The sequence below is a fragment of the Pseudomonas sp. CFBP 8771 genome (assembly GCF_014841695.1).
GTDB classification, from domain to species: Bacteria; Pseudomonadota; Gammaproteobacteria; order Pseudomonadales; family Pseudomonadaceae; genus Aquipseudomonas; species Aquipseudomonas baltica.
On record NZ_JACYUJ010000006.1, the window covers coordinates 226488 to 338631 of the forward strand.

Consider the following 112144-nt stretch of genomic DNA (forward strand, 5'->3'; position numbering starts at 1 on the left):
ACCGGCGCACTGCTCGCGGACCTTGTCCATGTAGCGCTTGAAGCGGCCCAGGCGATCGGTGAAGCGGGCGTCCAGATGTTCGCCCAGGCCGATCTCGTCGGTGGCCGCGTACATCGAGATCTTGCGCTCGGTGGCATAGTTGCCGAGTTTCTCCAGGGTCGTCGAGCCGATTTCCCGGCGCGGCACGTTGATCACGCGAAGGAAGGCATTGTCGTCGTCCGGGTTCACGATGAGGCGGAAGTAGGCCATCAGATCCTTCACTTCCTGACGCCCGAAGAAGCTGTTGCCGCCGCTCAGGCGATACGGAATCTGGTGGTGCTGCAACTTCAGCTCGATGAGCTTGGCCTGGTAGTTGCCCCGGTAGAGGATGGCGAAGTCACTGTAGGGCCGGTCGGTGCGCAGGTGCAGGCTGAGAATCTCGACGGCCACCCGCTCGGCCTCGGCATCTTCGTTGCGGCAGCGGATCACGCGGATTTCATCGCCGTGACCCATTTCGCTCCACAACTGCTTCTCGAACGCGTGGGGGTTGTTCGAGATGAGCACGTTGGCGCAGCGCAGGATACGGCTGGTGGAGCGATAGTTCTGCTCCAGCATGACCACCTTCAGCGACGGGTAGTCGTCCTTGAGCAGCATCAGGTTTTCCGGACGCGCGCCACGCCAGGCGTAGATCGACTGATCGTCGTCGCCGACCACGGTGAACTGGTTGCGCGTGCCGATCAGCAGCTTCACCAGCAGGTACTGGCTGGCGTTGGTGTCCTGATATTCGTCCACCAGCAGGTAGCGGACCTTGTTCTGCCATTTTTCGAGAACGTCGGGGTGGTCCTGGAACAGCTTGACCGGCAGCAGGATCAGGTCGTCGAAGTCCACCGCGTTGAACGCGCGCAGCGTACGCTGGTAGTGGCTGTAGACGATGGCCGCGGTCTGCTCCTTGGGGTTGCGCGCCTGCTCCAGCGCCTGGGGCGGCAGGACCAGGTCGTTCTTCCAGGCGCCGATCATGTTCTTGATCTCGTCGACGCCGTCTTCGCCCGAGTACTCCTTCTGCATGATGTCGGTCATCAGCGCTTTCACGTCGGCTTCGTCGAAGATCGAGAAGCCTGGCTTGAAGCCCAGCCGCGCGTGTTCCTTGCGGATGACGTTGAGACCCAGGTTGTGAAAGGTCGACACGGTCAGGCCGCGGCCCTCGCCGCCGCGCAGCAGGCTGCCGACGCGCTCTTTCATCTCGCGCGCCGCCTTGTTGGTGAAGGTCATGGCGACGATGTACTGGGCACGAATACCGCAGTTCTGGATCAGATGGGCGATCTTGCGGGTGATCACGCTGGTCTTGCCGGAGCCTGCACCGGCGAGCACCAAAAGAGGGCCGCCGACGTAGTTCACGGCTTCTTGCTGCCGGGGGTTGAGTCGGGACATGACGGGAGTCACTGACGAAATGGCCGCGCATTTTAGCACCGCTGGTTCAACTGTGCCGCGACCGCAGATCCATTAAAATTTGCCGGTTTGCCGACTTTGCAGCAGGATGTGGTTACACGTTGACACGTACTGTGGATTGGGTCTGCCCCGAGCTGCTGGCGAGGCCGTTTTTAAGCGCTATCGAATGACTGTGAAACTGTCCCAAGGAGCTCGTTTGTCTACGCCTGTCGAACCCGCGCGGCTGTTGCTGCTGGCCCAGGATCGCACCTGGGCCACGTCGCTGCGTGAGTGTCTGGCGACCCTTGGCAATGTGGCCACATTGATCGAGGCGTCCGCCTGGGATCCTGTGGCCGCGCACTTCGACAACCAGCCCGGCACCTTGCTGCTGACCACCACCGCGCTGCTGCCGGCGCCCGGCCGTTGCGCGCTGCCGATCGTGCTGCTGCTGACCCAGGAGCCGGACGAACCGCCACCGGGTGCCAGCGACTGGCTGGTGCGGGGCGAACTCACCAGCGACACGCTGCGCCGCTGCCTGCGCCATGTGCGCGAGCGTGGCGTGCTGCAGGACACCCTGCAGCGCCTGGCCGAGCAGGACCCGCTGACCGGCATCGCCAACCGCCCCGGTTTCCAGACACTGCTTGCCGCACGCCTGGCCGAGCAGGAGGGCCGTGGCGTAGCCCTGGGCCACCTGGACATGGACAACTTCCGCCATGCCAACGATGCGCTCGGGCACCAGGCCGGCGACCGGCTGATCCTGCAGGTGGTGGCGCGCCTGAAGAAGCAGCTCGAGGCGGGCGATCAGGTCGCTCGCCTGGGCAGCGACGAGTTCGCCTTGTTGCTCGACACCCGGCGCGATCCATCGCGCGCCGAACGCCTGGCCGCCAACATCATCGAGGCCATGGCCGAGCCGTATTACGTGGATGGCGAGAGCCTGCTGATCGGCTGCAGCCTGGGCATCGCCCATGCCCGCGCCGGTGCTGGCGCCGATCCGCTGATGTGGCATGCGCACATCGCCATGCAGCAGGCCAAGAGCACCCAGGGCTGCAGCTATCATTTGTTCAACGAACGCATCAACCGTCACGCGCGCAGCCTGGCGGACCTGGAAAGCGAGCTGCGCCGCGCCCTGCGGCGTGACGAGCTGGAGCTGCACTACCAGCCGCGGCTGGACCTGAGCGGCAATACCATCGTCGGTCTCGAGGCCCTGGTGCGCTGGCGCCACCGCGAGCGTGGCGTGCTTGCCCCCGGCGAATTCGTGCCCCTGGCCGAGCAGAGTGGGCTGATCGTACCGATGGGTTACTGGGTGATCGCCCGCGCCCTGCGCGACATGCAGACCTTGCGCGATGGTGGCTTCGAACCATTGCACATGGCAATCAACCTGTCGTTCCGGCAGTTCCAGGACAGCCAGCTGCTCAGCACTCTGGGGCGCTTGATCGCCGAGCGCGGCATCGACGCCGGCTGGCTGGAATTCGAACTCACCGAAACCGCCGTGATGCGCCGCAACGACCTGGTGAAGCGGACCATGGACGCCTTGGGCTGCCTGGGCGTGCGTTTCTCCCTCGACGATTTCGGCACCGGCTTCTCCTCGTTCGTCCACCTGAGCAGCCTGCCGATCGCCTTGCTCAAGATCGACAAGAGCTTCGTCAGTGGCATGGAACAGCGTCCGGAAAACAGCAAGTTGGTCCACGCCATGATCAACCTGGCGCACAACCTTGACCTCAAGGTCGTCGCCGAGGGCGTCGAAACCCCCGAGCAGCTTGCGTTGCTGCGCGATTTCGGCTGCGATCAGGTGCAGGGTTACCTGATCAGCCGGCCCCTGCCATTGGAGCAGCTGCAGGCATTCCTGCGTTTCGGCCAGGCCCAGGCCATCAGGTCGCCAGCGCCGTAGGCCCGGCCAGACGGCGCAGTCGGCGCATGCGCCATTCGAACGCCCAGGTCAAGGTACAGGCCGAGCACAGCAGGCCCAGCGCCAATCCCCACCAGACGCCCACCGCACCGAGCTGGAAGTGGAACGCCAGGCTCCAGGCCGCTGGCGCACCGATGGCCCAATAGCAGAAAAGTCCCACCAGGAACGTGGTCTTGGCATCCTTGAGGCCGCGAATGGCGCCCATGGCGATGGTCTGGATGCCGTCGAACATCTCGAACCAGGCCGCCACCGCCAACAGGCTGATGGCCAGTTCGATGACACCGTGGAAGGCCGGATCGGCGCGGTCCAGAAAGACGCCCACCAAAGGGCCCGGTGCGAGCCAGAACAGCAGGGCGAAGCCGAGCATCACCACCGCACCGAAGCCGATGCCGACCCGCCCGGCCAGGCGCGCAGCCAGCAAGTGCCCGGCGCCGTAGTGCTGGCCGATGCGCATGGTCACCGCGTAGGACATGCCGGCAGGCACCATGAAAGCCACCGAGATGATCTGCAGGGCAATCTGGTGCGCCGCCAGCGGCGTGCTGCCCATGGTGCCGATGCACAGCGCGGCGAAGGCGAACAGGCCGACTTCCACGGCGTAGGTGCCACCGATCGGCAGCCCCAATCGCCACAACTCGCGCAAGGCCGGCAGGTTCGGCCGGGCCAGACCCTTGAGCAGCGGGTAGGGCGTGTAGGCACGGTGATAGCGGATGTACAGCGCCAGGGCGATGGCCATCAGGTTGCTGACGATCGCGGTCACCATGCCGATGCCCACCAGGCCCAGTTTGGGCAAGCCGAACAGGCCCTCGATGAACGCATGGTTGAGCAGGTAGTTGGCTACCGTGGCAATGATGCTGATGACCATCACCGGCGTCGCTCGACCCAGCGCGGCGGTGAAGCCGCGCAGCGCCATGAAGCTCAGGAAGCCTGGCAGCGCGAAGGGCAGCAGCAAGAGGAACTGGGTGGCGAAAGCGACGTTGGCCGGAGTCTGCCCGAGCATGGCCAGGACCGGCCCCAGGTTCCACAGCAGTACCGCCGCCACCGCCGCCATGCCCCAAGCCAGCCACAACCCGGCCTGGGTCAGGCGCGCCACGCCTTGCTGGTCGTTGGCACCCTTGCGGATCGACACCAGGGTGCCGACTGCAGCGATCACGCCGATGCAGAAAATCGAGACGAAGGAATAGCTGGCCGCCCCCAGGCCGCCGCCAGCCAGCGCCTCGGGGCTCAGGCGGGCCATCATCAGGGTGTCGGTCAGGACCATCAGCATGTGTGCCAGCTGCGAGGCGATCAGCGGCCCCGCCAGCCGAAGCAGGGCCTGAAGTTCGATACGTACGGTGGGCTGCATGATGAATCCGGCTCGGTCGGCTCAGGGGTGGGACGCAGGATTCTCAGCCTTGTGGCAGCGCAACGCAAATGTGATGTGTAACGTTCATGTCGCAGTGCGGCGCTCAAGTATTCGTTTGGATCGCCGATGTAGCAGTACCAATAAAATCAAGGATGGCAGGTGCAAGAAAGGTCTGGACCATCCCTGGCACTGCCTGCCACGTACACGTTTCCCAGGAGCTTCACATGTCTCAACCTCGCGCTCGTATCGCCACGCAGCTGGGCATTGCCCTGGCCGTGATCCTCGCGATCGTCATCACCGGCAGCACCGCCTTCGCCCTGCGTTCGCTGGACATCGCCAACCTGGCCATCCGCGAACAGCACATGGCCAGCGAGGCGCGGCTGCTGGCCGACCAGCTCAGCACCTTCCACAGCACCCTGCGCGACAGCACCCAGCGTTTGAGCGGGCTGTTCGAGAAGCGCTTCGCCGGCGGCCTGAGCGTGGACGCCAGCAGCCCGGTCACCGTGGCCAACCAGCAGACACCGAGCCTGCGCCTGGGCAGCCAGACCCTGAACAACGACTTCAAGGAAGTCGACGATTTCAAGCAGCTGACAGCGGGTGTCGCTACGGTGTTCGTGCGCAGCGGCGCCGAGTTCGTGCGTATCAGTACTTCCCTGACCAAGCAGGATGGCAGCCGCGCGATCGGTACCGCGCTCGACCATGCCCATCCCGCCTACCAGCGTTTGCTCGACGGCCAGAATTACATCGGCCGTGCGGTGTTGTTCGAACGTTCCTACATGACCCAGTACACACCGGTGCGCGACGGCTCGGGCCAAGTGATTGCGGTATTGTTCGTCGGCTTCGACTACACCGACGCGCAGAACACCCAGTTCGCCAACCTGCAGCGCTTCCGCATCGGCCAGACCGGCTCGCTGGCCTTGCTCGACGAGCAGAATCGCTGGCTGGTAGCGCCAGCCAACGTCAACGACCCGGACGCCGCCGCCAAGGCATTGGCCGACCTGGCACTGCTGGATGGCAAGGGCCGGTTGTGGAACGACGGCAAGCAGGACATCTTTTCCGAAGCGGTGACATTCCCCGGCGGGCCCTGGAGCGTCGTGGCGAGCATGCCCAAGGCAGAAATCAATGCCGTGACCTGGAGCGTGGGGACGCAACTGGCGATCGGCAGCCTGCTGGCCATGCTGATCGCCGTGGGCGCAGCCATCTGGCTGCTGCGCAGCAAGCTGCGGCCTCTGGGCGAACTGGTGCGCCAGGCCGAAGCCCTGGGCGCGGGTGACCTCGATGCACGGCTGAAGGTGTCCAGCCATGACGAAATAGGCCAGCTGGCCAGCAGCTTCAACCACATGGGCGAAGCCTTGTCGAACATGGTCGTGCACATCCGCAATGCCGCCCATGAAGTCAGTGGCCGCGCGCAAACGTTGTCGAGCCTGTCGGCGGGCGCCTACGAGGGCATGGAACACCAGTCCGGCGAGATTTCCAGCATGGCCGGCGCAGTCGAGGAATTCAGTGCGACGTCCCTGGATATCGCCGACAACATGGGCCACACCCAGCGGATGGCCCAGGACAACGCCCAGCAGACCCGCATCGGTCGAACCTCCATGGATGAGGCGTCCAATTCTCTCGAGCAGATCGCCGGCGCGCTGAACAGCACCGCAGGGGTGATCAACACGTTGGGCCAGCGCTCGCAGGAAATCGGCGGCATCGTCGGCGTGATCACCTCGATTGCCGAGCAGACCAACCTGCTGGCCCTCAACGCCGCCATCGAAGCGGCCCGTGCCGGCGAGCAGGGCCGGGGCTTTGCCGTGGTCGCCGACGAAGTGCGCAGCCTGGCCTCACGCACCCGTCAGGCCACCGATGAAATCTCCGGCATGATCAGCAGCATCCAGAAGGAAACCGCCAACGCCATCAGCACCATGGACCAAGGCAACGTGTTGATGCGCGAAGGCCTGACGCGCAACGCCAAGGTCGCCCAGGCGTTGGCGCAGATCGACGAGCAGAGCCGTTCGGCCGGGAATCAGTTCGATGCCATCAGCACCGCCACCCAGGAGCAGAGCAGCACGGCCACCATGCTCAGCAGCAACCTGCAGAGCATTGCCATGACCAACGGCGAGCAGCGCGAGGTGGTGTCCAACCTAGCCCAGACCGCCCGCGAGCTGGAAGGCCTGGCCGCAGAGCTGCGCCAGGAAGTGAACCGTTTCCGTGTAGGCGGTGCCCGCTAGCGGCAGGCTTCGGCGCGACCGGCCTCAGTTCAGCGCGGCAAGGCCCAGTGCGCGGGCGCAGTCGTCCAGCGAGCGCTGCTGGGTCTGGGCGTACAGCGCCAGCTCGTCGAGCACCGTTCGGCCCAGGGCCTGATGGAAAGCCTCCTGGCTCGACCCCAAACCATAGTCGGCCTGGGCATCGTCGCCCAGGTTGGACTGGAAGATGCCTGCGGCGCTGACCGGCAGAAAATCTTCGTAGACCAAGGGCTCGCAGCGAATCGCGCCATTGTCCAGCAGACCTTTCAGCGTCGTCTGGCCCGCGCTGGGCTGGCCGCTGGCGAAATAGCGAAAGAACGCCAGGTCCTGCTCGCGCATCTGCGCCAGATCATCCGGAAACTCACTGAACTGCTCGCCCAGCAGACGCATGTACTCGTCGGCATTGGTCTCGCTGGGGAACCCGGCAAGCGCGCTGCGCGAGGCGTTCAGCAAGCGATCGTACAGCGCACGCCCCTTGGGCGTCAGCGCCGCGCCGCGTTGCTCGATCTCGCCGAAGCGCGCGGTGTGGCTGCCTTCGGCGACAGCGGCCTGATCGGTGAAGGCGACCTTTTCCTGCAGCGCCTTGAAGCTGGTCTGCCGCAACAGGATGGCATGGCGACGCGGCGGCGGCCCTTCGATGACGGCCTTGGGTGTGATCCCGCGCGCGGGCATCAGCGCCTGCACCTTGTCGATGTCGAGCGTGCGCGGGGTCAGGTGATTGATGTGCGGCCCCTTGAACGCCACCACATCGGCGATCAGTCGATGGGCGTCGTGCAGGCGTTGATACTGGTCCGCTGTCACCGTGGCATCGTGGTGCCAGCGGAAGGTTTCCAGGGCCTGCTCGACGAACGCATCGGCGTCGGCTTGGTCGAGGCCGCCGTCGCGCTCGAATCGCTCGATCAGGGCCAGGCACGGCGAGGTGAATATCTGCCGCTGCGCCAGTAGTTGCGTGGCCTGTTCGCGCAATGCGGCATCCTCGATCAATTCCAGACGCAGCAGGGACGTGAACACGCGAAACGGGCTCACCTGCAAAGACTGTTCGTGCACCGCGCGAAATGCCGTGGAGTGCACCGGCACACCTGCCGAGGTGAGGTCGTAGTAGCCCACCGGTTGCATGCCCATCACCGCGAACAGCCGAGCGATGGTCGCCAGCTCTGCGGCGGTGCCGACCCGAATCGCGCCATGGCGCTCGGCATCCAGACGCTCGATCTCGCCGGTGCGCGCCAGGGACGCGGCCAAATCCGGCTGTTGTTCCAGCCCCTGGCGATTGACTTCGCCGACCAGGGTCATCAAGTCGCCATACAACGGCACTTCGTTCTTGTACATCTCGGACATGGCGCGGGAAAACGCGGCACGGGTTTGGTCGGGGCTGACGAAAGGCATGGCGAACTCCTGGCGCAAAGGGCTGGGAGTATGAAAGCGGGGAATGACCTGCGCGATCAAGCGAAAAAAAGTGCGGGGGTCATTCCCGCAGGTCGGCTTCGCTGTCGTTCATGCTGCGCCGCTAGTGGGCGATCTGCCCCAGAATCCAGTCGACCAGCGCGCGCACCTTCGGCACTTCCGCGGCGTGTTCGGCAAAGGCGACGAAATGCGCGCCCTGGCTGCTCATGGTGTGCGGCCAGGGCATGACCAGGTTGCCGTTGGCCAGGTGGTTCTCTGCCAGGTAGCGCGGCACCAGGGCCACGCCACAGCCGGACAGGGCAGCGCTGAGGCACATGTAGAAGGTATCGAAGCGCGGGCCGTGGTAGCTGTTCTGGGCGCTCAGGCCTTGCTCCAGAAACCACTCGTGCCACGCCTCGGGGCGCGACGTGCATTGCATCAATACCAGCTCGGCCAACTGTTCGGCGTGGGTCAGCGGCTGATCGAGCAGGTCGGGCGCACACACCGGCACCACCTGATCGTCGAACAGCTCGATACAGGTCGCTCCTGGCCAGGTGCCCTGGCCGAAGAAAAACCCTACGTCGGCCTTGGCCTGCAGCAAGGCGAAGGGCTCGAGTTCGTTGCGGATGTCCAGATGGATATTGGGGTGCGCCTTGCCGAAACCCTTGAGCTTGGGGATCAGCCAGCCCACGCCGAAGCTGGGCTGGGTGGCGACGGTGAGCACTTCGGTTTCGTCGCCGTAGGACAGGATGTAGCGGCTGGAAATGTCCACCTGGGTGAGGATCTTGTTCACCTCGGCCAGGTACAGCGAGCCGGCCGGTGTCAGTTGCAGGCGCCGACGAATGCGCAGGAACAGGTGGTGACGCAGCATGTCTTCGAGCTGCGCAACCTGCTTGCTGACCGCGCTCTGGGTCAGGTGCAGTTCTTCCGCTGCGCGGGTGAAGCTCAGGTGGCGGGCGGCCGCTTCGAAGCACTGCAAGGCCGTCATCGAAGGAACAAGGCGTTTTGACATGGAGGCATCGCCGCAAGGTCATGAGGTGAGGGAATGATATATGGAATATTGCTCCGTTGTGGTGGTCTGGCCTGCGGATTAATACTGATCTCAATTCGTTCTTATCGTTAAAGCCTTGTGAGGAGAAAACAATGGTCGATGGCCTGCTCGAAAGCCTGGGTGTTGCGGCGAGTGCATTCAAGGATGGCAACCATCCTGTTCACACCCCAATCGACGGCAGCCAGATCGCCTCGGTGAGCCTGGAATCCAAGGCGCAGGTCGTGGCCAAGATCGAGCTGGGGCATAGCGCTTTCCTGGCCTGGCGTACCGTGCCGGCCCCCCGTCGTGGCGAGCTGGTGCGCCTGTTCGGCGAAGTCCTGCGCGCACACAAGGCCCAGCTCGGTGAGCTGGTCTCGGTCGAAGCGGGCAAGATCACCCAGGAAGGGCTGGGGGAAGTGCAGGAAATGATCGACATCTGCGATTTCGCCGTCGGCCTGTCTCGCCAGCTGTACGGCTTGACCATCGCTTCCGAGCGCCCAGGCCACCACATGCGTGAAACCTGGCAGCCGCTGGGCGTGGTCGGTGTGATCAGCGCCTTCAACTTTCCGGTGGCAGTGTGGGCATGGAACACCGCCCTCGCCCTGGTCGCCGGCGATTCGGTGATCTGGAAACCATCGGAAAAGACCCCGTTGACCGCGCTGGCCTGCCAGGCACTGTTCGACAAGGCCCTGCAGCAGTTCGGCGATGCGCCAGAAGGCCTGGCGCAATTGATCATCGGTGACCGCGAAGCGGGCGAGGCGTTGGTCGATGACCCGCGCGTCGCCCTGGTCAGCGCTACCGGCAGCACTCGCATGGGTCGCGAAGTCGGTCCGCGGGTCGCTGCGCGGTTCGGCCGCACAATCCTCGAACTGGGCGGCAACAACGCCATGATCCTGGCCCCCAGTGCCGATCTCGACCTGGCCGTGCGCGGCATTCTCTTCAGTGCCGTGGGTACCGCTGGCCAGCGCTGCACCACCTTGCGCCGGGTGATCGTGCACAGCTCGATCAAGGACGAAGTGGTAGCTCGCGTCAAGGCGGCTTATGCCAAGGTACGTATCGGCGATCCACGCAAGGACAATCTGGTCGGCCCGCTGATCGACAAGCAATCCTTCGATGCCATGCAGGGTGCCCTGGCCAAGGCGCGTGACGAGGGGGGCGAAGTGTTCGGCGGTGAGCGTCAGTTGGCCGATCAATACCCGAACGCCTATTACGTCGCACCCGCCATCGTTGAAATGCCTGGTCAATCGGATGTCGTGCGCCATGAAACCTTCGCGCCGATCCTGTATGTATTGAGCTACGAAGACTTCGACGAGGCCCTGCGCCTGAACAACGAAGTGCCACAGGGCCTGTCCTCGTGCATCTTCACCACCGACCTGCGTGAAGCCGAGCGATTCCAGAGCGCAGCGGGCAGCGACTGCGGCATCGCCAACGTCAACATCGGCACCAGCGGCGCGGAAATCGGCGGTGCCTTCGGCGGCGAAAAGGAAACCGGCGGCGGACGCGAATCCGGCTCCGATGCCTGGAAAGCCTACATGCGCCGCCAGACCAACACCGTCAACTACTCGCGCGAACTGCCGCTGGCCCAGGGCATCGTGTTTGATTGATGGTTGAGTGATGTGGGAGCGGGCTCTGCCCGCGATGACGACGGCGCGGTCCGAACCCGATTTCCCTGGCTTGGAATGAGTCATGAGCGAACTACGGCAACAATGTCTTTGGGAACACGTCACCGCCAAACCTGCCCACACTCCTGGGCTGGCCAGTGCATTACGCGCTGACGTTTGCGTGATCGGCGGCGGCATCACCGGGTTGTGCGCTGCCATCGAGTTGCTGGAGCAGGGCAAGCGTGTGGTGCTGCTCGATGCCAGTGAAATCGGCACCGGCGGCTCGGGCCGCAACGTCGGGCTGGTCAACGCTGGCACCTGGATTCCGCCCGACGAAGTCGAGCAGACCCTGGGCAGTGCCGTGGGCGGTCGCCTCAACAGCGTGCTCGGCGGCGCGCCGGCTGAAGTGTTCGCGCTGATCAAGCGCTATGGCATCGACTGCCAGGCGCACAACGACGGCACCCTGCACATGGCCCACAACGCCAATGGCGTGGCCGACCTGAAATCGCGCTGCGAGCAATGGCAGCGGCGGGGCGCCGACGTGGAGCTGCTCACCGGGGCGCAATGCGTGGACTACTGCGGCACTGAGAAGATCGAAGCGGCCTTGCTCGACCGGCGCGCCGGTACCATCAACCCCATGGCCTATACCCGTGGCCTGGGCTCGGCCGTCGAGCGCCTGGGCGGGCAGGTGTTCCAGCACTCGCCGGTGTTGGGCCTGGAACAGCAGGGTGGTGGCTGGCTGGTCAAGACTGCCAAAGGCGAAGTCAACGCCGACAAGGTACTGATCTCCACCGGCGCCTACACCGAAGGCGACTGGTGCAACCTGCAAGGCCAGTTCTTCCGTGGTTACTACTACCAGGTGGCTTCCAAGCCTCTGCACTCGGCCGCGGCAGACGCTGTACTCAAACACGGACAGGGTTCCTGGGACACCCGCCTGGTACTGAGCAGCATTCGCCGTGACGACGATGGCCGTTTGTTGCTCGGCAGCATGGGCCGCGTGGACAACAAGCCGGCCTGGTTCATCCGCCGCTGGGCCGACCGCATCCAGACCCATTACTTTCCCCAACTGGGCACGGTCGAATGGGAAATGCACTGGACCGGCTGCATCGACTTCACCCCCGACCACCTCATGCGCCTGTTCGAACCCGCCCCGGGGCTGGTCTCGGTCACCGGCTACAACGGCCGCGGCAACACCACCGGCACCGTCGTGGGCAAGGCCTTGGCGCAGTTTCTGCTGCATGGCCAGGCCGACAGGCTGCCCCTGCCGTTCTGCACGGATAAACCCGTGTCGGTACCGAGCCTGCGCACCGGCGTCTATGAAACCGGCTTCTCCCTCTACCACGCCGGCCAAGTTCTGCGCGTGGTTTTGTAGCCTGCAAGCCCTGTGGCAGCGGCGCAAGCCGCGTTGGCCCCGATCGCGTCCCGACAGATACACCGCACCCACCGCCGACGCGGCTCGCGCCGCTGCTACAGAGGTATCGCAATCCCCCGCCGGCGTGGTGAGCCCCGGCCACCGCATTCACGACCGACGCGGTCATGAATGAATACCCAATCCCCTGTAGCAGCGGCGCAAGCCGCGTCGGCGGTATCCCCGATTGGCCTGCTGAAACGCAATGACGCCTGGCGTCTTACCGATCACTGCGCCGACGGCCGATACTGCAACGCCTCCGCCACATGCGCCCGCTCGATGTCTTTCGCCTGCTCAAGATCCGCCAAGGTGCGGGCCACCTTCAACAACCGATGCGCCGCCCGCAGCGACAGCGTCAGCCGTTCACAGGCGGTTTCCAGCCAGCGCTCATCTTCGGCCGACAACCTGCAATGCTCGCGCAACCCCGGCAGATCGAGAAAGGCATTGGCACACCCCTGACGCCGACTCTGCAACTCGCGCGCCTCGGCCACCTTGCTGGCAGCACTGGCCGTATTCTCACCCGCCTGTGGCACATGGCTCAGCGCCGTCGCCTCGCGCGCCACCGTCAGATGCAGATCGATCCGGTCGAGCAACGGCCCGGACAGCTTGTTGCGGTACCGCTGAATCTGGTCGCTGCCGCATTGGCATTTGCCACTGGGGTCACCCAGATACCCACACGGGCACGGGTTCATCGCCGCCACCAGCTGGAACCGCGCCGGAAAGCGAATCTTGTCCCGCGCCCGCGCAATCACGATCTCGCCGCTTTCCAAGGGTTCGCGCAAGACCTCCAGCACCTTCCTGTCGAACTCCGGCAGCTCATCGAGAAACAGCACGCCATGGTGTGCCAAGGTGATTTCCCCAGGCTGCGGCCGACTGCCACCACCTACCAAGGCAGCGCCCGAGGCCGAATGATGAGGATGCCGAAAGGGCCGCTGCGGCCAGTTCTTCAGCGGCACATGGCTGGCCACCGACTGGATGGCCGCCACTTCCAGCGCTTCGCGCTCGTCCAGCGGCGGCAACAGGCCGGGCAAGCGGCTGGCGAGCAAGGTCTTGCCGGTGCCCGGTGGGCCGCTGAACAACAAATTGTGCGCGCCAGCGGCGGCCACCAGCAGCGCACGCTTGGCCGCAACCTGGCCCTGCACTTCGCTCAGGTCTGGATAAGGCTTGCTCAACAGCAGCAGGCCATTGGCATTGAAAGGACTGATCGGGTTGCGCCCATTGAAGTGACTGACCAGCTGCATCAGATCATCCGCAGCAATCACCGTCAGGTTCGAGGCCAGCGCTGCCTCTTCGGCGTTATCCCTGGGCACGATCAGCGTTCGCCCTGCATCGCGAGCAGCGAGGGCAGCGGGCAAGACACCCTGCACCGGCCGCACGGCGCCCGACAGCGCCAGCTCGCCCAGGCATTCCACGTTATCCAGGGTAATGGCCGGAATCTGCCCGCTGCCCGCCAGGATACCCAGCGCAATGGCCAGGTCGAACCGGCCGCCGTCCTTCGGCAGATCCGCCGGCGCCAGGTTCAGGGTGATCCGCCGCGCCGGAAACTCCAGCCCCGAATTGAGAATCGCGCTGCGCACGCGATCCTTGCTCTCCTTGACCGAGGCCTCCGGCAGCCCCACCAGCGTCAGGGCCGGCAGCCCATTGGCCAGATGCGCCTCGACCGTGACCGCAGGCGCACCCACGCCCACCTGGGCTCGGCTGTGAACGATAGCGAGAGACATGCGTGCTCCATGCGTTGAAAGAGGAACCGCTTCCTGCGGTGGTGGTGCGAGGGTAGTGGATGAGGGCGGGTATGCCAGTGGGGAAGTGATTCACGGTGCTACTGATTGGAAGTTGCTGTCAGTTCACCTCGCAGGAGGTGGCATACGCTCCTACGTCTGGTTGAAACCTCTCATGGCCATGATGATGAAGAACGCACCGATACACGTAACGATGCTTATAGAGTGTCCAAAGACCAGGTAGTCCAGTGCTATCGTAAATAGCGGTACCAAATAGAATAAAAAGCTAACTTGGCTGGCCGACCTAGATGACAGCATATAAAACAACAGGAGTACGGCGAGCGTTGAGACAACAAGGATCATCCACGCTGCCGACATCATGAAGGTAGGTGTAATGTCGAGCCGGACAGTCGTTAATGGTAGTGCTGTTATAAAGACACTTGCGGCGATCAGGTTTTGATAAAAAGCAGATACCATAGGGTCAATGCTCAATTTTTTTTGCATGACCGAGCCGAGAGTGATCGCTATGACAGAAACCCATGCGAATGCCAATCCCGCTAATGTGAAACCGCTGACATTTTTGGCGCCTATCACCGCGAGCACTAGGCCACCTAACCCTAGCGCTAGGAAGAGAAACCGATGGCGGGCAATGGGCTCGCCCGCTATCAACGGAGTAAGCAATGGCTGTAATCCCAATACCAGCGCCAGCAGCCCTGGAGTCAGGCCGTGGTCCAAGGCAAGGAAGTAGGCTGATTGATAAAAAACTTGCAGTAGAAGTCCTGTGACGAGCGTTTTTAGCAAGAGGTTGACAGGTAATGATAGCTTGGACCTTATGCCTGCTCCTCCGCTATACAGTGTGCACAAAACCAACACCGCCAGCAGAGCACCTGATGCGCGGATAGCCAGGAAAACTGAAACCGAAGCGTCTTCCAACCCTAGCTTGGCAAACACGGCTCCACTGCTCCACGCCAGCAGGAATAAAAGAGGCAAGCAACTCTGTAAGGCGATCATCATACCGCGCCCTTAGTTACGCCAGTCGTTGATCCTGAAGCGTTCGTTGATCGACCTATGTTCGACCAGATAATGTTTGAGGGCCTGCATCCTGGCCGCTACTTCTTGATCGCCGGCACGTAATGCCGCATCCCTTATCCAGTCGTAACACGCCAGAACAGGAATGTCATACTTGAAGTGGTACTTTGACAGGGCAAAGATAATATCTTTCATTGTATGGCGGCTGATGATCACGGCCACTGCGTCTATGATTCCTTCAATGCGGCTTTCCGCTATCGCCGCTCGCGTGATATCAATTCTCTGCTCTAGAGGTAATAATTTTGAAGATTGCAAGAGCACAGATCGCTGTTCGTCTTCCGGCCCAAGCAGAAAGTCCAAGCACAGAAACATCCGGCTCTTCAGGCCAACATTGATAGCGGCGTGATTCACCGCTGCGTCAAGAAACCAGACTTCGCCCGATTTCATTTGAAATACACCTGTTTCATCGGAATGAAAAGCTTCAGAGTTATCTTCAAGCGGTACAAATAAGCGCAAATATTGGTGTTGTCCATCAAACTCGACGAAGTCCCGATGCGGAATAACCATGCCATCGACAAGGCTGCGTGCGCGGACCATCTTCAAATCGTCAAATTTAAAGTTTTCAACTATCAAGCGATTGATTTCAACGCACGTTGTCAAGTGTGAGGTTGGTCGACATTCGCTAGTGTTCCGGTAGGTGCTATCACCACAGTCTCCGGAAGCATTGTAAAGCGATATGTTCTTCCAATGCCCTTGACCAAACTCGTCGTAGGCTTCAGGGATTTTTTCGATACCATTCAGATGCTTTATTTCACTTTCAATATTGTAAGAAGCTATGTCTATTTTTCCGATGATGGTGGATGTCATATTGCACTCCTTGTGCTTTTGATGCGCCAATATTAGCGGCTTGATTGATCGGCTGTGTACGAGAAATGATGATGAGAGGTATCTTGAAACGTGATAACCGATAAAATTGTGAATTTAGATCACAACCAGCTCCGAGCGTTCGTGACGGTCGTGGACACCAAGAGTTTTTCCAGGGCCGCTTTGCGATTGCACAGGGTGCAGTCAGCGGTCAGTCAACAGATACAAAAGCTGGAGGCTCAACTACAAGTACGGTTATTCAAAAGAGATACGCATGGCCTTGAACTGACGGCTAGCGGGGAGCGGTTGTTGTCCTATGCTCTACGCCTGCTTGAGGTCAACGATCGGGCAGTGTCAGAGCTTACAGGCCAGCGCTCCGTTCGGGTGATTCGTATCGGCACCTCAGACGTCTATGCATCAAGTTATCTATCTGAGTTGTTGCGCGCATTTCTTGCAACAGATACATCAGAGGTGAATTTTGAGGTTGTTACAGGATACGGCGTTGACATATGGAAGCTTTACGAGCTTGGACAGCTTGATCTCGTCTTGACCCAGGCCTGTCCTCATCATATAAACGCCGAACTTGTTTATACCGAAACACTCGCTTGGGTATGCTCAACAGCGAGTAACGTTGCGTCTATTGAGCCGCTACCCTTGGCATTGTTCACTTCCGGATGCGGCGACCGTGCTGTGGCGCTGAGTGCGCTGGATCGGGTGCGTAAGGCATATAGCGTCGGCCTACAGAGCACAACGTATGCTGGCATTTTAGCCGCAATCGGTTCTGGTCGCTATGTATCGGCTGTTCTCCCCAGCTCGATGACGGGTGACTATCGCGCGCTAGGCCCGGATGATGGATTTCCACGGCTTGGCCGAGTGGGCTTGTCGCTCGCTTGCCGCAGCGACGCCAACTCAAACGTACTGCAACATTTCAGTGAAATAGTACGTAGCTACTTCAAACACCTCGAGCAGCAGAAAAGTCCGTTACCCCACCCCGATCCCCCATGAACGCCTCCAGCCGCGACCGCAACCACCGCTCCGCCGGATCCGTATCGGTGATGCTCAACCACACCATCGACAAATCCAGCGTCGGCGCATCGAACGGCAGCGGTTCGTCGAACAGGTTGCCGTGAGCGGCCATCGCGGTGGCGGCGTAGTCGGGCAGGCCGGCGAGCATGTCGGTGCCGGCGAGCAGGGCGGGCAGCGAGCTGAATTGGGGCACCGACAGCACCACTTGGCGGGTGCGGCCAATTTCCTGCAGCCACTCGTCCGCAATGCCGCTGGTGTGCGCAGTCGGCGACACCAGTACGTGGGGGCGGGCGCAGTATTCGTCCAGGGTCAGTGGGGTAGCCGACTTGTCGGCGCGCAGCACGCGCGGGCGCATGCGGCGCAGTAGTTTACGCTTGGCGTTGGCCGGCAGGCCGCGGGTCTGGCTGATGCCCACGGTGATGTCGCCGGAGGCGAGCAGGTCGGGAATACGCCAGTAATCCACGTGCTGCACCACGATCACCACTTTCGGCGCCTCGGTACGCAGTGCGCGCAGCACTTGCGGCAGCAGGCCGAACTCGACGTCGTCGGACAGGCCGATGCGGAAGGTCATGGTGCTTACGGCCGGGTCGAAATCATGGGTCAGGCTCAGCGCCATCGACATCGCGTCCAGCGCCGGGGACAGGTGCCGGATGATTTCCTCGGCGCGCGCGGTGGGTTCCATGCGATGGCCGATGCGGATGAACAGCGGGTCGTTGAACAGGGCGCGCAGTCGGTTCAGCGCTGAACTGACCGTGGGCTGGCCGAGGAACAGCTTTTCCGCGACGCGGGTGACGTTGCGCTCGAGCATGAGGGCTTCGAACACCACCATCAGGTTGATATCGGCCTTGCGCAGCTCGTTGCGGTTCATCGAAGCACGTCCCTGCTGTTCAATGGCAATGCCGAGCGTGGCACAAAGCGGTGCAGCCGATCGGCAACCGAGCTGCGTCTCAGATATTACTCGGCCTTGGGCGCTGCCTTGGCTTCCATCTCGGCGACTTTGGCTTCCAGGCTCTCCAAGCGCGCACGGGTACGCGCCAGCACGACCATCTGGCTGTCGAATTCCTCGCGGCTGACCAGGTCGAGCTTGCTGAAGCCGGACTGCAGCAATGCCTTGAACTGACTTTCGAGCTCCGCGCGCGGCTGTGCGGTGTCACCGCTGAACAAGCGCGAGGCGTGGTCGCTCAGGGTGTCGAGGAACGCTTTGGGCGGGAGCATGGGAAATTTCCTGAGACAAAGTGATGCGCAGTGTATCACGCAGCCATGGCCTGAAAAGCCGGACGCCCGCGCACGGTTTTCGCGCACAGTGGTGCCCGGCACTGCACCCTTGTTGTGCGCCGGCTCGCTCTGCTTCATCAAGGCGCTGCACAAAAGCCGCGCAGGGTGGCCAAATCTCGCGGTTTGCACGACATGGCAAGCTTTCTGCTTAGAGCCAAGAGACCCATGCACTGATGGACTCGTCGTGACGAGAACGGTGCGCAGCTTCAAGGGACGTGTTTCGTCAGCAGTCGTTTATCGGTTGTCGGTCCGGGCTGCGGGGTCGACGACGCGTTACAAAGCCAGGCACTGCGCTTAGACTTGATCCGGGTTTGTTTTCCTGGGGCAAGTCCACCAATTCGGGAGAGAGTTTCATGAAGCTAGTCACTGCCATCATCAAGCCATTCAAGCTGGACGACGTGCGCGAGTCGTTGTCGGAAATCGGCGTGCAAGGCATCACCGTTACCGAAGTCAAGGGTTTCGGTCGGCAGAAAGGCCATACCGAGCTGTATCGCGGCGCGGAGTACGTGGTCGACTTCCTGCCCAAGGTCAAGATCGACGTCGCCATCGATGACAAGGATCTGGATCGCGTCATCGAAGCCATCACCAAGGCCGCCAACACCGGCAAGATCGGCGACGGCAAGATTTTCGTGGTCAATCTGGAACAGGCGATTCGCATTCGTACCGGCGAAACCGATACCGACGCAATCTAAAAAAAAGCCGACACAACCCAACGCCCCAGGAGTAAACAATATGACTCTGCGTCAATTCGCAGGGCTAGGAGCCCTGTTGTCCCTCGCAATGCCAGGCCTTGCCCTGGCGGACGAGGCGGCAGCCCCCGTTCTCAACTCCGGCGATACCGCCTGGATGCTGACCGCGACCGCCCTCGTGCTGTTCATGACCATTCCTGGCCTGGCGTTGTTCTACGGCGGCATGGTGCGCTCCAAGAACGTGCTCTCGGTGATGATGCAGTGTTTCGCCATTACTGGCCTGATCAGCATCCTGTGGATGGTCTACGGCTATAGCCTGGCTTTCGACACCACTGGCATGGAGCAGGGCGTCGTCAACTTCAATTCGTTCGTCGGCGGGCTGTCCAAGGCTTTCCTCAGTGGCGTGACGCCGAGCAGCGTCACCGGCCCGGCGGCACTGTTCCCTGAGGCAGTGTTCATCACCTTCCAGATGACTTTCGCCATCATCACCCCGGCGCTGATCGTCGGCGCCTTCGCCGAGCGCATGAAGTTCTCCGCGATGCTGATCTTCATGGCCATCTGGTTCACCCTGGTCTATGCACCCATCGCGCACATGGTCTGGTCCGGCAACGGCGGCCTGATGTGGGACTGGGGCGTGCTGGACTTCGCGGGCGGCACCGTGGTGCATATCAACGCCGGTGTTGCCGGTCTGGTTGCGTGCATCGTGCTGGGCAAGCGCAAGGGCTACCCGACCACCCCGATGGCGCCGCACAACCTGGGCTACACCCTGATCGGCGCGGCCATGCTGTGGATCGGCTGGTTCGGCTTCAACGCCGGTTCGGCTGCAGCGGCGAACGGCACTGCCGGTATGGCAATGCTGGTCACCCAGATCGCCACCGCCGCTGCGGCGCTGGGCTGGATGTTCGCCGAGTGGCTGACCCACGGTAAGCCAAGCGCACTGGGCATCGCTTCGGGCGTGGTTGCTGGCCTGGTGGCCATCACCCCGGCGGCCGGTACTGTCGGTCCGATGGGTGCACTGGCAATCGGCCTGGTGGCCGGTGTTATCTGCTTCCTCTGCGCTACTACGCTCAAGCGCAAGATGGGCTACGACGACTCACTGGACGCCTTTGGCGTACACGGCATCGGCGGCATCGTCGGCGCGATTCTGACCGGCGTGTTCGCAGCGCCCGCGCTGGGTGGTTTCGGCACCGTCGAAGACATCGGCGCGCAGGTCTGGATCCAGCTCAAGGGCGTCGGCTTCACCGTGGTCTACACCGGTATCGTGACCTACGTCATCCTCAAGGTGCTGGATGCGGTGATGGGTCTGCGAGTCAACGAAGAAGAAGAGGCCGTGGGCCTTGACCTCGCGCAGCACAACGAGCGCGGCTACAACTTGTAACCGTTCGGAAAAAAATGCCCGGCTTGCCGGGCATTTTTTTGCCTGCGATTTGTCATCTGCTTCAGGTCCGGTGGGTTTGCCGCCGGGGCTGTCGGCTGCTGTAGCGATCGCGCGCGGCGGCTCAGTGCAAAACAGTCGCGAACAGGCTCTTTGCTTTTTCCCAGAGCGCGCTAGAATGCGCCCCGAACGGACGAGAACGGTATGTGGCAGCAAACCCTCATCACCTTGCGAGCCAGGCCTCGCGGGTTTCACCTGGTGACTGACGAGTTGCTCGCACAACTGCCGCGCCTGCGCGAATGCCGCGTGGGCCTGCTGCATTTGTGGCTGCAACACACTTCGGCGTCGTTGACCGTCAACGAAAACGCCGATCCGGCCGTTCGCCGGGACTTCGAGCGTTTCTTCAACCGCCTCGTGCCACAGGGTGCAGACGGTTTCGAACACAACGACGAAGGCCCCGACGACCTGCCAGCGCACTTCAAGGCCAGCTTGCTGGGCTGCCAGGTGACCGTTCCGGTGACCTCGGGAAGGCTGGCGACAGGTACCTGGCAAGGTATTTATTTGGGCGAGCATCGCGATCATGGCGGCGCGCGTCGGGTCCTTGCCACGCTGTATGGCGAGGACGCTTGACCGCTGGTTACCAGTGGATGTGAATTTTTTCCGGCAACCGTCGACATAAGGTAAAGCTGGGCTATAAATAATCTGCTTTCGCAAGTCATGAGGTAGAACATGAGCGACGATGATCTGGAAAACGACGACCTCGAAGTAGGCGAAGAAGACGAGGCCGAAGAGACCCTCGAGGCGGCTGCCGAAGACGTTGCGGAGGACGACGGTGGCGACACACCCGTGCCCGCTGCCAAGGGCAAGGCCAAGGCGGCGGTGTCGGTGGATGAACTACCGAGTATCGAAGCCAAGAACAAAGAGCGCGATGCGCTGGCTCGGGCGATGGAAGAGTTTCTGTCGCGTGGCGGCAAGGTGCAGGAAGTCGAGCCCAACGTGGTGGCCGATCCACCCAAGAAGCCCGACAACAAGTACGGCAGCCGCCCTATCTGAAGGCTCGTCGCTCGAAGCAACATTGAAAAAGCCCGCGGTCGCTGCGGGCTTTTTTGTGGGTGCGGGGCAGACACTGACGGCCTCTTCGCGGGCAGAGGGCTCGCCGCTCGCCCAGCTAGCCCAGTTGCAGCAGCAGTGCAGGCAACTGTGCCAGGCTGGCGATCTCGGCGTCGGGTTTGCCTTCGGCGGCCCATGGCTTGCCTTGCGGGTTGTACCAGATGGCCTTCATGCCCGCCTTCTGCGCGCCGGCGATGTCATCGCTGGGGTGATCGCCAATGTGCACCGATTCGTGGGCGCCCGCATCGCCCAGGCGCATGGCTTCCAGAAAGGGCCGCGAATCCGGCTTGCCCACGCCCAGGTCTTCGGCACACAGCGCAAAGGTGAAGAAATCGGCGATGCCCAGTCGACGCACATCGGCGTTGCCGTTGGTAACCACGCCCAGGGTATAACGCTGGCAAAGGATCTCCAGGGCTGGCTGGGCCTCGGGAAAGATGTCCACCTGATGCCGAGCGTGCAGGAATACCTCGAAGGCCTTGTCGGCCAGCGAGGCCGCTTCATCCTCGGCATAGCCAGCGTCTTGCATGGCGTGCCGCAGCACACGACGGCGCAGCGCGCTGATGCGGTGCTTGAGCGAAGGGTCGGCGTCGACCAGGCGCTGGCGGATCTGGAACAGGTGCTCGACCGGCACTGGGCCCAGTCTCGGCGCCTGGTCGGCCAGCCAGTCGCGCAGGATGGCTTCGGCGCTGACGATGACCGGGGCGGTGTCCCACAGGGTGTCGTCGAGGTCGAAAGTGATCAGCTTGATGCTCATGAGTCGCCGCCTTTGCGTTTTGCCCGTGGGTGGGCACTGTCGTAGACACTGGCCAGGTGCTGGAAGTCCAGGTGGGTATAGATCTGCGTGGTAGCGATGTCGGCGTGGCCAAGCATCTCCTGCACGGCGCGCAGGTCGTGGGACGACTCGAGCAGGTGGCTGGCAAACGAATGACGCAGCATGTGCGGATGCAGGTTCTGCCCCAGCTCACGCTCGCCGGCGGCCTTGACCCGTACCTGGATGGCACGCGGCCCGAGCCTGCGGCCCTGCTGGCTGACGAACACGGCATCGTCGACGGGGTTGCTCATCGAGCGCAGCGCCAGCCACTGCTCCAGCGCCGCGCGCGCCTTGCGACCCACGGGCAGCACACGGGTCTTGCTGCCCTTGCCATGCACCTGCACCAGGCCGTCGGCGAGGTCGAGCTGCCCGAGGTCGAGGCTGGTCAGCTCCGACAAGCGCAGACCCGAAGAATAGAACAGCTCGAGAATGGCCTGGTCGCGATGGGCCAGGAAGTCGTCTTCCACCGCACCTTCGAGCAGCTGCAGGGCGCGATCGGTGTCCAGCGTCTTGGGCAGGCGACGCTCGCCCTTGGGCGGCGCCAGGCCATTGGCCGGGTCGTGGCTGCAGAGGCCTTCGCGATTGAGGTAGCGATACAGGCCACGCACGGCCGAAAGCAGGCGCGCCAGACTGCGCGACGACTGCCCTTGCTGATGCTGGCGAGCGATCAGACGCCGCAGCAGCTGGATGTCCAGTGCCTGCCAGGTCGCCAGGCCTTCCTTCTCGCAGAATTCGACGACCTTGGTCAGGTCGCGCCGGTAGGCATCCAGGGTATGCACCGACACCTGGCGCTCACTGCGCAGGTGCGTGCAGTAGGCATCCAGTTGTTCGCGCACCTCAACGTACCGAGCGCAGCGCGCCGGTGTAGCGTGGCAATACCCGGCTGAGCACTTCGCCGATATGGCTGAGGAACAGCGTGCCCACCGAACTCTTGTAGTGCGCAGGGTCGCGGCTGCCGATGGCCAGTACGCCGTGCAGGCCTTGATGCAGCAATGGCACCAGCGCGGTCGAGCCGACCTGCGGGGCCTGGTCGCTGCCGAACAGGAACGCCAGTTCGTGTTCGCGCAAGGCACCACTGAGCGACTTGCCCTCCGACAACAGCCCACCGATGGCCTGCTGCGCTTCACCACTGGTCACGCTGCGGCCTACCGGGGCGGGAATGTCGTTGAACAGGATCAGGCTGACGAAGGGCACCTGGAAGTCTTCGCGCAGGCTGTCTTCGACGCTGATCACCAGCTCGTCCAGGGACGCGGCATCGAGCATGGCCAGAATCAGGCGGCGAGTCTTCTCGAACAGGCGATCGTTGTCGCGCGCGACCTCCATCAGGTGCGAAAGGCGCTGGCGCATCTCGCCGTTGCGGTCACGCAGCAGAGTCATCTGCCGTTCCACCAGCGACACCGTGTCGCCGCGCTGGTGGGGCAGGCGCAGCTGAGTCAGCAATTCCTCATGCTGCTCGAAGAACGCCGGGTTGGCGGCAAGAAAGTCGGCCACGGCCGAAGCCTCCAGGACCTCCGCAGGCGCGGGTACTTGAGGCTGATCGGTCATTGGCTGTACTCGCTCATAAACGCACTTGTCCTTCGAAGACCCGCGTTGCGGGACCGGTCATGATCACCGAATGGCCTGGCCCGGCCCATTCGATGGACAGGCGGCCGCCCGGCAGGTCGAGCAGCAGTGGCGAATCCATCCAGCCCTGGCTGATGGCCGCAACCGCAGCGGCGCAGGCGCCGGTGCCACAAGCCTGGGTCTCGCCGGCGCCACGCTCCCAGACACGCAACTGCGCGCGGGTGCGATCGACTACGTGCAGAAAGCCCACGTTCACCCGTGCCGGAAAGCGCGGATGGTGTTCGATCTTCGGCCCCAGTGCGTGCACCGGCGCATTGTTGATGTCGTCGACACGCAGCACTGCGTGGGGGTTGCCCATGGACAGGGCGGCGATCTCGACGCTCTGGCCATCGACGGACAGCTCGTAGCTGCGCGCCTGGGAGTCGGCCTGGAACGGGATGTCGGCCGGCACCAGGCGCGGCGGGCCCATGTCGACGCTGATCTGACCATCGCTGCGGACGTCCAGAGTAATGATGCCGCCCTTGGTTTCCACGCGAATGGTCTTCTTGGCCGTAAGACGCTTGTCCAGCACGAAGCGGGCGAAGCAGCGCGCGCCGTTGCCGCATTGCTCCACCTCCGAACCGTCGGAATTGAAGATGCGATAGCGGAAGTCGACATCGGGATTGTTCGGCGCTTCGACCAGCAGCAATTGATCGAAGCCGATGCCGGTGTGGCGATCGCCCCACTGCTTGGCATGCTTGGGCAGGATATGGGCATGTTGGCTGACCAGGTCCAGCACCATGAAGTCGTTGCCCAGGCCATGCATCTTGGTAAAACGCAGTAGCATGGGATTACTCCGGCAACAGGCTTTCGCCGGCGAAAAGCTCGGCCACGGTTTCGCGGCGGCGTACTTCGAATGCCTGGTCACCATCGACCAGCACCTCGGCACAGCGGCCGCGCGTGTTGTAGTTCGAGCTCATGACGAAACCGTAGGCGCCGGCCGAATGCACGGCCAGCAAGTCGCCTTCGGCCAGCACCAGTTCACGCTCCTTGGCCAGGAAGTCACCGGTTTCGCAGATCGGCCCGACGATGTCGTAGGCACGTGCCTGACCTTCCCGCGGCTTGACCGGGCTGACATTCATCCATGCCTGGTACAGGGCCGGGCGGATCAGGTCGTTCATCGCCGCGTCGACGATGGCGAAATCCTTGTGCTCGGTATGCTTGAGGTATTCCACCTGAGTCAGCAAGACCCCGGCATTGGCCACGATGAACCGCCCCGGCTCGAACACCAGGGTCAGCTCGCGACCGTCCAGGCGCTCGCGCACGGCCTGGATGTAGTCGGCAACCAAGGGCGGCTGCTCTTCGCTGTAGCGCACGCCCAGGCCACCGCCCAGGTCGATGTGGCGCAGGTAGATGCCGCAGTCGCCAAGGCGATCGACCAGGTCGAGCAAGCGATCCAGGGCGTCGAGGAACGGTGCCAGCGTGGTCAGTTGCGAGCCGATGTGGCAATCCACGCCGATCACGTCGAGGTTGGGCAACTGCGCGGCACGTACATAGACGTCTTCGGCTGCAGCGATGTCGATGCCGAACTTGTTCTCTTTCAAGCCCGTGGAAATGTACGGGTGGGTGCCCGCGTCGACGTCCGGATTGACCCGTAGCGACACAGGCGCGCGCACGCCCAGCTCGGCGGCGACTTCCTGCAGGCGTTCCAGCTCGTCGGTGGATTCGACGTTGAAGCAGTGCACGCCTACTTCGAGGGCGCGGCGCATGTCGGCGCGGGTCTTGCCGACGCCGGAAAACACCACGCGCTCGGCGCGCCCGCCCGCGGCCAGCACGCGCTCCAGTTCGCCGCCCGAGACGATGTCGAAACCGGCGCCCAAACGCGCCAGGACATTGAGCACGGCCAGGTTGGAGTTGGCCTTCACGGCAAAGCAGACCAGCGACGGGGTGCCCTGCAGGGCATCGGCGTAGGCGTTGTACTGCGCCTCGATGTGGGCGCGCGAGTAGACGTACGTCGGCGTGCCGAAGCGCTGGGCCACGGCCGACAGGGCTACGCCTTCGGCAAACAGTTCACCGTCGCGGCGTTGAAAAGCGTCCATGGTGTTCCCTTAGTAGTGCTTGTGCGGTTGCGACGACTTGGCTTGGTCCTCGGGAGATTTGCTGTCATCGGGCAGGTACAGCGGGCCCTTTTGACCACAGGCGGACACCAGGCAGGCAACGGCGACGAGCGCGGCCAGGGAAGAGATCAGGCGCTTCATGGCGAAATCCTTTGTATAAGCAGTAATTGCGCCCGAGTATACCCAGCGCCCGGCATGGTGGCTATGCAGGTGGGCCGCCAGCGGTGCCACCGATCCAGACGGGTGCATTATGCTTTGCATAAACCGCTGGCTGCTCGTATCTTGCCGCCCGTAGCGCGAACAGACACTTTCCGAGGTTCCTGCAATGAGTTTGACCGAAGCCCGTTTCCACGACCTGGTCGATGCCACCCAGCAGGCGCTGGAGGAGTTGCTCGAAGACCACGCCGACGACATCGAAATTTCCGCCGGCATGATGACCATCAAGTTCGACAACGGCAGCCAGCTGATCATCAGCCGCCAGGAGCCGCTGCGCCAGCTGTGGCTTGCCGCGCGCTCCGGTGGCTATCACTTCGATTACGACGAAGAGTCGGGCAAGTGGCGCTGCGAGAAATCCGAGGAATTGCTGGGCGAGGTACTGGCCCGGGCGACCGAGGAACAGGCCGGCGTCGAGCTGGATTTCGAAGAGATCTGATGGTGAGCCAGCCCGCACGCGCCCCCAAGCCGCTCTACAGCAACGTCAGCCCGTCGGTACAGTCACCTTGCGTGAGCCTGTGCCGGCTGGACGAAGAACGCGTTTGCCAAGGGTGTTTCCGCCATGTCGAGGATATCCGCGCCTGGCGCTCGGCCGATGACGATACGCGGCGCCAGATCATCGCTGTGGCCGAGCAGCGCCGCTCGCAGGCGCTGTCGGCGCCTGCTGGCGACTGACAGCCCCTGCTTTCATCAAGCCCATGCTCAGGCAGGCTCGGCCACCGTCAGGATGGTGAGCAATGACTGCGCGTGCCCGGCAGCCTCATGGCCCAGGCTGGTCAGGTAGCCGCCATCGGGCTTGGTGATCAATTCCTTTTCATGCAGGCGAGTCGCGGCGGCAATGGCCGCAGGTGATGCAGTGTGGTGGATTTTCAGACCTTCCATGGTGTTGCCGAGGTTGAACAGGGCAAGGATTTCCAGCTCGGCAACCAGTTCCGGGGTGTAGGACGACATAGGCGCTCCCGACTTTCTTATGGAATGAACGACAGCACCGAGGGGCGCTGAACGCTGTACCCCGACACCGTGGCAGCGGGGTTTTTCCAGTGTAGTCAGCCGCAGGCGAACGCGCCTGTTCAGCGTCAGACTTTTTCCGCTGGCAGCTCGGGCAAGGCGCGCAGAGCGGCTTCGTACCAGGCCGTGTCGAACGCGCGATCCTGCTCCAGAATGGCATCGATCTCGATCGCCAGTACATGAGCCATCATGTTGAGGATGTCCTCGCGCTCATAGCCCACCAGCGTCAGTTTGTTGAACGTGGCCTTGGCCGCGGGCGGGTTGTCGCTTTCGATCTGATTCTCGATGGCTTGGGTGAGGGTGGCTTCGGCAAATGCTTCGTCGTCGTCTGGCAGGTTGTCGCTCATGGGGATGTTCTCGATCAGGGTCAATGTCGGGTTCTGGGGGGAGCCCTTCGCGGGCAGAGACCCGCTCCCACAGGATATCTAACATCTACTGTGGGAGCGGGGCGCGAAGAGGCCGGACCTGCCAAACGCCTAGCGAGCCGCCAGCAAATCGCGGCCGCGAGCGACTGCCGCACGTACCTGAGCCGGCGCCGTGCCGCCGATGTGGTCGCGGGCATTGACCGAGCCTTCCAGGGTCAATACCTCGAACACGTCCGCATCGATCTGGTCGCTGAACCGGCGCAGCTCTTCCAGGCTCATTTCCGCCAGGTCCTTGCCGGTGTCCACGCCATGCTTGACCGCATGCCCGACGATCTCGTGGCAATCGCGGAACGGCAGGCCACGGCGCACCAGGTAATCGGCGAGGTCGGTGGCGGTGGAGAAACCACGCAGCGCGGCTTCGCGCATCATGGCGTGCCTGGGCTTGATGGCCGGGATCATGTCGGCAAAGGCCCGCAGCGAGTCGCGCAGCGTGTCGGCGGCGTCGAACAGCGGTTCCTTATCTTCCTGGTTGTCCTTGTTGTAGGCCAGCGGCTGGCCCTTCATCAGGGTCAGCAGGCCCATCAGCGCACCGAATACCCGGCCGCTCTTGCCGCGCACCAGTTCCGGTACGTCGGGGTTCTTCTTCTGCGGCATGATCGAGCTGCCGGTGCAGAAGCGGTCGGGCAGGTCGATGAACTGGAATTGCGCGCTGGTCCACAGCACCAGCTCTTCGGAGAAGCGCGACAGGTGCATCATCGCGATGCTGGCCGCAGCGCAGAATTCGATGGCGAAGTCACGGTCCGAAACGCCATCCAGCGAGTTGCCGCCGACGGCTTCGAAGCCCAGCAGCGTGCAGGTCAGCTCGCGGTCGATGGGGTAGGTGGTGCCGGCCAGCGCGGCGCTGCCCAGCGGCATGCGGTTGGTGCGCTTGCGGCAATCGACCAGGCGTTCATGGTCGCGGCTGAGCATTTCGAACCACGCCAGCAGGTGATGCCCGAAGGTTACCGGCTGCGCGGTCTGCAGGTGGGTGAAGCCCGGCATGATGGTGTCGGCCTCGCGCTCGGCCTGTTCCAGCAAGCCCTGCTGCAGGCGGGTGATTTCGCTGAGGATGAGGTCGATCTCGTCACGCAGCCACAGGCGAATGTCGGTGGCCACCTGATCGTTGCGGCTGCGTCCGGTGTGCAGCTTCTTGCCGGTGACACCGATGCGATCGGTCAGGCGCGCTTCGATGTTCATGTGCACGTCTTCCAGATCCGTGCGCCAGTCGAACTGGCCCGCCTGGATTTCCTGCTCGATGGTGCGCAGGCCATCGACGATGGTGTCGCGCTCCGCATCGGTCAGCACACCGACCTTGGCCAGCATGGTGGCGTGGGCGATCGAGCCCATGATGTCATGGCGGTACAGGCGCTGGTCGAAATCGACCGAGGCGGTGAAGCGGGCGACGAAGGCGTCGACGGGTTCACTGAAGCGGCCGCCCCAGGACTGGTTGGTCTTGTCAGTGCTCATGAATTGGCTCGTGCAAGGCGTGAACGGGAAATTGCCGCAATAATAACAAATGCGGCCCGGGTCTGTTGGCGGCATAGTGCAGGTGTCTATTGTCTGCATTCACCCCGTCGCGAGCCCTCTGCCCGCGACGGGGCCCGCAACACACCACAGCAGCCAGGAACCGTACATGTTCAGCAAGCCGTCGAACACTTCCGAACCGGATTTCTTCCTGCCCGAGCTTTGCCTGCCCCAGGCACTGTTGATGCTGATCGTGCTGGCGCAGTTGCTGGTGTTCGTGCTGGTGCTGGCCGAACCCATGAACCCAGGCTTCAACTGGGTGCGCCTGGCCCTGACTTCGCTGTTCGTGCAATGGATCGTGCTGCTCTCGGCGGCCTTGCTCTGTGCCCTGCGCCCCTGGCTGGCGCGCCTGCGCCCCGGTATGGCGGGTGGGTTGTGCTGCGCCCTGGTGGTGGGCCTGACCCTCGCGGGCACGGCGGTGATCGACTACTTCCAGTTGGGCGGGCTCGACACGCCGACCGTGGAGGTCAATCGGTACCTGCGCCACGCCCTGATCGGGCTGATCATGTCGGCCCTGCTGCTGCGCTACTTCTACCTGCAGAGCCAGTGGCGGCGCCAGCAACAGGCCGAATTGCAGTCGCGTATCCAGGCCCTGCAGGCGCGCATTCGCCCGCACTTCCTGTTCAACAGCTTGAACAGCATCGCCAGCCTGGTGGTCAGCGATCCGGTCAAGGCCGAGCAGGCGGTGCTCAATCTGTCCGACCTGTTTCGTGCCAGCCTGGCCCAGCCCAACAGCCTGGTGATGTGGCGTGATGAGGTGGAGTTGGCCAAACGTTATTTATCGATTGAGCAATATCGTCTCGGCGAGCGTCTACAGTTGCACTGGAGGATCGAAACAATCCCGGATGATCTGCCGATCCCCCAACTTACTTTGCAACCGTTGTTGGAGAATGCGCTGGTACATGGCATCGCCCCTTTGATTTCGGGCGGGGTGGTCAGCGTGGAGGCCGACTACAAAGGGGGAGAGTTCATATTGACCATCAGCAATCCCTACCAAGAGGCCGCCACAGCGCAGGCGTCGGGCGGAACCCAGCAGGCGCTGGCAAACATTGGCGCTCGACTTGCGGCACTTTTCGGTCCGCGCGCAAGTCTTAGCGTGAATCGCCGTGACGGTCGTCACTTCACTTGTCTACGTTATCCATGTGCGAGACTCACGCAGGAATCCAGCGCTCTATGAATGTCCTGATCGTTGATGACGAACCCCTTGCCCGCGAACGTTTGAGCCGACTGGTTGGCGAGCTCGAGGGCTACCATGTGCTCGAACCCGGCGCCAGCAACGGCGAAGAAGCCTTGAGCATGATCGAGGCACAGAAGCCGGACGTAGTCCTGCTCGACATTCGCATGCCCGGCCTGGATGGCCTGCAGGTCGCCGCCAGGCTGTGCGAGCGCGACACGCCGCCGGCGGTGGTGTTCTGCACCGCCCATGACGAGTTTGCCCTGGATGCCTTTCAGGTCAGTGCCGTGGGCTACCTGGTCAAGCCAGTGCGCTCCGAACACCTGCTCGAAGCGTTGAAGAAGGCGGAAAAACCCAACCGCGTGCAACTGGCCGCCCTGACACGTCCGGCGGCCGAGGCGGGGACCGGTCCGCGCAGCCATATAAGCGCAAGAACCCGCAAGGGCATCGAGTTGATTCCGTTGGATCAGGTTATCTACTTCATTGCCGATCACAAGTACGTCACCCTGCGCCACGAAGGCGGCGAGGTCTTGCTCGATGAACCGCTCAAGGCGTTGGAAGACGAGTTTGGCGATCGCTTCGTGCGTATCCATCGCAACGCCCTGGTGGCCCGCGAGCGCATCGAGCGCTTGCAGCGCACGCCCCTGGGTCACTTTCAGCTCTATCTGAAGGGGCTCAACGGCGACGCGCTGATCGTCAGCCGACGCCATGTGGCCGGCGTGCGCAAGATGATGCAGCACCTCTAGCCCTCAGCAGGCCTGCCCAGTCCGCCGGGCTGGGCGCGGCCTGGCGCACAGCTGGTATCATCGTCCGCTAATCTTCATACGGATCGATTCATGCCCATTCGCGAAATCCGCATCGCCACCCGTAAAAGCGCGCTTGCTCTGTGGCAGGCCGAATACGTCAAGGCCCGCCTGGAGCAGGCGCATCCCGATCTGCAGGTCACCCTGGTGCCGATGGTCAGTCGCGGCGACAAGCTGCTCGACTCACCCTTGTCGAAGATCGGCGGCAAGGGGCTGTTCGTCAAGGAGCTGGAAACCGCCCTGCTCGAAGGCACGGCGGACATCGCCGTGCACTCGATGAAAGACGTGCCGATGGACTTCCCCGACGGGCTGGGGCTGTACTGCATCTGCGAGCGCGAAGACCCTCGCGACGCCTTCGTTTCCAACGCCTGGGACAGCCTGGAGGCGCTGCCGCCCGGCAGCATCGTCGGCACCTCCAGCCTGCGTCGCCAGACCCAGCTGCTGGCGCGACGTCCCGACCTGCAGATCCGCTTTCTGCGCGGCAACGTCAACACCCGCCTGGCCAAGCTCGATGCCGGTGAATACGACGCGATCATTCTGGCTGCGGCCGGCCTGATCCGCCTGGGCTTCGAAGAGCGCATCACCACCAGCATCAGCGTCGAAGACAGCCTGCCTGCGGGCGGCCAGGGCGCGGTCGGCATCGAGTGCCGGACGGCCGACAGCGAGATCCACGCGCTGCTGGGGTCATTGCATCACCGCGATACCGAATTTCGCGTGAGCGCCGAGCGTGCCCTGAACAAACACCTCAACGGTGGCTGCCAAGTGCCCATCGCCTGTTACGCCGTGCTCGAAGGGGAGCAGATCTGGCTGCGCGGCCTGGTGGGCGACCCGGCTGGGCAGCGTCTGCTGCATGCTCAGGCACGCGCGCCGCTGGCCGATGCGCAACAGTTGGGCGTACAGGTGGCCGAAGCCCTGCTGGAGCAGGGCGCCGACGACATTCTGCGCGCGGTGTACGGCGAGGCCGGTCATCCTTGAACCCCTGGCGAGTGTTGCTGACCCGACCCTGCGACGAGTGCGCGCTGCAAGCCCAGGCGCTGCTGGAACAGGGCGTGTTCGCGGCGAGCCTGCCATTGCTGGCGATCGAGCCGCTAGCGGACAGCGACACTCAGCGGCAGGTGTTGGCCGAACTGAATCGATACAATGCCGTGATCGTGGTCAGCAAGCCCGCCGCGCGCCTGGCCCTGGACCGCGCGCCTGCCAACCTCGGGCAGACCTCGTGGTTCAGCGTCGGTGCCGGCACGGCGGCCATTCTCGAAGAGCGTGGGCTGACCGTGACGTATCCTGAAACAGGAGACGATAGCGAAGCCTTGCTGAATCTGGCCCAATTGCGCGTCGCATTGGCAAGCCCCCATCCACGGGTGCTGATCATCCGTGGCGAAGGCGGACGCGAGGCTCTGGCCGAGCACTTGCGTGAGCAGGGCGCGACGGTAGAGTATCTGCAACTGTACCGACGCAGCATTCCGGTCTACCCACCGGGTGCGCTGGCGTCCCGTATCGCATCGGAACGCTTGAACGCCTTGGTGGTCAGCAGTGGGCAGGGTTTTCAACACTTGCACCAATTGGCAGGCGAGCAGTGGTCGGTGATCCGTACCCTGCCGCTGTTCGTGCCCAGCCCGCGGGTAGCTGCGCTGGCGCGTGAAGCCGGTGCGGTGAATGTTGTGGATTGCCGAGGTGCCAGTACCTCGGCGTTGCTGGCGGCGCTGCGCACGCAGGCCGCACCCAGATCGTAAGGCGCGACCGCCAGCGAGGCGACCGCGCCCCTATGCAAAGGATGGACACGTGAGCGAAACAGCCTTGCCCAAAGACGAATCCAAGAGCGCCCCACAGGTGCCTTTCGAACAGCCAGCCGCCTTGCCCCCGCAGCGCTCGGCCAATGGCAACGGCTTGGCGATCATTGCGCTGCTGCTTGCCGCTGCCGGTCTGGCCGCAGCAGGCTGGGGCGTGTGGCAGGTGCGCACGCTGACCGCCGGCCATCAGCAGCAGTCGCGGGTGATCGAAGGGCTCGCCACGCAAACGCTGACGCTGGAACACAACGAACGGCAACTCAGTGCCGATCTCGCGCAGTTGCCCGACTCCAACGAACTCGAAGACCGCCACCGCCTGCTCGCCCAGTTGCAGGGTGATCAGCAGCGCTTGAGCCAGCGCCTGGAAACCGTGCTGGGCGCCAGCCGCAAGGACTGGCGTCTGGCCGAAGCGGAGCACCTGCTGCGCCTGGCCAGCCTGCGCCTGTCTGCTCTGCAGGACGTCACCAGCGCCAAGGCGCTGGTGCAGGGCGCCGACGAAATCCTGCGCGAGCAGGACGACCCGCAGGCCTTCGCCGCACGCGAGCAACTGACCCGCAGCCTGGCGTCGCTGCAAGGCACCACCCAGCCGGATCGCACCGGGCTGTTCCTGCAGCTGAGCGCCTTGCGCGAGCAGGCCACGCAGTTGACGGCGCTGGCGCCCGAATTCCAGGCGGCCGCGGCAGCTGCGCAGGGCAACTCACCAGAAGGCGAAACCCGCTGGCGCCAGTGGTGGAACAAGATTTCCGGTTTCTTCCGGGTCGACTTCAGCCCCGACGACAGCATCCGGCCGTTGCTCGCCGGGCAGAGCCTGAGTCAGGTTCGCCTGGCCTTGAGCCTGGCGCTGGAGCAGGCCCAGTGGGCCGCGCTCAATGGTCAGGGCAAGGTGTATACGCAAGCGCTGGACGACGCCCGCAGTATTCTGGTGGCGGGCTTCAATCGCGAGAATGGCCCGACCCAGGCCATGATCGAACAGTTGACCGCCCTGAAGAATCAGCCGGTTTCGGTCACCACACCTGATCTGGATGCAAGCCTCAACGCCATCCAGGCCTACCTGCAACATCGTCACACACCGGTCGAAGGCCTGCAGAAGTCGACCGAAGCAGCGCCGGCCGCTGTGGAGAGCCAACCATGAAACGGTTCTACGTGATCCTGTTTCTGGTGATTGCCGCCATGGTCGGCCTCGGCCTGGCCGTGGCCAAACACCCCGGCTACGTATTGATCGACTACCCCCATGTGATGCGCTACGAGTCGGGCCTGTGGAGCACGCTGCTGGCGTTGCTGGTGCTGGTCTTGGTGGCGTTCGTCGTCTACCTGCTGATCAGCGTTCTGGTCAGCTCCGGCCGCGTGGTCAATCCATGGTCGGGCCGCAATCGCAATCGCCGCGTGCAGACATCCATCGAGAAGGGCCAGCTGGACCTCGCCGAAGGGCGCTGGGCCAGTGCCCAGAAGCACTTGCAGCACGCAGCCGAAAATGAACGCCAGCCATTGCTCTATTACCTCGGCGCAGCACGCGCCGCCAATGAACAGGGCCGCTACGAAGACAGTGACAGCCTGCTCGAACGGGCCCTGGCACGTCAGCCACAAGCGGAATTGGCAATTGCCTTGAGCCATGCTCAGTTGCAGAGCGATCGCGGCGACAGTGACGGTTCCCTGCAGACCCTGCAGGCCATGCACGAGCGTCATCCGCGTAACGTGCAGGTGCTGCGGCAGCTGCAGCGTGTGCATCAGCAGCGTGGTGACTGGCCAGCAGTGGTCAAGCTGCTGCCACAACTGCGCAAGGACAAGGCCCTGCCGGCGGCCGAACTCGCCGAGCTCGAGCGACGTGCCTGGGGCGAGAACCTGAGCGTGGCGGCGCACGCGCCCGTGCAGGAACAAGGGCAGGGAGAGGCCGGCCTGGCTGCACTGGAGCGCGCCTGGCAGGCACTCAGCTCGGCACAGCGCCAGGAACCCGCATTGGTGCTCGCCTATGCCGAGCAACTGCGTCAGGTGGGTGCCCAAGCCCAGGCTGAAGACGTGCTACGGACTGCGCAGAAGCGTCAGTACGACACGCACCTGGCTCGCCTCTATGGCCTGGTGATCGGCACTGACCCTGCGCGCCAACTGCAGACTGCCGAAGGCTGGCTCAAACAGCACCCCCACGATGCCGGGTTGTTGCTGACCCTGGGTCGCCTGTGCCTGCAGAACCGCTTGTGGGGCAAGGCCCGCGACTACCTGGAAAGCAGCCTGCGCCTGCAGCGCAGCCCGGAAACCTGCGCAGAACTTGCACGCCTGCTCGCCCAGTTGGGCGATACCGAACGCAGCAACCAGTTGTTCCAGGAAGGCCTCGGGCTGCTTGACGAACGGTTGCTGGCTGCACCCCTGCCCACTTCGGTGCGCACGCTCTGAATTGCTTTCGCGTGTAGAACGAGGCCGCGCCACTGCTCTGCCCCCGTGCGCACCCGGAGGCAGGGGCAGGCGCCAGTAAAACCGGCATTTGGCGCAATGTCCCCCTGATTAAACGCTTGTATGAACTTTATCCGATGCGTACCTTGATGCCATTGGCGCACGGGCATAATCTCCCCCTGCATGTACATCGACATTCGCCGTCACAGACCGCGAATCGGTCCGAGCCCTGCTTCCTGTCGTACAGGAGCGCGAAGCCGGGCATGACCCACAAGGGAAGCACTCATCATGTTGGAAAGTTGCCAGAATGCCCAGGAACGTTGGGGCGGAGTTCACCTGCTGATCGATCGCTGGCTGCAGGAGCGCAATGAGCTGATCAAGGCGTTCGATGCATTGGGCGACACGCCTCAGGCCCTGGTCGAAGATCGCAAGAGGCTGCAGGATTTCTGCGGCTTGCTGGTCGACTACACATCGGCCGGCCATTTTGAAATCTACGAACAGTTGACCGACGAAGCCAAGGCGTTCAATGACAAGCGTGGTCTGGAACTGGCCGACACGATCTGGCCACGCATCGACGAAATCACCCAGAAAGCGCTCGACTTCAACGATTACTGCGACAAGGGCGACTGCTCCGATGCCGCCGTCATTCTGGACAAGCTCAAGGAGCTGGGTCGGTTGTTGCACGAGCGCTTCGAGCTCGAGGACTGCCTGATCGAGGTCTTGCACAACGCTCACAAGGAAGAGTCCGTCGCCCAGGCGTGACTCTCTTTCGACGCGGCCCTAAGGGGCCGTGGCCAGCAGATGAATGTCGAACGTCAGCGGTGTATTGGGTGGTATCAAGGCACCGGCGCCGTCTGTTCCATAGGCGTGCGCCGATGCAATGACCACACGCCACTTCGCGCCGACCGGCATCTGCGGCAACACCGTACGCCAGCCCTCGATGACGCTGTCCAGGCGAAACCACTGCGCCTGGGTGCTTTGGTCGAACACGCTGCCGTCGGGCAGCTTCCCCACGTATTGAACCTGCACACGTCCATCGGCGGTGGCAGGTGCCCCTGCGCCAGGTTCCAGTACGGTTACCAGAATGCCCTCAGCGATCTCCCGCACCCCGGCCTTGGCTCGTTCGGCGGCCATGAAGCGGCGCTCGGCGGCCAGCGCCTGTTCCGTATCGGCTGCTTCGTCAGGCTTGTCCGTCTTGTCCGTCTTGTCCGCCTGTGCCTGATACTGAGCCAGCAATTGGCCGATGCGCTCGTCGCTCAATGCCAGCGGCTCTTGTCGATACGCCTCCTGCAAGCCCTTGAGCAGGGCGTCGAGTTGAAGCCCGGGGGCGTCCTGGCGCAGGCGTTCCCCCAGGCTGGCGCCCACACTGTAGGCCAGGTCGCGGGCACCGTCCGGCGCAGCTTGCGCGTGCGCTTGTGGCAGGGCCAGGGACAATGGCACCAGGGACAACGACAACAGCAGGCGAGGCAACATCACATTCTCCAGGACAAGACACGGCGAGCATGGACCGATTATGCCACCGACCGGGAAACGGGGCCTCGCGGACACAGTCAACATGTTCTGGCGGCTCTACAGCCACAGGTCTAGTATGAGCCTCTACCCATCGGCCAGGAGGTAACCCATGTCGGCTAACAAGAAGCCCGTAAACACCCCGTTGCATTTGCTTCAACAGCTTTCCGGCAGTTTGCTCGAGCACCTCGAAAGTGCATGTTCCCAGGCCTTGGCCGATGCTGAAAAACTGCTCGCCAAGCTCGAGAAGCAGCGCGGCAAGGCTCAGGAAAAACTGCACAAGTCGCGCACCAAAGTGCAGGACGCTGCTACTGCCGGCAAGAAAAAGAAGCAAGCCAAGGCGCACGACTCGGTGAGCGAACTCGAACAACTGCTCGACGAGCTCAAGGACCGCCAGGCCGAAACCCGCGCCTACATCGTCGAGCTCAAGCGCGACGCCCAGGAAAGCCTGAAACTGGCGGCCGGGGTAGGGCGCGTCCAGGAAGCGGCGAGCAAGGCAATCGAAACCCGTTCGGCCAAGCCCAAGGCAACCCCTGCGGTCGCGGCCAAGTCGGCCAGCCCGGCAGCCAAGCCTGCCGCTCGCACGCCCGCCAAGAGCACCCCAGCCGGGTCGACTGCACGTGCGGCCGCGAAGCCTGCAGCCAGCAAAACCACCCGTGTAGCTGCCGCAGCCACTGCGAGCAAGCCGGCGGTTTCCCGCAGCACTACCCGCAAGGCCCTGGCGGCCCCGGGCGCGGCGGTCAAGCCTGACGCCAAGGCACCCGCCAAGCCGGCTGCGCGGCCGGCCAGAAAGCCTGCGGCCGCCAAGTCGCTTGCCGCAGCCGTGCATTCGAGTGCGACCGAGTCCGGTGCTCCCGCCACTGGCGCTCAGGACGACAAGGGCGACGCATCTTCGAGCCAAGCCTGAGTCTCCCTGGCTGCCACGCCCAGCACGTGCAACGCCGCGCTCGAGTGCGCGGCCGTTGCGGGTAGCAAAGCAGGCAGCCAGGTCATGCTCAAGCCCTGCGTAGCGAGGGGCCAAGGTGCGGCCTGATCGTGCAGGCGCTGCAGCAACTGGCGTTCGGCGTTCAGTTCCAGTGCCTTGACCGATTCGCGCAGGTGCATCAGCTCAGGGTCTTGCACGGCCTGGGCTCGCCACTGCTGGCGCAATTCGCGCAAGGGTCGCACCACGTCCTCATGCCAAGGCGTGGCGATCGCCTCCAGCAGCGTCACCCGTTCGCATGTGCAGGCCACGCCCCTGGCATCCAGCCAGGCACCGCACAGCAGCAGGCACACGTTGGCGCCACCTGCCTGCAGCTGCAGGCAGGTGGTTTCGATGCCTGGTCGGGCATAGAGGTCCAGGGCAAACTTCCACAACTCATCATGCATCGTGCTACTCGCGCCAGTGGGCAAGGAAGCTGGTAGACTTCGCCGCCATTATGATCCGACTTCAGAACCTCACTTTACAGCGTGGCCCGCAGCGTCTGCTAGAAGACGCCGAGCTGACCCTGCACGCCGGTCAGAAAGCCGGCCTCATCGGCGCCAACGGTGCTGGCAAATCCAGCCTGTTCGCCTTGCTGCGTGGCGAGCTTGTGCCCGACTCCGGCAATTGCTACCTGCCCGCCGATTGGCGTATCGCCCACATGCGCCAGGAAGTCGATACCCTCGAACGCATTGCGGTCGACTACGTACTCGATGGCGATGTGCGTCTGCGCGAAGTGCAGCAGGCACTGGCGGACGCCGAGGCCACGCAGGACGGTGCGGCCCAGGCGCGCCTGCATGCCGAGCTCGACAGTGCCGACGGCTATACCGCGGACGCACGTGCACGCAAGCTGCTCGCAGGGCTTGGTTTCAGCAACGAGCAGATGGACCGTCAGGTCGGTGATTTTTCCGGGGGCTGGCGGATGCGCCTGAGCCTGGCTCAGGCTTTGATGTGCCCTTCCGACCTGCTGCTGCTCGACGAACCGACCAACCACCTGGATCTCGACGCCATTCTGTGGCTCGAGGACTGGCTCAAGGGCTATCCCGGCACCCTGCTGTTGATCTCCCACGACCGCGACTTCCTCGACGAAGTCGTCGATCACGTGGCCCACGTCGAACAGCAGAAGCTGACCCTGTACCGTGGTGGCTACAGCGCCTTCGAACGCGCCCGTGCCGAACGCCTGGCGCAGCAGCAGCAAGCGTACGAGAAGCAGCAGGTGCAGCGCGCGCACATGGAGAAGTACATTGCGCGCTTCAAGGCCCAGGCCACCAAGGCGCGTCAGGCGCAGAGCCGGATCAAGGCCCTGGAGCGCATGGAAGAGCTGTCGGCGGCACACGTCGACTCGCCCTTCGACTTCGTGTTCCGCGAATCGGTGAAGATCTCCAGCCCCTTGCTCGACCTGTCCGAAGGTCGGCTGGGCTACGGCGAAACGGCCGTGCTGGAGAAGGTCAAGCTGCAGCTTGCCCCCGGTGCGCGGATTGGCCTGTTGGGCCCCAATGGCGCGGGCAAGTCGACCCTGATCAAGAACCTCGCTGGCGAGCTCACGCCCATCGGCGGACGCCTGGTACGTGGCGAGAACCTGGTGGTGGGCTATTTCGCCCAGCACCAGCTGGACTCCCTGGACAGCAAGGCCAGCCCGTTGCTGCATCTGCAGCGGCTGGCACCGGGCGAGCGTGAGCAGGTACTGCGCGACTTCCTCGGTGGCTTCGATTTCCGTGGCGCGCGCATCGATGAACCGGTGCTGAATTTCTCCGGTGGCGAAAAGGCCCGCCTGGCGCTGGCGTTGATTGCCTGGGAACGGCCCAACCTGTTGCTGCTCGACGAACCGACCAACCACCTCGACCTGGAGATGCGCCTGGCCCTGACCATGGCCTTGCAGGAGTTCAGTGGTGCGGTGCTGGTGGTGTCCCACGACCGGCATCTGCTCAAGAGCACCACCGACGATTTCCTGTTGGTGGCCGATGGCAAGGTCGAGCCGTTCGATGGCGATCTGGACGACTACGCGCGCTGGCTGGTGGATTATCGCCAGCGTCATGCCTCGGTCAGCAATACCCCGGTCAACCTCGACAAGACCGACAGGAAAGCCCAGCGGCAGGCCGCGGCCGCGCTGCGTCAGCAACTGGCACCGCACAAGCGCCAGGCCGACAAGCTGGAGCGCGATCTGGGTGAAGTGCACGAGAAACTGGCGAAGATAGAAGCCGCCTTGTCCGACAGCGCCCTCTACGAGGCCGCGCGCAAGGATGAACTACGCGACCAACTTGCCCAACAGGCCAAGCTCAAGGTGCGCGAGGGTGAGCTGGAAGAGCAGTGGATGGAAGCGCTGGAACTGCTCGAAGACATGCAGGCGCAGCTCGAGGCATTGGCCTGATACTGGGGCTTGATGCCGAGCTGCCTGCACGGGCCCATAGCCAAATTCGCTGCGCCGTTTTACCTTAGGCTGTCCCTATTCGAGCGTCGAGGTTCGTATGCTGCTGGAAACCTGGTTGGCCTTTTTGGTGGCGTGCTGGATCATCAGTCTTTCGCCTGGGGCCGGAGCTATCGCGTCCATGTCCAGTGGCTTGCAGCACGGTTTCCTGCGCGGCTATTGGAATGCGATCGGCCTGCAGTTGGGGCTGCTTCTGCAAATTGCGATCATTGCGGCTGGCGTCGGGGCCGTGCTCGCGGCGTCGGCCACGGCGTTCCAGGCGATCAAGTGGTTTGGCGTGCTCTATCTGCTCTATCTTGCGTTCAAGCAATGGCGTGCACTGCCTGCCGACCTCGGTGAGGAAGCGGGGCAAAAGCCGGCTGGCAAGGCCTCGAGCCTGGTGCTGCGTGGTTTTCTGGTGAACGTCGGCAACCCCAAGGCGCTGGTATTCATGCTGGCGGTATTGCCGCAATTCATCAATCCGCACGCGCCCCTGCTGGTTCAATACCTGACCATTGCAGCCACCATGGTGACCGTGGACCTGATTGTCATGGCCGGCTATACCGGGTTGGCGGCGAAGGTGCTGCGGCTGCTGCGCACGCCGCGTCAGCAGCGACGCATGAACCGCACCTTCGCCGGCTTGTTCGTGGCGGCGGCGACCCTGCTCGCTACGCTGCGGCGGGTGCCTGCCTGAAACCGGCGGTCAGGCCTGGGTGAGTTCGATCACCCGGTCCACCAGCTTGTTGATGCCGGCGGCGGCTTCGCTGATGGTCTTGGCGCTCATGTAGGCGGGGGTGCTGACCAGCTTGCGGGCGGTGTCCTCGACGATCTCGGTCACGTCGCATTCCTGGTGGGTGCCACCCATCTTCTCGATGGCCTGCGCGGTTTCGGCATCGGTACCGATGGTGCAGGTCACGCCGGGGCCGTAGATTTTTGCCGCCAGCGCCGGTGAGATGCAGATCAAGCCAACCGGCTTGCGCGCTTCGGCGAAGGCCTCGGCCAGTGCCTGCACTTGCAGGTTGACCGAGCAGGCAGCGCCGTCGCTGGCGAAGGAAGACAGATTCTTTGCCGCGCCGAACCCACCTGGAACGATCAAGGCATCGAAATCATCGGCGTTGGCCAGGGCGATGTCCTTGACCTCGCCACGGGCGATTCGCGCCGACTCCACCAGCACGTTGCGCGACTCGGGCATTTCCTCGCCGTTCAAGTGGTTGATCACATGCTTCTGGGCAACGTCGGGCGCGAAGCACTGCACTTGGCAGCCGCGCTGGTCCAGGCGCAGCAAGGTGATCACGCTTTCCTGAATTTCGCTGCCGTCATAGACGCCACAGCCGGAAAGGATCACCGCGATTTTCTTGGTCATGTCGAACTCCGATTGTGGCCACTGCTTCATTGGCATGTGTTCAGTAGCATGGATCACGCTCGGCGGCGTGTGTTCAGTTCGAGCGGGCCCTCAGGGCTGCTCGTCACCGGGCGCAGGCGTCGCCGCAGGAGCTTCCAGGCGCGCCTGGCGGGCGATGCGTGCGGCCTTGATGCGGCGCCGTACCCACAGCAGGACGCCGATCAGCACCAGCGCGCCAAGGACCCACAGCTCGTATTTCTTGACGTTGCCCAGCATGTGTTCGAGGAACGAGCCGAAATGGTAGGCCGCCAGGCCCAGTGCCGTGGCCCAGACCGCAGCCCCGATGCCGTTGAGCAGCAGGTAACGCCGTGGTGGGTAGCCGGACAGGCCGATCGCCACCGGCATGACGGTGCGCAGGCCATAGACGAAACGAAAGCTCAGGACCCAGATGTCCGGATGCCGGCGGATGTGCTCCAACGCACGGTCGCCCAACAGCTGCCAACGAGGTTTGCGCGCCAGTAGCTTGCGTCCATGCTTGCGGCCCATGAAATACCATAGCTGGTCGCCTGCGTAGCTGCCGAAGAAGGCCACCACCACAACCATGTTGATATCCATGTAGCCACGGAACGCCAGAAACCCGGCCAGGACCAGAATGGTCTCGCCTTCGAAGAACGTGCCGAGGAACAGGGCGAAATAGCCAAAATCGTTCAGGAATTGTTGGAGCATTTTATCGATGCTGGCGAAGTGAATGCGCAGCCTAACCCGTCATGGACAGACATGAAAGTGTCCAAATGTGTCTTGTCGTGAACAATGCTTGTCAACCTGAGAACGCAGACACCTTGTGGATGCGGCCGGTCATGTCATGCAACCGTCATAATCCATGCTTATAACTGTCGCGCCCCCCTTCCAAGCGTGCAGGCGTCAATGGCATCCTGACGCATTACGCGATCCGTGCCGCTCAATTGCAAAGGGCAGTTACGCCCTCGGGAACGCCAGATGAACAACGAAGCCCAGACTCAAGTCGCTCTCACCCAAGATCAGCCGGTGGTCGAAACCCCGGTAGAAGCGCCGTTGGTCATAGAAGCCATCGTCGAACCCGCGCACCCGAGCGAAGCCCTCGCGCCGGCGCCGCACATCGTCGTGCCGGGGCTGGACGACAGCAGCCTGTACATCCATCGCGAGCTGTCGCAGTTGCAGTTCAACATCCGCGTGCTGGAGCAGGCGTTGGATGAATCCTATCCGCTGCTCGAGCGGCTCAAGTTCCTGCTGATCTTTTCCAGCAACCTCGACGAATTCTTCGAGATCCGCGTCGCAGGGCTCAAGAAGCAGATCACCTTTGCCCGCGAACAGGCCGGCGCCGACGGTCTGCAGCCGCATCAGGCGCTGGCGCGGATCAGCGAGCTGGTGCATGGCCATGTCGATCGCCAGTACGCCATCCTCAACGACATCCTGTTGCCGGAGCTGGAGAAACACCAGGTTCGCTTCATTCGTCGTCGGCATTGGACAACCAAGCTCAAGACCTGGGTGCGTCGCTATTTCCGCGACGAAATCGCGCCAATCATCACGCCCATCGGCCTGGACCCTACGCACCCGTTCCCGCTGCTGGTGAACAAGAGCCTGAACTTCATCGTCGAGCTCGAAGGCGTCGATGCCTTCGGTCGCGACTCTGGCCTGGCGATCATTCCGGCACCGCGGTTGCTGCCGCGGGTGATCAAGGTGCCCGAGGACGTAGGCGGGCCGGGCGACAATTTCGTGTTCCTGTCCTCGATGATCCATGCCCATGCCGATGACCTGTTCCAAGGCATGAAAGTGAAGGGCTGCTATCAATTTCGCCTGACCCGCAACGCCGACCTGTCGGTCGATACCGAGGACGTCGAAGACCTGGCGCGTGCGCTGCGCGGCGAGCTGTTCTCGCGTCGCTACGGCGATGCGGTACGTCTGGAAGTGGCCGACACCTGCCCCAAGCTTCTGTCCGACTATCTGCTCAAGCAGTTCAACCTGTCGGACACCGAGCTGTATCAGGTCAACGGCCCGGTCAACCTGACGCGTTTGTTCAGCATCACCGGTCTGGACAGCCATCCCGAGCTGCAGTACCTGCCGTTCACGCCACAGATTCCGAAGCTGTTGCAGAACAGCGAGAACATTTTCAGCGTGGTCAGCAAGCAGGACATCCTGCTGCTGCACCCCTTCGAATCGTTCACGCCCGTGGTCGATCTGTTGCGCCAGGCGGCCAAGGATCCTCATGTGCTGGCCGTGCGGCAGACGCTGTACCGCAGCGGTGCCAATTCCGAGATCGTCGATGCGTTGGTGGATGCCGCCCGCAATGGCAAGGAAGTCACCGTCGTCATCGAGCTGCGCGCGCGCTTCGACGAGGAATCCAACCTGCAGCTGGCCAGCCGTCTGCAAGCCGCGGGCGCGGTGGTGATCTACGGCGTGGTGGGCTTCAAGACCCACGCCAAGATGATGCTCATTCTGCGCCGCGAGGCGGGCGAGATCGTACGCTATGCACACCTTGGCACCGGTAACTACCACGCCGGCAATGCCAAGCTGTACACCGACTACAGTCTGCTGACCTCGGACGATGCACTGTGCGAAGACGTCGGCAAGTTGTTCAGCCAGTTGATCGGCATGGGCAAGACCTTGCGCATGAAGAAGCTGTTGCATGCACCCTTCACGTTGAAGAAGGGCATGCTCGACATGATCGCTCGCGAGACCCAGTACGCCATCGAAGGCAAGCCGGCGCACATCATTGCCAAGTTCAACTCGCTGACCGACCCGAAGGTCATTCGCGCGCTGTACAAGGCCAGCCAGTCAGGCGTGCGCATCGATCTGGTGGTGCGCGGCATGTGCTGCCTGCGTCCGGGCATTCCCGGGGTGTCGCACAACATCCATGTGCGCTCGATCATCGGGCGGTTCCTGGAGCACACGCGGGTGTTCTACTTCCTCAACGGAGGCGAGGAGCAGATGTTCCTGTCCAGTGCCGACTGGATGGAGCGCAACCTCGACAAGCGCGTCGAAACCTGTTTCCCGGTGGAAGGCAAGAAGCTGATCGTGCGGGTCAAGAAGGAGCTGGAAAGCTACCTGACCGACAATACCCATTCCTGGATCCTGCAGGCCGACGGGCGCTACGTGCGCAACACCCCGACCGGCAACCAGAACGCCCGCAGCGCGCAGGACACGCTGCTCGAACGGCTGAGCAACCCGATCCTGCCGGTGCGCTAGCAGCCAGCAAGATCGGAGGTGCGGCTTTCGCGGCCACTGGCCGCTCCTACGGAAATCGAGTTGCACCGTAGGAGCGGTCATCGGCCGCGAAACAGGCGCTGCGGCCTATCAGGCAGATGGCGGTGCGGCTTTCGCGGCCACTGGCCGCTCCTACGGAAATCGCGTTGCACTGTAGGAGCGGTCATCGGCCGCGAAACAGGCGCTGCGGTCTATCAGGCAGATGGCGGTGCGATCTCAGCGCACGGTGAGGGTAAAGCCTACGCGGGTCAGCCATTCGGCTTCCTGGGCGAAGTCGGCCTGGGTCAGCTGGTTGTTCTCCAGCCAGCCATCGGGGAACACCACATCCAGGCTCTTGGCCTTGGCATGCAGGGACACCGCCGGCATCTCCTGGGTACCACGGATGTGGTGGAACAGGATGGCGAAGCGCAGCAGCACGCACAGACGGATCAACTGCACACCGTCATCGCCGAACTCGGCGAATTTGTCCTTGGGAATGTTGCGGCGGTGGCCGCGCACCAGCAGCGCCAGCATCTGCTGGTCTTCGCGCGAGAACCCGGCCAGGTCGGAGTGTTCGATCAGGTAGGCGCCGTGCTTGTGGTAATGGTAATGGGCAATGTCCAGGCCTATCTCGTGAACCTTCGCCGCCCAGCCCAGCAGCTCGCGCCAGACCCCGTCTTCCAGCTCCCAGTCCGCCGCCACCTGGTCGAAGGCATGCAGCGCCTTGCGCTCGACGCGCTCGGCCTGCTCGACATCGACGTGGTAGCGGGTCATCAACGAACCCAAAGTACGTTCGCGCACATCTTCGTGGTGATGACGGCCCAACAGGTCGTACAGCACGCCTTCGCGCAGGGCGCCATCGCAATGGTCCATGCGCTGCAGGGCGAGGGCATCGAAGATCGCTTCGAGAATCGCCAGCCCGGCGGGAAAGATGGTCCGGCGGTCCGGCTTGATGCCGTCGAAATCGATCTTGTCGACATCGCCCAGCTTGAACAGCTTGCGCTTGAGCCAGGCCAGCCCCTCGGCATTGACCTCGCCGCTGCCCTGGCCGCCGGCCTTGAGGGCCAGGCCGATGGCGCGGATGGTGCCGGAGGAGCCGATGGCCTCGTCCCAGCTGAGCCGGTGCAGGGCATTCTCGATGCTCATGATCTCCAGGCGCGCCGCCGTATACGCCTGGGCGTAGCGGGCCGGGGTGATCTTGCCATCGCGGAAGTAGCGCTGGGTGTAGCTCACGCAGCCCATCTGCAGGCTCTCGCGCAGCAGGGGTTCGAAGCGCTGGCCGATGATGAACTCGGTGCTGCCGCCGCCGATGTCGGCGACCAGGCGCTTGCCCGGCGTGTCGGCCAGGGTGTGGGAGACGCCCAGATAGATGAGGCGGGCCTCTTCGCGGCCCGAGATGACCTCTACCGGATGGCCGAGGATCTGCTCGGCGCGGACGATGAATTCGTTGCGGTTGCGGGCTTCGCGCAGGGCGTTGGTGCCCACGATGCGCACCGCGCCCAGGGGCAGGCCGTTGATCAGTTGGGCGAAGCGCTTGAGGCAGTCCAGACCGCGCTGCATCGACTCTTCGCTGAGCTTGCGCTCTTCGTCGATGCCGGCGGCCAGCTGGACCTTTTCGCCCAGGCGTTCGAGGATGCGGATTTCATTGACGTGGGCCTTGGACACCACCATATGAAAGCTGTTCGAGCCCAGGTCGATGGCGGCGATCAGGGACAGGTTCTTGGCTTTGGTCTGCGGCATGGTCAAAGGATCTCGGTCGTTAACCCCCGCATCGTGCCACGATCAGGCGACGGCGCCAACGCGCCATCCTGATCTTTGCCCCAAGGTCCGAGCTCTGGCGAGCCCGAACGGCATTCATGCCGGCTGCATGCCGATGAACTGCGCCAGCTCGGGCGTGCGCGGATTGACGAACAATTCCTTGGGATCGCCCACCTCGTGCACCTTGCCATGGTGCATGAACACCAGCTTGTCGCCGACCTCGCGGGCGAAGCGCATTTCGTGGGTGACCATGATCAGGGTCATGCCGTCTTCGGCCAGCTTGCGCACCACGCTGAGCACCTCGTTGACCAGCTCCGGGTCCAGCGCCGAGGTGATCTCGTCGCACAGCAGCACCTTGGGCGACATGGCCAGTGCGCGGGCGATCGCCACGCGCTGTTGCTGGCCGCCGGACAGACGTTCGGGGAACGCATCGAACTTCTCGCCCAGGCCGACCCGTTCGAGCATCTCGCGAGCCAGTTCGCGGGCGCGAGCCTTGGGCACTTTCTGCACCACCTGAGGGGCCAGCATCACGTTTTCGCCCACGCTCAGGTGCGGGAACAGGTTGAACTGCTGGAACACCATGCCGACCTTCTGGCGCAGGCTGCGCAAGTCGGCGCGCGCCGCATCCAGGTATTCACCGTCGACTTCGATGACGCCGTCGTTGATCGATTCCAGGCCGTTCAGGGTACGCAGCAAGGTGCTCTTGCCCGAGCCGCTGCGACCGATGATCGCGACCACCTGACCTTCGTCCACACTCAGGTCGATGCCCTTGAGCACATGATGATCGCCGTAGTACTTGTGCAGGGCGGAAATCCTAAGCAGCGGCATGCAGCCTCCTTTCCAGATAGCGGGCACTGAGCGACAGCGGGTAGCACAGGGCGAAGTAGCCCAGGGCGACGAAGCCGTAGACCATGAAGGGTTCGAAGGTGGCGTTGGCCAGCATGCTGCCGGTCTTGGTCAGCTCGGTGAAGCCGATGATCGAGGTCACCGCGGTGCCCTTGACCACTTGCACCGAGAAGCCCACGGTCGGCGCCACGGCAATGCGCAAGGCCTGGGGCAGGATCACGTGGCGCAGCTGCTCGTTGCGGGTAAGCGCCAGGCTGGCGGAGGCTTCCCACTGGCCGTTGCCGATGGACTCCACGCAGCCGCGCCAGATCTCGGCCAGATAGGCGCTGGTGAACAGCGTCAGGGCCAGGGCGGCGGCCACCCAAGGCGAGATGTCCACGCCCATCAGCGCCACGCCGAAGAACACCAGAAACAGCTGCATCAACAGAGGCGTGCCCTGGAACACTTCGATATAGCAGCGTGCCAGCGTGCGCAGCGGATGCGTGGGCGAGATGCGCAGGGTCATCACCAGCAAGCCGATCAAACCACCGCCAATGAACGCCACCAGGCTCAAGGCCAGGGTCCATTGCAGGCCGATGAGCAGGTTGCGCACGATGTCCCACAGGGTGAAATCCATCAGCTGTTCCTCATGATGAAACGCCGACCCAGCCAGTTCAGCAGCATGCGGATCAGGATCGACATGACCAGGTACACCAGCGTGGTCAGCAGATACGTCTCGAAGGCGCGGAAATTTCGCGACTGGATGAAGTTGGCGTAGAAGCTCAGCTCCTGCGTGGCGATCTGCGAGCACACCGCCGAACCCAGCATGACGATGATGATCTGGCTGCTCAGCGCCGGCCAGACCTTGGCCAGGGCCGGCTGCAGGACCACGTAGCGAAACGCCTCGAAGCGGCTCATGGCCAGGGCCGCAGATGCTTCGAGCTGCCCCTTTGGCACGGCCTGGATGCCGGCGCGGATGATCTCGGTGGAATACGCCCCCAGGTTGACCACCATGGCCAGCACCGCGGCCTGCCACTCGCTGATCTGCACGCCCAGGCTGGGCAGGCCGAAGAAAATGAAAAACAGCTGGACCAGGAAGGGGGTGTTGCGGATGAGCTCCACGTAGACCCCGAAGAGGCCGGCGAACGGCTTGATCTGCCAGGCCCGCACGGCGCCGCCGACGATGCCCACGGCTACCCCGAGCAGCGCGCCGATGGCGGTGAGCTCAAGGGTGAACAGCGCACCCTTGAGCAGCAGGTCGGCCTGTGCGAGTACCGGGGCGAAAGCGAACTGATAGGCCATTGGGTGCGCTCGACAATCAGAGGTCGGCGGGCAGCGGCTGCTTCAGCCAGGTCTGCGCATTCTTTTCCAGGCTGCCGTCACTCTTGCCCACAGCGATGATCTGATTGACCTTGGCCAGCAGCTCGGGCTGTTGCTTGTTGATGCCCACGTACACCGGCGAGTCCTTGAGCTTGATCTTCAAGGCTGGAATGCGTTTAGGGTTCTTTTCCGAGATGGCCACCATCACCACGTTGCCGCTGGCGATCAGGTCGGTCTGGCCGGCGAGGTAGGCGGCGATGGTCGAGTTGTTGTCTTCGAAGCGCTTGATGGTGAGGCCTTCGGGCGCGACCTTGCTCAGCTCGATGTCTTCGATGGCGCCACGGGTCACGCTGATGGTCTTGCCCTTGAGGTCGTCCAGCGTGGCGATCGGCGCTTCCGGCGGGCCGAACACGGCCAGGTAGAACGGCGCGTAGGCGCTGGAGAAATCGATGACCTGTTCACGCTCGGCATTCTTGCCCAGGCTGGAGATCACCAGGTCGACCTTGCCGGTGGTGAGGTAGGGAATGCGGTTGGTGGAGTTCACCGGAGTGAGCTGCAGCTTCACTTTGAGTTGGTCGGCGATCAGCTTGGCCGTGTCGATGTCCAGTCCGCGCGGTTGCATGTCGGGGCCGACCGAGCCGAACGGCGGGAAATCCTGCGGCACGGCAACGCGCAAGGTGCCGCGCTCGGTGATGTCGCTCAAGCCATCGGCATGGGCTGCCTGGCCCAGCATGAAACTGGCGACCAGGGCGGTGAACAGCAGGCTGCAGCGCGAAATCATGGCGATACTCCGATTGCGATCGAGTCGAGGTTGCCAGGGAGGTAGCACAGCGCGTGCCAGAATGGGGCAGGGGGCGTGCGCCGCGGCGTGGGATCGGGGTTCTAGCTGCCACGAGTGCTCTGTGCCGGACTGGCCGCGCACCGTTGCGGAGCGCACTGGGCAGTGCCTGCGGTCATTCCTGGTGCGCCGAGCGGGGTTCCATTGCCTGTATCACCGATGTTCATAGTGATGATCAATGATCATCGGCTTCCTGTAGCAGCGCTGTGCCGCTATGATGGGCCACGTTTTTCTTTCCGAATATGACCACGGAGACACTCCATGAGCAGCGACCTTATCAAGCACGTCAGCGACGCCAGCTTCGAAGCAGATGTACTCAAGGCTGACGGTGCTGTACTCGTCGACTACTGGGCCGAATGGTGTGGCCCGTGCAAGATGATCGCCCCGGTGCTCGACGAAATCGCCGAAACGTACAAGGGCAAGCTGACCGTCGCCAAGCTCAACATCGACGAGAATCAGGAAACCCCGGCCAAGCATGGCGTGCGCGGCATCCCGACGCTGATGCTGTTCAAGAACGGCAACGTCGAGGCGACCAAGGTCGGCGCGCTGTCCAAGTCGCAGTTGGCAGCCTTCCTGGATGCCAATATCTGATACCTGAAAGGCCCCGCATTCGTCGGGGCTTTTTTCTGGGCGCGATACTGGACGCCTACAAATCGAGGTGTTACATTCGGCCTCGCATTGGTTTCTCCTCTGCCCCCTGCAAGCCGTCGCCGACGCACTCCTACTCGAATCAGTACGCGATCCTGTCGCCTTCTCTGCGGCGCGGCCTCATTAAGCCCAAAGCTTAATTTCTCCCCTCCATACATGATTACGTCATTCCCTTATGAACCTGACTGAACTCAAGCAAAAGCCGATCACCGATCTGCTCGAAATGGCCGAACAGATGGGCATAGAAAATATGGCCCGTTCGCGCAAGCAGGATGTGATTTTCTCCCTGTTGAAGAAGCACGCCAAAAGCGGTGAGGAAATCTCCGGTGATGGCGTGCTGGAGATTCTCCAGGACGGCTTCGGCTTCCTGCGTTCGGCTGACGCCTCGTACCTGGCCGGCCCAGACGACATCTACGTCTCGCCCAGCCAGATCCGCCGCTTCAACCTGCGTACCGGCGACACCATCGTCGGCAAGATCCGTCCGCCCAAGGAAGGCGAGCGTTATTTCGCCCTGTTGAAAGTCGATACCATCAACTTCGACCGTCCGGAAAACGCGAAAAACAAGATTCTCTTCGAAAACCTCACGCCGCTGTTCCCTACGGTGCGCATGAAGATGGAAGCCGGCAACGGTTCCACCGAAGACCTCACCGGTCGTGTCATCGACCTGTGCGCACCGATCGGCAAGGGCCAGCGTGGCCTGATCGTCGCTCCGCCGAAAGCGGGCAAGACCATCATGCTGCAGAACATCGCGTCGAACATCACGCGCAACAACCCGGAATGCCACCTGATCGTCCTGCTGATCGACGAGCGTCCGGAAGAAGTCACCGAGATGCAGCGCACCGTGCGCGGCGAAGTGGTCGCCTCGACCTTCGACGAGCCGCCAACCCGCCACGTGCAAGTGGCCGAGATGGTGATCGAGAAGGCCAAGCGCCTGGTCGAGCACAAGAAGGATGTGGTCATCCTGCTCGACTCCATCACTCGCCTGGCGCGTGCCTACAACACCGTGATCCCGAGCTCCGGCAAGGTCCTGACCGGTGGTGTCGACGCCCATGCCCTGGAGAAGCCCAAGCGTTTCTTCGGTGCTGCGCGAAACATCGAGGAAGGCGGTTCGCTGACCATCATCGCCACCGCGCTGGTCGAAACCGGCTCGAAGATGGACGAAGTGATCTACGAAGAGTTCAAGGGTACCGGCAACATGGAACTGCCCCTGGACCGCAAGATCGCCGAGAAGCGCGTCTTCCCGGCCATCAACATCAACCGTTCCGGTACCCGTCGCGAAGAGCTGCTGACCGCCGACGACGAACTGCAGCGCATGTGGATCCTGCGCAAGCTGCTGCACCCGATGGACGAAGTGGCGGCCATCGAGTTCCTGATCGACAAGCTCAAGCAGACCAAGACCAACGACGAGTTCTTCCTGTCGATGAAACGCAAGTAAGCCCACCCGCTGCTTGACCCGAATGGCGCCCTTGCGGCGCCATTCGCATTTTCAACGTTGCATAGCCATGCCAGACCCGTTCGGCCGACAAGGATTGTTATGACTCACCTAGCCTATCGACGTGACATCGACGACTTGCGCGCCGTGGCGGTCATTGCCGTGGTGTTGTTCCACTTTGGTATTCCGGGTTTTGCCGGCGGGTTCGTCGGCGTTGACGTGTTCTTCGTCATCTCGGGTTATCTGATCACCTCGATCATCTGCCGCGAGCGTGCCTCGGGCCACTTCAGTTTTGTGGAGTTCTGGGTGCGCCGTGCGCGGCGGATCCTGCCCGCCCTGGTGGTGATGGTGGTGGCCTGTTTGATCGTTGGCTGGTTCCTGCTGGTGCCGCGTGACTATGAAGAGCTGGGGCGCTCAGCGCGCTACCAGGCCATGTTCATGTCCAACGTGCTGTTCGCCCGGCAGGACGGCTATTTCGATACCGATTCGGAGCTCAAGCCACTGCTGCACACCTGGTCGCTGGCGGTGGAAGAGCAGTTCTATATTCTCTTGCCGCTGTTGCTGGCCGTGCTCGGCCGGTATGTGAAGGCATGGCGCACAGGCTTGTTCGGCATTGCCCTGGCATCGTTTGCGGTGAGCGTCTGGCAGGTTCAGCAAGCCCCGGCGCAGGCATTCTTTCTATTGCCGGCGCGCGCGTGGGAACTGTTGGCCGGCAGCCTGCTGGCGGTGGCGCCGGTGTTCCAGCGCCCACTGACAGTGGCCGTGCGTCAGGGCGTGGCCACCGCCGGGATCGCTGCCGTGGGCGTGGCCATTGCCTGCTATGACTGGCGTACCCCGTTCCCCGGCATGGCGGCACTGCTGCCGGTGTTGGGCACGCTGGCGATCATCTGGTCCGGCGCTGGCCAGCCAACCTGGCTGTCACGGCTGCTGGGCACGCGGCCGATGGTGGCGGTGGGCTTGATCTCCTATTCCTGGTACCTGTGGCACTGGCCGGTGCACGTATTCGCCGACTATGCCGCCGTGGACGGTATCGCTGGGCACGAAAACCTTGCGCTGATCCTGGGCAGTCTGCTGCTCGGCTACCTGTCCTGGCGCTGGGTCGAAACGCCCCTGCGCGGTCGGCGCTGGCTGGCCCAGCCGCGTCAGGCGCTGTTGGCCGCATTGCTGGCCATGGTGGTGGTGGGCCTGGCGGGGCAATCCCTGCGCTGGAGCGATGGCGTACCGTCGCGGCTGTCGGCGCAGGCATTGGCCTACGCCGAGGCCGGCGAATGGCATGCCGGGCAGCGTGACTGCATGTTCGAGAAAACCACTGCGCCCGAACGCCTCATCTGTCACCTCGAACGCCAAAACAAAGACGTGCTGCCACCGCTGATCTGGGGCGACAGCCATGCAGCCGCGCTGATGCCGGCGCTGCGCGTGCATAGCGAGCGCACCGGGCAGGCACTCGATCTGGCCAGCTCGGCCGGCTGCGTACCGGTCGCGGGGCTGGAGCGCAACGACCTGTGCCGGCAGTTCAATGCGCAGGTCCGGAGCGTGATCGCGCAGGCGCCGCAGCGCGACGTGGTGCTGGTCGCGCGCTGGACGTTGTACCTGTATGGCGACGAGCATGGCGACCTGACCTATCGCTTGCCCGGTACCGATGCGCCGGTGCAGATGGCCGAGGCGCTCAAGCGCGAAGTCCGAGCCTTGCGCCAGGCGGGCAGCCGGGTCTGGCTGCTCGATGAAGTCCCTTTGCAGAACGCCAACGCACCTTACCGGCTGAGCCGCCTGGCCATGCTCCAGCGATCGACCGACGGCATCGGGCGCCCGCTGCTCGAACACCGACAGCGTCAGGCGTTCATGCAGGGGCTGTTCGCCGAGCTGGCGGCCAGTGATCCGCAGGTGCGCATCCTCGATACGACCCAGCTGTTCTGCGCCGATGGCATGACCTGCGTGGCCGAGTCTGCCGGGCGTTCGCTGTACATGGACGACAACCACCTGGGTGACGACGCGGCCGGGTTCGTGGCGCCCTTGTTCGCCCCGCTGCTGGCGCCGGTAGAGGCATCGGAGCCTGGCAATTCCCATTAAAGCCCAGCCGGCGGCTGCCAGCGGCCGCCAGAGCAGGTAGGATGTACGCTTATTTTCTAACTGGCATGGTCGATGAAATTCAAGGATCTTCGGGATTTCGTGCAGCAGCTTGAGCAGCGCGGAGAGTTGAAACGCATTCAGGTGCCCATCTCGCCGGTGCTCGAAATGACCGAGGTGTGCGACCGCACGCTGCGTGCCAAGGGCCCGGCCCTGCTTTTCGAAAAGCCCACCGGCTTCGATATCCCGGTGCTCGGCAACCTGTTCGGCACGCCCGAGCGGGTGGCCATGGGGATGGGGGCCGAATCGGTGAGCGAGCTGCGCGAGATCGGCAAGCTGCTGGCGTTCCTCAAGGAGCCCGAGCCGCCCAAGGGCCTGCGCGATGCCTGGTCGAAACTGCCGATCTTCAAGAAGATCATCGCCATGGCCCCCAAGGTGGTGAAGGACGCGCCTTGCCAGGAAATCGTCCTGGAAGGCGACGACGTCGACCTTGGCATGCTGCCCGTGCAGCACTGCTGGCCGGGCGACGTGGCACCCCTGATCACCTGGGGCCTGACCGTCACCAAGGGGCCGAACAAGGAACGCCAGAACCTGGGTATCTACCGCCAGCAGGTGATCGGCCGCAACAAGGTCATCATGCGCTGGCTGAGCCATCGCGGTGGCGCCCTGGATTACCGCGAGTGGTGCGACAAGCACCCTGGCCAGCCGTTTCCCGTGGCCGTGGCCCTGGGTGCCGACCCTGCGACCATTCTGGGCGCGGTGACGCCGGTACCCGACAGCCTTTCCGAGTACGCCTTCGCTGGGCTGCTGCGCGGCAACCGCACCGAGCTGGTGAAATGCCGTGGCAACGACCTGCAGGTGCCGGCCACTGCCGAGATCATCCTCGAAGGGGTGATTCATCCGGGCGAGATGGCCGACGAAGGGCCGTATGGCGACCATACCGGCTACTACAACGAAGTCGACAAGTTTCCAGTGTTCACGGTGCAGCGCATCACTCACCGGATCAAGCCGATCTACCACAGCACCTACACCGGCCGGCCACCCGATGAGCCGGCGATCCTGGGCGTGGCGCTGAACGAAGTGTTCGTGCCCATCCTGCAGAAGCAATTCCCGGAAATCACCGACTTCTACCTGCCGCCCGAAGGCTGCTCGTACCGCATGGCGGTGGTGACCATGAAGAAGCAGTACCCGGGGCACGCCAAGCGGGTGATGCTCGGGGTGTGGTCGTTCCTGCGCCAGTTCATGTACACCAAGTTCGTCATCGTCACCGACGACGACATCAATGCCCGCGACTGGAACGACGTGATCTGGGCCATCACCACGCGCATGGATCCCAAGCGCGATACCGTGCTGATCGACAACACGCCGATCGACTACCTGGATTTCGCCTCGCCGGTGTCCGGCCTGGGCTCCAAGATGGGCCTGGACGCCACGCACAAGTGGCCGGGCGAGACTACGCGCGAATGGGGTCGGGTCATCGTCAAGGACGAGGCCGTGACCCACCGCATCGATGAACTCTGGAATCAGTTGGGAATAGATTGATGCGTGTGACCTTGCAACCTTCGGGCGTGGTGCTTGAAACCCTGCCCGCCGAGCGGATTCTGGCGGCCGCGCAGCGCCTGGGCTATGACTGCCCGCAGAGCTGCCGCAATGGCAACTGCCATGTGTGCAGCGCGGTGCTGGTGGAAGGCAGTGTTCGCGAGGAGGGCGCGGTGATCGACCGCGGCGAGTTTCATACCTGCATCGCCGAGCCGCTGGAAGACTGCGTGATCCTCTGGGACGGCGTACTGGCCAAGGGCGAGCTGCCGGTGCGCAGCCTGGCCTGCCAGCTGATCGACTGCGTCGATATCGGCGGCGATGTCTGGCGCGTGCGCCTGCGTGCGCCGGCCGGCAAGCCGCCGCGCTACCATGCCGGGCAATACCTGATGATCGAGCGCGACAACGGCGAAAAGTCGGCCTTCTCCCTGGCCTCTGCACCCCACAGCGGGCGCGACCTGGAGCTGCACGTACTGGTCCGCGAAGCCAGTGCGCAGAGCTTGATCGAGCAGTTGCAACGCAATGGCATGGCCCGTGTGCACATGCCCTATGGCGATACCCACCTGGCCGAGTTGCCGGACGGGCCGCTGGTGCTGATTGCTGCAGGTACGGGCATGGCGCAGATGAACAGCCTGATCGAGCACTGCCGTCGCGCAGGGTTCAAGCATCCGGTGCATCTGTACTGGGGTGTACGTCGGCCCGAGGATTTCTATGCGCTGGAACATTGGGAGCAATGGAAGCAGTTGCCCAACCTGTTCCTGAACAAGGTGGTGAGCGACCTGTGCGGCTGGGAAGGGCGCTGCGGCATGCTGCATGAAGCGGTCTGCGAAGACATAGCCGACCTGACCGCCGTGCATGTCTATGGCAGCGGTTCACCGGCGATGATCTACGCCACGCTCGATGCCCTGGTAAACGCCGGGATGGATGCGCACCAGATGCGTGCCGACGTCTTTGCCTACGCGCCGCGGCCCGCCTGATTGCCACTACCCCTGCGTCATTTCGTTGCCTGCTTCTGCTGTCGTGATGCCTGCGTCGAACCCGACGCAGTGGCATTGCCGTGAAATCGTGCACGTCGATGTGTCCGTGAGCCTGTTTGGTGCTTATAACTTATTTATTTGAAGTTGATTATAAGCGCTTGTATTTATTGATCTATCTGCCATACGGTAGGAACGCGGCAGTTGCAATGCGTTAGAGTTGGGCTTCATTGCAATCTTACGGGGATAACAGGCGACTGCTTATGTCGGTACTCGAAACTGCGCACTTGAATGTGGTCTATCCGCCGTCGCTCGATCTCGGGCCGCAATTGACCCACGAGCAACTTCTTCATTCGTTGGACACCACGATGCGACGCCATCGTGGCGGGCCGGTCTGGCTGTTCGCCTACGGCTCGCTCATCTGGCGGCCCGAATGCAGCGCTGCGGAGCGGCGCCGGGCGCGTGTGCATGGCTATCACCGGGGCCTGTACCTGTGGTCCCACGAACACCGTGGCACACCCGAGCGGCCCGGCCTGGTGTTCGGTCTGGACCGAGGCGGCTCATGCGCCGGGTTCGCCTATCGCTTGCCTCAGGAGGATCTGGAGAATTCGCTGCTGGCGCTGTGGAAGCGCGAGATGCCCTATCCCTCGTACCGCCCGCATTGGCTCAACTGCCGTCTCGAAGACGGCACCAAGGTGCAGGCGTTGGGGTTCGTATTGGAGCGGCATTTGCCCAGCTATGCAGGCAACCTGCCGGATAACCTGCTGACGCAGATTCTCGACAGTGCCAGCGGGCGATTTGGCAGCACCCGCGACTACGTCGAGCAAACCATCAGTGCCCTGCGCAATCACGCAATGCCGGACAAGAACCTGGAAGCCAGGCTAAAGCGTTGCCACCAGGGCAGCTGCACTCAAGCCTCGCAGCAATTCCTGCCCTGACGGCGCTTCACGCCTTGCGTCAGGCGTTACGCTGGGTGCTGGCCACCTGTTTGTGCCAGAGCGTGGGGATCAGGAAGACGATCGCCAACAGGCAGGCGCCGATCAGCAGGACGAAACCACCGTCCCAGCCGAAGTGGTCCACGGTGTAACCCATCGCCGCGCTGGCGGCGACCGAGCCGCCCAGGTAGCCGAACAGACCAGTGAAGCCAGCGGCAGTGCCGGCCGCTTTCTTTGGCGCCAGTTCCAGGGCCTGCAGGCCGATCAGCATGACCGGGCCGTAGATCAGGAAGCCGATCGAGACCAGCGCGATCATGTCCACGGTCGGGTTGCCGGGCGGGTTGAGCCAGTACACCAGGGTTGCCACGGTCACCAGCGCCATGAACACCACGCCGGTCAGCCCACGGTTGCCACGGAAAATCTTGTCCGACATCCAGCCGCACAGCAACGTGCCGGGAATACCGGCCCACTCATAGAAGAAATAGGCCCATGAGGTGGTGTCGACGGTGAAGTGCTTGGCTTCCTTGAGGTAGGTCGGCGCCCAGTCCAGTACGCCATAGCGCAGCAGATAGACGAACACGTTGGCCAAGGCGATGTACCAGAGCATCTTGTTGCGCAGCACATACTTGACGAAGATTTCCTTGGCGCTGAATTCTTCTTCGTGGCTTGAATCGTAGCCTTCCGGGTAATCGTTCTTGTATTGCTCGATGGGCGGCAGGCCGACCGATTGCGGTGTGTCGCGCATGGTCGCAAAGGCGAACAGGGCCACCAGCAGGGCAACTGCGGCCGGTACGTAAAACGCTGCGTGCCAATCGTTGAACAAGCCCATGCCGAGCAGGAACAGCGGGCCGATCAAGCCACCGCCGACGTTGTGCGCCACGTTCCACACCGACACCACGCCGCCGCGTTCCTTCTGCGACCACCAGTGCACCATGGTCCGGCCGCTCGGCGGCCAGCCCATGCCTTGCGCCCAGCCGTTGATGAACAGCAGGATGAACATCATGGTGACGCTTGACGTTGCCCACGGCGCAAAGCCGAAGACGAACATCACGCCGGCGGAAACCAGCAACCCGAATGGCAGGAAGTAGCGCGGGTTGGAGCGGTCGGACACGATCCCCATGAGGAATTTGGACAGGCCATAGGAGATGGCGATGGCCGACATCGCCAAGCCCAGTTGGCCTCGGGTATAGCCCTGTTCTTCGATCAGGTAGGGCATGGCCAGCGAGAAGTTCTTGCGCAGCAGGTAGTAACCGGCGTAACCGATGAATATCCCGGCGAAGATCTGCCAGCGAAGGCGACGGTAGGTGCTGTCTATCTTTTCATCGGGCAGGGCTGCACGATGCGGGGCGGGGCGGAAGAAGGCGAACATTCACAAGCTCCATTTATTGTTATTTGCTGCGGATTCGAATGTTACAGTTTCGTTACCGAAAATAAAACGAATTACCGCCCAGCGGAGTTTGCAAAAATGTTGCAATGCGAACTTAAGCGGTTCAGTTCTGTTCACCCACTCGCTTGACGCTTCTGCATAATCGTTTCAGCTCAGTGGATTCGAACGAGCTACTGAATCGCCCGTGCTGGCCGATACAGTCAGCACACGATCTTGCGGAGACATATGTGATGAAAGCCTGGGTATTCATAGGGCTGGCGTTTGCCCTGCCGACCGCCGTGATGGCCAACGAGGCAGCCAAAGAGGGCGAGAACGCAGCGCCCAAGGTTGCCTATATCGGCATGACCCCACCGTTCGTGGGCAACTACGCCTTGGACGGTGGCCCCAAGCTGCACGTGTACAAGGCGGACATCGCCTTGAAGGTCACCGGCGCGGAAGCGGAAGCTGCCGTGAAGCGCCAGGACCCGCTGCTGCGCAATCAATTGGTAGCACTGTTCGCACAGCAGACCGCCGAATCGATGGGCAACGTCGAAGCCAAGGAGAAACTGCGTCAGGAAGCCCTCAAGCAATTGCAGCAGGTGATGAATGACGAAGAGGGCAAGCCTATCGTCGAAGACCTGCTGTTCAATAACCTGATCGTGCAGTGAAGCAGCGGATGTTCAATCGGCAATGAAGCGAGCCTGACCTTCAAGCCCGAGGGCATCCACTTTCATGCGCAACACAACCCTAGCACTACTGCCCACTGTTCGGCAGTGACCGGCATCACCGAAAGCCGGCTGCCTTTTTGTACCAGCGCAAGTTCGGCAAGCCCGCTCTGCTGCTTCAACAAGGCCAACCCGAGCACGGGGTCGAAGGTTTCGACGTGGGCTACATCCACCGAAGTCCAGGGGTTCTTTTCGGTGCTGGCCTTGGGATCGAAGTAATGACTGTCCGGGTCCAGGGCAGTGGGGTCGGGATAGTCGCTCGCGACGATGCGACCAATGCCGGCGATGCCTGGCTCGGGGCAGCTGGAATGATAGAAGAAGAAATGGTCGCCAACGGCCATGGTGCGCATGAAGTTGCGTGCCTGATAGTTGCGTACGCCGTCCCAGCGCGTCTGGCCAAGCGTGGCAAGGCTCTGGATGGACAATTCGTCAGGCTCGGATTTCATCAGCCAATAGGCCATGGCGAGTGTTCCTCAATAATGTGAAATGGCCAGCTTTTGTGGGATTCAAGCGCACCCGACAATTGGTCGTGAACAACGTTTGCTTGTCTACCAAGCTTGCCCCAGAATGCGCGCAAATTTAAGCCCGACGCTGCTGCTCGGCACGCCAGAATATCGTTCTGTCGATTCTTTAATTGCCTGTAGGGGGGCAACGTCGATGCGCCGTAAGCCGGACTTGTTGTGGACATTGGTGATTTTGTTGGGCTTGGGTATCGTCACCACTGGATACGCGCAGAGTCTGTGGGCGAGCAAGGCGGATACCGCTGCAGAGCTGGTCGTGGTGCAGGCTTCGATGGTGCAAGGTTCGATGGCAAGTCCGCGGTAACGATGGCGCCTGTTCGCGGCCACTGACCGCTCCCGCAGGTTGGCGCCGCGGCGCAAGGCTCACCTCAGATACCAACCCTTGTCCGTCACCGTTCCCTGCAGCGGTATGTCCCAACTGGCCTGCGCCAGGCGCTCCACCTTCTGACACTCATGGGCCAGCCCCAGCAGCACCGGGGCTTGCCAGGCCGTGCGGCGATTGCGGTAGGCCAGGCTGCGGTCGTAGAAGCCGCCGCCCATGCCCAGGCGCCCACCTTCGTCGTCGAACCCCACCAGCGGCAGCAGGATCAGGTCCAGTGCCCAGATGGTGCGCTGGCGTGCGCGCTGGATACGGGGTTCTGGAATGCCAAAGCGGTTGGGACGAAGCTTTTCGCCTCGGCGTACCTGCTGAAACACCATCCTGGTGCGCGGCCAATCGCTGAGCACCGGCAGGTAGGTGCGCTTGCCGCGCCGTTGAGCTTCACGCAACAGAGGCCGCGGGTCTATCTCGCCGTCGTTGGGCAGGTACAGGGCAATGTGTCGGGCACGGCGAAACAGCGGATGCTGGGCCAGTTGTCGGTAGAGATCGCGAGCGGCCAGGCGCTGCTGTGCAGGGGTAAGGGCGCGACGCGCCGCACGTAGCTGGCGGCGCAGGGATTGACGAGGCTGTGTTTGACGAGGCAGCGGCGCGGATACGGTCATGGGCGCGGTCGATCCTGATCAAGGGCGCCGTGGGACAGTGCTGCCCGGCGACGAATGAAAAAGCCCACGCCAAGTGTTGCCGGCATGGGCTGGAAATTCAGGTACTCCCCGACGAACCGCTGTCGGTGTAGCCCTTGAACCCGAAAGTTCAAGGTGGAGATCACAGGAGGTTTTAAGGCTTTCCGTCGAGCGGACATGCACACCAACCCCACGTGCAACCCCCGTGGTTGTGCGTATCGGCTCAGGGACATGACCGACTGGCAAGCACTCCAGGGAGTGATGCCAGTATACAGAAAAGCTTTGCGGATTTCAGCCCTTGGGCGTTTCCGGATCGGTGGCAAGCACCAGGTCCACGCGTTCGAGCAGGTCGCGAACCTGCTCGCGAGTGGTGCCGTTGACCGACAGCTCCGGTGTGTCCTGGCGATGCAGCAGATCGTGAGTGATGTTCAGCGCGGCCATGACGGCAATGCGGTCGGCACCGATCACTTTGCCGCTGCTGCGGATCTCGCGCATCTTGCCGTCCAGGTAGCGTGCGGCGTTGACCAGATTGCTGCGCTCCTGCGGCGGGCAGATGATCGAGTATTCCTTGTCCAGGATCTGAACGGTGACGCTATTGCTTGAACTCATGAGTCTTGCTCCAGGGCCTTGAGGCGCGAAATCATGGACTCGACCTTACGCCGGGCGATTTCATTCTTTTCGATGAGATTTGCGCGTTCCTCGCGCCAGGTTTTTTCCTGCGCTAATAGGAGTCCGTTTTGTCGTTTTAGTTGCTCGACTCGTCCGATCAATGATTCGAGTCGGCTCATCAGCGCTTGCAGGTCGTTGTGTTCCATGGAGTCCCGGTGGGTACGGTTGGGAAATGTTGCCCGCCGATGAACTGGCGGGCCCGGTGAAGATGAACACGTAGTTGTCCGCGTCGATAGTCTGGCGCGGTTGCCGGTGCTAGGATACAAGGCCTTCATTCTAGTCATTGCGCCGTCTGGCGCCTAGTTGCCCATGCCTATTCAGAATTCTCCCTATCACGCCTTCGCCGCCCTGCTCACCAGCAGCGGCCACACCGTTTCGCCCGCCGAACTGCACGGGCTGTTGCTGGGTCGCAGTTGCGCCGGTGCCGGCTTCGAGATCGAGCCATGGCTGCTGGATGCCGCCGATCTGCTGGGTACACCGGCCGCAGACAACGTTCGCCAGGCGCTCATCGGCCTGCAGGAAATGGTCAAGGGCGAACTCACCAGCGACGACATGACCGTGGTGCTGCTGGTCCCCAGCGACGAATCGCCGTTACCCGAGCGCGCCGCCGCGCTGGGCGAGTGGTGCCAGGGTTTCCTCGCCGGTTTCGGCCTGACCGCGCGCGACACGGCGCTGAGCACCGAAGCCATGGAAGTGCTGCAGGACCTGGCCGCCATCGCCCAGGTGCAGGATGCGCTGGAGGAGTCCGAAGACGGCGAGACCGACTACATGGAAGTCATGGAATACCTGCGGGTAGCACCGCTGCTGCTCTACACCGAATCGGCCAAGCAACCGACCGCAGCCAGCGCCAAGCCGTCGCTGCATTGACCGGAGCCTTTGCCTGCCCATGAGCCACATCCCGAAATCGGAATTTGCCCGCCGCCGCAAGGCGCTGATGGCGCAGATGGTGCCCAACAGCATCGCCATCCTGCCTGCCGCCGCCGTGGCCATCCGCAATCGCGACGTGGAGCATGTCTACCGCCAGGACAGCGACTTCCAGTACCTGAGCGGCTTTGCCGAGCCCGAGGCGGTGATTGCCCTGATTCCGGGGCGCGAGCATGGCGAGTATGTGCTGTTCTGCCGCGAGCGCAATCCCGAGCGCGAGCTGTGGGACGGCCTGCGGGCCGGGCAGGAGGGGGCAATCCGCGATTTCGGTGCCGATGACGCTTTTCCCATTAGCGATATCGACGACATCCTGCCCGGCCTGATCGAGGGGCGCGACCGCGTCTATTCGTCGATCGGCAGCCACCCCGAGTTCGACCGGCACCTGATGGACTGGATCAACAGCATCCGTTCCAAGGCGCGCCTGGGCGCCCAGCCACCCAATGAATTCGAGGCGCTCGACCACCTGCTGCACGACATGCGCCTGTACAAGTCAGCCGCCGAGGTCAAGGTCATGCGCCGGGCCGCCGATATCTCCGCACGCGCCCATGTGCGCGCCATGCAGGCCTGTCGTGCCGGGCTGCACGAGTACAGCCTGGAGGCCGAGCTGGACTACGAGTTCCGCAAGGGCGGGGCGAAGATGCCGGCCTATGGCTCGATCGTCGCCGCCGGTCGCAATGCCTGCATCCTGCATTACCAGCACAACGATGCGGTGCTGCGCGACGGCGACCTGGTGTTGATCGACGCCGGCTGCGAAATCGACTGCTATGCCAGCGACATCACCCGGACCTTCCCCGTGAGCGGCCGCTTTTCACCCGAACAGAAAGCCATCTATGAGCTGGTGCTCGAGGCGCAGCAGGCGGCCTTCGCCGCCATCGGGCCCGACAAGCACTGGAACCAGGCCCATGAAGCGACGGTCCAGGTCATTACCCGGGGGCTGGTGCGGCTGGGCCTGCTCAAGGGTGAGGTCGACGAGCTGATCGCCCGCGATGCGCACCGCGCGTTCTACATGCACCGCGCCGGGCACTGGCTGGGGCTGGATGTGCACGATGTCGGCGAGTACAAGGTCGGCGGCGAGTGGCGGGTGCTCGAACCCGGCATGACCTTGACCGTCGAACCTGGCATCTACATAGCGCCCGACAACCTCAGCGTTGCGAAGAAGTGGCGCGGCATTGGCGTACGAATCGAGGACGATGTTGTGGTGACCAAGAAAGGCTGCGAGATTCTTACCGAGGCAGTGCCCAAGTCGGTCGCCGAGATCGAGGCGCTGATGGCCGCCGCACGGGCGGGCGCATGAGCCGCTTCAACCTGGCCATCATTGGTGGCGGGCTGGTCGGCGCGAGCCTGGCCCTGGCGTTGCAGGCCGGGGCCAGGGCGCGCGGCTGGAAGATCGTGCTGATCGAGCGTTTCGCGCCGGGCGATGCCTATCAGCCCAGCTATGATGCGCGCTCCTCGGCGTTGTCCTTCGGCACTCGGCAGATCTACGAACGCCTGGGCTTGTGGCCGGCGATCAGCCAGCGCGCCGAAGCGATCCGCCAGATCCACGTGTCCGACCGCGGTCGCTTCGGCACCGCGCGGCTTCGTGCCAATGACGAGGGCGTGCCGGCCTTGGGCTATGTGGTGGAGAACGCCTGGCTGGGGCAGTGCCTGTGGCAGGCGCTGGACCAAGAGGTCGTGAGCTGGCGGTGCCCAGCGGAAGTGACTCGGATGCAGGCGCTGGCTGACGGCCATGAATTGACCCTGGACGACGGCACCCAGCTGCAGTGCGACCTGGCCGTGCTGGCCGACGGCGGTCGTTCCGAGTTGCGCGAGCAGCTGGGCATCGCCGTGCAACAGACGCGCTACGATCAGGACGCCCTGATTGCCAACGTCACCCCAGGCAATCCGCACCAGGGCCAGGCGTTCGAGCGCTTCACCGATGACGGGCCGATGGCCCTGTTGCCGTTGCCCGACAACCGCTGCGCACTCATCTGGACCCGTACGCCCGCCGACATTCGACGCTTGCAGGGCTTGCCCGACCAGGCATTTCTGCAAGAGCTGCAGGCGGTGTTCGGCTATCGCCTGGGCACGCTGCAGCGCGTCGGTGCTCGGCACGTCTACCCGCTGTCGCTGGTGCAGGCCGAAGAGCAGGTGCGCTCCAATCTGGTCGTGCTCGGCAACGCGGCGCATGCCTTGCACCCCATCGCCGGGCAGGGCTTCAACCTGTCGATGCGCGACGTGCAGGCGTTGGCCGAGGCCTTGCTCGCCAGCACCGGTCATTTGGGCCAGCTATCCCTGCTGCGTGGCTATGCGCAACGCCAGCGCCTGGACCAGCGGCTGACCGTGGGCTTTTCGGACCAGTTGACGCGGCTGTTCGCAACGCCCGATCCCTGGCTTGCAGTAGGCCGTAACCTGGGCCTGCTGGGGCTCGATCTGCTACCGCCGGCCAAGCGCTGGTTCGCACGCCAGGCCATGGGCCTGGGCACTCGGTCGGAGATCGAAGGGCAATGAACACAGTGACCCATACGAATGAACTGCGCGCCGACCTGGTCATCGTCGGCGCGGGCATGGTCGGCAGCGCGCTGGCACTTGCCCTGCGTGACAGCGGCCTGGACATCCTGCTGATCGACGGCGGGCCGTTGACCGGCAAGCCGTTCGACGCACTGGCGCCGTTCGAGGCTAGGGTCAGTGCGCTGTCCGTGGCCAGCCAGCGCATTCTTCAGCGCCTGGGCGCCTGGGACGGTATCCAGGCGCGGCGTGCCAACCCCTACGGCCACATGTGCGTATGGGACGGCAGCGGTATCGGGCAGATCAATTTTTCCGCGGCCAGCGTGCATGCCGACACCCTGGGGCACATCGTCGAGAATCGCGTGGTTCAGGACGCGCTGCTCGAGCAGTTGCAGGACAGCGGAATCCGTCTGCTGGCCAATGCCCGGCTGGAGCAGCTGCGCTATTCGGGCGATGACCGACTGTTGACCCTGGCCGGTGGCCAGACCGTGCGTACCCCGCTGGTGATCGCCGCCGACGGCGCGCATTCGGCGGTCCGTGGTCTGGCGGGTTGCGAGACGCGCGAGTGGGATTACCTGCACCACGCCATCGTGACCAGCGTGCAGTGCAGCGAGGGGCATCGCGATACGGCCTGGCAACGTTTTACCGATGACGGCCCGCTGGCGTTTCTGCCTCTGCAGCGCGGAGATGGCAAGCATTGGTGCTCGATCGTCTGGTCGGCCACGCCGGAGCAGGCCGAGCGCTTGATGGCGCTGGATGACGCCGCGTTCTGCAAAGCCCTGGGGCAGGCCTTCGAGGGCCGTCTGGGCGAGGTGGTCGCTGCCGATGCCCGCCTGTGCGTACCATTGCGCCAGCGGCATGCCAAGCGCTACGTGGAGACCGGCCTGGCGCTGATCGGCGATGCCGCGCACACCATCCATCCGTTGGCCGGGCAGGGGGTCAACCTGGGTTTGCTCGACGCCGCCGTGCTGGCCGAAGAGCTGATACATGCCCGACAGCGAGGCGAACGGCTCGCCGGCCTGCCCGTGCTGAGCCGCTATGAGCGTCGGCGTATGCCGCACAACCTGGCCTTGATGGGGGCCATGGAAGGCTTCGAGCGCCTGTTCCAGGCCGATCAGCTGCCGTTGCGCTGGCTGCGCAACACGGGCTTGAAATGGGTGGAACGACTACCTGAAGCCAAGGCGCTGTTCGTCCGCCAGGCGCTTGGCCTCACGGGGGATCTGCCTGCGCTGGCACGCCTGTAGGCATGAGGTGTGATCGATGGCCGGTAACATTTGGTAACGGCTGGACCCCAAGTTCGGTTGAGAAGCTAAATGTGATTCACTACCATTTCGCCCTCACTCGAATGGCAAGGGTTCCCTCATGATGGCGCGCAAACGTCTTCTCGCTGCACTGGCGCTCTGTCTGTTGGGTGGCAACGCCCACGCTGCCGATGAAGTGGTCGTCTATTCTTCGCGCATCGACGAGCTGATCAAGCCGGTGTTCGACGCCTACACCGCGAAAACCGGGGTCAAGGTCAAGTTCATCACCGACAAGGAAGCGCCGTTGATGCAGCGCATCAAGGCCGAAGGGCAGAACGCCACGGCCGACCTGCTGCTCACCGTCGACGCCGGCAACCTGTGGCAGGCCGAGCAGATGGGTATCCTGCAACCCATCACGTCAGCCGTCATTGACGGCAACATTCCCGCGCAATACCGTGCCGCGTCCCATCAATGGACCGGCCTGAGCCTGCGCGCGCGGACCATCGCCTACGCCAGCGAACGGGTCAAGCCGCAGGAGCTGAGCACCTACGAGGCCTTGGCCGACAAGCAGTGGGAAGGGCGGTTGTGCCTGCGTACGGCGAAGAAGGTCTACAACCAGTCGCTGACCGCCACGTTGATCGAGACCCATGGCGCAGAGAAAGCCGAGCAGATTCTCAAGGGCTGGGTGAACAACCTGTCCACCGACGTGTTCTCCGATGACATTGCGGTGCTGCAGGCCATCGACGCCGGGCAGTGCGACGTGGGTATCGTCAACAGCTACTACTATGGGCGCCTGCACAAGCAGCAGCCGAATCTGGGCGTGAAGCTGTTCTGGCCGAACCAGGGCGATCGCGGCGTTCATGTGAACCTGTCGGGCATTGGCCTGAACAAGTATGCACCGCATCCGCAGGCGGCCATTGCGCTGGTCGAGTGGATGACCGGGCCGCAGGCGCAGGCGATCTTTGCCGGGGTGAACCAGGAGTTTCCGGCCAACCCGACGGTGGCTCCATCTGCAGAAGTCGCCAGTTGGGGTGAGTTCAAGGCCGACACCTTGCCCGTGGAAGTGGCCGGCAAGCGTCAGGCCGAGGCGATCCGGTTGATGGATCGTGCCGGCTGGAACTGAGCTGATATCGATGGCGCTCCTCCAAGGAGCTTGGCTGCGGTACACCCTGTAGGAGCGGTCCGTGGCCGCGAAGGGTGCGCTGCGGTCTTTCCGCCTATCTGCAGAGGCAGAGGCGCCGGGCTGTTGCGTTGAAAGCCTACAACCTGAAACCACGAGTGAACCCATTGTCTTCTTCCGTCCAACGCCGTTGGTACCCGCTGGTCCTGGCCGTGGTCGGGCTGGTGCTGCTGCCGTTGAGCGTGCTTGTGCTTTCCTGGCAAAGCATCGACATGCAGATATGGTCCCACCTGTGGGATACGCAGATGCCGCGCCTGCTGGGCAATACGCTTACCCTGGTGCTGGGCGTAGGTACGGGCGTGACGGTGCTTGGCGTCAGCCTCGCCTGGCTTACCAGCCTGTGTGAATTCCCCGGCCGGCGCTGGCTCGACTGGGCCCTGATGCTGCCGTTTGCCATTCCGGCCTACGTACTGGCGTTCGTCTTCGTCGGCCTGCTGGATTTTGCCGGGCCGGTGCAGAGCCTGCTGCGCGAGTGGTTCGGCAGCGGCCTGCGCCTGCCGCGGGTGCGCTCCACGGGAGGGGTCATCATCGTTCTGGTGCTGGTGTTCTACCCGTACGTCTACCTGCTGGCGCGGACCGCGTTCCTGGCCCAGGGCAAGGGCTTGATGGAGGCGGCGCGCATGCTCGGCCAATCCCCCTGGCAAGCCTTCTGGCGAGTGGCCTTGCCGGTAGCCCGGCCGGCCATCGGTGCGGGCGTGGCACTGGCATTGATGGAAACCCTGGCGGATTTCGGCGCTGTGGCGGTGTTCAATTTCGACACCTTCACCACGGCCATCTACAAGACCTGGTACGGCTTCTTCAGCCTCTCCAGCGCGGCGCAGCTGGCCAGCCTGCTGTTGCTGGCCGTGATGCTGGTGCTTTACGGCGAGCGGCGTGCGCGCGGTCAGGATCATGCGGCCAACGAACGCCCGCGTGGGCAGGCGCTGTATCGGCTGCGCGGGCTCAAGGCATGGGTGGCCAGCGGCTGGTGTGCGCTGGTGTTCGCCTGCGCCTTCGTCGTGCCCATGCTGCAGTTGGTCGTGTGGTGCTGGCAGCGCGGGCGCTTCGACCTCGACGAACGTTACCGTGAGCTGATCGTGCATACCCTGTACCTGGGCGCCATGGCCGCGCTGATCACGGTCACGGTAGCGCTGCTGCTGGCGTTTGCGCGGCGGCAGGCGCCCACGCGAGGCATTCGCGCCGGTGTGGCGGTGGCGAACCTGGGCTATGCCTTGCCGGGGTCGGTGCTGGCGGTGTCGCTGATGCTGGCTTTCAGTTTTCTCGACCGCGAGCTGGTCGTGCCGTTGTCCGGCTGGCTGGGCGGGGCCGGGCGGCCATTGCTGCTGGGCAGCGTGGCGGCGCTGCTGGTGGCCTATCTGGTACGGTTCATCGCAGTGGCCTATGGGCCGCTGGAAAGCAGCCTGGCGCGGATTCGCCCCTCGCTGCCCGAGGCGTCACGAAGCCTGGGAGTGGGTGGTCCGCGGCTGTTCTTCAAGGTCTATCTGCCCCTGTTGCTGCCCGGCACGCTCAGCGCCGCGCTGCTGGTGTTCGTCGACACGCTCAAGGAGATGCCGGCGACCTTGCTGATGCGCCCGTTCGGCTGGGACACGCTGGCGGTGCGGGTATTCGAAATGACCAGTGAAGGCGAATGGGCGCGGGCGTCGCTGCCGGCCCTGACCCTGGTGCTGGTCGGCCTGCTGCCGGTCATCGGGTTGATTCGACGTTCGGCGCGCCAGGTCGGTCGAAACCACTGACCGGCTACGCGACCTTGTCGCTGCAGATATCACCCCCGCGACCTTGTCGCTACAGATATCACGCCCGCGACCTTGTCGCTACAATGCGCCGCATCCGGCGCAGGCACCAAGGACAATTCGCCTGCGCTTTCGCCACGCCCGGAAGGAGAAACCCATGGGACAGCGCACGCCTCTGTATGACCTGCATCTTGCCCTCGGCGCAAAGCTGGTCGATTTTGGCGGTTGGGACATGCCCCTGCATTACGGCTCGCAAGTCGAAGAGCATCATCAGGTACGTCGCGATTGCGGCGTCTTCGACGTGTCGCATGTGACCGTGATCGATGTCCAAGGGCCGGACGCCCGGGCGTTCCTGCAATACCTGTTGGCCAACGATGTCGCCACCCTGACCGGCCCTGGCCAGGCCTTGTACAGCGCCATGCTCAACGCCGAGGGCGGGGTCGTGGACGATCTGATCGCCTACTGCACCGAGGAAGGCTATCGCCTGGTGGTCAATGCCGCGACCCGTGACAAGGACCTGGCCTGGCTCAGCGCCCAGGCAGGCACGTTCGATGTGCAATGGCGCGAGCGCCCCGAGCTGGCGTTGCTGGCCGTGCAAGGGCCGCAGGCACGGCGCAAGGTCGCCGACCTGCTGGGCAGCCAACGCCGCGAGCTGCTTTTGCAACTGAACCCTTTCGAAGGCCGTCACCATCGCGACTGGTTCATTGCCCGCACCGGCTATACCGGCGAGGACGGTATCGAGATCGTCTTGCCCGCCGCGCAGGCGGTCGATTTCTTCAACGAATTGATCGGTGCGGGCATTTCGCCCATCGGCCTGGGCGCGCGCGATACGCTGCGTCTGGAGGCCGGGATGAACTTGTATGGCCAGGACATGGACGAGGCGCATTCGCCGCTGGCGTCCAACATGGCCGGCAGTGTGGCGTGGCAACCGAGCGCGCGCGCCTTCATCGGGCGCGAGGCGCTGGAGCGTGAACGGGCCGCCGGGCCGGCGATGAAACTGGTCGGCCTGGTGCTCGAAGAACGCGGGGTGCTGCGCGCGCATCAGGTGGTCCGCATCGCCGGAGTTGGCGAAGGAGAGATCACCAGTGGTAGTTTCTCCCCTACGCTGAGCAAGTCGATTGCATTGGCGCGTGTACCGATGGCGACCGCGGACCGTGCGGAAGTCGAGATACGTGGCAAATGGTACCCGGTACGGGTGGTCAAGCCGACCTTCGTCCGGCATGGTAGAACCCTGATCTGAATCGTATGGCGGGCTGGCCGCTGACCCTTGTTGAGGACAATGTTATGAGCGATATCCCTGCTGAACTCCGTTTTGCCGAAAGCCACGAGTGGGCACGCCTGGAAGCAGATGGCACGGTGACCGTGGGCATCAGCGATCACGCCCAGGAAGCCTTGGGTGACGTGGTGTTCATCGAGCTGCCGGAAGTCGGCAAGGTCTTCGCCGCCGGCGATCAGGCGGGCGTGGTCGAGTCGGTCAAGGCCGCTTCGGACATCTACTCCCCAGTGGGGGGCGAGGTGGTCGCGATCAACGAAGCGTTGGCCGATGGCCCGGAAAGCGTCAACGGCGAACCCTATGGCGCCTGGTTCTTCAAGCTCAAGCCAAGCGCTGCCAGTGAGCTGGACACGCTGCTCGACGCTGCCGGCTACAAGGCCGCCATCGGCGAATGACGGCCAGCGGGGGCGGCCATCGCCGCCCCCCGTGCGTTCAATACGGTCGATCCCCCATTATCGTCGCTCGATGCATCACGCGTCGCTGCGGGCGGTAGTCGTCTATCGCGTAATGCTGGGTCACGCGGTTGTCCCAGAAGGCCACGTCCCCTTGGCGCCATTGCCAGCGTACGCAGAACTCCGGACGCGTGCTGTGGGCGAACAGCAGGTCGAGCAGCGCCCGACTTTCAGCTGTCGAAAGTTCGTTGATGTGGGTGGTGAAACCATCGCTGACGAACAATGCCTTGCGCCCGCTGACCGGATGGGTCCGCACCACCGGGTGTGACAGCGGGGGATGTTGCCGGCGGGTCTGCTCCCAGCGCGCCAATGCCTGGGCATCGTTGCCAAAGCGTTCGAGCGGGAACGATTTGGCGAAATCATGGGTGGCGGTCAGACCGTCGAGCAGGGCCTGCATGGGCCTGGACAGCGCCTCGAATGCCGCGATTGCGCTGGCCCAGCAAGTGTCCCCGCCAAAGGGCGGTACCTGCTGGGCGGTCAGTATGGCGCCCATCGCAGGCTCTGCCAGAAAGGTCACGTCGGTGTGCCAGATGGCGTTGTCGCGTACGTCGGTCACGGCGGTGTCGAGCACGAGCACGTCGGGTTGCCCCGGCACACTTGGATAGATCGGATGAACGTGCAGGTCACCGAACTGCTGCGCCAGCCGTGCCTGCTGAAAAGGGGTCAGCGGCTGGTCGCGCCAGAACAGCACCTGATGGGCGAGCAGCGCGGCGTCGATCTCGCGCTGCTGGGCCGGGGTCAGTTCCCGACTGAGGTCGACGCCTTCGATGACCGCGCCGATAGTCGGGCTCAAGGGGGTGATGTGCAGAGTCATGTTGGTCAGCTCTGTTGGCCAAGTGGGTGGTTCAGTGGCTCTGGCCGTGCCAGGGCACCAGGCGCCGCTGCAGGGCGCGCAGGCCCATTTCCAGAGCGAAGGCGATCAGCGCGATTACCAGGATGCCCAGCACCACCACATCGGTGACCAGAAATTGCGCGGCCGACTGCACCATGAAGCCCAGGCCGCTGGTGGCTGCGATCAACTCGGCAGCGACCAGGGTCGACCAGCCGACGCCCAGGCCGATGCGGATACCGGTGAGGATGTCCGGCAGCGCACTGGGTATGATCACGTGGCGGATCAGTTGCGCCCGGGTGGCGCCCAGCGATTGCGCGGCGCGCAAACGGGCGGGATCGACATTGCGCACGCCGGTGGCCGTGGCGATGGCAATCGGCGCGAAGATGGCCAGGTAGATCAGCAACACCTTGGAGGTTTCACCGATGCCGCACCAGATCACGATGAGCGGCAGGTAGGCCAGCGGCGGGATGGGCCGGTAGAACTCGATCAGCGGATCGAGAATGCCTTGCGCTATGCGGTTGTGGCCGATGGCGATGCCCACCGGAATGGCGAACAGCACGGCGAATGCCAAGGCCAGGCCGATGCGCCCCAGGCTGGCACCCAAATGTTGCCATAACGTGGCGTCCATATAGCCCTGGGTTGCCAGCAGCCAGGCTTTGTCCAGCACCGCGCCGGGCGAGGGCAGGAACAGGGGCTCTATCAGCTCGGAGGCGGTCACCGCCCACCACAGTGCCAGCACGCCTGCCAGGGTCAGCGTGCTGATGGCGCGCGTACTCAAGCGCCAGGGCCGGCGCGCGGCAGGTGCGCGGGCGCTGTCGAGAGCGTGCGTCGGGTAGAGGCTCATGCCGGCTCCTTGCGCGCAATGGCGCCCTGTGTGACAACGCGCTGGGCGAAAACCTGGGCAAGGACGTGCTCGCGGGTCTCGATGAATCGGCGATCGGACTTGATCGCCCGGGCGCTCTCGCCAGCGGCATAGCGCTGGCCGAAGTCCAGGCTCAGGCGCTCCTCGACATGGCCGGGGTTGGGCGCCAGCAGAATCAGGTCGGTGGCCAGAAATACCGCTTCTTCGATGTCGTGGGTAATCAGGAACACCGGCTTGGCGGTACGTTGCCAGACCTGCAGCAGCAACTCCTGCATCTGCTCCCGGGTGAACGCATCCAGTGCGCCGAACGGCTCGTCCATCAACAGCACCTGCGGGTCGGCCGCCAGTGCTCGAGCCAGGCCCACGCGTTGACGCTGGCCACCGGAGAGTTGCCATATCTGTCGCTCGCCGAAACCTGCCAGGTCGACCAGCGCAAGCATGTCCCGCGCCCGCGCCTCACGCTGCGCCCGGCCGGTGCCTGCCAGTTGCAAACCGAAGGCGACATTGGTCAGGACGTCCTGCCAGGGCAACAAGGCGTCATCCTGAAAGACCACGCCACGGTCGGCCCCCGGCCCCTTCACCGCAACGCCGTCCAGGGTGATGCGGCCACTGCTGGGAGCCACGAAACCGGCGATCAGGTTGAGCAGCGAAGTCTTGCCGCTGCCCGACGGGCCCAGTGCGACGCACAGCTGCTGTGGCCCCAGGCTCAGCGAGATGTCTTGCAGCACCGGCTGCGCGGCGCCCGGGTAGTGGGCGCCGATACGGTCGAGAATCAATTGGGCCACGGTCGAACTCCGGTTGGCGTGCGCGCGATCACTGAACGAACTGGGCGCTGACGTACGGCGTGTAGTCAGGCAGGAGCGCTTCCAGCTTGCCCTGCTCCTTGAGGAACTCGGCCGTCTTGGCCACCGCCTGCGCGGTGCCGCCACCCAGCAGCGCGGCGGAGGCCTGGGCCTGGGCATCGGGGTAGGTGGAGCCGGCGAGCAGGTCGGGGACGTCTGCGGCGTTGGCTCCCGTCAATTTGGCGATCTTGCGTACCGGCTCGGAATCGGCGGTCCACTGCGCCTGGTTCTTCGCATAGTCGGCGAACGAATCCAGCGTGACCTTGGCGAACCGGGCGATCACCTCGGGGTGCTTCTCGGCGTAATCCTTGCGCGCCACCCAGACCTCGAAAGTCGGTGCGCCCCACTGGCCGACCTGTGCGGCATCGGTGAGGGTCTTGCCGCTCTTGCGGATCTCGCCCAGCGCCGGCGACCAGACGAAGGCGCCGTCGATGTCGCCACGTTTCCACGCAGCGGCAATTTCGGCCGGCTGCAGGTTGACCACCTTGACCTTGCCTTCCAGACCCCAATGCTTCAACGCGCCGAGCAGGCTGTAGTGGGAAGTGGACACGAAAGGCGTTGCAATGGTCTTGCCGACCAACTGCTGCGGATTGTCGATACCGCTGCCGTTGCGCACGACCAGGGCTTCGGCGGAATTGATCTGCGCCGAAACGATGAAGGCGACGATGGGCAGCTTGCGTGAGGTGGCGGCTGCCAGCGGACTCGATCCCAGGTTGCCGATCTGTACATCGCCCGAGGCAATCGCCGTGACCACTTCCGGGCCACTGTTGAAGCGACGCCAGTCGATCTTCTCGCCAATGGCCTTTTCATAGGTGCCATCGGCCTGGGCGACCTTGCTGGGGTCGATGCCGGTCTGGTAGCCGACGGTCAACGTGGCGGCCTGGATGCCCATGGCCAGGCTGGCCAGGGCCAGGGTGCTGACCAGTTTTCGTGCGAAATGCTGCTTGGCCATGGTGGCTGCCTTTTGCGAGAGTCGGGTGGCTGAGGACCTTCGAACCCGCGCTGCCAAAGCGCGAAACGGCAAGTGTCGGAAGGGCGAATGAGGGCGAATCTAAACGATATAAGAAACGGCTTTGAAATACCGTTTGGGAATTAGCTTATGTTTTGCAACTGGATTGAACTTTTTTGTTTGGACGCTCAAGGTTGTTATGCATTTAAATTCTAAAAAAACTTGAAACAATTCTTTTTGGTTTTGTGAAAATTTCGTTAACCTCGGCAACCAGAGTTTGGCTTAGACCAAGGTCTCGAATCGGCTTGTAAACATTGACTAACCGGTCACGCTTTGGCGCTAATCGCGCATCTGCGGACAAGGGGCGCCAGACCCCCGACCAAAGACACCACAAAAATTAGAAACCAGAGGAGCATCACATGTACAAGCAGTCGCTCGCCGCAGCCATCGCGCTCGCCAGCATCTCCACCAGTGTCTACGCCGCCGATCCGGCACCCTCGGGTTTCCTCGAAGCCAGCAAAGCAACGCTGAGCTCGCGGACCATGTATTTCCGCAACGATACCCGTGAAGGCACGGCGAACGACCAGGAAGAATCGGCTCAAGGCTTCCTCTTCAACTTCATTTCTGGCTACACCCCCGGCACCGTCGGCTTCGGTCTGGACGTGCAGGGCATGACCGGCATCCACCTGGACGGCGGCCGCGGTCACCACCCGAACAACAACAGCTTCTTCCCCAGCGACACCGACGGTTCGGCCGAGAAGTCGTGGTCGCGTGTAGGCGCCAACGGCAAGGTCAAGTTCGCCAAGACCGAACTCAAGGTGGGTAGCGCACTGCAGCCCAACCTGCCGATCCTGGTATCCAACGATGGTCGCTTGCTGCCTGCGGTTTACCAGGGCGGTATCCTGACCTCCAAGGACCTGGACAACTTCACCTTCACCGCCGGCCGCCTGAACAAGTCTGCGGGCCGTGCCACCAGCAACTACTCGGGCCTGGGCCTGAACGGCGGTACGCAGGACTCGAACAACTTCCAGTTCGCCGGTGTCGACTGGAAGGCCACCAAGGATCTGACCCTGCAGGTCTACCACGCGCAGCTGGAAGACTATTACAAGCAGACTTTCCTCGGCGCCGTGCACGTACTGCCATTGGGTGAAGACCAGTCGTTCAAGACCGACCTGCGCTACTTCGACAGCAGCTCCGACGGCAAGAACGGTGATGCTGGCTACCGCTTCAACAACAACAGCGGCTACGCCAAGAACCCAGGCGAAGTCGACAACAAGACCTGGAGTGCCATCTTCACCTACAGCATCGCTGGCCACGCATTCCTGGCCGGTTACCAGCAAGTGGGCGACGACGGCGGCATGCCGTTCATCAACAACGGCAGCGTTGTCGATGGCAACAACCGCAACGAAGGCAACGGCGGTTCCAGCGTCTATCTGTTCACCGACAGCATGGTCAACTCGTTCACCCGCGCTGGCGAAAACACCACGTTCGCCCAGTACTCCTATGACTTCAGCCGCATCGGCGTCCCTGGCCTGAAAGCCTCGGTTGCCTACCTGCATGGCGACGACATTCGCGCGGCCGGTACCGGTGACTCGAACAACTCCGAGTGGGAACGCGACATGCGCGTCGACTACGTGATCCAGAGCGGTCTGCTGAAGAACTTCGGCGCCACCCTGCGTAACGGTACCTACCGCAGCGACGTCGGCACCAACACCGATCAGACCCGTCTGATCTTCAACTACACGTACGCTTTCAAGTAATACGTGCCGTTGGAAAAAGCCCGCCTTGTGCGGGCTTTTTGTTTTCTGCCCTGGCGTTATTCCCGTTTCGCCTAGCCCCAGCACGATCCATTCTTTTTGTTTCCGGGCCGCTCAGTGCACAGTCATGCGCACAACAGCCCAGGAGCATCACCATGACCATTCGACTCGGCGACATCGCCCCCGATTTCCAGCAGGACTCGAGCCAGGGCACCATCAGCTTCCATCAATGGCTGGGCGACCAATGGGGGGTGCTGTTCTCGCACCCCGCCGATTTCACGCCGGTGTGCACCACCGAACTGGGTTTTACCGCCAAGCTCGCCGACGAGTTCGCCAGGCGCAACGTCAAGGCCATCGCGCTGTCGGTGGATCCGGTCGAATCCCATCACCGCTGGATCGGCGACATCGACGAGACCCAGGGCACCACAGTGAATTTTCCGATCCTGGCCGATGCCGACCACAAGGTGTCCCAGCTCTACGATCTGATTCACCCGAACGCCAGTGACACCCTCACGGTGCGTTCGCTGTTCGTCATCGACCCCAACAAGAAGGTGCGGCTGACCATCACGTACCCGGCCAGTACCGGGCGCAATTTCCACGAGATCCTGCGGGTGATCGATTCGCTGCAATTGACCGACAGCCACAAGGTCGCCACCCCGGCCAACTGGCAGGATGGCGATGACGTGGTGATCGTGCCTTCGCTCAAGGACGAAGAGGAAATCAGGCAGCGCTTCCCCAAGGGCTATACGGCAGTGAAACCCTACCTGCGCCTGACCCCCCAGCCCAACCGCTGATCTGAACCTGATACAACTTGCCCTCTGTAGCAGCGGCGCAAGCCGCGTCCGGGACGTCGCGGTGTATCGAATGCGCCGCATGGCCCGCTGACGCGGCTTGCGCCGCTGCTACAGGGATCGCGGTGATATCCATGCGGTGTGCGCAGCAGGGATAGGAAAATGTAGGTATATGTTTTTATCGAATAACCAAATGAATAAATATGATTTAAAGATATAAATCCTGCCTGCTACTGTTCCTTCCATTCCGGCGACTTCTCCAGAAGCGCTCCGATTTCGCTATTCAAGGATTTACCCCATGCTGGTCGTATCCCTGGGCGGCAGCCCCAGCCTGCGCTCGCGCTCTGGTGTACTGCTGGAGCGCAGCAAGCAGTGGCTGCAACGACAAGGCGTCGAAGTGGTGACGTTTCAGGTACGGGACTTCCCGGCCGAAGACCTGCTGCATGCCCGCTTCGATAGCCCGCACGTACTGCATTTCAACGAACTGGTCGGCAAGGCCGATGGCTTGGTGGTTGCCACGCCGGTATACAAGGCGTCGTTCTCCGGTGCGCTGAAGACGCTACTGGACCTGCTTCCCGAGCGTGCCCTGAGCAACAAGGTGGTGCTGCCCATTGCCACCGGTGGCAGCATCGCCCACATGCTGGCGGTGGACTACGCGCTGAAACCAGTGCTGGCTTCGCTCAAGGCCCAGGAAATGCTCCAGGGCATCTTCGCCGACGACAGCCAGATCGCCTATGGCGAAGGCAGTCATGCAGCCCAGTTGGCGCCAGCGCTCGAGCAGCGCCTGGAAAATGCGCTGCAGGAGTTTCATGCCTTCCTGCTGCGCAAACCACAGACCCATGACCCGGCCTTGCTCATGCAAAGCCTGCGCAGTGCCCGCTGGAGCATCTGATTCCAACCGCCGCTCGCGGCCGCGACACTTTTCGCTGTACCCACCTTACTGGCCCGCCAACGGGCAAGCAGGTGCAACCCAATTCCCCCTGCAGAAGGAGAGTGCCATGCGCACCCTGTTCTTGCGTCGTGGCGTGGTCGCACTGTTTGCTGCGGCTGTGTCGTTCGGCGCCATCACCCAGGCCCAGGCTGAAACCCTGCGCATCGGTTACCAGAAATACGGCACGCTGGTGCTGCTCAAGGCCAAGGGCACGCTGGAGAAACGCCTGGCGGCGCAGGGCGTGGACGTCAAATGGACCGAGTTTCCCGGCGGCCCGCAGTTGCTCGAAGGGCTGAACGTCGGTTCGATCGATTTCGGCGTGACCGGTGAAACCCCGCCGGTGTTCGCCCAGGCCGCCGGGGCCGATCTGCTGTATGTGGCCTACGAGCCGCCCGCCCCGACCAGCGAAGCGATCCTGGTACCCAAGGATTCGACGATCCGCTCGGTCGCTGAACTCAAGGGCAAGAAGGTTGCGCTGAACAAGGGTTCCAACGTGCATTACCTGCTGGTGCGCGCGCTGGAAGAAGCCGGGCTCAAGTACTCCGACATCCAGACCGTCTACCTCCCGCCTTCCGATGCCCGCGCGGCGTTCGAGCGCGGCAGCGTCGATGCGTGGGTGATCTGGGATCCCTACCAGGCAGCGGCCGAGCAGCAGTTGCAGGCGCGCACCCTGCGCAACGGCCAGGGCATCGTCGACAACCTGCAGTTCTACCTGGCCACCAAACCCTATGCCGAGCAGCACCCCGAGGTGATCACCGCGCTGGTCGAGGAGGTACGCGCCGTGGGCGAGTGGTCCAAGGCGCATCCCGAAGAAGTGACCGCCCAGGTCGCACCGTTGCTGGGCCTGCCAGCGGACATCACCCTGACCTCGGTGAAACGCCAAGGCTACGGCGCGCAATTTCTCAACCCGCAGACCGTCGCCGCGCAGCAGAAGATCGCCGACAGCTTTCACCAGCTCAAGCTGATCCCCAAGCCGCTGCGCATTCAGGATGTGATCTGGACACCGCCGGCCAACGTTGCCAAGGCACCGTGATCCGCTGCGCCCCCGCCACCGCACAACTGCACCGGTGCCCGCGCATCGGTTCCGAGCCACGTCAGGAGACAACTCCATGAGCCTCAATATTTTCTGGTTTCTTCCCACCCACGGCGACGGTCATTACCTGGGCACCTCCGAAGGTGCACGGGCGGTCGACCACGGTTACCTGCAACAGATCGCGCAGGCGGCCGATCGCCTCGGCTACGGCGGCGTACTGATCCCTACCGGGCGCTCCTGCGAAGACTCCTGGCTGGTGGCGGCCTCGTTGATTCCGGTCACCCAGCGCCTGAAATTCCTGGTTGCCCTGCGCCCTGGAATCATCTCGCCCACCGTGGCCGCGCGTCAGGCAGCGACCCTGGACCGCTTGTCCAACGGCCGCGCACTGTTCAACCTGGTCACTGGCGGCGACCCTGACGAGCTGTCCGGCGACGGTCTGTTCCTTACCCACGAGGAGCGCTACGAGGCGTCGGTGGAATTCACCCGTATCTGGCGCCGCGTGCTGGAAGGCGAAACGGTCGACTACGATGGCAAGCACCTCACCGTCAAAGGCGCCAAGCTGCTCTATCCGCCGGTGCAGCAGCCGCGTCCGCCGCTGTACTTCGGCGGGTCTTCCGATGCTGCTCAGGACCTTGCCGCCGAACAGGTGGAGATGTACCTGACCTGGGGCGAGCCACCGGCAGCGGTGGCCGAGAAGATCGCCCAGGTGCGCGAGAAGGCCGCCAAGCTCGGCCGGACCGTACGCTTCGGAATCCGCCTGCACGTGATCGTGCGTGAAACCAATGCAGAAGCCTGGCAGGCCGCCGAGCGGCTGATCGCCCATGTCGACGACGATACCATTGCCCGCGCCCAGGCTTCGCTGGCGCGCTTCGATTCGGTGGGTCAGCAGCGCATGGCCGCATTGCATGGCGGCAGCAAGGACAAGCTGGAGGTGAGCCCCAACCTGTGGGCCGGCGTCGGGCTGGTGCGTGGCGGAGCTGGCACTGCGCTGGTCGGTGACGGCCCGACGGTGGCCGAGCGGGTCAAGGAGTACGCCGCACTGGGCATCGACACGTTCATCTTCTCCGGCTACCCGCACCTGGAAGAGTCGTACCGCGTGGCCGAGCTGTTGTTCCCGCACCTGGACGTGCAGCGCCCGGAAGCGCCGACCGGCGCCAACTACGTCAGCCCGTTCGGTGAGATGGTGGCCAACGACATTTTGCCCAAGGCCGCCCAGCGCTGAGAAACTGCCATGAGTACAACGAGCAAAATCATCCACCGGCTGGCGCCCTGGGCGCTGCCGGTGGGTCTGCTGTTGATCTGGCAGCTGGCGGTCAGCGTCGGCTGGCTGTCGACGCGGATCCTGCCAGCGCCCAGCGCGGTGTTCGCGGCAGGCGTCGCGCTGTTCAAGTCCGGGGAGATCTGGACGCACCTGGCCATCAGCGGTTGGCGCGCGGGCATCGGCTTCGCCATCGGTGGCGGCATCGGTCTGCTACTGGGGCTGATCAGCGGCCTGTCGCGCTGGGGCGAGCGCCTGCTCGACACCTCGGTGCAGATGATCCGCAACGTCCCGCACCTGGCGCTGATTCCGCTGGTGATTCTGTGGTTCGGTATCGATGAGTCGGCGAAGATCTTTCTGGTCGCGCTGGGCACATTGTTCCCTATCTACCTGAACACCTACCACGGCATCAAGAACGCCGACCCCGCGTTGGTGGAAATGGCACGCAGCTATGGCCTGTCCGGATTTCGTTTGTTCTGGCAGGTGATTCTGCCCGGGGCGTTGCCTTCCATTCTGGTCGGCGTGCGTTTCGCCCTCGGCCTGATGTGGCTGACGCTGATCGTTGCGGAAACCATTTCCGCCAGCTCCGGCATCGGTTACCTGGCCATGAACGCGCGCGAATTCCTGCAGACCGACGTGGTGGTGCTGGCCATCGTGCTCTATGCGATTCTCGGCAAGCTGGCCGATTTGGCGGCGCGTGGGCTGGAGCGAGTGTGGCTGCGCTGGCACCCGGCCTACCAAACCAAGGGAGGTGCAGCATGACCGTTTTCAAGGAACAGCCGCAGAACCTGCGGCGCGGGATTCCACTGGCGGTTCGCCAGCTACGCAAGACCTTTGGCGAGCGCGAGGTACTGCGCGAGATCGACCTGAACATTCCGGCCGGGCAGTTCGTGGCCATCGTCGGCCGCAGCGGGTGCGGCAAGAGCACCTTGCTGCGCCTGCTGGCAGCACTCGACCAACCCACCAGCGGACAACTACTGGCAGGTTCCGGTCCGCTCAGCGATGTGCGCAACGACACCCGGCTGATGTTCCAGGAAGCCCGCCTGCTGCCATGGAAACGAGTGATCGACAACGTGGGCCTGGGGCTGTCCGGCAATTGGCGCGAGCAGGCCTTGCAGGCGCTCGAAGCGGTGGGCCTGGCCGAGCGCGCCGATGAGTGGCCGGCGGGGTTGTCCGGCGGGCAGAAGCAGCGCGTGGCGCTGGCGCGGGCCCTGATTCACAAGCCGCGGCTGTTGCTGCTGGACGAGCCCTTGGGGGCGCTGGATGCGCTCACGCGCATCGAGATGCAGCAGTTGATCGAGAGCCTGTGGCGCAAGCACGGTTTCACCGTGTTGCTGGTAACCCACGATGTGGCCGAGGCGGTGGCGATTGCCGACCGGGTGATTCTGATCGAGGAGGGGCGCATTGGTCTTGACCTGGCCGTCGAGTTGCCACGTCCGCGCGCTCGCGGTTCCCATCGCCTGGCGGCGCTGGAAAGCGAAGTGCTCAATCGAGTATTGGCGCTGCCGGGCAATCCACCGGAGCCCGAGCCGCCGTCGCCGTTGCCGACCCAGTTGCGCTGGGCACGCTGATCCGGACGCGGTACGTCAGGTATCCGCACGTACCGCCGACGCGGCTCGCGCCGCTGCTACAGGGACTGCATACCTAGACGAAACGGCGATCCCCCGTAGCAGCGACGCGAGCCGCGTCCGGGTGCGATGCGGTGTATCTGCCGCACGCAGTCCAGAAGACACGTGAAGCCCCCGTAGCAGCGGCGCGAGCCGCGTCCGGGGACGACGCGGTATACCTGCTGCACCGCCGCCCAGCAAATGCGTTCGTGAACACCGCGGCATGGCAGGCATACCGCGGCGCCCGGCCGTTACACGGTGTGCAGGTACCAGTTGTACTCGAGGTCCGAGATGGAGTGCTCGAATTCTTCCAACTCGCTTTCCTTGCAGGCCACGAAGATATCGATGTATTTCGGATCGATGTATTTGGCCAACACCTCGCTGTCGTCCAGCAGGCGCAGGGCATCGCGCAGGTTGGTCGGCAGGCTCTGCTCGTTCTGCTCGTAGGAGTTGCCCGTCACCGGCTCGTTGGGCTCGACCTGATTGGTCAGGCCGTGGTGCACGCCGGCCAATACTGCGGCCATCAACAGGTAAGGGTTGGCATCGGCGCCGGCAACGCGGTGTTCCAGGCGCACGGCATCCGGGGTTCCGGTAGGCACGCGCAAGGCAACGGTACGGTTGTCCAGGCCCCAGCAGGGCGAGTTGGGCACGTAGAACTGAGCACCGAAGCGGCGGTACGAATTGACGTTCGGGCACAGGAACGCCATCGACGCGGGCAGGGTCTCGAGCACACCGCCGATCGCGTGACGCAATGCGGCGTTCTGCTCGGGATCCTCACTGGTGAAGATGTTCTTGCCGTCCTTGTCCAGGATCGAGATGTGCACGTGCAGACCGTTGCCCGCTTGGCCCGGATACGGCTTGGCCATGAACGTGGTGTCCATCTCGTGGTCGTAGGCGATGTTCTTGATCAGGCGCTTGAGCAGCACTGCATAGTCGCAGGCCTTCATGGCATCCGGAACGTGATGCAGGTTAACCTCGAACTGCGCCGGCGCACTTTCCTTGACGATGGCGTCGGCCGGGATGCCCTGTTCCTTCGCCCCTTCGAGGATGTCCTGCAGGCAGTCCACGTACTCGTCCAGGTCGTCGATCAGATACACCTGGGTCGAATGCGGACGCTTGCCGGAGATCGGCGAGCGCGGCGGCTGCGGTCGACCGTTCACGTTTTCCTGGTCGATCAGGTAGAACTCCAGCTCGAAGGCGGCGCAGATGGTCAGGCCCATGGCGTCGAACTTCTCGACGACCTGGCGCAGCACTTCACGCGGGTCGGCGAAGAACGGCTCGCCTTCGAGTTCGTGCATGGTCATCAGCAACTGCGCGGTAGGGCGCTTCTGCCAAGGCTCGTTGCACAGGGTGTCGGGAATGGGGTAGCAGATACGATCGGCATCGCCGATGTCCAGGCCAAGACCGGTGCTTTCCACGGTAGAGCCGTTGATGTCCAGGGCAAACAGCGAGGCGGGCAGGTTGATGCCTTTCTCGTAAACCTTGTGGAGGCTGGTGCGCTCGATGCGCTTGCCACGCACCACACCATTCATATCTGCAATCAGAAGGTCGACGTACAGAACCTCAGGATGTTCCTTAAGGAATGCGTTCGCTTCGTTAAGCTGAACGGCACGCGGGGGTACCGACATGATGCAACACCTTTGTTGTTAAAAATATCAATCATTGGGTCGAACAGGTTTCAGTCAATCCGAAAGCCAACACTAAGTCAAGCGAGCCGGGTTTTGCCCTGAAAGAGCGCTGTTGAGCCTCTTTTGCTGCATATCGGGGCGCATGCGCCTGGCAATTACGGTGCTCTGCAACTGCCTGAAAAGTGTCTGCGGAAGTTTGCCGCCTGATAGTTGTGGAAAAAAATGAACAAGGCTAAGCTCGTTTTCAACCCGCCATTTCAATAATACCGAGGGTGAGTCATGGCACGCCTGCCATTATCTGATGGAGCTCGCTGCAGCCACCGGTTGCCGGCGACCAGAATAATTGACAGCCCACGGCGTTGCGTCTCTGTTTTTTTGTCCCTCCTGTACTGCCTGAGCCCCGAAACCGCTACCCTGAGCTTCACGTTCCGGCCGGGTATCGAGAGGCCGGGTGGGCAGTGTGCCGCCCTCGCTTGACCGCTTTCCCAACGACGCCCACGCGTCAACACGTGCCCGGCTCGCCGCGAGCCAGGTCAATGGCCTCCTGAGGTATTTATGAGTCCCAACCTCGACCAGCTCACCGATTGGTTGAAAGATCACAAGATCACCGAAGTCGAATGCCTGATCGCCGACCTCACCGGGATCACCCGCGGCAAGATTTCCCCGACCAACAAGTTCATCGCCGAAAAAGGCATGCGCTTGCCGGAAAGTGTTCTATTGCAAACCGTGACTGGCGACTATGTAGAAGACGACATCTACTACGAGTTGCTCGACCCTGCCGACATCGACATGATCTGCCGCCCCGACGAGAACGCGGTGTTTCTCGTTCCCTGGGCCATAGAGCCCACGGCGCAGGTCATCCACGACACGTACGACAAGCAGGGCAACCCCATCGAGCTGTCGCCGCGCAACGTGCTCAAGAAGGTCTTGAAGCTGTATGCGGACCGAGGCTGGCAGCCGATCGTGGCGCCGGAGATGGAGTTCTACCTGACCAAGCGCTGCGAAGACCCGGACTTCCCGCTGCAGCCGCCGATCGGCCGCTCGGGACGCCCGGAAACCGGTCGGCAATCGTTTTCCATCGAAGCGGCGAACGAGTTCGATCCGTTGTTCGAAGACGTCTACGACTGGTGCGAGGCGCAGAACCTGGACCTCGACACCCTGATCCACGAAGACGGCACGGCGCAGATGGAAATCAACTTCCGGCACGGCAATGCCCTGCACCTGGCCGACCAGATCCTGGTGTTCAAACGCACCATGCGCGAGGCCGCGCTCAAGCACAACGTCGCCGCCACTTTCATGGCCAAGCCGATGACGGGCGAGCCGGGCAGTGCCATGCACCTGCACCAGAGCATCGTCGATTCGGCCACCGGCAAGAACATCTTCGCCAACGAAGACGGCTCGATGAGCCAGCTGTTCCTGCACCACGTCGGCGGCCTGCAGAAATTCATTCCCGAACTGCTGCCGCTGTTCGCGCCCAACGTCAATTCGTTCCGTCGTTTCCTGCCCGACACTTCGGCGCCGGTCAACGTCGAGTGGGGCGAGGAAAACCGCACCGTTGGCCTGCGCGTGCCCGACGCCACGCCGCAGAACCGGCGGGTCGAGAACCGCTTGCCGGGCGCCGATGCCAACCCGTACCTGGCCATCGCCGCCAGCTTGTTGTGCGGCTACATCGGCATGGTCGAGGGCCTGAACCCGAGTGCGCCGGTGCAGGGCCGCGGCTACGAGCGGCGCAACCTGCGGCTGCCGTTGACCATCGAGGATGCGCTGGAGCGCATGGAAAACTGCAAGACGGTGGAGAAGTACCTGGGCAAGAAATTCGTCGTTGGCTATGTTGCGGTCAAGCGCGCCGAACACGAAAACTTCAAACGCGTGATCAGCTCGTGGGAACGTGAGTTCCTGCTGTTCGCGGTGTGAGAAAAAGGAGCGACAGATGAGCAACAACAACCCCCAGACCCAGCATTGGCAAGACTTGAGCAGCGCCCACCACCTGGCGCCGTTCAGCGACTACACGCAGCTGGCGCAGAAGGGTCCGCGGATCATCACCAAAGCCGACGGTGTTTACCTGTGGGACAGCGAAGGGCACAAGATCCTCGACGGCATGGCCGGTCTGTGGTGCGTGGCGATCGGCTACGGTCGCGAGGAACTGGTGCAGGCCGCCAGCAAGCAGATGCGCGAGCTGCCGTACTACAACCTGTTTTTCCAGACCGCCCACCCGCCCGCACTCGAGCTGGCCAAGGCCATCGCCGACCTGGCGCCCGAGGGCATGAACCATGTGTTCTTCACCGGCTCCGGTTCCGAGGGCAACGACACCGTGCTGCGCCTGGTGCGCCATTACTGGGCGCTCAAGGGCAAGCCCGAGAAAAAGGTGATCATCAGCCGCATCAATGGCTACCACGGCTCCACCGTGGCCGGCGCCAGCCTGGGCGGCATGGCGGGCATGCACGAGCAGGGCGATCTGCCGATCCCGGGCATCGTGCACATTGCCCAGCCGTACTGGTTCGGCGAGGGCGGTGACATGACCCCGGACGCGTTCGGCATCTGGGCCGCCGAGCAGTTGGAAAAGAAGATCCTGGAAGTGGGCGAAGACAACGTCGCGGCGTTCATCGCCGAGCCGATCCAGGGCGCCGGCGGTGTGATCATTCCGCCCGAGACCTACTGGCCGAAGGTCAAGGAAGTGCTGGCGCGCTACGACATCCTGTTCGTGGCCGATGAAGTCATCTGCGGCTTCGGCCGTACCGGCCACTGGTTCGGCAGCGACTACTATGATCTGGCGCCCGACCTGATGACCATCGCCAAGGGCCTCACCAGCGGCTACATCCCCATGGGCGGCGTCATCGTGCGCGACGAGGTGGTGCAGGTGATCAACCAGGGTGGCGACTTCAACCACGGCTTCACCTATTCCGGGCATCCGGTCGCGGCGGCGGTGGCGCTGGAAAACCTGCGTATCCTGCGCGACGAGCACATCGTCGACACGGTCCGGACCGATGCGGCACCGTATTTGCAAAAGCGTCTGCGCGAACTGCAGGACCATCCGCTGGTGGGTGAGGTCCGTGGCCTGGGCATGCTCGGCGCCATCGAGCTGGTCAAGGACAAGGCGACTCGCAGCCGTCACGAAGGGCGCGGCGCCGGTATGATCTGTCGGCAGTTCTGCTTCGACAACGGGCTGATCATGCGGGCCGTCGGTGACACCATGATCATTGCACCGCCGCTGGTCATCAGCCACGCCGAGATCGACGAGCTGGTGAGCAAGGCACGGCTTTGCCTGGACCTGACACTCGAAGCACTCGGGGGCTAGATGCTAGGCTTGCTCCCGTCGGGAGCATCGGTACGCAAAATGCGACGGCGTTCCGTAGGAGCGGTCACCGGCCGCGAAAGCTGCGATGCGGTCTCGACTGATACCGCAGTGGTTTCTTCGCGGCCAATGACCGCTCCTACGGATCATCAAAACACGGCACTCGATCAATATTGGCATCAGGTTAAGACCAAGAACATTTAGGAGCACAACGCATGAAGATATTTGGCAAGACCCTCCTCGCCGTGGCCCTGATGGGGGCGATGGCCAGTGCTGCGCAGGCAGACGACAAGGTTCTGCACGTGTACAACTGGTCGGACTACATCGCGCCGGACACGATCAAGCAATTCGAGGCGGAGTCGGGGATCAAGGTCGTCTACGACGTATTCGACAGCAACGAAACCCTGGAAGCCAAACTGCTGGCCGGCAAGTCCGGCTACGATATCGTCGTGCCTTCCAACAACTTCCTGGCCAAGCAGATCAAGGCCGGTGTTTACCAGGAACTGGACCGCTCGAAACTGCCGAACTGGAAAAACCTCAACGAATCGCTGCTCAAGGCGGTCTCGGTGAGCGACCCGGACAACAAGCATGCCTTCCCGTACATGTGGGGCTCGATCGGCATCGGCTTCAACGCCGACAAGGTCAAGGCTGCGCTGGGCGCCGATGCACCGACCAACAGCTGGGACCTGCTGTTCAAGCCGGAAAACGCGGCCAAGCTGAAGTCGTGCGGCATCAGCTTCCTTGATTCGCCCACCGAGATGCTGCCGATCGCCCTGCATTACCTGGGCTACCCGACGGACTCGCAGGACAAGAAGCAGCTTGCCGAGGCCGAGGCGCTGTTCCTCAAGGTGCGTCCATCGATCGGTTACTTCCATTCCTCCAAGTACATCTCCGACCTGGCCAACGGCAATATCTGCGTGGCCGTGGGGTATTCGGGTGACATCTACCAGGCCAAGTCGCGCGCCGAAGAAGCGGGTGGCAAGGTCAAGGTCAGCTACAACATTCCCAAGGAAGGCGCTGGCAGCTTCTTCGACATGGTCGCCATCCCCAAGGATGCCGAGAACGTCGAAGGCGCCTACAAGTTCATGACCTTCCTGATGAAACCGGAAGTCATGGCCGAGATCACCAACAGCGTGCAGTTCCCCAACGGTAACCAGGCTGCAACAGCATTGGTGGATAAAGCCATCAGCGGCGATCCGGGCATCTACCCGCCGGCCGATGTGCAGGCCAAACTGTATGCCATTGCCGACCTGCCGGCGGCGACGCAGCGCATCATGACGCGCAGCTGGACCAAGATTAAGTCGGGCAAGTAAGCCGGGCTGGTATTGCGATGCGCCTTTCGCGGCCGATGACCGCTCCCACACATACCCCGTAGGAGCGGCCCGTGGCCGCGAATGGCGCACCGCGAGCTCGGGCCAGGTGAATCAGCAATTGCGGCGCGCGCGCATGGGCTGTAAGTTGCGCGCCGGTTTGTCTTATAGAACAAACGCTTGAGAGGACCTCCACTTGTCACACTCTTTGTTTCGCAAGGCCATGCTGATCGGTGCGGGTCTGACCCTGGCGCTCAATGCTCAAGCGGCAGGCACCGTACACATCTATAACTGGTCCGACTACATCGGCGAGAGCACCCTGGCGGATTTCGAAGCCGCCACCGGGATCAAGCCGATCTACGACGTCTTCGACTCCAATGAAACCCTGGAAGGCAAGTTGCTGGCCGGCCATACCGGCTACGACGTGGTGGTGCCGTCCAACCACTTCCTGGGCAAACAGATCAAGGCCGGGGCGTTCCAGAAACTGGACAAGGCCCAGCTGACCAACTATTCCAACCTTGATCCGGTGCTGCTCAAGCGCCTGGAAAAGAACGATCCGGGTAACCAGTACGCCGTTCCCTATCTGTGGGGTACCAACGGCATTGGTTACAACGTGGAAAAGATCAAGGCCGTGCTGGGCGTCGACAAGATCGACTCCTGGGCCATGGTGTTCGAGCCCGAAAACATCAAGAAACTGTCCAAGTGCGGCGTCGCCTTCCTCGACTCGCCCGACGAGATGTTCCCGGCCGTGCTCAACTACATGGGCCTGGACCCCAACACCACCGACGAGAAGCTCTACAAGCAAGCCGAGGCCAAGCTGCTCAAGGTCCGTCCGTACGTGACCTACTTCCATTCCTCCAAGTACATCAGCGACCTGGCCAATGGCAACATCTGTGTGGCCGTGGGTTATTCCGGCGACATATTCCAGGCCAAGGCACGGGCCGAGGAAGCCGGCAAGGGCATCAAGCTGGCCTACTCGATTCCCAAGGAAGGCGGCAACCTGTGGTTCGACATGCTGGCCATCCCCGCCGATGCGCCGGATGCCAAGCAGGGCCTGGCGTTCATCGACTACCTGTTGAAACCTGAAGTGATTGCCAAGGTCAGCGACTATGTCGGCTATGCCAACCCCAATCTCAAGTCTGGCGAGCTGATGGATCAGGACGTGCGCAACGACGAGGCGGTCTACCCGCCACAGGCCATCCAGGACAAGCTCTACGTCAACGTCGAGCTGCCGCCCAAGGTGCAGCGTTTGATGACCCGCAGCTGGACCAAGGTCAAGTCGGGCAAATAAATACTCGGGGCGGCCCGATCCAGAGCCGCCCCCACTCAAGTTTGGGAGTTTCGTGAATGGCTGTTGCCTCCAGCGCCTACAAAAAAGCCCTCGAAGGCAGCCAGCAACCGAAAAAGGTGCTGGTCCGGATCGAAAAGGTAACGAAGAAATTCGACGAAACGGTGGCCGTGGACGACGTGTCGCTGGAAATCAACCAGGGTGAGATCTTCGCCTTGCTGGGCGGGTCCGGTTCCGGCAAGTCCACCCTGCTGCGCATGCTGGCTGGCTTCGAACGGCCGACCGAGGGGCGTATTTTCCTCGACGGCGTGGACATCACCGATATGCCGCCCTACGAGCGGCCGATCAACATGATGTTCCAGTCCTACGCATTGTTTCCGCACATGACCGTGGCGCAGAACATCGCCTTCGGCCTCAAGCAGGACAAACTGCCGGCGGCCGAAATCGACGCACGCGTGGCGGAAATGCTCAAGCTGGTGCAGATGACCCAGTACGGCAAGCGCAAGCCGCACCAGTTGTCCGGTGGCCAGCGTCAGCGCGTTGCGCTGGCACGCTCGCTGGCGAAAAAGCCCAAGCTGTTGCTGCTCGACGAGCCGATGGGCGCGCTGGACAAGAAACTGCGCTCGCAGATGCAACTGGAACTGGTGGAGATCATCGAGCGGGTCGGCGTGACCTGCGTGATGGTGACCCACGACCAGGAAGAGGCCATGACCATGGCCCAGCGCATCGCCATCATGCACCTGGGCTGGATCGCGCAGATCGGCAGCCCGATCGACATCTACGAAACCCCCACCAGCCGCCTGGTGTGCGAGTTCATCGGCAACGTCAACCTGTTCGAAGGCCAGGTGGTCGAGGACATGGAAGGCTACGCACTGATCAGCAGCCCGGAGCTGGAGCGCAGCATCTATGTCGGTCACGGTGTAAGTACCGCTGCCGAAGACAAGAACGTGACCTACGCCATTCGCCCGGAAAAGATGCTGGTGACCACCCAGCAGCCCGACAGCGAACACAACTGGTCGCGCGGCAAGGTCCATGACATCGCCTACCTGGGCGGCCATTCGGTGTTCCACGTGCAGTTGCCGTGCGGCAAGCTGGTGCAGTCGTTCGTGGCCAACGCCGAGCGCCGTGGCGCCCGGCCGACCTGGGACGACGAAGTGTTCGTCTGGTGGGAAGACGACAGCGGCGTGGTACTGCGCTCATGAAGCTGCGCAAGATCAAACGCAAGCTCAAGAGGATCATCCCCAACGGTCGCCAGATGGTCATCGGCGTACCGTTCCTGTGGCTGTTCCTGTTCTTCATGCTGCCGTTCTTCATCGTGCTCAAGATCAGCTTCGCCGAAGCCGACGTGGCGATCCCGCCGTACACCGAAATCTGGAGCTACGCCGAACAGAAGTTCGAGTTGATCCTCAATTTCGCCAACTACGCGCTGCTCACCGAAGACGATCTGTACATCTCGGCCTATCTGGGCTCGTTGAAGATGGCCTTCTTCAGCACCCTGATCTGCCTGCTGCTCGGCTATCCCATGGCCTATGCCATCAGCAAGGCACGCAAGGACCTGCAGACCGTGCTCCTGCTGCTGATCATGATGCCGACCTGGACGGCGATCCTGATCCGCGTGTATGCCTGGATGGGCATTCTGAGCAACAACGGCCTGCTCAATGCCTTCCTGATGTGGCTGGGGGTGATCGATCAGCCGCTGCAGATACTCAACACCAACCTGGCGGTGTACATCGGCGTGGTCTATGCGTACCTGCCGTTCATGATCCTGCCGTTGTTCGCCAATCTGGTGAAGCATGACAACAGCTTGCTTGAGGCCGCCTCCGACCTGGGCTCGAGCACCTTCAACAGTTTCTGGAAAATCACCGTGCCGCTGTCGAAGAACGGCATCATCGCCGGCTGCATGCTGGTATTCATTCCGGTGGTCGGCGAGTTCGTGATTCCCGAGCTGCTGGGTGGCCCGGAAACCCTGATGATCGGCCGCGTGTTGTGGCAGGAATTCTTCAACAACCGCGACTGGCCCGTTGCCTCGGCATTGGCTGTGTTGATGCTGGCGATTCTGATCGTGCCCATCGTGCTGTTCAATCGCAGCCAGGCCAAAGAACTGGAGGGCAAGGCATGAAGCGTTTCGGGTTCTCCAAACTGATCCTGGTGCTGGGCTTGGTGTTCATCTATGCGCCGATGCTGATCCTGGTCATCTACTCCTTCAATGCTTCGCGGCTGGTGACGGTGTGGGGCGGCTGGTCGGTGCAGTGGTACGTCGGCCTGCTGGACAACTCCCAGCTGATGGGCGCGGTGATGCGCTCGCTGGAAATCGCCTGCTACACGGCAGTGACGGCCGTGGCCCTGGGGACCATGGCGGCGTTCGTGCTGACGCGCATCAGTCGCTTCAAGGGGCGCACCATGTTCGGCGGTCTGGTAACGGCGCCGCTGGTGATGCCCGAGGTGATTACCGGTCTGTCGCTGCTGTTGCTGTTCGTGGCCATGGCCCAGGTGATCGGCTGGCCGCAGGAGCGTGGCATCGCCACGATCTGGATCGCTCATACCACCTTTTGTGCCTCCTACGTGGCGGTGGTGGTGTCATCGCGGCTGCGCGAGCTGGACCTGTCGATCGAAGAGGCGGCCATGGACTTGGGTGCGCGGCCCTGGAAGGTGTTCTTTCTGATCACCATTCCCATGATCGCGCCATCGCTGGCGGCCGGCGGGATGATGTCCTTCGCGCTGTCGCTGGACGATCTGGTGCTGGCCAGCTTCGTTTCCGGGCCGGGTTCCACGACCCTGCCGATGGAAGTTTTTTCGGCGGTCCGCCTGGGCGTGAAGCCTGAGATCAATGCGGTGGCCAGCCTGATTCTGCTGGCCGTTTCGTTGGTGACGTTTCTGGTGTGGTATTTCGGGCGTCGGGCCGAAGAGCGTCGTCGCAAGGCGATCCAGCAAGCCATCGAGGAAAGCGCCGCCAACTCCTGGCAACAGCCGAAGACTCAGCGGCCGGCAGCGTCGGTGTGATGAGGGCAGGGCGCTGGATCTCCAGCGCCCTGGCCAGCACACGTATTGCCTCGGAACAATCATCCATGCCCATTGCATTTCATCCCGACACCCTGCGAAATTCCCTGCCACCCTTGGGCACCCGACAGCCGCTGTCCGATGAGGCTCAGGCCTACCAGCGCTTCTATCAGCTAGACCTGCCCGTACAAAGCTGGCTGGGGCGCTTCAGTGCTGCCGGCTTCGACTTGGTGGCCCAAGTGTGGCTGCCGGAGCGGCCTGTCGCCACGCTCTTCGTCATGCACGGTTTCTACGATCACATGGGGTTGTACCGGCACGCCGTGCAGTGGGCCTTGGCGCGTGGCTTCGCGGTCATTTCCTGCGACCTGCCGGGCCATGGTCTGTCCAGCGGCGAGCGAGCCAGCATTCACAGCTTTGCCGATTACCAGGCCACGCTCGATGGCCTGTTCGCCGAAGCACGCACCCTGCAGCTGCCGCAGCCTTGGCATCTGCTGGGGCAGAGCACCGGTGGCGCGATCATCGTCGACCATCTGCTGCACCAGGGCGCGCAGTCCGCGGCGCAGGGGCAGGTGCTGCTGATGGCGCCGCTGGTGCGGCCCAGCGCATGGGGTTTGTCCAAACTCAGCTATCGCGTGCTCAAGCCGTTCGTCAACGGCATTGCCAGGCGTTTCAGCGCCAATACCAACGACCCGGATTTCATGCCGTTCCTGCAGGCGGACCCGCTGCAGCCCGTGCGCCTGCCGACAGCGTGGGTGGGGGCGTTGGTGCAGTGGGTGCAGCACATCGAGGCAGCGCCGCGCAGCCCGCGCACGGTGGTGGTCGTGCAGGGAGAGGATGACGACACCGTGGATTGGCGGCACAACCTCAAGGTGCTGCGCGCAAAGTTCGCCGAGGTGCGGGTGTTGCAGGTGGCGGGGGCCCGGCATCATCTGGTCAATGAGCTGCCTGCGATTCGGGCGAAGTGTTTCGATTTCTTCGAACAGAATCTGTAACCGAGTCGTCGGCTTCGCGGCCGCTGACCGCTCCTACGGGGGTGGGCCATTGCTGCGGGTGGGTCAGCGGCCGCGAACGGCGCCCCTCAGTTTCCCGCCTTGCCCGGTGTCTGTCCAACCGCCAATCCTGCCCGTACCGCCTCCAGGGCCGCCTGATAATAAGCCTGGCCAGCGGCAGACTCGGCGAAGCCGACGAACTCCTCCAGTTCCGGATCGGACAATTCGCGGTACACGTACAGCAGCGTATTGTTCAGGTCGATGGCGATCTGCTGTTGCAGCCGCTCACGCTGGCCATCGAGCAGACCTGCAGCCTGGCCGCCCCCCAACAGACCTGGAATCATCGAGCTGAGGCTGTCGGCGGCCACCCCGGCGATCGCCAGGCTGACCTCTGCGCCCGCCTGGCGCGCCGGCAGTGCCTGCGCCAGATGGCCGATCAACAGCGCGCGGGTCGACTCGACCTGCAGTTTCGGCAGGCCCTGGGCGTTCTTGGCCAGTTGATCACTGCGGGTGGCCAGCAGCTCGGCGGCGACGATCTTGCGGCCCAGGGCAGACTCGAAGAAGGCGAGGGCCGGTTTGGGATCGGCCAGGCCCTGGCGCAGTCGCGCTTCGGCCCGCTGGTCCATGGCCTGCGCCGCGAAGCGTTGGTCGCTGTTGCTCACCAGTGCCTGGAAAACCGCCGGTGGCAAGCTGCTCTGGTAGCGCTGCTGGGCCGCCTTGAGGGCGTCGCTGAAATGCGCCCTTTGTTCAGGCCAGCCAGCGGCCTTGTACAGCAGGTCGTGGTCGTCGGCCCAGGCGGGCGTCGTACTGAACATCATCAAGAACACAAGGACGCGGCGCATAGGGACTCCTGTCGGCAAGGGGCCATTGTCCGTGGCATTGCCTGGCTTTGTCGAGAAGTGACATGCACGCTGCGCCTCGATGCATCGACTGCGCAGCGACCTCGTGCAAGCCTCTGTCGGTTTTGCAGGCGTATGGATACTATGCCGGGCATGCAAATACCTTCTGATCATCCACTGCTGCTGCGCATCGTCGACGACCTGGCCGAGCACGGCTGGTCGCAGCAGGAACTCTTCGTGCCCCAGGCTTTGACCCTGGCGCTGGCGGCCGAGTGCCGTACCCGCCATGCCCAAGGCGAACTGGCGCCGGCGGCCGTCGGGCGCGGTCCATCCCAGGAGATCCGCGAAGGCATTCGCGGTGACCGCATCCAGTGGATCGAACCGGGCGAAGCCGTGCCGTGCGATGCCTACATGCAGATCATGGACAGCCTGCGCGAGGCGCTCAATCGTGGTCTGTTTCTGGGCCTGGAAGACTTCGAATGCCATTTCGCCCTGTACCCACCGGGCAGCGTGTACCTGCGTCACCTGGATCGCTTTCGCGACGATGACCGGCGCATGGTGTCAGCGGTGCTGTACCTGAACGATGCCGACTGGAGCGAAGAGGACGGGGGTCAGCTGCGCATGTACCTGCGCGGGGACACGGCGTACGACGTGCAGCCGATCGGTGGCACGCTGGTGGTGTTTCTTTCCGGCGAGGTGCCGCACGAAGTGATGCCGGCGCAGCGCAATCGGCTGTCGCTGACCGGCTGGTTCCGCCGTCGGGGCAACGAGCCGTTCTGATACACCGCGTCGCCTGGTTCGCGGCTACTAGCCGCTCCTACAGGGGATCTGGGTTGATAGTAGAAGCGGCTGGCAGCCGCGAACCAGAGGACGCGGTGTGCCAGGCACACCGCAATCCGGCCGCTATCAGAACAATACGCGGCAGCGAATGGTTCCGGTGACCTGTTGCAGCTTTTCCTGCGCCAGGTCCGAGTAATCGGCGTCGACGTCGATCACCACATAGCCGACCTTTTCGTTGGTCTGCAGGAACTGGCCGGAGATGTTGATGGCGTTCTCGGCGAAGACCTTGTTGATCTCCATCATCACGCCCGGCACGTTCTCGTGGATGTGCAGCAGACGGTGCTTGCCAGGGTGCGCGGGCAAAGCCACTTCCGGGAAGTTGACCGACGACACCGAGGTACCGTTGTCGCTGTACTTGACCAGTTTCTCGGCCACTTCCAGGCCGATGTTGGCCTGCGCCTCGGCGGTGGAACCACCGATGTGCGGGGTCAGGATGACGTTGTCCAGGCCACGCAGCGGGCTTTCGAAGATGTCGTCGTTGGAGCGTGGCTCGACCGGGAATACGTCGATGGCAGCGCCGATCAGGTGCTTGTCCTTGATCGCCTCGGCCAGTGCGTCGAGCTCGACCACGGTGCCGCGCGCGGCGTTGATGAGGATACCGCCCTTCTTGATGGCACGGATTTCCTTCTCGCCGATCATCCACTGGGTGGCGGCGGTTTCAGGCACATGCAGGGTGACGATGTCGCTCATGCCCAGCAGCTCGGTCAGGCTGCCGACCTGGGTGGCGTTGCCCAGCGGCAGCTTGGTCACGGTGTCGTAGAAGTACACCTGCATGCCCAGGCCTTCGGCCAGGACCGACAGCTGGGTGCCGATCGAGCCATAGCCGACGATGCCCAGTTTCTTGCCGCGGATCTCGAAGGAGTTCGCCGCGCTCTTGATCCAGCCGCCACGGTGGCAGGAAGCGTTCTTCTCGGGGATGCCACGCAACAGCAGAATGGCTTCGGCCAGCACCAGTTCGGCCACGGAACGGGTGTTGGAATACGGTGCGTTGAACACCGCGATACCGCGTTCGCGAGCGGCGGCCAGATCAACCTGGTTGGTGCCGATGCAGAAGCAGCCCACGGCGACCAGTTTCTTCGCACAGTCGAACAGCTCTTCGGTCAGCTGGGTGCGCGAGCGAATGCCGATGAAGTGCGCATCGGCGATCTTTTCCTTGAGTTCGGCTTCGGGCAGCGACTTGGTGTGGTACTCGATGCTGGTGTAGCCGGCAGCCTTGAGGACGTCCACGGCGGATTGGTGGACGCCTTCGAGAAGAAGGAACTTGATCTTGCTCTTGTCGAGGGAAGTCTTGCTCATCTGCGTAAACCTGTGTCCCGAAAAAAATGGCAGGAAGTGAAGCGGCGCGCACCGGGCCAAGGCTCGATTGGCGGGGGGCGTATGCTAGCATAGCCTCCCTGTCGTACGCCCATCCTGGGTCATGAGCCGTTCTCAGGGTGACTATGAATGGTCCGAGGTTTAGCGGGCCGCGAATCGCCCGATTCGTGAATCCTTCACTTGCAGAGTCGCGTCCATGAACCGTCATGCCCTGATCGATGAACTCAAGACCCTGCTCGAGCCTGGCAAGGTCCTCACCGATGCCGCTTCGCTCGACACCTACGGCCGGGACTGGACCAAACAGTACGCCCCGGCACCCAGCGCCATCGCCTTTCCCAAGACCACCGAGCAGGTCCAGGCCATCGTGCGCTGGGCCAACGAGCGCAAGGTGGCGCTGGTCCCTTCGGGTGGGCGTACCGGTCTGTCGGCTGCGGCGGTAGCGGCCAACGGCGAGGTGGTGGTGTCGTTCGACTACATGAACAAGGTGCTCGAGTTCAACACGACCGACCGCACCGTGGTCTGCCAGCCAGGCGTCATCACCAAGCAGCTGCAGAACCTGGCCGAGGAAAACGGCCTGTACTACCCGGTGGATTTCGCCTCGTCGGGTTCCAGCCAGATCGGCGGCAATATCGGCACCAACGCCGGCGGCATCAAGGTCATCCGCTACGGCATGACGCGCAACTGGGTGGCGGGCCTCAAAGTGGTCACCGGCCAGGGCGATGTACTGGAGCTGAACAAGGACCTGGTCAAGAACGCCACCGGCTACGACCTGCGTCAGTTGTTCATCGGCGCCGAAGGCACCCTGGGGTTCATCGTCGAGGCCACCATGCGCCTGGACCGTGCGCCGAAGAACCTCACCGCGATGGTGCTCGGCACCACCGACTTCGATGCGATCATGCCGGTGCTGCATGCGTTTCAGGGCAAGCTCGACCTCACGGCGTTCGAGTTCTTCTCCGACAAGGCGCTGGCCAAGGTGCTGGGTCGCGGCGACGTGCCGGCGCCGTTCGAAACGGCCTGCCCGTTCTATGCCCTGCTGGAATTCGAAGCCACCACCGACGACATCGCCGACACCGCGCTGGCCACCTTCGAACACTGCGTGGAGCAGGGCTGGGTACTCGATGGGGTGATGAGCCAGAGCGAACAGCAGCTGCGCAACCTGTGGAAGCTGCGCGAGTACATCTCCGAAACCATCTCCCATTGGGTGCCGTACAAGAACGACATCTCGGTGACCATTTCCAAGGTGCCGGCATTCCTGCGCGAGATCGACGCCATCGTCAGCGAGCGCTATCCGGCATTCGACGTGCTCTGGTACGGCCACATCGGCGACGGCAACCTGCACCTGAACATCCTCAAGCCCGAGCACATGGACAAGGACGCATTCTTTGCCGAATGTGCGCTGGTCAATACCGAGGTCTTCGAAACCGTGCGCAGGTACAACGGCTCCATCTCCGCCGAGCACGGCGTGGGCATGGTCAAGCGCGACTACCTGCAGTACAGCCGCTCGCCGGTCGAAATCCAGTACATGAAAGCCATGAAGGCAGTGTTCGACCCCAATGGGATCATGAACCCTGGCAAGATCTTTTCCATTTGATACGTTCATCTGAGCAGAGGTTCGAGCAATGAGCTACCAGCACCAGTACATCGACGGTACCCGCATCCACTTTCCGCTGGGCAAGGTGGTGTGCATCGGCCGCAACTACGCCGAGCATGCCAAGGAGCTGGACAACCCGATTCCGACCGAGCCGCTGCTGTTCATCAAGCCAAGCAGCTGCGTGGTGCCGTTGCAGGAAACCTTCACCATTCCGACCGATCGCGGCGCGGTGCACTACGAGGCGGAAATCGCGGTGCTGCTGGGCAAGTCACTGAGCACCCGGCCCAGTGCCGAAGAAGTCATCGATGCCATCTCCGGCTTCGCCCCGGCGCTGGACCTGACCCTGCGCGACGTCCAGGCGCGCCTGCGCGAGAAGGGCCTGCCGTGGGAAATCGCCAAGTCGTTCGACGGCGCGGCAGTGATCGCACCGTTCGTATCGGCCGACAGCTTCCCTGACCTCACCGACATCCCGATACGCCTGACCATCGACGGCGACGTGCGCCAGGACGGCAACAGCAACCTGATGCTCAACGCCATCGTGCCGATGATCCAGTACATGGCCGGGTGCTTCTCGCTGCAGGCTGGCGACGTCATCCTCACCGGCACCCCGGCCGGGGTAGGCCCGCTCGAAATCGGCGCCGAAATCGTGCTGGAACTGCCCGGTGTCAGCCGCTTCACCAGCCGCGTCCAGTAGTCGCCCCACGCCTCACCTTTTTTTTACATTCGATCTGGATAATGCCCCCACCCAAGTGGGTGCATTGTTCGGATGTGCCCGTATGAATCCGTCTCCAGCAAGGGTACTTCATGGTCCGCGCCGCGCTGCATTCATCCCGCCCCCTGCATAAACGTTGGTACCTGTGGACCTTGCTGGTGCTGCTGATCGGCTACATCGTCGCGGTGGTCTTGCACTGGGACGACCGCGCCGAGCTGTGGGTGCAGGAGTGGACGCACAACAGCACCGAGCGCAAGGCCAGTGTCTGGCTGCCTGACTATGAAGCCGTGATCGACGCCAAGGCCCTGCCCGGCATGGAAGGCGACGAAGCCTCGGACATCACCTATCACCCCGGCACCCGTACCTTGTTCGCGGTGATGGGCAAGAACCCCTATCTGGTCGAGCTGAGCCTGCAGGGCGACGTGCTGCGCAAGATGCCGCTGACCGGCTGGAGCAATCCGGAGGCCATCACCACACTCGCCGATGGGCGCCTGGCGATCATCGACGAGCGCCAGCACCAACTGACCGTGGTCAAGGTCGAGGCCGACACCCGCGAGCTGAACATCGCCGACTTCGCGCCGTTCGACCTCGGCCCTTCGGCGGACCAGAACAAGGCTTTCGAAGCCCTGGCCTGGGATCCGCGCAACCAGCGCCTGTTGCTTGGCGAAGAAAGACCACCGGCGCTGTTCTCGCTGAAGCTGGGCAGCGATGGCCTGCCCACCGGCGAGAAGCAACGCCTCGATGCGCCCGACCTGGACATGCGCAACCTTTCGGCGCTGGCAGTGGATCCGCGCACCGGTCACCGCCTGCTGCTCTCGGCCGACTCGCACCTGCTCATGGAATACGACGAAACCGGCAAGCAGTGGAGCTTCATGGCCCTGCTGGGCGGCATGAACGGCCTCAAGGACACCATTCCCCGCGCCGAAGGCGTGACCATGGACGACGAAGGCACGATCTACCTGGTCAGCGAGCCGAATCTGTTCTACGTATTGCGCAAGCGTTGAGCCGGATAGCAGCGTCTTCTGGCGCTGCAATTGCTTCGACGTTTCCTACAAATCAATCCGTAGAAACTTAAGCCTGGCTTCATCATTTAATGGTTTGATGCGCACACTTCACTTCAGAGCCCGACGCGATGCGTTTCTTCGTTCGACCCATTCACCTGCTGCTGATCGCGGCACTGCTTGCACTGATCTGCGCCTTCGCCGCACTGCATCACTTTCGCTGGATCGAACGGGCCAGTTTCAACGTCGAGCGCTGGCTCGGAGGCCCGCTGCCAGGCGCAATCAACCTGGACAGCTATCAGGTGGATATCGAGGCGAAGGTGGTCGAAGGCCTGGACGACGACATCTCGGCACTGACCTTCGATCCATCGCGCAAGACCCTGTTCACCGTTACCAACCAGCGTTCGGAGCTGATCGAGCTGTCGCTGCAGGGCACCATCCTGCGACGTATCGCGCTGGTCGGGTTCGGCGACCCGGAGGCGGTCGAGTACATCAGCCCCGGTGTCTACGTGATCACCGACGAGCGCCAGCAGCGCCTGATCAAGGTCAACGTCACCGACGACACGCAGATCATCGACGCCCAGCAGGCCGAGCAGTTGAGCCTCAACTTCGGTGGCCGCAGCAACAAGGGTTTCGAGGGGTTGGCCTACGACTCGACCGGCAAGCGCCTGTTCGTGGCGCGCGAGCGCGATCCCATGCTGATCTACGAAGTGCAGGGCTTTCCGCGTGGAGTCAGCGACAAGCCGCTGGACGTGCAGGTGACCCAGGACCGCCGGCGCGATGCCGGCCTGTTCGTGCGCGACCTTTCCAGCCTGCAATACGACGAGCGCAGCGGCCACCTGCTCGCCCTGTCGGACGAATCGCTGCTGGTGCTGGAACTGGACGTGCAGGGCCGGCCCCTGAGCACCATGTCGCTGCGCAAGGGCCGCCAAGGCTTGAGCAAGAGCGTGCCGCAACCCGAAGGCATCGCCATGGACGACGATGGCAACCTGTACATGGTCAGCGAACCCAACCTGTTCTACGTGTTCCGCAAGCGCTGAACGGCGCTAGCCCTCCGGGTGCAGGAACTTGTCGAGGAACTGCCGGGTCCGTGCCTGCTGCGGGTTGGCGAACAACTCGCGGGCCGGTCCCTGTTCCACGATCACCCCCTGGTCGAAGAACACCACGCGATTGGCCACGTCGCGGGCGAACTGCATCTCGTGGGTGACGATGACCATGGTGCGCTTTTCCTGCGCCAGGCCCCGAATCGTTGCCAGCACTTCGCCGACCAGCTCCGGGTCCAGCGCTGAAGTCGGCTCGTCGAAGAGGATGACCTGCGGCTGCATGGCCAGCGCCCGGGCAATCGCCACGCGCTGCTGCTGACCGCCCGAGAGCCGCCTGGGGTAGGCCTCTTCCTTGCCGGCCAGGCCAACCTTGGCCAACAGCTCGCGGCCCAGTTCGGTCGCTTCGGCCTTGGCCATCTTCTTTACCACCAGCGGCCCTTCGATGACGTTCGCCAACGCCGTGCGATGGGGAAACAGGTTGAAGTTCTGGAAGACGAAACCCACCTGCTGGCGCAACTCGCGAATCAGGCCCTGCTGCTGCGCCACGCGGGCTCCGTCGATTTCGATGTCGCCCACACGGATCTGGCCACTGGTAGGTGTTTCCAGCAGGTTCAGGCAGCGCAGGAAGGTCGTCTTGCCCGAGCCGCTGGGGCCGATGATCGCCACCACCTCACCGGCGGCGATCTCCAGGTCGATGCCCTTGAGCACGCTGTGGCCATTGAACTGTTTGGTCAGGCCCTTTACCACGATCATTGCTTCATGCCTCTTGGTCGTGGCGGTTGACCCGCCGTTCCAGATGATTCTGCAGGTGCGCCAGAACGCTTGCCAACAGCCAGTAGATCAATGCGGCCGCCAGGTACATGGTGAAGATCTCGAACGTACGGGCGGTGATCAACTGCGCCTGGCGGAACAGCTCCGGTACCTGAATGGTCGCTGCCAGTGCCGTGTCCTTGACCAGTGAAATGAAACTGTTGCCCAGTGGCGGCAGGGCGGTGCGCATGGCCTGCGGCAGGATGGCCCGGCGCAAGGTCTGCGCGCGGGTCATGCCGATGCTGGCAGCTGCCTCCCATTGGCCGCGCTCGATGGACGCGATCGCCGCCCGCAGGATTTCACAGGCATAGGCGGCCATGTTCAGCGAAAAGCCGATGAGTGCAGCGGGCAACGGGTCCAGTTCGATACCGATCTGCGGCAGGCCGTAGTAGATGACGAACAGCTGGACCAGCAACGGCGTGCCGCGGAAGAACGACACGTAGACCCTGGCCGGCCAGCTCAGCAGGCGGCTTCGGGACAACCGCATCAACGCCATGCCGAACCCCAGCAGCAGGCCGAAGAACATTCCGCCCAGGCTGAGGAAGACCGTGTAGTAGGCACCCTTGAGCAGAAAGGGTGCCGAATCGAGCATCAGCTGCAGGCTGCTCTCGATCATTGCGTGACGTCAGCGCTGAACCATTGCTTGGACAGCTTGGCCAGGGTGCCGTCGGCGCGCAGTTTGTCGAGAGCGTCGTCGAGTGCCTTGAGCAGTTCCGGCTCGCCCTTGCGCACGGCGATCCCGGCTTCCTGACGCGAGAACGCGTCGCCTGCCAGGGCGAGGGTTTCGTTGGTCTTGTTGATCAGGTCGAAGGCGGCCAGGCGGTCCACCAGAATCGCATCGATACGGCCGACGCGCAGGTCCTGGTACTTGGTCGGATCATCGTCGTAGGTTTTCACCACGGCGCTCGGCACGTTGTCCTTGAGCCACTGCTCGTAGTTGGTGCCCAGGCCCATGCCGACTTTCTTGCCGGCCAGGTCGGAGGCCTGCTTGATGCTGTCGGCATTCTTCTTCGCGACCACGGCCTGGATACCGGACACGGTGTAGGGCTTGGAGAAGTCGTACTTCTTCTTGCGCTCATCGGAGATGGTCACCTGATTGACCACGACGTCGAGCCGCTTGGACTCCAGCGCTGCGAGAATACCGGCCCATGGGGTGGGCTGCAGCTTGACCTTGACGCCCAGTTCCTTGGCCAGGGCCTCGGAGAGTTGCACTTCGAAGCCGGTCAGCTTGCCGTTTTCGTCCACGAAGCTGAACGGCGGGTAGGTACCCTCCAGGCCGATGTTGATGACACCGGCGTCCTTGATTTTCTGCAATTGTTCGCCAGCCATTGCCTGGCCCAGCAGCGAACTGCCCAGAACCAGGCCGGCGATCAGCAGGTGTTTGCGCAATGCGGGAAACTTCATGGCGGATCCTTGAAATGAGGGAGGGTTTCGCAGCGTTGGCGGCCACCTGTGCGGTTACCGGTCGTCGAGGCGAAGGCGCAATGGGAAAACAGGACTATAGGCACCGCCACGCTGGCCCACAAGCCCCCTCGGCGCCCACGGAACGTATGACCGCGGCTTATGTTCAGATGCTCCACGACACGTCCAAAGCGTTCTTTTTACCGCCTGGATTTTTCCCGTATGGTGGGCGCCAATCGGCGGCCATCGCTGTTTCCACACAAGGCAGGGTATAACCGTGAACGACATTCCTCAGGCACGCAGAGGCCATTGGCAGTTGCAGTCCATCGTCGGCCAGTTGCATGAGGCGCGCTCCGATTGGCGCCGGCAGAACGGACGCAGTTGCGGCATGCAGGGCGGCCGCGAGCTGCCGTCGCGCGAGGCCATGGCCAAAGTGCTCGAGCAGTTGTGCGGCGCGTTGTTCCCGATGCGCCTGGGGCCGGTGGACCTGCGCGAAGAAAGCGAAGACTTCTATGTAGGCCATACCCTGGACGCCGCGCTCAACGAACTCTTGACCCAGGCCCGCCTGGAACTGCGCTACGCCGCGCGCAATGGCGACTGCGACTTGCCCGCCGTCGACGCCAGGGCCCTGGAACTGATCCAGGATTTCGCTGCGGCGCTGCCCGGCCTGCGGCGCCTGCTCGACACCGACGTGCTGGCCGCCTATCACGGCGATCCCGCGGCGCGCAGTGTCGATGAGGTATTGCTGTGCTATCCCGGCGTGCTCGCGGTGATCCATCATCGCCTCGCTCACCATCTGTATCTCGCCGGCCTGCCGTTGCTGGCGCGCATCAGCTCGGAACTGGCGCATTCGGCGACCGGCATCGATATCCACCCCGGCGCGCGGATCGGCCCAAGCTTCTTCATCGACCACGGCACGGGCGTGGTGATCGGCGAAACCGCCGTCATCGGCGAGCGGGTGCGTATCTACCAGCAGGTCACCCTGGGCGCCAAGCGCTTCCCCGCGGACGAGTCCGGGCAGCTGCAGAAGGGGCATCCGCGCCACCCGATCGTCGAGGACGATGTGGTCATCTACGCCGGCGCGACCATCCTGGGTCGCATCACCATCGGCCAGGGCTCGACCATTGGCGGCAACGTCTGGCTCACGCGCACCGTGCCGGCCGGCAGCAACCTCACCCAAGCCAACCTGGTGCACGACGACGGCAGTCAGAAATAGGGCTTGGCAGGACGCCGCGAACGGCCTGCCAGGCAGGACCGTTCGGCCCATCAATTGGCCATCTACCATCAGTCGTGTTTTAATTGAACGCTCGTTCAATAAAACCATGGATCGCGATTCGCGTTCAACAGGAGGCCATCCCTTGCTGAAAACGCCCAGTTTCTTCCATTTACGAACGTGTGGAGTGCACCGCGCATGAGTGCATCTTCATCAGCGCCAAGCGGCAACGTGCGCATGAACCCTCCGGTGTTCTACTTCGCCGCCAGTTTCATCCTGATTTTCGGCATCGTCGTCATCTCCTTTCCGCAGGCAGCTGGCCAGTGGCTGATGGCGGCGCAAAGCTGGGCCGCCAACACGGTCGGTTGGTACTACATGCTGGCCATGACCCTGTACCTGGTGTTCGTCGTGGTCACGGCGCTGTCGGGTTACGGCAAGATCAAGCTGGGGGCCGATCATGACGAGCCCGAGTTCAGCTACCTGTCCTGGGCCGGCATGTTGTTTGCCGCCGGCATCAGCATCACGCTGTTCTTCTTCTGCGTTTCCGAACCGCTGACCCATATGCTGCAACCGCCGCAGGGCGAGGCGGGCACCCAGGAAGCCGCGCGCCAGGCCATGCAGTTGCTGTTCCTGCACTGGGGCCTGCACGGTTGGGGCGTGTTCGCCTTCGTCGGCATGGCCCTGGCCTATTTCGCCTATCGCCACAACCTGCCGCTGGCGCTGCGTTCGGCTCTCTACCCATTGATCGGCAAACGCATCAACGGGCCGATCGGCTACGCTGTGGACGGCTTCGGCATCATCGCCACCATCTTCGGCCTGGGGGCGGACATGGGGTTCGGCGTGCTGCACCTCAATTCCGGCCTGGACTACCTGTTCGGGGTGGCCCACACCCAGTGGGTGCAGGTGATCCTGATCACCCTGATGATGGGTGCAGCCATTCTGGTGGCGGTCTCCGGCGTCGACAAGGGCGTGCGGGTGATGTCCGACATCAACATGCTGCTGGCCTGTGCGCTGTTGCTCTTCGTGCTGTTCGCCGGGCCGACCCAGCACTTGCTCAGCACGTTGGTGCAGAACGTTGGCGATTATCTGGGTGCACTGCCCAGCAAGAGCTTCGACGTCTATGCCTACGACAAACCCAGCGACTGGCTGGGTAACTGGACGGTGTTCTACTGGGCCTGGTGGATTGCCTGGTCGCCTTTCGTGGGGCTGTTCATTGCGCGCATCTCGCGCGGACGCACCATTCGCGAGTTCGTCTTCGGTGTGCTGCTGATTCCACTGGGCTTCACCCTGGCCTGGATGTCGATCTTCGGCAACAGCGCCATCGACCAGGTGATCAACCACGGCATGGCTGCCATCGGCCAGTCGGCCATCGACGACCCGTCGATGACCCTCTACCTGCTGCTCGAAACCTACCCATGGGCGAGGACGGTGATTGCCGTTACGGTGTTCATCAGTTTCGTGTTCTTCGTCACCTCGGCCGACTCGGGCACCGTCGTGCTCTCCACCTTGTCGGCACGTGGCGGCAACCCCGACGAAGACGGGCCGAAATGGCTGCGGGTATTCTGGGGTGCGATGACCGCGCTGGTCACCAGCGGCCTGCTGTTCGCCGGCAGCATCGACTCGCTGAAATCGGCGGTGGTGCTGACCTCGCTGCCGTTCTCGATCATTCTGCTGGCGATGATGTGGGGACTGCACAAGGCGTTCCACATGGAAAGCCAGCGCAAGATCGCCCAGTTGTATTCGCTGGCCCCGGTTGCCAGCTCGCGCCCAGGGCGTGGCGGCTGGCGGCAGCGGTTGAGTCAGGCCGTGAGCTTCCCCTCGCGTGACGAGGTGTACCGGTTCATGGACACCCACGTACGGCCTGCCGTGGCCGAAGTGACCGCATCGTTCGCCGAGAAGGGCCTGGATGCCGTTGCGCAAGAGGACACGCCTCACGACAACGTGATCTTCGAGATCGGTCATGGTGAAGAGCGGCCGTTCATCTATCAGGTGCAGATGCGCGGTTACTTCACGCCATCCTTCGCCCGTGGCGGCATGGGCAATCAGGAACTGAAGAACCGGCGCTACTACCGTGCCGAGGTGCATCTGGCCGAAGGCAGCCAGGACTACGACCTGGTCGGCTACAGCAAGGAGCAGATCATCAACGACATCCTCGACCAGTACGAACGGCACATGCAGTTCCTGCATCTGGTGCGCTGACAGGGGCAAGGGGCCCACGGCCCCTCGCTCGCGCCCGTGCAAATAACCTGCACACAAAAAAACCCTCGCACCTGGGTGCGAGGGTTTTTTCATGGCTGCGCTGTCAGTTGTCGGCGACGGCGTTCCGGGCCAGGATGGCGTTGGCCAGATCCATGTCGGAAGCCTGCAGGCCAGGGTTCTCGGCGCGTACCTTGTGGATCGCGGCTTCCAGGTACGGGCCACGGATACCGCCTTCGCTGGCCACGAAGCTGCCGGCATCGTCCTGGGCGGCGATGATCAACTTGTGATCCTTGAAGGTCAGGTAGGAGGAGCCGGTCGTGGCGCCGGAAGAGAGCACGTTGCGCCAGAAGGGGTCGGCCATGGCCGAGCTTACGGGCAGGGACAGCAACGCGAGGGTAGCAACGGCGGTTTTGAGGCGCATGATCGAGACTCCACAGTGTGATCCGGTACGAATGTAATCCGGGGCAGTTGTCGTTCGCATGTTGGATACGGCCAACCACGTCCAAGTTCCCCAAGGCCAACGGCTTGCCTGCCGCGGTGGCGTTACAGCGACTCGATGCGCGGGGTGACGCGCAGCACCTCCTCGAGCGTGGTCAGGCCGGCGGCGATCTGCCGTGCGCCACTCAGGCGCAGGCTGCGCATGCCCTCCCGGCAGGCCTGGCGCCGCAGCTCGGCGAGGTCGGTGTGGGCGTCGATGCAGGCCTTCACGCCGTCGCTTATCAGTAGCACTTCATAGACCCCGGCACGTCCGCAGTAACCGGTGTCGCGACAGCGCGGACAGCCGACGGCCCGCCGCGCACCCTCGGGCACGGCCATGCGCCAAGGCTCGATGAGCGCCTGCCAGCTCTTCGGGTCGATGCGCACCGGCGCCTTGCAGTCTTCGCACAGCGTACGTACCAAGCGCTGCGCCATGACGCCCAGCACTGTGGCTTTGATCAGGTAGTGCGCGACACCCAGTTCCAGCAGGCGAGTGATCGCGCCCACGGCATCGTTGGTGTGCAGCGTCGATACCACCAGATGGCCGGTGAGGGCCGCCTGGATCGCCATCTCGGCCGTCTCCAGGTCGCGGATCTCACCGATCATGATGATGTCCGGATCCTGCCGCATCAGTGCACGCAGGCCACTGGCAAAGTCCAGGTCGATGTTGTGCTGCACCTGCAGCTGGTTGAAGGCCGGTTCGACCATCTCGATCGGATCTTCGATGGTGCACAGGTTGATCTGCGGGGTCGCCAGCTGCTTGAGGGTGGTGTACAGCGTGGTGGTCTTGCCCGAACCCGTGGGTCCGGTCACCAGCACGATGCCGTGCGCCTGGGAGGTCATCTGCTGCCAGCGCCGCAGGTCTTCGGCCACCAGGCCCAGCTGGGTAAAATCCTTGAGCAACACCTGAGGGTCGAAGATGCGCATCACCAGCTTTTCGCCGAAGGCCGTGGGCAGGGTGGACAGGCGCAGCTCGATTTCCTGGCCCTGCGGCAGGCGGGTCTTGATCCGGCCATCCTGAGGCTTGCGCTTCTCGGCGACGTTCATGCGCCCCAGGCTTTTCAGGCGGCTGACGATAGCCAGGGTGACCTGCTCGGGGAACCGGTACACGCAATGCAGCAAGCCATCGATGCGAAAGCGCAGCGCACCGAAGTCGCGCCGCGGCTCGATATGAATGTCACTGGCGCGCTGCTCGAACGCGTATTGGAACAGCCAGTCGACGATATTGATGACGTGCTGGTCGCTGGCAGCGGGCACCGTGGCCATGTCGCCCAGTTGCAGCAGCTGCTCCAGATTGCCTGCGGCGCCGGGCTGGCCCTGGACCCTGGCGCCACTGACCGAGCGCGCCAGCTGAAAGAATTGTTCGGTGAAACGCTGGATGTCCGCGGGGTTGGCGACCACGCGCTTGATCGAGCGTTTGAGTGCATGGGCCAGGTCGGCTTCCCACTGGCGCTGCCAGGGCTGCGCGCTGGCGATGGTGACGCTGTGTTCGTCCACGGCCACGGCGAGAATGTTGTGGCGCATGGCGAAGGCCTGGGGCATCAAGGCGACCACGGTGGCAACGTCGATGCACAGCGGGTCGATGCGCAGGTAGGGTTGCCCGGCGTGGTCCGCCAGCCACCGGCTCAAGACCTCGAGCGTCAGCAAGTGCCCGGGTTGGCGCGGGTCGGGCAATCGGCAGTCGGCGAGCCGTTGCAGGGGGTGGGCTGGGTGCGCGCATTCCTGTTTCAAGTCGTCGCACAGTGCCTGGGCGACGTCCGCTGCGATGAGGCCTTCGACGAGCAGGGCGTCGATCAGATCATCGAGGTTCAGGCTGCCGTCGTGGCAATGTCGGCGGGGAGTGGCGACGAGCGTCATGCGGAGGCCTCCTTGGCGGTGCGCGATCTGTCGTGCTACCCAGCCTAGCGCCCGTGCCGGAAGTCGCCGTCATGGCAACCGTTGCCGCATTTGTCGGCCGCTCAAGCGTACGACTGTACCTGGGCGGGGTGCTGGGCGTCGACCAGTTGCACATCGAACACGCTGATCAGGTTGCGCATCTTTTCCGCGATGACCTGTGCGCGGTGCCAGGTCAACTCGCCCACCTGCACCTGGATCTGCAGGCTGTCCGCTACCTGGGATGCAGCGAGCTGCCGGGGGATCAGGTACTGCATGGCAAACAGATTGAGCACCCGGCACAGCACGTCGGCCTCGATCTCGGCACTCAGGCTGAACTGCACGGTGGTGGTCAGGTTGCCTGCGGCCCAGACATCGGGGCGCGGCGAGGTCAGCAGTTCAAAGGCGGACATGGGCGATCTCCGTGGTCGATGGGAGAAAGTCTCCCACGCTGACGCCGGTATTTCTTGCCTGACTTGGCGACTTATTGAGCTATCTTGAATTGTGCAATTCCATAAACCGCAAGGCAGAGGCATTTCTATGCAAAGTTCTTTGGATGCTTATGACCGGCGCATCCTCGCATTGCTGCAAGAGGACGCCACGCTCTCCAGCGCGCAGATCGCCGAACAGGTGGGCTTGTCGCAGTCACCCTGCTGGCGGCGCATCCAGCGGCTCAAGGAAGAGGGGGTGATCAGGGCGCAGGTGACGCTGCTGGACCGCAAGAAGATCGGCCTCAACACGCAGATATTCGCCGAAGTGAAACTCAACGCCCACGGTCGCTCGAACTTCACCGAGTTCACCGAAGCGATACGCGGCTTTCCAGAGGTGCTGGAGTGCTATGTGTTGATGGGCAATGTCGATTTCCTGCTGCGCATCGTCACGCCGGACATCGAAGCATACGAGCGTTTTTTCTTCGAGAAACTGTCTATGGTGCCGGGCATTCAAGAGGTGAATTCGACGGTGGCGCTGTCCGAAATCAAGTCCACCACCAGTTTGCCGGTTAATCGGTGAGGCGCGATGCCAGCCGCTCCTACAGGTTCACAACACCCTGTAGGAGCGGCTGGCAGCCGCGAAGAGGTCGGAAAAACCCCGCAAAGCTTACTTGCGCAGCAGCAGTTTCCAGGCGCGGTTCTGGCTCACGGCAATGGCCTGCTGCATCCGCGCGTCCAGCACTTCATCGCTGATATCCAGGCTGGCCAATGCATGCAGCTTGTTCAGTTCGCCGAACAGGCGGTCGACTTCCGGCACGTCCAGCACACCGCGGGCCAGATGCAGCCAGCTCTGGATGCGTTCGATGCGTGGCAACTGCTCGGCCAGGTCCTCGGGCTGCTGCTGGTAGCGCGGCAGTTGCAGCGCTGCGCCTTCTTCGGCCAGCAGGTGGCCCAGCCAGCTTTGCAGCTGGGCGGCGCCCTGGCGGTTGCCGCGGTTGTTGCGCTCGACCGTCCACAGGCGGCCCAGCAGCCAGCGCGAAGTGTTCAGCGAGAACTGGCCCCAGCGCACGTCCAGCAGCTCTTCGGCGAACTGCTCGGGCGCGGCCTTGCGCACGTCCTCGTCCTCCTGCCCGGCCTGCACCAGCGGGCGCCAGTCTTCGAGCAGCGCATCGAGGGAGGTGCGCAGCTCGTTGCTGCTGGTGCGTGGAGCGGCCTGGCCGAGACTGCCAACCAGTCCGCGCAGTTCGACGAGTTGTTGTACCCAGTCCTGCAGCAGGCGCCAGTGGCCGTTGAAACGGTACTGCTCGGCCAGGCGCTGGCTGTTCGCCAACAGGTGCCAGGCCAAGGCGGTGAAGGCGTCGTCGAGCGAGGTTTCAGCGTTCAGTTCCGGCGCCGGCAGGCTCAGGGCGTAGCTGTCCGGATCGCTGAGGCGATAGCCGCGCTCGGCCTTGCTGATGTCACAGGGCATCAGCGCCAGTTTCTCGGCCAGTTCGGCGGCCAGCTCGAGCAATGCCGATGGCTCACCTTCACGCAACTCCAGCTCCAGTTCGCAGATCTCTTCGGACTGCTTGCCGACGATGACCTTGCCCAGGTCCAGGGCGGCTTCGATCACCACCCGGGCCTTGCCGCGGCCCCAGGCGATCTCTGCCCGCTCGCGCACGAAATCGGTGGTGAACACCGGCTTGATGGTCTTCTTGTCGAGTTCGGCCAGTTGCTCGGGCCAGCATTCGCCGTCGAGTTTCTTCAGGTCGAGCTTGGCCTTGGGCAGGGTCCAGTCGTACTCGTTGCGCTGCGACAGCCCGGCTACGCTGCTGCCACGGGTCTTGAGGGTCTGGATGACTTCTTCGCCATCGCGACGCAGGCGCAGGGCAACCTTGGCCGCCGCCAGTTCGCGCGCAGGCGTGTCGAAGTACTGGTTGAACAGCTCTCGGCGCTCCCAGCCACTTTTGTTGCGCTTCTTCAGCAAAGGGTGCTCACGCAAGGCAGCGAGCGTTTCGCGGCTGACGCGCAGTTTGATTTCGGTTTCTTTGTGCATGAGGGGGCAATCCAAGCGCTGGCGGACAACAACGCGCTGATGACTAGATAAGGCCGTGCAGTGTACAGCAGTCGCGCCACGGCGGTTTATTCTTGGCGCCCGATGGCTCTATGATGGGGCTCGCCCCGGGAGGTTCGCCATGCCATTGCCGTCCATGCAGGAACAGTTCGCCGCCCTCATCGCGGCGCCTTCGGTGAGTTGCACCCAGCCCAGCCTGGACCAGTCCAACCGCCAGGTGATCGATCTGCTGGCCGGCTGGCTGTCCGACCTGGGTTTTGCCTGCGATATCCAGCAGGTCGAGCCCGGCAAGTTCAACCTGATCGCCACGTTCGGCAGCGGCCCCGGCGGCCTTGTGCTGGCCGGGCACAGCGACACGGTGCCCTACGACGAGGCGCTGTGGAGCACCGATCCGCTCAAGCTCACCGAAGTCGACGGACGCTGGGTCGGGCTGGGCAGTTGCGACATGAAGGGCTTCTTCGCGCTGGCGATCGAGGCGGTGCGTGGCCTGATCGACCAGCCGTTCAAGCAGCCGCTGATCATCCTCGCCACCTGTGACGAGGAAAGTTCGATGTCCGGCGCCAAGGCGCTGGCCGCGGCCGGTCGCCCGTTGGGCCGTGCCGCGGTCATCGGCGAGCCGACCGGGCTCAGGCCGATCCGCCTGCACAAGGGGGTGATGATGGAGCGCATCGACATCCTCGGTCGCAGTGGCCATTCCTCGGACCCAAGCCTGGGCCACAGCGCCCTGGAAGCGATGCACGGGGCCATCGGCGAGTTGCTGAGCCTGCGCCGGCAGTGGCAGCGCGAGTACAACAACGCGCAGTTCAGTGTGCCCCAGCCGACCTTGAACCTGGGTTGCATCCACGGCGGCGACAACCCCAACCGTATCTGCGGGCAATGCTCGCTGGAGTTCGACCTGCGGCCGTTGCCGGGCATGGACCCGCAGGTCCTGCGTGCCGCGATTCTCGGCAAGCTGGCACCGTTGGCCGAGCTGCACCAGGTGAAGATCGACTACGCGCCGTTGTTCGCCGAGGTCCCCCCCTTCGAGCAGCGTGCCGACGCCGAGCTGGTCCGGGTCGCCGAGCGCCTGACCGGGCACACTGCAGCCGCCGTGGGCTTCGGCACCGAGGCGCCATACCTGCAGAGCATGGGGTGTGAAACCCTGGTGCTGGGTCCGGGCAACATCGCCTGTGCCCACCAGCCCGGCGAATACCTCGAAATGTCACGTTTGCAGCCTACCGTGCGTCTATTGCGTGAACTGATCGGGCATTACTGCCTCGAATCGGTGATCACCTGAATCTGGCTGCGCCCGAGGCCGCCATCCATGCAAGGAGTGCACGCGTGTTGCCTAGCCTGTCACGACGATAACCCTCATACCGCTGTGCGCCGAGTGATGCTTTTCGTCCCACTTTTCTACAGGCTTTTGCTGTCATGCCCGACTACGTGAATTGGCTTCGCCACGCTTCTCCCTACATCAATGCCCACCGTGACTGCACCTTCGTGGTGATGCTTCCCGGCGAAGGC

General features: G+C 63.1%; 109 protein-coding genes and 1 other RNA gene (2 of these 110 only partly in view). 63 read left to right on the forward strand and 47 right to left on the reverse strand.

Annotated elements, in window-relative coordinates:
• Positions 1–1407 carry the 5' portion of a DNA helicase Rep gene (gene rep, locus IFT80_RS15545; protein WP_122479945.1) on the reverse strand. It extends 603 nt beyond the left edge of the window, so the window shows 1407 of its 2010 coding nt (coding positions 1–1407); its start codon is at positions 1405–1407; its stop codon lies off the left edge, out of view.
• Between the two features lie 214 nt (positions 1408–1621).
• On the opposite strand from rep, the gene IFT80_RS15550 reads away from it, so the two are divergent.
• Complete coding sequence (locus IFT80_RS15550; RefSeq protein ID WP_192137838.1) at positions 1622–3292, forward strand: putative bifunctional diguanylate cyclase/phosphodiesterase; 1671 nt, start codon at positions 1622–1624, stop codon at positions 3290–3292.
• On the opposite strand, the gene IFT80_RS15555 is transcribed toward IFT80_RS15550, so the two are convergent.
• On the reverse strand, positions 3273–4652 hold the full coding sequence (locus IFT80_RS15555; RefSeq protein ID WP_192055108.1) for a NorM family multidrug efflux MATE transporter: 1380 nt from the start codon (positions 4650–4652) through the stop codon (positions 3273–3275). The two genes, IFT80_RS15550 and IFT80_RS15555, sit on opposite strands and share 20 nt — an antisense overlap.
• Positions 4653–4876: 224 nt before the next feature.
• On the opposite strand from IFT80_RS15555, the gene IFT80_RS15560 reads away from it, so the two are divergent.
• Entirely contained in the window at positions 4877–6868 is a 1992-nt protein-coding gene (locus tag IFT80_RS15560) for a methyl-accepting chemotaxis protein (RefSeq protein ID WP_192059360.1), read from the forward strand.
• Positions 6869–6892: 24 nt separating this feature from the next.
• Here the strand turns inward: IFT80_RS15560 and hglS are convergent, their stop codons facing one another.
• Both hglS and IFT80_RS15570 read right to left on the reverse strand, forming a co-directional pair.
• A complete protein-coding gene (gene hglS / locus IFT80_RS15565; RefSeq protein ID WP_122479941.1) occupies positions 6893–8266 on the reverse strand; it encodes a 2-oxoadipate dioxygenase/decarboxylase HglS in 1374 nt (457 codons plus the stop codon).
• A gap of 121 nt (positions 8267–8387) precedes the next feature.
• Positions 8388–9275 carry a LysR substrate-binding domain-containing protein gene (locus IFT80_RS15570; RefSeq protein WP_122479940.1) on the reverse strand — a complete coding sequence of 296 codons (888 nt, stop codon included), beginning with the start codon at positions 9273–9275 and terminating at the stop codon, positions 8388–8390.
• Positions 9276–9406: 131 nt separating this feature from the next.
• Here IFT80_RS15570 and amaB point away from each other — a divergent pair, with 131 nt between their 5' ends.
• Both amaB and amaA read left to right on the forward strand, forming a co-directional pair.
• Positions 9407–10897, forward strand: a complete 1491-nt coding sequence (amaB, locus tag IFT80_RS15575) for an L-piperidine-6-carboxylate dehydrogenase (protein ID WP_192103112.1) — start codon at positions 9407–9409, stop codon at positions 10895–10897.
• Positions 10898–10979: 82 nt separating this feature from the next.
• Complete coding sequence (gene amaA, locus IFT80_RS15580; RefSeq protein ID WP_192137839.1) at positions 10980–12266, forward strand: L-pipecolate oxidase; 1287 nt, start codon at positions 10980–10982, stop codon at positions 12264–12266.
• A gap of 263 nt (positions 12267–12529) precedes the next feature.
• Here amaA and IFT80_RS15585 read toward each other — a convergent pair whose 3' ends face one another.
• The 3 genes from IFT80_RS15585 to IFT80_RS15595 form a co-directional block, all read right to left on the reverse strand.
• Entirely contained in the window at positions 12530–14023 is a 1494-nt protein-coding gene (locus tag IFT80_RS15585) for a YifB family Mg chelatase-like AAA ATPase (RefSeq protein WP_192055101.1), read from the reverse strand.
• Positions 14024–14173: 150 nt separating this feature from the next.
• Positions 14174–15034, reverse strand: coding sequence for a DMT family transporter (locus IFT80_RS15590; protein WP_197975888.1), 861 nt, complete (start codon positions 15032–15034; stop codon positions 14174–14176).
• Positions 15035–15043: 9 nt separating this feature from the next.
• Complete coding sequence (locus IFT80_RS15595) at positions 15044–15916, reverse strand: aspartyl/asparaginyl beta-hydroxylase domain-containing protein (RefSeq protein WP_192137840.1); 873 nt, start codon at positions 15914–15916, stop codon at positions 15044–15046.
• A 90-nt stretch (positions 15917–16006) separates the two neighbouring features.
• On the opposite strand from IFT80_RS15595, the gene IFT80_RS15600 reads away from it, so the two are divergent.
• A complete protein-coding gene (locus IFT80_RS15600) occupies positions 16007–16918 on the forward strand; it encodes a LysR family transcriptional regulator (protein ID WP_192055097.1) in 912 nt (303 codons plus the stop codon).
• Here the strand turns inward: IFT80_RS15600 and IFT80_RS15605 are convergent.
• Together IFT80_RS15605 and IFT80_RS15610 are read right to left on the reverse strand one after the other, a co-directional pair.
• Positions 16866–17807 carry a LysR family transcriptional regulator gene (locus IFT80_RS15605; protein ID WP_192055096.1) on the reverse strand — a complete coding sequence of 314 codons (942 nt, stop codon included), beginning with the start codon at positions 17805–17807 and terminating at the stop codon, positions 16866–16868. The genes IFT80_RS15600 and IFT80_RS15605 overlap by 53 nt on opposite strands.
• Before the next feature lie 86 nt (positions 17808–17893).
• Positions 17894–18154 (reverse strand): accessory factor UbiK family protein, encoded by a 261-nt coding sequence (locus tag IFT80_RS15610; protein WP_192137841.1) that lies wholly within the window; start codon positions 18152–18154, stop codon positions 17894–17896.
• Positions 18155–18567: 413 nt separating this feature from the next.
• Here IFT80_RS15610 and glnK point away from each other — a divergent pair, with 413 nt between their 5' ends.
• The 4 genes from glnK (at position 18568) to sutA (ending at position 21331) form a co-directional block, all read left to right on the forward strand.
• Positions 18568–18906: a P-II family nitrogen regulator gene (gene glnK, locus IFT80_RS15615; RefSeq protein ID WP_002555808.1), complete on the forward strand. Its 339-nt coding sequence runs from the start codon at positions 18568–18570 to the stop codon at positions 18904–18906.
• A 40-nt stretch (positions 18907–18946) separates the two neighbouring features.
• A complete protein-coding gene (locus tag IFT80_RS15620) occupies positions 18947–20281 on the forward strand; it encodes an ammonium transporter (RefSeq protein ID WP_122479934.1) in 1335 nt (444 codons plus the stop codon).
• Positions 20282–20482: 201 nt separating this feature from the next.
• A complete protein-coding gene (locus tag IFT80_RS15625; protein WP_122479933.1) occupies positions 20483–20908 on the forward strand; it encodes a secondary thiamine-phosphate synthase enzyme YjbQ in 426 nt (141 codons plus the stop codon).
• A 99-nt stretch (positions 20909–21007) separates the two neighbouring features.
• Positions 21008–21331: a transcriptional regulator SutA gene (sutA, locus tag IFT80_RS15630; RefSeq protein ID WP_122479932.1), complete on the forward strand. Its 324-nt coding sequence runs from the start codon at positions 21008–21010 to the stop codon at positions 21329–21331.
• Between the two features lie 115 nt (positions 21332–21446).
• Here the strand turns inward: sutA and IFT80_RS15635 are convergent, their stop codons facing one another.
• The 6 genes from IFT80_RS15635 to lptM are packed head-to-tail and all read right to left on the reverse strand — an operon-like array spanning position 21447 to position 25999.
• Complete coding sequence (locus tag IFT80_RS15635) at positions 21447–22142, reverse strand: HAD family hydrolase (RefSeq protein WP_192059376.1); 696 nt, start codon at positions 22140–22142, stop codon at positions 21447–21449.
• Complete coding sequence (gene xerC, locus IFT80_RS15640; protein WP_185794682.1) at positions 22139–23035, reverse strand: tyrosine recombinase XerC; 897 nt, start codon at positions 23033–23035, stop codon at positions 22139–22141. The genes IFT80_RS15635 and xerC overlap by 4 nt, the downstream gene beginning before the upstream one ends.
• A gap of 1 nt (position 23036) precedes the next feature.
• Positions 23037–23744, reverse strand: coding sequence for a DUF484 family protein (locus tag IFT80_RS15645; protein ID WP_185794683.1), 708 nt, complete (start codon positions 23742–23744; stop codon positions 23037–23039).
• A 13-nt stretch (positions 23745–23757) separates the two neighbouring features.
• Positions 23758–24588 (reverse strand): diaminopimelate epimerase, encoded by an 831-nt coding sequence (dapF, locus tag IFT80_RS15650; protein WP_192137842.1) that lies wholly within the window; start codon positions 24586–24588, stop codon positions 23758–23760.
• Positions 24589–24592: 4 nt separating this feature from the next.
• Complete coding sequence (gene lysA / locus IFT80_RS15655) at positions 24593–25840, reverse strand: diaminopimelate decarboxylase (protein WP_192103119.1); 1248 nt, start codon at positions 25838–25840, stop codon at positions 24593–24595.
• Between the two features lie 9 nt (positions 25841–25849).
• Entirely contained in the window at positions 25850–25999 is a 150-nt protein-coding gene (gene lptM, locus IFT80_RS15660; RefSeq protein WP_043192229.1) for an LPS translocon maturation chaperone LptM, read from the reverse strand.
• Between the two features lie 184 nt (positions 26000–26183).
• On the opposite strand from lptM, the gene cyaY reads away from it, so the two are divergent.
• Positions 26184–26510 (forward strand): iron donor protein CyaY, encoded by a 327-nt coding sequence (cyaY, locus tag IFT80_RS15665; protein WP_122479926.1) that lies wholly within the window; start codon positions 26184–26186, stop codon positions 26508–26510.
• Positions 26510–26746: a DUF1289 domain-containing protein gene (locus tag IFT80_RS15670; protein WP_122479925.1), complete on the forward strand. Its 237-nt coding sequence runs from the start codon at positions 26510–26512 to the stop codon at positions 26744–26746. Before cyaY ends, IFT80_RS15670 begins: the two co-directional genes overlap by 1 nt.
• Positions 26747–26773: 27 nt before the next feature.
• On the opposite strand, the gene IFT80_RS15675 is transcribed toward IFT80_RS15670, so the two are convergent.
• From IFT80_RS15675 to argH, 3 genes are all read right to left on the reverse strand, one after another.
• Positions 26774–27022: a TIGR02647 family protein gene (locus IFT80_RS15675; RefSeq protein WP_122479924.1), complete on the reverse strand. Its 249-nt coding sequence runs from the start codon at positions 27020–27022 to the stop codon at positions 26774–26776.
• A gap of 125 nt (positions 27023–27147) precedes the next feature.
• A complete protein-coding gene (locus tag IFT80_RS15680) occupies positions 27148–27426 on the reverse strand; it encodes a hypothetical protein (RefSeq protein WP_192059379.1) in 279 nt (92 codons plus the stop codon).
• A 129-nt stretch (positions 27427–27555) separates the two neighbouring features.
• On the reverse strand, positions 27556–28950 hold the full coding sequence (gene argH, locus IFT80_RS15685) for an argininosuccinate lyase (RefSeq protein WP_122479922.1): 1395 nt from the start codon (positions 28948–28950) through the stop codon (positions 27556–27558).
• A gap of 166 nt (positions 28951–29116) precedes the next feature.
• Between argH and IFT80_RS15690 the strand changes: the two genes are divergently transcribed.
• From IFT80_RS15690 to rsd, 7 genes are all read left to right on the forward strand, one after another.
• Positions 29117–30184, forward strand: coding sequence for a sensor histidine kinase (locus tag IFT80_RS15690; protein ID WP_192050116.1), 1068 nt, complete (start codon positions 29117–29119; stop codon positions 30182–30184).
• Positions 30181–30927: a LytR/AlgR family response regulator transcription factor gene (locus IFT80_RS15695; RefSeq protein ID WP_122479920.1), complete on the forward strand. Its 747-nt coding sequence runs from the start codon at positions 30181–30183 to the stop codon at positions 30925–30927. The genes IFT80_RS15690 and IFT80_RS15695 overlap by 4 nt, the downstream gene beginning before the upstream one ends.
• 90 nt (positions 30928–31017) lie before the next feature.
• The gene (gene hemC / locus IFT80_RS15700; RefSeq protein WP_122479919.1) at positions 31018–31959 is read left to right on the forward strand and encodes a hydroxymethylbilane synthase; all 942 of its coding nucleotides are present in this window, start codon (positions 31018–31020) and stop codon (positions 31957–31959) included.
• Positions 31956–32714, forward strand: coding sequence for a uroporphyrinogen-III synthase (locus tag IFT80_RS15705; RefSeq protein WP_185794687.1), 759 nt, complete (start codon positions 31956–31958; stop codon positions 32712–32714). The genes hemC and IFT80_RS15705 overlap by 4 nt, the downstream gene beginning before the upstream one ends.
• A 49-nt stretch (positions 32715–32763) precedes the next feature.
• A complete protein-coding gene (locus IFT80_RS15710) occupies positions 32764–33900 on the forward strand; it encodes a uroporphyrinogen-III C-methyltransferase (RefSeq protein WP_192137843.1) in 1137 nt (378 codons plus the stop codon).
• Positions 33897–35153: a heme biosynthesis HemY N-terminal domain-containing protein gene (locus IFT80_RS15715; RefSeq protein WP_192137844.1), complete on the forward strand. Its 1257-nt coding sequence runs from the start codon at positions 33897–33899 to the stop codon at positions 35151–35153. Before IFT80_RS15710 ends, IFT80_RS15715 begins: the two co-directional genes overlap by 4 nt.
• Positions 35154–35438: 285 nt before the next feature.
• Complete coding sequence (gene rsd / locus IFT80_RS15720; RefSeq protein ID WP_122479915.1) at positions 35439–35912, forward strand: sigma D regulator; 474 nt, start codon at positions 35439–35441, stop codon at positions 35910–35912.
• An 18-nt stretch (positions 35913–35930) separates the two neighbouring features.
• On the opposite strand, the gene IFT80_RS15725 is transcribed toward rsd, so the two are convergent.
• A complete protein-coding gene (locus IFT80_RS15725) occupies positions 35931–36623 on the reverse strand; it encodes an FKBP-type peptidyl-prolyl cis-trans isomerase (protein WP_192103133.1) in 693 nt (230 codons plus the stop codon).
• Positions 36624–36771: 148 nt separating this feature from the next.
• Between IFT80_RS15725 and IFT80_RS15730 the strand changes: the two genes are divergently transcribed.
• A complete protein-coding gene (locus tag IFT80_RS15730; RefSeq protein ID WP_192103135.1) occupies positions 36772–37566 on the forward strand; it encodes an AlgP family protein in 795 nt (264 codons plus the stop codon).
• Here IFT80_RS15730 and IFT80_RS15735 read toward each other — a convergent pair.
• A complete protein-coding gene (locus IFT80_RS15735) occupies positions 37527–38027 on the reverse strand; it encodes a TIGR02444 family protein (protein ID WP_192103136.1) in 501 nt (166 codons plus the stop codon). The two genes, IFT80_RS15730 and IFT80_RS15735, sit on opposite strands and share 40 nt — an antisense overlap.
• Before the next feature lie 50 nt (positions 38028–38077).
• On the opposite strand from IFT80_RS15735, the gene IFT80_RS15740 reads away from it, so the two are divergent.
• Both IFT80_RS15740 and IFT80_RS15745 read left to right on the forward strand, forming a co-directional pair.
• Positions 38078–39988 (forward strand): ATP-binding cassette domain-containing protein, encoded by a 1911-nt coding sequence (locus tag IFT80_RS15740; protein WP_192137845.1) that lies wholly within the window; start codon positions 38078–38080, stop codon positions 39986–39988.
• 97 nt (positions 39989–40085) lie between these two features.
• Positions 40086–40718: a LysE family transporter gene (locus IFT80_RS15745; protein WP_185794693.1), complete on the forward strand. Its 633-nt coding sequence runs from the start codon at positions 40086–40088 to the stop codon at positions 40716–40718.
• A 9-nt stretch (positions 40719–40727) separates the two neighbouring features.
• Here IFT80_RS15745 and elbB read toward each other — a convergent pair whose 3' ends face one another.
• The gene (gene elbB, locus IFT80_RS15750; RefSeq protein WP_192137846.1) at positions 40728–41387 is read right to left on the reverse strand and encodes an isoprenoid biosynthesis glyoxalase ElbB; all 660 of its coding nucleotides are present in this window, start codon (positions 41385–41387) and stop codon (positions 40728–40730) included.
• A 90-nt stretch (positions 41388–41477) separates the two neighbouring features.
• A complete protein-coding gene (locus tag IFT80_RS15755; RefSeq protein WP_122479910.1) occupies positions 41478–42092 on the reverse strand; it encodes a DedA family protein in 615 nt (204 codons plus the stop codon).
• Positions 42093–42362: 270 nt separating this feature from the next.
• Here IFT80_RS15755 and ppk1 point away from each other — a divergent pair, with 270 nt between their 5' ends.
• On the forward strand, positions 42363–44588 hold the full coding sequence (ppk1, locus tag IFT80_RS15760; protein ID WP_122479909.1) for a polyphosphate kinase 1: 2226 nt from the start codon (positions 42363–42365) through the stop codon (positions 44586–44588).
• 234 nt (positions 44589–44822) lie between these two features.
• Here ppk1 and ppx read toward each other — a convergent pair whose 3' ends face one another.
• The 5 genes from ppx to IFT80_RS15785 form a co-directional block, all read right to left on the reverse strand.
• Complete coding sequence (gene ppx, locus IFT80_RS15765) at positions 44823–46325, reverse strand: exopolyphosphatase (protein ID WP_192137847.1); 1503 nt, start codon at positions 46323–46325, stop codon at positions 44823–44825.
• A gap of 114 nt (positions 46326–46439) precedes the next feature.
• Positions 46440–47171 (reverse strand): amino acid ABC transporter ATP-binding protein, encoded by a 732-nt coding sequence (locus IFT80_RS15770; RefSeq protein WP_122479908.1) that lies wholly within the window; start codon positions 47169–47171, stop codon positions 46440–46442.
• Complete coding sequence (locus IFT80_RS15775) at positions 47158–47808, reverse strand: amino acid ABC transporter permease (protein WP_185794800.1); 651 nt, start codon at positions 47806–47808, stop codon at positions 47158–47160. The genes IFT80_RS15770 and IFT80_RS15775 overlap by 14 nt, the downstream gene beginning before the upstream one ends.
• Entirely contained in the window at positions 47805–48470 is a 666-nt protein-coding gene (locus IFT80_RS15780; RefSeq protein WP_056844749.1) for an amino acid ABC transporter permease, read from the reverse strand. The genes IFT80_RS15775 and IFT80_RS15780 overlap by 4 nt, the downstream gene beginning before the upstream one ends.
• Positions 48471–48486: 16 nt before the next feature.
• A complete protein-coding gene (locus IFT80_RS15785; RefSeq protein ID WP_192059398.1) occupies positions 48487–49269 on the reverse strand; it encodes a transporter substrate-binding domain-containing protein in 783 nt (260 codons plus the stop codon).
• A 318-nt stretch (positions 49270–49587) separates the two neighbouring features.
• Here IFT80_RS15785 and trxA point away from each other — a divergent pair, with 318 nt between their 5' ends.
• From trxA to IFT80_RS15815, 6 genes are all read left to right on the forward strand, one after another.
• Positions 49588–49917, forward strand: coding sequence for a thioredoxin TrxA (gene trxA / locus IFT80_RS15790; protein ID WP_043192254.1), 330 nt, complete (start codon positions 49588–49590; stop codon positions 49915–49917).
• A 232-nt stretch (positions 49918–50149) separates the two neighbouring features.
• A complete protein-coding gene (gene rho / locus IFT80_RS15795) occupies positions 50150–51409 on the forward strand; it encodes a transcription termination factor Rho (protein ID WP_043192255.1) in 1260 nt (419 codons plus the stop codon).
• Between the two features lie 99 nt (positions 51410–51508).
• Positions 51509–53473, forward strand: a complete 1965-nt coding sequence (locus IFT80_RS15800; RefSeq protein ID WP_192137848.1) for an acyltransferase family protein — start codon at positions 51509–51511, stop codon at positions 53471–53473.
• 72 nt (positions 53474–53545) lie between these two features.
• Positions 53546–55012, forward strand: coding sequence for a 4-hydroxy-3-polyprenylbenzoate decarboxylase (gene ubiD / locus IFT80_RS15805; protein ID WP_192137849.1), 1467 nt, complete (start codon positions 53546–53548; stop codon positions 55010–55012).
• The gene (locus IFT80_RS15810; protein ID WP_192137850.1) at positions 55012–55983 is read left to right on the forward strand and encodes a CDP-6-deoxy-delta-3,4-glucoseen reductase; all 972 of its coding nucleotides are present in this window, start codon (positions 55012–55014) and stop codon (positions 55981–55983) included. The genes ubiD and IFT80_RS15810 overlap by 1 nt, the downstream gene beginning before the upstream one ends.
• A gap of 260 nt (positions 55984–56243) precedes the next feature.
• Positions 56244–56918, forward strand: coding sequence for a gamma-glutamylcyclotransferase (locus IFT80_RS15815; protein ID WP_122479902.1), 675 nt, complete (start codon positions 56244–56246; stop codon positions 56916–56918).
• A 19-nt stretch (positions 56919–56937) separates the two neighbouring features.
• On the opposite strand, the gene glpT is transcribed toward IFT80_RS15815, so the two are convergent.
• Positions 56938–58284 (reverse strand): glycerol-3-phosphate transporter, encoded by a 1347-nt coding sequence (gene glpT / locus IFT80_RS15820; protein WP_122479901.1) that lies wholly within the window; start codon positions 58282–58284, stop codon positions 56938–56940.
• Positions 58285–58532: 248 nt separating this feature from the next.
• Here glpT and IFT80_RS15825 point away from each other — a divergent pair, with 248 nt between their 5' ends.
• Positions 58533–58949, forward strand: a complete 417-nt coding sequence (locus tag IFT80_RS15825; protein WP_192137851.1) for a flagellar basal body-associated protein FliL — start codon at positions 58533–58535, stop codon at positions 58947–58949.
• A 62-nt stretch (positions 58950–59011) separates the two neighbouring features.
• Here the strand turns inward: IFT80_RS15825 and IFT80_RS15830 are convergent, their stop codons facing one another.
• Complete coding sequence (locus tag IFT80_RS15830; RefSeq protein WP_192137852.1) at positions 59012–59467, reverse strand: EVE domain-containing protein; 456 nt, start codon at positions 59465–59467, stop codon at positions 59012–59014.
• 25 nt (positions 59468–59492) lie between these two features.
• Between IFT80_RS15830 and IFT80_RS15835 the strand changes: the two genes are divergently transcribed.
• The gene (locus IFT80_RS15835; RefSeq protein ID WP_192137903.1) at positions 59493–59831 is read left to right on the forward strand and encodes a hypothetical protein; all 339 of its coding nucleotides are present in this window, start codon (positions 59493–59495) and stop codon (positions 59829–59831) included.
• A gap of 59 nt (positions 59832–59890) precedes the next feature.
• Here the strand turns inward: IFT80_RS15835 and IFT80_RS15840 are convergent, their stop codons facing one another.
• The 4 genes from IFT80_RS15840 to IFT80_RS15855 all read right to left on the reverse strand — a co-directional run bounded on the left by IFT80_RS15840 (position 59891) and on the right by IFT80_RS15855 (position 61341).
• Positions 59891–60508, reverse strand: a complete 618-nt coding sequence (locus IFT80_RS15840; protein WP_122479896.1) for a 5-formyltetrahydrofolate cyclo-ligase — start codon at positions 60506–60508, stop codon at positions 59891–59893.
• 101 nt (positions 60509–60609) lie between these two features.
• Positions 60610–60787: non-coding RNA, 6S RNA (ssrS, locus tag IFT80_RS15845), on the reverse strand.
• 30 nt (positions 60788–60817) lie between these two features.
• Positions 60818–61135 carry a cell division protein ZapA gene (locus tag IFT80_RS15850; protein WP_122479895.1) on the reverse strand — a complete coding sequence of 106 codons (318 nt, stop codon included), beginning with the start codon at positions 61133–61135 and terminating at the stop codon, positions 60818–60820.
• Positions 61132–61341: a TIGR02449 family protein gene (locus IFT80_RS15855; protein ID WP_122479894.1), complete on the reverse strand. Its 210-nt coding sequence runs from the start codon at positions 61339–61341 to the stop codon at positions 61132–61134. The genes IFT80_RS15850 and IFT80_RS15855 overlap by 4 nt, the downstream gene beginning before the upstream one ends.
• Positions 61342–61504: 163 nt before the next feature.
• Here IFT80_RS15855 and IFT80_RS15860 point away from each other — a divergent pair, with 163 nt between their 5' ends.
• From IFT80_RS15860 to gcvH, 8 genes are all read left to right on the forward strand, one after another.
• On the forward strand, positions 61505–62062 hold the full coding sequence (locus tag IFT80_RS15860) for a YecA/YgfB family protein (RefSeq protein WP_185794701.1): 558 nt from the start codon (positions 61505–61507) through the stop codon (positions 62060–62062).
• Between the two features lie 19 nt (positions 62063–62081).
• Positions 62082–63413: a Xaa-Pro aminopeptidase gene (pepP, locus tag IFT80_RS15865; protein WP_192137853.1), complete on the forward strand. Its 1332-nt coding sequence runs from the start codon at positions 62082–62084 to the stop codon at positions 63411–63413.
• The gene (ubiH, locus tag IFT80_RS15870; protein ID WP_192137854.1) at positions 63410–64606 is read left to right on the forward strand and encodes a 2-octaprenyl-6-methoxyphenyl hydroxylase; all 1197 of its coding nucleotides are present in this window, start codon (positions 63410–63412) and stop codon (positions 64604–64606) included. Before pepP ends, ubiH begins: the two co-directional genes overlap by 4 nt.
• 23 nt (positions 64607–64629) lie before the next feature.
• The gene (locus tag IFT80_RS15875; protein ID WP_185794801.1) at positions 64630–65847 is read left to right on the forward strand and encodes a 2-octaprenyl-3-methyl-6-methoxy-1,4-benzoquinol hydroxylase; all 1218 of its coding nucleotides are present in this window, start codon (positions 64630–64632) and stop codon (positions 65845–65847) included.
• A 118-nt stretch (positions 65848–65965) separates the two neighbouring features.
• A complete protein-coding gene (locus IFT80_RS15880; RefSeq protein ID WP_192137855.1) occupies positions 65966–66967 on the forward strand; it encodes an extracellular solute-binding protein in 1002 nt (333 codons plus the stop codon).
• Between the two features lie 164 nt (positions 66968–67131).
• Positions 67132–68757 (forward strand): ABC transporter permease, encoded by a 1626-nt coding sequence (locus IFT80_RS15885; protein WP_192059412.1) that lies wholly within the window; start codon positions 67132–67134, stop codon positions 68755–68757.
• A gap of 154 nt (positions 68758–68911) precedes the next feature.
• Positions 68912–69994 (forward strand): glycine cleavage system aminomethyltransferase GcvT, encoded by a 1083-nt coding sequence (gene gcvT / locus IFT80_RS15890; protein WP_122479887.1) that lies wholly within the window; start codon positions 68912–68914, stop codon positions 69992–69994.
• Between the two features lie 44 nt (positions 69995–70038).
• A complete protein-coding gene (gcvH, locus tag IFT80_RS15895; RefSeq protein WP_185794707.1) occupies positions 70039–70422 on the forward strand; it encodes a glycine cleavage system protein GcvH in 384 nt (127 codons plus the stop codon).
• 37 nt (positions 70423–70459) lie between these two features.
• Here gcvH and tauD read toward each other — a convergent pair whose 3' ends face one another.
• From tauD to tauA, 4 genes are read right to left on the reverse strand one after another with little or no spacing between them, the layout of a single operon-like run.
• A complete protein-coding gene (gene tauD, locus IFT80_RS15900; RefSeq protein WP_192137856.1) occupies positions 70460–71293 on the reverse strand; it encodes a taurine dioxygenase in 834 nt (277 codons plus the stop codon).
• 31 nt (positions 71294–71324) lie between these two features.
• A complete protein-coding gene (gene tauC / locus IFT80_RS15905) occupies positions 71325–72155 on the reverse strand; it encodes a taurine ABC transporter permease TauC (RefSeq protein ID WP_192055056.1) in 831 nt (276 codons plus the stop codon).
• Positions 72152–72958: a taurine ABC transporter ATP-binding subunit gene (gene tauB, locus IFT80_RS15910; RefSeq protein ID WP_122479883.1), complete on the reverse strand. Its 807-nt coding sequence runs from the start codon at positions 72956–72958 to the stop codon at positions 72152–72154. The genes tauC and tauB overlap by 4 nt, the downstream gene beginning before the upstream one ends.
• Before the next feature lie 28 nt (positions 72959–72986).
• Positions 72987–73967, reverse strand: a complete 981-nt coding sequence (tauA, locus tag IFT80_RS15915) for a taurine ABC transporter substrate-binding protein (protein WP_122796192.1) — start codon at positions 73965–73967, stop codon at positions 72987–72989.
• 416 nt (positions 73968–74383) lie between these two features.
• On the opposite strand from tauA, the gene IFT80_RS15920 reads away from it, so the two are divergent.
• The 7 genes from IFT80_RS15920 to ssuB all read left to right on the forward strand — a co-directional run bounded on the left by IFT80_RS15920 (position 74384) and on the right by ssuB (position 81305).
• Complete coding sequence (locus IFT80_RS15920; RefSeq protein WP_122479881.1) at positions 74384–75724, forward strand: OprD family porin; 1341 nt, start codon at positions 74384–74386, stop codon at positions 75722–75724.
• A gap of 152 nt (positions 75725–75876) precedes the next feature.
• On the forward strand, positions 75877–76515 hold the full coding sequence (locus tag IFT80_RS15925) for a peroxiredoxin (RefSeq protein WP_192137857.1): 639 nt from the start codon (positions 75877–75879) through the stop codon (positions 76513–76515).
• A gap of 295 nt (positions 76516–76810) precedes the next feature.
• A complete protein-coding gene (gene ssuE, locus IFT80_RS15930; protein ID WP_122479879.1) occupies positions 76811–77404 on the forward strand; it encodes an NADPH-dependent FMN reductase in 594 nt (197 codons plus the stop codon).
• 106 nt (positions 77405–77510) lie between these two features.
• The gene (locus tag IFT80_RS15935) at positions 77511–78476 is read left to right on the forward strand and encodes a sulfonate ABC transporter substrate-binding protein (RefSeq protein WP_185794712.1); all 966 of its coding nucleotides are present in this window, start codon (positions 77511–77513) and stop codon (positions 78474–78476) included.
• Positions 78477–78552: 76 nt separating this feature from the next.
• The gene (ssuD, locus tag IFT80_RS15940; RefSeq protein WP_185794713.1) at positions 78553–79698 is read left to right on the forward strand and encodes an FMNH2-dependent alkanesulfonate monooxygenase; all 1146 of its coding nucleotides are present in this window, start codon (positions 78553–78555) and stop codon (positions 79696–79698) included.
• 9 nt (positions 79699–79707) lie between these two features.
• Positions 79708–80496: an aliphatic sulfonate ABC transporter permease SsuC gene (gene ssuC, locus IFT80_RS15945; protein WP_192059426.1), complete on the forward strand. Its 789-nt coding sequence runs from the start codon at positions 79708–79710 to the stop codon at positions 80494–80496.
• Positions 80493–81305, forward strand: coding sequence for an aliphatic sulfonates ABC transporter ATP-binding protein (gene ssuB, locus IFT80_RS15950; RefSeq protein ID WP_192137858.1), 813 nt, complete (start codon positions 80493–80495; stop codon positions 81303–81305). Before ssuC ends, ssuB begins: the two co-directional genes overlap by 4 nt.
• A 287-nt stretch (positions 81306–81592) precedes the next feature.
• Here the strand turns inward: ssuB and IFT80_RS15955 are convergent, their stop codons facing one another.
• A complete protein-coding gene (locus tag IFT80_RS15955; protein WP_122479874.1) occupies positions 81593–82969 on the reverse strand; it encodes a glutamine synthetase family protein in 1377 nt (458 codons plus the stop codon).
• A gap of 555 nt (positions 82970–83524) precedes the next feature.
• Here IFT80_RS15955 and IFT80_RS15960 point away from each other — a divergent pair.
• From IFT80_RS15960 to IFT80_RS15995, 8 genes are all read left to right on the forward strand, one after another.
• A complete protein-coding gene (locus tag IFT80_RS15960) occupies positions 83525–84883 on the forward strand; it encodes a glutamine synthetase family protein (RefSeq protein ID WP_122479873.1) in 1359 nt (452 codons plus the stop codon).
• Positions 84884–84899: 16 nt separating this feature from the next.
• Positions 84900–86264: an aspartate aminotransferase family protein gene (locus IFT80_RS15965; protein WP_122479872.1), complete on the forward strand. Its 1365-nt coding sequence runs from the start codon at positions 84900–84902 to the stop codon at positions 86262–86264.
• Between the two features lie 212 nt (positions 86265–86476).
• On the forward strand, positions 86477–87574 hold the full coding sequence (locus IFT80_RS15970) for a polyamine ABC transporter substrate-binding protein (protein ID WP_122479871.1): 1098 nt from the start codon (positions 86477–86479) through the stop codon (positions 87572–87574).
• Between the two features lie 193 nt (positions 87575–87767).
• On the forward strand, positions 87768–88862 hold the full coding sequence (locus IFT80_RS15975) for a polyamine ABC transporter substrate-binding protein (protein WP_122479870.1): 1095 nt from the start codon (positions 87768–87770) through the stop codon (positions 88860–88862).
• A 56-nt stretch (positions 88863–88918) separates the two neighbouring features.
• Positions 88919–90061 carry a polyamine ABC transporter ATP-binding protein gene (gene potA / locus IFT80_RS15980; protein WP_122479869.1) on the forward strand — a complete coding sequence of 381 codons (1143 nt, stop codon included), beginning with the start codon at positions 88919–88921 and terminating at the stop codon, positions 90059–90061.
• Positions 90062–90096: 35 nt separating this feature from the next.
• Positions 90097–90978, forward strand: a complete 882-nt coding sequence (locus tag IFT80_RS15985; protein ID WP_163007645.1) for an ABC transporter permease subunit — start codon at positions 90097–90099, stop codon at positions 90976–90978.
• A complete protein-coding gene (locus tag IFT80_RS15990) occupies positions 90975–91859 on the forward strand; it encodes an ABC transporter permease subunit (RefSeq protein ID WP_122479867.1) in 885 nt (294 codons plus the stop codon). Before IFT80_RS15985 ends, IFT80_RS15990 begins: the two co-directional genes overlap by 4 nt.
• Before the next feature lie 65 nt (positions 91860–91924).
• Entirely contained in the window at positions 91925–92848 is a 924-nt protein-coding gene (locus IFT80_RS15995; RefSeq protein ID WP_192137859.1) for an alpha/beta hydrolase, read from the forward strand.
• A gap of 86 nt (positions 92849–92934) precedes the next feature.
• Here IFT80_RS15995 and IFT80_RS16000 read toward each other — a convergent pair whose 3' ends face one another.
• Positions 92935–93687 (reverse strand): DUF2059 domain-containing protein, encoded by a 753-nt coding sequence (locus IFT80_RS16000; protein ID WP_122479865.1) that lies wholly within the window; start codon positions 93685–93687, stop codon positions 92935–92937.
• Positions 93688–93828: 141 nt separating this feature from the next.
• On the opposite strand from IFT80_RS16000, the gene IFT80_RS16005 reads away from it, so the two are divergent.
• Entirely contained in the window at positions 93829–94464 is a 636-nt protein-coding gene (locus IFT80_RS16005) for a 2OG-Fe(II) oxygenase (RefSeq protein ID WP_192103162.1), read from the forward strand.
• Between the two features lie 126 nt (positions 94465–94590).
• Here IFT80_RS16005 and serA read toward each other — a convergent pair whose 3' ends face one another.
• Positions 94591–95820, reverse strand: a complete 1230-nt coding sequence (gene serA / locus IFT80_RS16010; protein ID WP_185794720.1) for a phosphoglycerate dehydrogenase — start codon at positions 95818–95820, stop codon at positions 94591–94593.
• 214 nt (positions 95821–96034) lie between these two features.
• Between serA and IFT80_RS16015 the strand changes: the two genes are divergently transcribed.
• The 4 genes from IFT80_RS16015 to IFT80_RS16030 all read left to right on the forward strand — a co-directional run bounded on the left by IFT80_RS16015 (position 96035) and on the right by IFT80_RS16030 (position 100182).
• Complete coding sequence (locus IFT80_RS16015) at positions 96035–97429, forward strand: FAD-binding oxidoreductase (RefSeq protein WP_192137860.1); 1395 nt, start codon at positions 96035–96037, stop codon at positions 97427–97429.
• Between the two features lie 28 nt (positions 97430–97457).
• On the forward strand, positions 97458–98123 hold the full coding sequence (locus tag IFT80_RS16020; RefSeq protein WP_122479861.1) for a fumarylacetoacetate hydrolase family protein: 666 nt from the start codon (positions 97458–97460) through the stop codon (positions 98121–98123).
• 110 nt (positions 98124–98233) lie between these two features.
• Positions 98234–99145, forward strand: a complete 912-nt coding sequence (locus IFT80_RS16025) for an SdiA-regulated domain-containing protein (RefSeq protein ID WP_192137861.1) — start codon at positions 98234–98236, stop codon at positions 99143–99145.
• A gap of 128 nt (positions 99146–99273) precedes the next feature.
• Complete coding sequence (locus IFT80_RS16030) at positions 99274–100182, forward strand: SdiA-regulated domain-containing protein (protein ID WP_192059442.1); 909 nt, start codon at positions 99274–99276, stop codon at positions 100180–100182.
• 6 nt (positions 100183–100188) lie between these two features.
• On the opposite strand, the gene tcyN is transcribed toward IFT80_RS16030, so the two are convergent.
• The 3 genes from tcyN to tcyJ are packed head-to-tail and all read right to left on the reverse strand — an operon-like array spanning position 100189 to position 102399.
• On the reverse strand, positions 100189–100938 hold the full coding sequence (tcyN, locus tag IFT80_RS16035) for an L-cystine ABC transporter ATP-binding protein TcyN (protein ID WP_122479858.1): 750 nt from the start codon (positions 100936–100938) through the stop codon (positions 100189–100191).
• 4 nt (positions 100939–100942) lie between these two features.
• Positions 100943–101608: a cystine ABC transporter permease gene (gene tcyL, locus IFT80_RS16040; protein WP_192137902.1), complete on the reverse strand. Its 666-nt coding sequence runs from the start codon at positions 101606–101608 to the stop codon at positions 100943–100945.
• A complete protein-coding gene (gene tcyJ / locus IFT80_RS16045; protein ID WP_122479857.1) occupies positions 101608–102399 on the reverse strand; it encodes a cystine ABC transporter substrate-binding protein in 792 nt (263 codons plus the stop codon). Before tcyJ ends, tcyL begins: the two co-directional genes overlap by 1 nt.
• A 274-nt stretch (positions 102400–102673) precedes the next feature.
• Here tcyJ and epsC point away from each other — a divergent pair, with 274 nt between their 5' ends.
• Entirely contained in the window at positions 102674–103612 is a 939-nt protein-coding gene (gene epsC / locus IFT80_RS16050; protein WP_185794723.1) for a serine O-acetyltransferase EpsC, read from the forward strand.
• Positions 103613–103846: 234 nt separating this feature from the next.
• Positions 103847–105808, forward strand: coding sequence for a choline transporter BetT (gene betT, locus IFT80_RS16055; RefSeq protein ID WP_185794803.1), 1962 nt, complete (start codon positions 103847–103849; stop codon positions 105806–105808).
• Between the two features lie 103 nt (positions 105809–105911).
• Here betT and IFT80_RS16060 read toward each other — a convergent pair whose 3' ends face one another.
• The 3 genes from IFT80_RS16060 to IFT80_RS16070 all read right to left on the reverse strand — a co-directional run bounded on the left by IFT80_RS16060 (position 105912) and on the right by IFT80_RS16070 (position 108570).
• Positions 105912–106229 carry a DUF2388 domain-containing protein gene (locus tag IFT80_RS16060; RefSeq protein WP_122479854.1) on the reverse strand — a complete coding sequence of 106 codons (318 nt, stop codon included), beginning with the start codon at positions 106227–106229 and terminating at the stop codon, positions 105912–105914.
• Positions 106230–106351: 122 nt separating this feature from the next.
• Positions 106352–108142 carry a GspE/PulE family protein gene (locus IFT80_RS16065; protein WP_192137862.1) on the reverse strand — a complete coding sequence of 597 codons (1791 nt, stop codon included), beginning with the start codon at positions 108140–108142 and terminating at the stop codon, positions 106352–106354.
• 101 nt (positions 108143–108243) lie between these two features.
• Positions 108244–108570 carry a hypothetical protein gene (locus tag IFT80_RS16070; RefSeq protein ID WP_244657671.1) on the reverse strand — a complete coding sequence of 109 codons (327 nt, stop codon included), beginning with the start codon at positions 108568–108570 and terminating at the stop codon, positions 108244–108246.
• 127 nt (positions 108571–108697) lie between these two features.
• Between IFT80_RS16070 and IFT80_RS16075 the strand changes: the two genes are divergently transcribed.
• Positions 108698–109168: an Lrp/AsnC family transcriptional regulator gene (locus IFT80_RS16075; RefSeq protein ID WP_122796211.1), complete on the forward strand. Its 471-nt coding sequence runs from the start codon at positions 108698–108700 to the stop codon at positions 109166–109168.
• Between the two features lie 87 nt (positions 109169–109255).
• Here IFT80_RS16075 and IFT80_RS16080 read toward each other — a convergent pair whose 3' ends face one another.
• The gene (locus tag IFT80_RS16080) at positions 109256–110623 is read right to left on the reverse strand and encodes a CYTH domain-containing protein (protein WP_185794726.1); all 1368 of its coding nucleotides are present in this window, start codon (positions 110621–110623) and stop codon (positions 109256–109258) included.
• 139 nt (positions 110624–110762) lie between these two features.
• On the opposite strand from IFT80_RS16080, the gene argE reads away from it, so the two are divergent.
• Together argE and argA are read left to right on the forward strand one after the other, a co-directional pair.
• Positions 110763–111917 (forward strand): acetylornithine deacetylase, encoded by a 1155-nt coding sequence (gene argE / locus IFT80_RS16085; protein WP_192137863.1) that lies wholly within the window; start codon positions 110763–110765, stop codon positions 111915–111917.
• A 134-nt stretch (positions 111918–112051) separates the two neighbouring features.
• Positions 112052–112144, forward strand: the start of a protein-coding gene (gene argA, locus IFT80_RS16090; protein WP_192137864.1) for an amino-acid N-acetyltransferase. 1206 nt of this gene lie beyond the right edge of the window; 93 of the gene's 1299 nt are visible here — the first part of the coding sequence; its start codon is at positions 112052–112054; its stop codon lies off the right edge, out of view.

What these genes read in the sequence shown, in the direction of transcription:
- IFT80_RS15590 (WP_197975888.1), bottom strand. Translation starts at nt 15,034, where the DNA reads ATGATGATCGCCTTACAGAGTTGCTTGCCTCTTTTATTCCTGCTGGCG.
- tcyJ (WP_122479857.1), bottom strand. Translation starts at nt 102,399, where the DNA reads ATGAAGTTTCCCGCATTGCGCAAACACCTGCTGATCGCCGGCCTGGTT.
- gcvH (WP_185794707.1), top strand. Translation starts at nt 70,039, where the DNA reads ATGAGCGATATCCCTGCTGAACTCCGTTTTGCCGAAAGCCACGAGTGG.
- IFT80_RS15610 (WP_192137841.1), bottom strand. Translation starts at nt 18,154, where the DNA reads ATGCTCCCGCCCAAAGCGTTCCTCGACACCCTGAGCGACCACGCCTCG.
- IFT80_RS15880 (WP_192137855.1), top strand. Translation starts at nt 65,966, where the DNA reads ATGATGGCGCGCAAACGTCTTCTCGCTGCACTGGCGCTCTGTCTGTTG.
- serA (WP_185794720.1), bottom strand. Translation starts at nt 95,820, where the DNA reads ATGAGCAAGACTTCCCTCGACAAGAGCAAGATCAAGTTCCTTCTTCTC.
- IFT80_RS15925 (WP_192137857.1), top strand. Translation starts at nt 75,877, where the DNA reads ATGACCATTCGACTCGGCGACATCGCCCCCGATTTCCAGCAGGACTCG.
- IFT80_RS15560 (WP_192059360.1), top strand. Translation starts at nt 4,877, where the DNA reads ATGTCTCAACCTCGCGCTCGTATCGCCACGCAGCTGGGCATTGCCCTG.
- hemC (WP_122479919.1), top strand. Translation starts at nt 31,018, where the DNA reads ATGCCCATTCGCGAAATCCGCATCGCCACCCGTAAAAGCGCGCTTGCT.
- trxA (WP_043192254.1), top strand. Translation starts at nt 49,588, where the DNA reads ATGAGCAGCGACCTTATCAAGCACGTCAGCGACGCCAGCTTCGAAGCA.
- IFT80_RS15585 (WP_192055101.1), bottom strand. Translation starts at nt 14,023, where the DNA reads ATGTCTCTCGCTATCGTTCACAGCCGAGCCCAGGTGGGCGTGGGTGCG.
- IFT80_RS15970 (WP_122479871.1), top strand. Translation starts at nt 86,477, where the DNA reads ATGAAGATATTTGGCAAGACCCTCCTCGCCGTGGCCCTGATGGGGGCG.
- IFT80_RS15755 (WP_122479910.1), bottom strand. Translation starts at nt 42,092, where the DNA reads ATGCTCCAACAATTCCTGAACGATTTTGGCTATTTCGCCCTGTTCCTC.
- IFT80_RS15675 (WP_122479924.1), bottom strand. Translation starts at nt 27,022, where the DNA reads ATGTCGTCCTACACCCCGGAACTGGTTGCCGAGCTGGAAATCCTTGCC.
- IFT80_RS15800 (WP_192137848.1), top strand. Translation starts at nt 51,509, where the DNA reads ATGACTCACCTAGCCTATCGACGTGACATCGACGACTTGCGCGCCGTG.
- IFT80_RS16080 (WP_185794726.1), bottom strand. Translation starts at nt 110,623, where the DNA reads ATGCACAAAGAAACCGAAATCAAACTGCGCGTCAGCCGCGAAACGCTC.
- ssuC (WP_192059426.1), top strand. Translation starts at nt 79,708, where the DNA reads ATGAGTACAACGAGCAAAATCATCCACCGGCTGGCGCCCTGGGCGCTG.
- IFT80_RS15725 (WP_192103133.1), bottom strand. Translation starts at nt 36,623, where the DNA reads ATGTTGCCTCGCCTGCTGTTGTCGTTGTCCCTGGTGCCATTGTCCCTG.
- ssuE (WP_122479879.1), top strand. Translation starts at nt 76,811, where the DNA reads ATGCTGGTCGTATCCCTGGGCGGCAGCCCCAGCCTGCGCTCGCGCTCT.
- IFT80_RS16065 (WP_192137862.1), bottom strand. Translation starts at nt 108,142, where the DNA reads ATGACGCTCGTCGCCACTCCCCGCCGACATTGCCACGACGGCAGCCTG.
- ppk1 (WP_122479909.1), top strand. Translation starts at nt 42,363, where the DNA reads ATGAACAACGAAGCCCAGACTCAAGTCGCTCTCACCCAAGATCAGCCG.
- IFT80_RS15785 (WP_192059398.1), bottom strand. Translation starts at nt 49,269, where the DNA reads ATGATTTCGCGCTGCAGCCTGCTGTTCACCGCCCTGGTCGCCAGTTTC.
- IFT80_RS15935 (WP_185794712.1), top strand. Translation starts at nt 77,511, where the DNA reads ATGCGCACCCTGTTCTTGCGTCGTGGCGTGGTCGCACTGTTTGCTGCG.
- IFT80_RS15625 (WP_122479933.1), top strand. Translation starts at nt 20,483, where the DNA reads ATGTGGCAGCAAACCCTCATCACCTTGCGAGCCAGGCCTCGCGGGTTT.
- IFT80_RS16000 (WP_122479865.1), bottom strand. Translation starts at nt 93,687, where the DNA reads ATGCGCCGCGTCCTTGTGTTCTTGATGATGTTCAGTACGACGCCCGCC.
- IFT80_RS15570 (WP_122479940.1), bottom strand. Translation starts at nt 9,275, where the DNA reads ATGTCAAAACGCCTTGTTCCTTCGATGACGGCCTTGCAGTGCTTCGAA.
- IFT80_RS15680 (WP_192059379.1), bottom strand. Translation starts at nt 27,426, where the DNA reads ATGAGCGACAACCTGCCAGACGACGACGAAGCATTTGCCGAAGCCACC.
- betT (WP_185794803.1), top strand. Translation starts at nt 103,847, where the DNA reads ATGAACCCTCCGGTGTTCTACTTCGCCGCCAGTTTCATCCTGATTTTC.
- IFT80_RS15605 (WP_192055096.1), bottom strand. Translation starts at nt 17,807, where the DNA reads ATGAACCGCAACGAGCTGCGCAAGGCCGATATCAACCTGATGGTGGTG.
- IFT80_RS15960 (WP_122479873.1), top strand. Translation starts at nt 83,525, where the DNA reads ATGAGTCCCAACCTCGACCAGCTCACCGATTGGTTGAAAGATCACAAG.
- IFT80_RS15715 (WP_192137844.1), top strand. Translation starts at nt 33,897, where the DNA reads ATGAAACGGTTCTACGTGATCCTGTTTCTGGTGATTGCCGCCATGGTC.
- glnK (WP_002555808.1), top strand. Translation starts at nt 18,568, where the DNA reads ATGAAGCTAGTCACTGCCATCATCAAGCCATTCAAGCTGGACGACGTG.
- IFT80_RS15860 (WP_185794701.1), top strand. Translation starts at nt 61,505, where the DNA reads ATGCCTATTCAGAATTCTCCCTATCACGCCTTCGCCGCCCTGCTCACC.
- IFT80_RS15920 (WP_122479881.1), top strand. Translation starts at nt 74,384, where the DNA reads ATGTACAAGCAGTCGCTCGCCGCAGCCATCGCGCTCGCCAGCATCTCC.
- IFT80_RS15690 (WP_192050116.1), top strand. Translation starts at nt 29,117, where the DNA reads ATGTTCAGCAAGCCGTCGAACACTTCCGAACCGGATTTCTTCCTGCCC.
- IFT80_RS15745 (WP_185794693.1), top strand. Translation starts at nt 40,086, where the DNA reads ATGCTGCTGGAAACCTGGTTGGCCTTTTTGGTGGCGTGCTGGATCATC.
- IFT80_RS15955 (WP_122479874.1), bottom strand. Translation starts at nt 82,969, where the DNA reads ATGTCGGTACCCCCGCGTGCCGTTCAGCTTAACGAAGCGAACGCATTC.
- IFT80_RS15555 (WP_192055108.1), bottom strand. Translation starts at nt 4,652, where the DNA reads ATGCAGCCCACCGTACGTATCGAACTTCAGGCCCTGCTTCGGCTGGCG.
- IFT80_RS15990 (WP_122479867.1), top strand. Translation starts at nt 90,975, where the DNA reads ATGAAGCGTTTCGGGTTCTCCAAACTGATCCTGGTGCTGGGCTTGGTG.
- IFT80_RS15620 (WP_122479934.1), top strand. Translation starts at nt 18,947, where the DNA reads ATGACTCTGCGTCAATTCGCAGGGCTAGGAGCCCTGTTGTCCCTCGCA.
- ssuD (WP_185794713.1), top strand. Translation starts at nt 78,553, where the DNA reads ATGAGCCTCAATATTTTCTGGTTTCTTCCCACCCACGGCGACGGTCAT.
- potA (WP_122479869.1), top strand. Translation starts at nt 88,919, where the DNA reads ATGGCTGTTGCCTCCAGCGCCTACAAAAAAGCCCTCGAAGGCAGCCAG.
- IFT80_RS15735 (WP_192103136.1), bottom strand. Translation starts at nt 38,027, where the DNA reads ATGCATGATGAGTTGTGGAAGTTTGCCCTGGACCTCTATGCCCGACCA.
- IFT80_RS15840 (WP_122479896.1), bottom strand. Translation starts at nt 60,508, where the DNA reads ATGACCGTATCCGCGCCGCTGCCTCGTCAAACACAGCCTCGTCAATCC.
- elbB (WP_192137846.1), bottom strand. Translation starts at nt 41,387, where the DNA reads ATGACCAAGAAAATCGCGGTGATCCTTTCCGGCTGTGGCGTCTATGAC.
- IFT80_RS16070 (WP_244657671.1), bottom strand. Translation starts at nt 108,570, where the DNA reads ATGTCCGCCTTTGAACTGCTGACCTCGCCGCGCCCCGATGTCTGGGCC.
- argE (WP_192137863.1), top strand. Translation starts at nt 110,763, where the DNA reads ATGCCATTGCCGTCCATGCAGGAACAGTTCGCCGCCCTCATCGCGGCG.
- IFT80_RS16075 (WP_122796211.1), top strand. Translation starts at nt 108,698, where the DNA reads ATGCAAAGTTCTTTGGATGCTTATGACCGGCGCATCCTCGCATTGCTG.
- tcyN (WP_122479858.1), bottom strand. Translation starts at nt 100,938, where the DNA reads ATGATCGTGGTAAAGGGCCTGACCAAACAGTTCAATGGCCACAGCGTG.
- IFT80_RS15635 (WP_192059376.1), bottom strand. Translation starts at nt 22,142, where the DNA reads ATGAGCATCAAGCTGATCACTTTCGACCTCGACGACACCCTGTGGGAC.
- IFT80_RS15995 (WP_192137859.1), top strand. Translation starts at nt 91,925, where the DNA reads ATGCCCATTGCATTTCATCCCGACACCCTGCGAAATTCCCTGCCACCC.
- IFT80_RS15835 (WP_192137903.1), top strand. Translation starts at nt 59,493, where the DNA reads ATGGCCAGCTTTTGTGGGATTCAAGCGCACCCGACAATTGGTCGTGAA.
- IFT80_RS15855 (WP_122479894.1), bottom strand. Translation starts at nt 61,341, where the DNA reads ATGGAACACAACGACCTGCAAGCGCTGATGAGCCGACTCGAATCATTG.
- tauC (WP_192055056.1), bottom strand. Translation starts at nt 72,155, where the DNA reads ATGAGCCTCTACCCGACGCACGCTCTCGACAGCGCCCGCGCACCTGCC.
- cyaY (WP_122479926.1), top strand. Translation starts at nt 26,184, where the DNA reads ATGAGTTTGACCGAAGCCCGTTTCCACGACCTGGTCGATGCCACCCAG.
- IFT80_RS15695 (WP_122479920.1), top strand. Translation starts at nt 30,181, where the DNA reads ATGAATGTCCTGATCGTTGATGACGAACCCCTTGCCCGCGAACGTTTG.
- pepP (WP_192137853.1), top strand. Translation starts at nt 62,082, where the DNA reads ATGAGCCACATCCCGAAATCGGAATTTGCCCGCCGCCGCAAGGCGCTG.
- IFT80_RS15740 (WP_192137845.1), top strand. Translation starts at nt 38,078, where the DNA reads ATGATCCGACTTCAGAACCTCACTTTACAGCGTGGCCCGCAGCGTCTG.
- IFT80_RS16030 (WP_192059442.1), top strand. Translation starts at nt 99,274, where the DNA reads ATGCGTTTCTTCGTTCGACCCATTCACCTGCTGCTGATCGCGGCACTG.
- ssuB (WP_192137858.1), top strand. Translation starts at nt 80,493, where the DNA reads ATGACCGTTTTCAAGGAACAGCCGCAGAACCTGCGGCGCGGGATTCCA.
- amaB (WP_192103112.1), top strand. Translation starts at nt 9,407, where the DNA reads ATGGTCGATGGCCTGCTCGAAAGCCTGGGTGTTGCGGCGAGTGCATTC.
- IFT80_RS16025 (WP_192137861.1), top strand. Translation starts at nt 98,234, where the DNA reads ATGGTCCGCGCCGCGCTGCATTCATCCCGCCCCCTGCATAAACGTTGG.
- IFT80_RS15810 (WP_192137850.1), top strand. Translation starts at nt 55,012, where the DNA reads ATGCGTGTGACCTTGCAACCTTCGGGCGTGGTGCTTGAAACCCTGCCC.
- tauA (WP_122796192.1), bottom strand. Translation starts at nt 73,967, where the DNA reads ATGGCCAAGCAGCATTTCGCACGAAAACTGGTCAGCACCCTGGCCCTG.
- IFT80_RS16005 (WP_192103162.1), top strand. Translation starts at nt 93,829, where the DNA reads ATGCCGGGCATGCAAATACCTTCTGATCATCCACTGCTGCTGCGCATC.
- IFT80_RS16020 (WP_122479861.1), top strand. Translation starts at nt 97,458, where the DNA reads ATGAGCTACCAGCACCAGTACATCGACGGTACCCGCATCCACTTTCCG.
- IFT80_RS16060 (WP_122479854.1), bottom strand. Translation starts at nt 106,229, where the DNA reads ATGCGCCTCAAAACCGCCGTTGCTACCCTCGCGTTGCTGTCCCTGCCC.
- gcvT (WP_122479887.1), top strand. Translation starts at nt 68,912, where the DNA reads ATGGGACAGCGCACGCCTCTGTATGACCTGCATCTTGCCCTCGGCGCA.
- IFT80_RS15595 (WP_192137840.1), bottom strand. Translation starts at nt 15,916, where the DNA reads ATGACATCCACCATCATCGGAAAAATAGACATAGCTTCTTACAATATT.
- ppx (WP_192137847.1), bottom strand. Translation starts at nt 46,325, where the DNA reads ATGCCGCAGACCAAAGCCAAGAACCTGTCCCTGATCGCCGCCATCGAC.
- dapF (WP_192137842.1), bottom strand. Translation starts at nt 24,588, where the DNA reads ATGCTACTGCGTTTTACCAAGATGCATGGCCTGGGCAACGACTTCATG.
- ubiD (WP_192137849.1), top strand. Translation starts at nt 53,546, where the DNA reads ATGAAATTCAAGGATCTTCGGGATTTCGTGCAGCAGCTTGAGCAGCGC.
- IFT80_RS15670 (WP_122479925.1), top strand. Translation starts at nt 26,510, where the DNA reads ATGGTGAGCCAGCCCGCACGCGCCCCCAAGCCGCTCTACAGCAACGTC.
- ubiH (WP_192137854.1), top strand. Translation starts at nt 63,410, where the DNA reads ATGAGCCGCTTCAACCTGGCCATCATTGGTGGCGGGCTGGTCGGCGCG.
- hglS (WP_122479941.1), bottom strand. Translation starts at nt 8,266, where the DNA reads ATGCCTTTCGTCAGCCCCGACCAAACCCGTGCCGCGTTTTCCCGCGCC.
- rho (WP_043192255.1), top strand. Translation starts at nt 50,150, where the DNA reads ATGAACCTGACTGAACTCAAGCAAAAGCCGATCACCGATCTGCTCGAA.
- IFT80_RS15780 (WP_056844749.1), bottom strand. Translation starts at nt 48,470, where the DNA reads ATGGCCTATCAGTTCGCTTTCGCCCCGGTACTCGCACAGGCCGACCTG.
- glpT (WP_122479901.1), bottom strand. Translation starts at nt 58,284, where the DNA reads ATGTTCGCCTTCTTCCGCCCCGCCCCGCATCGTGCAGCCCTGCCCGAT.
- IFT80_RS15850 (WP_122479895.1), bottom strand. Translation starts at nt 61,135, where the DNA reads ATGAGTTCAAGCAATAGCGTCACCGTTCAGATCCTGGACAAGGAATAC.
- IFT80_RS15965 (WP_122479872.1), top strand. Translation starts at nt 84,900, where the DNA reads ATGAGCAACAACAACCCCCAGACCCAGCATTGGCAAGACTTGAGCAGC.
- IFT80_RS15770 (WP_122479908.1), bottom strand. Translation starts at nt 47,171, where the DNA reads ATGCCGCTGCTTAGGATTTCCGCCCTGCACAAGTACTACGGCGATCAT.
- lysA (WP_192103119.1), bottom strand. Translation starts at nt 25,840, where the DNA reads ATGGACGCTTTTCAACGCCGCGACGGTGAACTGTTTGCCGAAGGCGTA.
- IFT80_RS15815 (WP_122479902.1), top strand. Translation starts at nt 56,244, where the DNA reads ATGTCGGTACTCGAAACTGCGCACTTGAATGTGGTCTATCCGCCGTCG.
- argH (WP_122479922.1), bottom strand. Translation starts at nt 28,950, where the DNA reads ATGAGCACTGACAAGACCAACCAGTCCTGGGGCGGCCGCTTCAGTGAA.
- IFT80_RS15825 (WP_192137851.1), top strand. Translation starts at nt 58,533, where the DNA reads ATGAAAGCCTGGGTATTCATAGGGCTGGCGTTTGCCCTGCCGACCGCC.
- tauD (WP_192137856.1), bottom strand. Translation starts at nt 71,293, where the DNA reads ATGACTCTGCACATCACCCCCTTGAGCCCGACTATCGGCGCGGTCATC.
- IFT80_RS15730 (WP_192103135.1), top strand. Translation starts at nt 36,772, where the DNA reads ATGTCGGCTAACAAGAAGCCCGTAAACACCCCGTTGCATTTGCTTCAA.
- IFT80_RS15645 (WP_185794683.1), bottom strand. Translation starts at nt 23,744, where the DNA reads ATGACCGATCAGCCTCAAGTACCCGCGCCTGCGGAGGTCCTGGAGGCT.
- amaA (WP_192137839.1), top strand. Translation starts at nt 10,980, where the DNA reads ATGAGCGAACTACGGCAACAATGTCTTTGGGAACACGTCACCGCCAAA.
- rsd (WP_122479915.1), top strand. Translation starts at nt 35,439, where the DNA reads ATGTTGGAAAGTTGCCAGAATGCCCAGGAACGTTGGGGCGGAGTTCAC.
- lptM (WP_043192229.1), bottom strand. Translation starts at nt 25,999, where the DNA reads ATGAAGCGCCTGATCTCTTCCCTGGCCGCGCTCGTCGCCGTTGCCTGC.
- sutA (WP_122479932.1), top strand. Translation starts at nt 21,008, where the DNA reads ATGAGCGACGATGATCTGGAAAACGACGACCTCGAAGTAGGCGAAGAA.
- IFT80_RS15830 (WP_192137852.1), bottom strand. Translation starts at nt 59,467, where the DNA reads ATGGCCTATTGGCTGATGAAATCCGAGCCTGACGAATTGTCCATCCAG.
- IFT80_RS16015 (WP_192137860.1), top strand. Translation starts at nt 96,035, where the DNA reads ATGAACCGTCATGCCCTGATCGATGAACTCAAGACCCTGCTCGAGCCT.